Here is a 115,343-nt window from a genome sequence, read left to right as displayed (position 1 = left end):
TTGACTAAACGCGGTTTCCGATGAGTAGCCGACATTATTGGCAATCTTTTGAATCGTGAGATTACTCTCTCTTAATAACTGGCTGGCAAGACGTAAACGATGTTGTTGTAAATATGCTAAGGGTGTTTCATGAATGATGCTTTGAAACAGACTGGCAAATTTTGAACGAGACATGCAGCATTGTTCTGCAAGTAATTCAACCGTCCAAGGGTGTTCTGGACGACCATGTATTACAGCAAGTGCACTGGAAAGCTCAGGATGACTTAATGCATTCAACCACGAGCCTTGATCATCAAGCTGAGAAATATAATCTCTGACACATTCGATCAACAAAATACTCATCAAATGATCAAAAATTTTATCGCGGCCGGGTTGGATCCGTTGCGTTTCTAGTGCCACAAAGTACAAGCCAACTCGCAACCATTCTGGCCCAGTCGAACTCATGGCATGATGAATATGAATATAAGAGGGAAGTGCACTGAGTAAAGGTCGTGCCATCAAAGTATCAATATGGCAACGTACCGTAAAAATTAATGCAGATTCAGAGGATCTTGTTCCGATTTCAATTGCATCGTCCCGATGACCTTTAAAAAAATCACTAACATCTAAACTATCAATCAGTTTGTTGTCCTGATTATTTGAGCCATGATGGGCATTTCCAGATGGAATTAAAACAATATCGCCAGCCTGTGCAGTTAAACTGGTATTGGAATCAATTTTAAAATGAATTGAGCCCATTAAAATAATATGCGCAATAACAGCATGCTGTTCCTGCATGGAAAATGCCCATTCTCCCTGCGCTTTTATATAAATATATTCAGATTTATTTAAATGAATATCGTCAAAAATTTTGCTTAATGCATCCATATTCGTTTTAAGTTTCTTTTTCCAGTATTGAAAGACAAAAGCAATCAGATAAAAAATGTGATTTTAGGACAAAAAAATGGTCGAAAATGCCAAAGACTTTTACATAGGTTTTTTGGACGCATGCAACTGTCTTTCAAAGTATAAATTCAACAAGATACAGATATCAAGAAAGAAAGGATGCGAGACATGAATGCTTCAGTAAAAGTCCAGCAAGAATTGCTCACGGTAGCTTCAAAGTCAAAATTAGAATTAGATCGTAAACGTTATATGTGGATGTTAGGACCAGCTTTACCTGCCATTGGGATTGGTATTTTAGCGGGTTATCAATTTGCACCACGTCCATTGAAAAAGCTTTTTGCTTTAGGTGGCCCAATTGTATTACATGTGATTATTCCGACCATTGATACCATTATTGGTAAAGATGCCAATAATCCGACTAATGAAGATATTAAGTTACTGGAAAATGATCCATATTATGCCACTTTAGTCAAAACTTTTATTCCATTACAATATGCCGCAAATGTTTATGCCTGTTATATTGCCAGCCGTAAAGAAACCTCATTTTTAGATAAAATTTTAATTGGTATCTCTATGGGAGCGGTGAACGGTATTGCGATTAATACTGCACATGAACTCAGTCATAAACAATACCGGATTGATCATCTCTTGTCTCATATGGCCCTTGTTCCGACAGGATATAACCATTTCCGCGTTGAACATCCTTATGGACATCATAAACGTGCTGCGACACCTGAAGATCCAGCATCTTCACAAATGGGAGAGACGTTTTATGAGTTTTGGCCTCGTACGGTATTGGGTTCTTTAAAATCAGCTATTGAAATTGAAACCAACCGATTAAAACGCAAGGGTAAACAGTTCTGGTCTAAAGACAATGAACTGCTACAAGGCTGGGCAATGAGTGCCACTTTCCATGCCTCAATGGTTAAATTGTTTGGAAAAGGGGCAATTCCTTATCTAGCAACTCAGGCATTTTATGGCATCAGCTTGTTTGAAATCATTAACTATATTGAACATTATGGTTTATTGCGTCAGAAAAAAGCCGACGGTAACTATGAGCGTACCATGCCAGAGCATAGTTGGAACAACAATAACATCGTGACTAATTTATTTTTATATCAGTTGCAACGTCACTCAGATCATCATGCTTATCCAACTCGTCCATTTCAGGCATTGCGTCATTTTGATGAAGCGCCTGAGCTGCCAAGTGGTTATGCGAGTATGTTATTACCTGCATTGATTCCGTCAATGTGGTTTAAAATGATGGATAAACGTGTTTTTGATCACTATAAAGGTGATTTGAACAAAGCCAATATTTACCCTAAACGTCGCGCTAAAATTTTTGCGAAGTTTGGTTTGGTCGATAAATCATTGCAAACTGAAGAAAACTCGACCAACTCATAAGTTTTATCTAAGTTTTCCTTGAACAGCCCTAATTGTGTTTAGGGCTTTTTTTATAGTTTAAGCTTCCAACGCTTTTAGCATCCAGATTTCACAGGCTTGACTATGTCCTGTTTGACCACGTGGTTGAGCTAAGTGTTGGAAGCCCAATCTTTCATACAAACTGACTGCTTCTTTAAGTGTCGCTGTTGTTTCCAGATAACAATCATGGAAACCTTGTGCTTTGGCGAAATCAAAACATTGCTGTAAAAGTTTTTTAGCAAAACCCTGACCGCGTAAGACAGGCAAGAAATACATTTTCTGAATTTCGAGTAAAGTGGAATCTCCCAATAATGGCGCAATGCCACCACCACCCAACACGTTATCATGTTGATCTACAATCACCCAGTATTGACTGTTGGGATGATGATAAACCTCAGACATTTGATCCAGTATTGGGTCCGAAACTGCAAATCCTGCATCTGTGGCTAGACCATATTCTTTTGAGACTTCACGGATGACCTGAGCAATTTGGGGATTATCCTTGGTTTGGATAGGACGTATAAAATACATTGATAAGCATGAATAAAAAAAGTGGAATCGAATTTAGCTTAAATCCAGATTCCACTCAAGTCGATTTATTTTCAATAAAATATCGTTGAAAATTATTTTAATTCACTGGAAGATTTACCAAGTTCGCGACGTGCAATAATCAGTTGCTGGATTTGCTGTGTTCCTTCAAAAATATCCAGAATCTTGGAGTCACGTGCCCATTTTTCCAGTAATTCATCTTCGTTATAACCTACGCTGGCTGCCAACTCGACACATTTTAGGGTAATGTCATTGCCAATTCGACCTGCTTTGGCTTTGGCAATAGAAGCTTCTTTGGAGTTTGGCTTTTTATTATCTGCCATCCATGTGGCTTTTAAAGTCAGTAAACGGGCAGCTTCCCATTCAGCTTCCATCCGATAAATTTGAGCAGCAATATTAGAGGTCTGCAAATAAGGCGTTGCATAGTCTGCTTCAAGCTCATCTTTAAAAATTTCTTTAATACGCTCTAGTGAGGCTTTGGCACAACCGACGGCCATAGCTGCAACCAGTGGACGGGTATTGTCAAACGTTTCCATCACACCCGCGAAACCTTTGGCGACATCGACTTCAGCATTGCCTAACAAATTGGCAGCAGGAACACGACAGTCGATAAAACTAATCGCCGCTGTATCTGAGGCTTTAATCCCTAATTTATGTTCCAGACGCTCAATTTTCATGCCCGGTGTGCCTTTAGGAACCACAAAGGATTTAATTGCGGCACGGCCTAATTTACGATCCAGTGTTGCCCAAACTACAACAGAGTCAGCGCGTTCGCCAGAGGTCACAAAGATTTTTTCACCATTCAAGATATAGTCGTCACCGTCTTGGGTGGCGGTGGTTCGAATGGCAGCAGAATCAGAACCACAACCTGGTTCGGTAATCACCATCGCAGCCCATGTGCCTTTAAAGCGTTCGAGTTGCTCATCGTTAGCAACGGCTGCTATTGCTGAATTGCCTAAACCTTGACGGGGCATACTCAGTAATAGCCCTGTATCTCCGTAGCACATTTCAATGATGCTGAGTGCTGTAGACAGATTGGTGGCATTACGGTTGCCTTGATCCTGACTTTCATTGCGTTTTCCTGCTCCAGCCGCGCCAGCATTCATGCCTTCGCCACCTTCATTCATCCCGTCAACCAATGAGGCGAGCATATCCAGTTCTTTGGGATAAGCATGTTCAGCTTTGTCATATTTACGTGAAATAGGACGTAAAACATTCAGTGCAACTTCATGCGCCTGATCAATCAGCATCTTAAATTTTTTAGGATTTTGTAAGTTCATTTAATTTTTCTCCGATTAAGCATGCAGACCTGAATGTAAAATTGCTGTAGCACGTAAATCACGATACCAGCGCTCAACAGGGTGTTCTTTGGTAAACCCATGACCGCCTAAAACTTGTACGCCATCTGTGCCAATTTTCATGGATTTTTCGGCACACAATAAACGCGCCAGATATGCTTCACGGTGGAATGGTTGACCTGCTTCAGCCAGACTTGCTGCATTTAAAATCAACATACGCATGGCATCGATTTCAATCGCCATATCTGCGATCATAAATGCGACACTTTGACGATGTGAAATCGGTTCTCCAAATGCAGTACGTTCATTGGCGTAGGTAATACAGTAGGCTTTGACTGCTTCACAGGTACCGACTGCCATTGAACACCACATTAGATTGCCTAGATCTATAAATGTGCTGTAATCAAATTCTTGGTCACCCAAACGTGTTGCGGGTGTATTTTGAAAGTTCAATGTGACTGATTGTGTAGCTTTGAGTCCCATTGCAGGCGAACTTTTTAGGTGGATGCTATCGTCACGCTCTACAACGAAAACATCAGCCTGACCATTGAAATCCGCACTGACCAGCAATAAATCAGCGGTTTCCCCTAAAACGACTAGCGTTTTTTCGCCCGAAATATAAAACTGATCATGGGTTAACATGGCTTTGGTTTTGAGTTTAAATGGGTTAAATGCAGGCGTGTTTTCCTGTACTGCAAAAGTTGCCTGAATCTTGCTATCTGCGGCAAAAGCAGTTAGATATTTTGATTGAACCTCTTCGGAACCCCAGCGGGTCAGTGCATTGATCACGCTGAATGTACTGAGTAATCCTGCGGTTAAACTAAAATCACCCCGTGCCAGATGTTCTGCGATCAGGATATTACTCACAATATTTTGTTCTGCTGCCACACCGCCTAAGGCTTCAGGAAGGGCATAGTAATTAAGTCCTAAATCTTCGATATATTGCCAAAGTTGATCTGGGAATTTGGCATCATGATCGGCTTGATGTGCAAGTGGAGCTAAAACTTCTTGTGCAAATTGAGACATGGCCTCAACGGTCATTTGTTGTTCTTCAGTCAGGCTTAAATCGAACAGGTTTTTTTGCTGATTTGGTAAACGCTGACGATCAATATTTTGAGGTTTAAAGGCTTTTTGAGTATGACTCAGTGCTTTAAATCCTGTTTTTGAACCTTGGTAAAGTGATTTTTCTATTAACTTGCGTAGCTTAAATTGGTCCAGTAAATCACTGGATGCCATTTTTGTCAGTAATGAAAGTCCAAAACCTTGGGCTTTATTGACCATATTCGTCATTGCGCTGCATCCTTCGCAGTATTAATTATTGTTTTTATGCTGACATGCCTTAAATCAAAAAACCATGTCAGTGCTGACAGTGATATTTGAGGATGATAAGTGGAAAATACGAAAGATGATATCAATCTAATCTTATGAATTTTATATGAAAATAAAAAAAGAATCGGAAAGTCAATTTAAAGAATTGACTAGGCTGACAAAGTTACAACCTAGTCGAGTATAAATTATCTATTTTTAAGCGTATTTGCGGATCATTTGTCTGACATTGGTTCTTGCATCAATGACGGTCATAAACGTGTAGGCACCGATGAATTTACGGCTGATAAACATAAACTCTTTAGGGGGAACTGAAAAGTAACGTGATGCCATCGATTTGCTGGCTTGTTGCATGACGCGGCTATGTAGTTGACTCTTTTTCCAATTGTAACGTTCTTGTTCATCCATCAAACCTTGTGGCATGTCAGGATTATTTTCAGGGCAGCTAAATGCTTCAGTGGCAAGTAAAAACACTTTAGCCATGTCGGGTTTGATCGCTTGTGGAATTGAATCAAAAAATTCATAGCCTGTCATGGCTTTGACCATGGCATCGGCATCATGATGATAGCCTGCTGTGATTAAGCTTCGAGCGACATTTAACAAGTGGTCATCAAACTGACGAATAGCACCAAAGTCGAGCAATACAATCTTGTCCTTGATATCATCACCGTTGCCTAAACGTACCAAATAATTGCCAAAGTTTGGGTCGGTTTGCATTTCGCCCCATTCAAAAATTTCGCGAACTGCGATTTCGAGCGATGCTTCTCCAAGCAGATTGCGACGTTCCTGTGGTAATGACAGCATCACGGGACTATTGATTGGAACACCACGTTCAAAGGTCATGCATAAAATTTTATCGGTACAATAATCATCAATAATATGTGGCACGACATAACGAGGATCATGTTTAAGACGTTCTGCAAAGCGTCGTGTAGTTGCTGATTCTATGTCATAACTAACTTCGCGATGCATCATTTCACGGACTTCTTCAAACCACTGATCGAATTCACGGGTTTGAGGCACCATACGTGTCAGCTTGAGCATATTTTTAAATAAGCTCATATCTGAATCAATCGCTTCGGCAACGCCTGGATACTGGATTTTTAAGACCAATTCTAGTCCATCAGATTTACGTGTGGCACGATGGACCTGAGCCAGTGATGCAGTCCCAATCGGTTCATGATCAATAGTCAGTTCATGAAGTTTATCGCCGAGTTGTTCTTGTAAATGTTCTTTGATCGCTGGCCATGCGAGCGCAACAGTCTGGTTATTAAGTGTGTTAAGTGCCTGAGTAATTTCTTCTGGCAAAAAATGTTCGCCGTAGAGCGCCATCATCTGACCGATTTTAACAATCGAACCTTTGAGTTTTCCAATTTCTGAAACTAAATAATTTGCCTGTTCTGTCATCGCTTTTTTACGTTTTTTTTCTTTTTCTTCGTCACTTGAAAAAAAAGAAGACGCATTTGCCGTTGCCCAGCGAGTACCCGCAAGCAATGAGGCTTTAGCGATAGATAAGCGTCGATCCATAGATGATGTTTTTAGGTTCTTAAGCTTATCGTTCTGATCAGACATATAAAATCCTTGCTAAAGTCATGCAGAGTCAATGAGTATAATTGTAGCGAATATTACATGCTATGACCGTATTAAAACAGTTAGAGTGGAAGAATGTTTATCTGAAATTTTTGGATAGTACAAAAAATATTCAAATTGAGGCTGTGAGCATATTTGTAGCTCAGTTTTTTATGCAATCTGCACGAACTTCGAGTTAAATAGAAAAGCAAATTCAGTCAATAAGTGAACAATAGCCTTTTTTACAAGACATGTTTATTTCTCCCTATTTAGGAGAAACATAAAGAAGATTTAAACCATGAGAAAAGAAGTCTAAAAGATCGATTTACACTCTACATACGAAACTTGATTTTAAGACTCTCGCGCATTTTTAATTGATTGACATGACTTAAAATATGCTGATCAATCATGGCCTGAACAGATCGATGCATAAAGCCTAAGGCATAGCCCTTGACAATAATAATACTCGGTAAGGTGAAGAAGAAATACTTTGCATCTTCAAGTGATGCATCTTCAAAAACACCATGAGAGTTTAAGGCATCACAAAAATACTGTTTCTCAGCTTTAACATGGCCTGAATCTACATCATTCCAATAGTTTTCACGCATTGCAAAAAGATTGTTGTGTTTATAGCTCATCGAATTAGAAAATCTCTACCAAGAAATGAAGGAGTAGGAATAAGACACTCAGTTAAAAGTCATCCTGATGTCAAATTTAGTTTAAATGAATTTGCTGAAAGTACAATTTTAAAGCACAAAAAATTGTTATAAATGCGTGAAAAAATCTTCACATTTGTCAAACTTTAGTTGTGGTGATGAGACAACTTAGAATGTTAAAACCCTGTATTTGATCAATTATAAGGTTACTAAGATAGCTTTTTTGTCTAAAAACTTAATTTGATAAAATACCATAGACTTTTTTCATCATTGTTTAAATCCTCTTTAATTTTTTCTCATAAGAAGAAATAAAAGGGACTCATGAAAGAAGTCTAATATGAAATGAAACGCTATTCTTTTGATAAGATGCTGTAGTTAAATATCGATGAGCATAAATACGTGATTGATCTGCCAAATTCTGAGTTGGAACTAAGTGATAGTGAAATGCATCTGTATAGCCGTCAGATTTTACTAGAGGGTTGGGATATAGAAGCTCAGGAAAGATTAAAGCTTGCCAATGTCTTGATTGTCGGTGCAGGTGGCATTGGTTGTACCAGTGCCGAATTGTTGGCTCGGGCGGGGGTTGGAAAATTGACGATTATTGACCCAGATACAATCGAAGTCAGTAACCTACAACGCCAAATTGCGTTTACACCGCAAGATTTGGGTCAGTACAAAGCGGAAGTTTTAGCAAAAAGGCTGTATCAGATTAACCCTTATATTCAAATCGATTATTTAACCGAACGTCTGGATGATACGAATATCGATAAGCTGCTTCAACAGCAGGATTTGGTATTGGATGGTTGTGATAACTTCAGCACACGATATTTAGTCAATGCCGCCAGTAAAAAGTTGTCAGTTCCTTTAATTAGTGCCTCAGCCATTGGCTTTCAGGGGCAGTTATTGATGGTAGATGCAGATTCGGCTTGCTATGAATGTTTATTTCCTAAAGAACAACATGACAATGAAGGCTTACGCTGTGCTGAATCGGGTGTACTTGCAACGACCCCTGTCATGATAGCGTCATTACAAGCTCATCACACTTTGCTGTTTTTAGGGTTAAATTTAAGCCCTTTAAAAAGTAAATTGTTACTTTGGGATGGTTTAACCCTGAAACAGCGTATTCTGCATTTTGAAAAAGATACAAATTGTCCAATTTGTCAGGCAAGTTTATCGGTAAACTAAATGAAGTTTGATACACTGCTTCGATAAACCAAATCACATTGAATGATATGAAAAAAAATATTTTGTTTGACGGGTTACGCTCCGTTGCTCGTATAGGCGAAACAGCCGTGGTCGCTGCTAAAGCAGGCATTAAATACGCGACTGAAAAGCCAAGCAATGCCAAACTTATGCGCGAAACCTTTGAATCTTTGGGTTCGACTTATATTAAACTCGGTCAGTTTATTGCGAGTACACCCTCACTATTTCCGCGTGAATACGTTGAAGAGTTTCAGGGTTGTCTGGATCAAACACCGACGTTACCGTTTAGCTATATTCAAGAAGTGTTAGCGACTGAGTTTGCAGGTCGTAACCTAGATGAAATTTTTGCTTCAATTGATGAAACGCCATTGGCTTCAGCATCTATTGCTCAAGTACATGCGGCAAAACTCACTACAGGTGAAAATGTCGTCATTAAAGTGCAAAAACCAGGTGTTGAAACGATTTTATACACCGATTTGAATGTGGTGCATTGGGCGACCAAAATGCTGGAAAAAGCTATTCCAAAGGTCAAGTTTGCTTCACTTTCTGAAATTGTTGATGAAATTAAAACACGAATGGTGCGTGAGGTTGATTTTATTGAAGAAGCTCAGAATCTGGATGATTTTGTAGAATATCTTCAAATCACTAATAATCAGGCAGCTACTGCACCAAAAGTTTATCATCAGTTTTCAACGCGCCGTGTACTGACCATGGAGCGTCTATATGGCGTGTCCTTAACTGATTTTGAAGTGGTCAAAAAATACGCCAAAGATCCATCACAAGTTTTAATTACAGCGATGAATACATGGTTTGGAAGTTTAATGCTGTGTAAGAGCTTTCATGCAGATTTGCATGCAGGTAACCTCATGTTGCTCGAAGATGGACGTATTGGTTTTATTGATTTTGGTATCGTTGGGCAACTGAATCCAGAAGTCTGGACTGCATGTTTAGCCTTTATGGATGCTTTACAAAAAACTGATTACACCGCAATGGCTGAAAACATGCTGAAAATGGGCATGACTCATACAAAGATTGATACTCATGTCTTGGCACGTGATCTTGAGCGCTTATTTAGTGGTGTTTTACTTGCCGATCCTCAGGAAATTTTGACTTCAAAACCGTCTGATTTAAATGACATTATGCTAGATATGGTGGCTGTGGGTGAGCGTCATGGGATCAAATTTCCGCGTGATTTTGCGCTGTTGTTTAAACAAATGCTGTATTTTGATCGTTTTATGCGCGTCCTTGCACCATATACCGATATTTATGCAGACCAACGTTTGAAAATGGTTCAAACTATAGAGCCACAATCGTTGTTTAAACATTAATTTTGAGTTAGATCATCATGGATGCCATTGTTATTGAAGGTTTAAAGGTCAATACTGTAATTGGCTGTTTCAATTGGGAACGGCAAATTATTCAACCTTTAATGCTGGATTTAATCGTTCATGTTGATTTGAGCCAAGCAGCTAAATCAGATGATCTTGAGCATACTTTAAATTATGCTCAAATCTGTGAACTTGCTGCTCAAACCATTCAAAAAGCACAACCGAAATTGATTGAGCATGCGGCTCAACGGGTTTTGCAAGTGCTTTTCGAGACGTTTTCAGCGATTCAATCTATTATTATTACCATTCGTAAGCCTGCCATTATTGCAGAAGCCAATTCTGTAGGAATTCGCCTTGAACGCCAACGAAACGATTTTTGCCCTCGCATTGGCGAGTAATCTTGATCCAGAATCACATTTTCAGATTGCCTATCAAACCATTCAGTCATGGGGTGAGGTTACATTTTCACATGTTTATCAGATTCCGTGCCGTGATGGTGTTGGAGCGAATTATTGGAATTCAGCCTGTCTGTTAAAATCTCTCAAAAGCCGATCTGAGATTGAAATCGCGCTGAAACAACTTGAGGCTCAATCAGGTCGTATTCGACCATCACATCAAATTTCGCTCGACGTCGATTTGATTGCGTGGGGAAATCATCTTGGTGAGATGCAGTTTAATCCTAAAAAAATGCCACTCGCAGTAGATGTCAAAATTCCACTTTATGAGTTATGGAAAAATGCTGTGCTATACGTTTCAGAGTGCAATTTTCCACAGGTTGATTTTCAAATCAAGACTCAAGCCCATTCGTGATCGTAATGATATTTATCTGATTAAAAAAAGTAAATTTTGATGATCACTTTTCACGTTTATAAGATTTTACGCAAAATTTACGCCAGTTAAACTCTCGGCAATAGAGAGTTTACGGACATTATACGCATACTGAGATTCGGGAAATCCGTTTCAATTTCAGGAATATAATAATGTCTAGCGTCTATGTCGGTAGCATTTTTAGCTCTACACTCGAAGGGCAAAGTCTAAAAAGTCTTCAATCATTATTCACATTTCAGATGAAAAATCTCTGTCGTTTACAGGGGATTTTGTCATGCTAGAACTTTATTTATTACTTGCATTAGTCATTTTACTTGCTTGGCCATTGGGTAAATATCTGGCGAAGGTCATGGCGAATCAGCCGATGAAATCTGATGTCATGTTTGGTTGGATTGAAAGACCTATTTACGGGATTTTGGGGATAAAGCCAGAACAGCAGATGGGACTTCGCCAATATATCGCCGCATTTTTAGTAAGTTGTGTAGTGTTATTGGTTTTATCAACTTGCATTTTTATGACCCAAGCATGGCTGCCGTTAAATCCAAATCAAGCCCCAAATATGAGTTGGGATTTGGCTTTACACACCACTATTTCTTTTTTAACCAATACCAATCAACAACATTATTCAGGTCAGGCTCAACTATCTTATTTTTCACAAATGACAGCAATCGTGGGTTTGCAGGTGATTACCCCGATGATGGGCTTGGCTTTGGCTGTGGCAACGCTTAGAGCTTTTTTTCTACAGAAAAAAAATAATGATAATCTGACTTCTGAATCAATCCAATTGGGAAATTATTGGTCAGACTTAGTCCGTCCTACGGTGCGTTTCTTAATGCCATTGTGCTTAATCTGGTCATTATTATTGAATTGGCAGGGGGTTCCTGCAACTTTTCAGGGTGGTCCAGAAGTACAAGTACTAGATCATTCTGTAGAAAAACAATTACAAAAAATTCCACTAGGTCCTGTTGCTCCAATGGTTGCCATTAAGCAATTAGGCAGTAATGGTGGGGGATGGTATGGACCTAATAGTAGTGTCCCACTGGAAAATCCTACACCATTTTCAAACTTTCTGGAAATGCTGGCAATTCTCCTCATTCCAGTCTCATTGATTTTTATGGTGGGATATTTCACTCAACGTAAACGCTTTGCCGTATTTGTGTTCGGAACCATGTTGTTGATGTCCGTCCTTTCTGCGACCGCATCAATCTGGTCAGAAAGTTTAACTGCAACTGCACATCAAATCACAGTCATGGAAGGTAAAGAACAACGCTTTGGTGCCGCATCTTCAGCATTATGGGCAGCAGTCACCACGCAGGTAAACAATGGTTCGGTCGATATGATGCATGACTCATCTGCACCATTAACTGGATTGGTTGCCTTGAGCAATATGTTGATCAATGCGATCTGGGGCGGGATTGGATGCGGTTTACAGCAATTTATCGTTTATTTGCTACTTACCGTGTTTATCGCTGGGTTAATGACTGGGCGTACTCCTGAATTATTTGGTCGTAAAATTGAAGCGGCTGAAATTAAGTTATTGGCCATTCTCATTTTGCTACAACCGATTGTGATTTTAGCTTTTACCGCAATCACGCTGGTTAATCCTGCGATATCGGGCATTAGTAATGCGGGTGCGCATGGAATTAGTCAGGTGTTCTATGAATATGTGTCTGCATTTGCCAATAATGGTTCGGGTTTTGAAGGCTTGGGTGATAACACAATTTGGTGGAATTTAAGCTGTAGTGCAGTTTTATTACTGGGTCGTTTTCCAGCCTTGATTATTCCTCTCATGATTGCTGTTCGTCTTGCTCAGAAACGTCAGGCTCCCGAAAGTTCAGGAAGCTTAAAAGTAGAAACACCTACCTTTTCATTGACCTTAATTGCGGTCGTCATCACTTTAACCTTGTTGCAATTTATGCCGATTTTAGTCCTTGGGCCAATTGCGGACTATCTCAGTATGCAGTTGGGTTAAGGAGGAATAACTATGTCAACTCAAATTCAGTCTCAACAAACGAGTCAACAGCGCATCGAAGCGATAAAAAGTGCTTTTGTCAAATTACTGCCTCAACACATGTTGAAAAATCCAGTCATGGGTATTGTCTGGTTAGGCACACTAATTACGGCATTTAGTACAGTGGCAGGCTATACCGAATGGTTGTTTGGTAGTCTAGTTACGATCATACTCTTTATAACTGTATTATTTGCCAACTATGCAGAAGCGATAGCTGAAGCCAGAGGGCGTGGACAGGCCTCTTCATTGCGTCAGGCACGACAAAATCTAGTCGCAAGAAAACTGGAATCATTACAGAATCGTACAACACATGAAATTGCGGCCACTCAGCTTAAAATTAATGATTTTATTGAAGTTCACGCAGGCGAGTTAATTCCTGCTGATGGTGAAATTGTTGAAGGTTTTGCGACAATTAATGAAGCAGCGGTGACAGGTGAGTCTGCGCCTGTATTGCGTGAAGCAGGAACAGATCGATCAGGGGTCATTGGTGGCACTAAAGTATTGACCGATTCTATTATTGTGCAGGTAACTGCCGATTCGGGAAATAGCTTTCTAGATCGCATGATTGCTTTGGTTGAAGGTTCAAACCGTCAAAAAACACCGAATGAGATCGCACTGGGTATTTTACTCATGGTGATGACATTGACTTTTGTCATGGTCGTGGCGAGTTTGCCTTTTATCGCCAGCTATTTGCAGATCAGTATCAGTCCAGTGGTTTTAGTGGCATTACTGGTGTGTTTGATTCCAACCACGATTGGGGGATTATTGCCAGCGATTGGCATCGCAGGGATGAATCGAGCACTCAAAGCCAATGTTCTAGCAAAATCTGGTAAGGCTGTTGAAGTTGCGGGTGATATTGATGTCTTGCTTTTAGATAAAACAGGAACGATTACCTATGGTGACCGTCAAGCGACTGCATTTTATCCCCTGACATCGGTTTCTGAGGCTGATTTAAGAATGGCAGCTTGGGTGAGCTCTTTGGCTGATCCAACCCCAGAAGGTAAATCGATTGTTAAATTGGCAAGAGAACAAGGCTTGCAAGCGATTGAGCCTGAGAATGCTGAATTTATTGCGTTCAATGCTTCATCACGTATTTCAGGTGTCAATCTGGAAAATGGTCAACAGATTCGTAAAGGTGCTCTAGATGCGATTTTAAAATTTGTACAGCACTCGCAAGCCGATGTCGAGTTAAAAGCTCGAGTTGAACAAGTTGCTTCAAAAGGTGCAACGCCATTGGTGGTTGCCAATCAACAGCACATTTTAGGGGTAATTGAACTCTCTGATGTGATCAAGCACGGTATTAAAGAAAAGTTTGCCCGTTTACGTGAAATGGGTATTAAAACCGTGATGGTCACAGGCGATAATCCACTGACCGCTGCTGCAATTGCGGCGGAAGCGGGCGTGGATGATTATATTGCAGAAGCACGTCCTGAAGATAAATTAGCGTGTATTCGTAAAGAGCAACAAGATGGTCATCTGGTCGCCATGGTGGGAGACGGAACCAATGATGCACCTGCATTGGCGCAGGCAGATATTGGTTTGGCCATGAACTCAGGCACTCAGGCTGCTAAAGAGGCGGGGAATATGGTTGATCTGGATTCCGATCCAACCAAACTCTTGGCTGTGGTTGAAATTGGTAAGCAACAATTGATTACGCGCGGTGCACTGACCACTTTTTCATTGGCTAATGATGTCTCTAAATACTTTGCAATCTTACCTGCACTGTTTGCTGCTGCCATTCCACAAATGCAAAAACTGAATATCATGCAGCTTTCCAGTCCAAACAATGCAATTTTGGCAGCACTGATTTTCAATGCGATCATTATTCCATTACTGATTCCAATTGCTTTGCGTGGTGTGAAATTCAAACCCTCGACAGCAACTCAATTATTACGCCGTAATATGCTGATTTATGGTGTAGGTGGCGTGGTTTTACCGTTTATTGCAATCAAAGCCATTGATCTTATTTTAGTTCATATTTTAGCTGTATAAGGAGTAGGACATGAAATCATCGGTACAATATGTTGAACCTCGTTCTGCAATATTACGTCCTGCTATTGGACTAAGTTTGGTCAGCCTTTTAGGGTTCGGTTTGCTTTATAGCAGTGTGGCAACAGGACTAGGGCAGTTACTCTTTCCTGCACAGTCTAACGGAAGTTTGATTGAAAAGAGTCAGAGGATTGAGGGTTCCTCACTGGTTGCACAGAATTTTCAAAATCCTCGCTATTTTATGTCACGACCTTCGGCCGCGAACTATGATCCGATGGCGATGTCAGGAAGTAATCTGGCGGTGACTAATCCTGAACTGAAAGCAAAAATTGAACAGCGCTTGGTCGATACTGCAAAAGCCAATCATGTTGATGAAAACCAAATTCCGAGTGATTTGGTGACTGCATCGGGCAGTGGGATTGATCCACATATTAGTCCAGAAGCAGCGCAGTTACAGGTGGAGCGTATTGCTCAACTCAGACATTTATCAACGCAGCAAGTGATGAATATTGTCCATCAACATACTGAATCGAAACAATTTGGACTGTTGGGACAAGCACGTGTAAATGTGCTTGAATTGAATCTGGCTTTAGATCAACTTCATCCATAACCATAAATGGATCAAAATCATTTGATACAGGGACGTATTTTTGAGTGAAATATTAATATGACCACAGCACGTGAAGATCAGGCTTCGGCATTACTGAATCATGTTCAGCGATATCAGGCAGGGCGTTTGACCGTTTTTTTAGGAGCGGCTCCGGGCGTTGGTAAAACCTATGCCATGTTAAGCCGTGCGCAGGAATTATCGCGCCAAGGTGTTGATATTACAGTTGGTATTGTGGAAACTCATGGTCGGGCTGAGACCATTGCCTTAACTGAAGGTTTAAAAATATTAGCACGTAAAAAAATTCTTTATAAAGAGCAATATTTTGATGAAATGGATCTGGATGCCATTTTAACCTTGCGTCCCACGATAGTCCTTGTTGATGAACTGGCACATCGTAACATTCCCAATAGCCGTCATGAGCGGCGCTGGCAGGATGTGAATGAACTGTTAGATGCTGGCATAGATGTATTTACCACCATGAACATTCAACATCTGGAAAGTTTGAATGACGTGGTTTATCAGTTGACAGGGATTCGGGTTTCAGAAACCGTACCAGATCGGGTGTTTGACCGTATTCGCGATATTCGGCTGATCGATTTGCCCGTAAATGAACTGATTGAACGCTTGCAGCAGGGTAAGGTTTATCTGCCTGATCAGGCGCAATCGGCTTTACAACGTTTTTTTAGTATTCAAAATTTGACAGCTTTACGTGAATTGGCGATGCAATTTGTCGCAGAGCATGTCGAGTCGGATTTGAGAGAAACTTATCTTGCGCAAGGCACGTGTTCAATTCCGTTAAAAAATGAGATGATGGTCGCGATTGATGGACGAGGTCAGTCAGAATATTTAGTACGAGCAGCCAGTCGTTTTGCTGAAAAACGAGCATTGTCATGGACGGTAGTACATGTGGCTCAGGAGAGTTTTTACGCCGATCAAAAAAAATATGCGCCTGTTCAGTTGGAAGTCGAACAGGCATTTCAATTGGCACGTCAATTAGGGGGGAGAACCGAAATTTTATATGGTGTTAAAGTGGCTCAAACATTGAATGATGCGATTCAGGAAAAATCAATTTCATCCATGATTTTGGGTTATCACCCATCTACAGGCTTAAAACTACTTTTTAAAAGACCGCTTCATTCCATTTTATTAGAAAAAAATCAGCGACTTGAAGTAGTGTTGGAACCTTTAAGTGATAGCATTAATCAAAAGCCATTAGGGCAAGATGTTTACTTCTCTTTATTGAGCTTAAAAGAAATTTTCTTCATTTTGATGGTGACATTTACAAGTATTATCTTGGCACGAATAGCGGAAGTGTATGTCGGAGTCGATGATTTATCGATTATTTTTATCGTGGCCGTATTATTGGTTGCGACCAAGACGCGGATGTTGGCAGCGGTGATTACCGCCATGCTTTTTTTCTTTGCCTATAATTTTTTCTTTATCGAGCCGCGTTTTACTTTCCAGATTTCAGCTCATCAAGGTGTTGTCACCGTTATTGCCTACTTAGCTGCCGCGTTGATAGCCAGTCGTCTTGCATCACGCTTGCGGCAACAGGTATTGTCACTTCGGGCAGCGAATGCCTATAGCAGTCGTATGCAGGATGTCACCGCACGATTATCCAGTGCAGTTCATTTAGATGATGTCATTCAGATTGCACAAACCGCTTTTCAACAACAGTTTAATTTTCCTGTCTGGATCATGATTGCACAAAATAACATGATTCATTCTGATCGAGCATTAAGCGATAAAGAAAGAATTGCAGCGGATTGGTGTTTGAAGCATCAACAAGGCTGTGGCAAATATACCGATACACTTAGCCAGATTGACTGGTGGTTTATGCCACTTTTAGCTCAGAAACAAAATCTGGGAGTATTGGGACTAGATTTAACTCAGCAACGGATTGCTTTGAATGTGGAGCAAAAACGCCTGATCGAATCGATGGTCGAACAAATTGCCCAATCCATGTTGCGTACTCAACTGGTAGATGAACTGGAACAAGCGAAAATTATGGGTGAGACCGAGCGACTTCGTTCTGCATTACTTTCATCAGTTTCACACGATTTACGATCACCTTTGGCGTCGATGATGGGTTCTGCCGATACCCTGAAAAATTATCACTCTGCTTTGTCTCAAGAGGATCAGGATACATTGCTTGATACGATTCGTCTTGAAGGTGAACGGCTAGATCGCTATATTCAAAATCTATTGGATATGACCAGACTGGGTCATGATGGTCTCAAACTAAATCGTGACTGGATTGGTCTGGATGAACTGATAGGTTCAGCAACTCAACGGCTAAAACGCTATATGCCTGAGATCAAGATTGATATTCAGCGGGCAGAGCAACCGATAGAACTATATGTGCACCCTGCCTTGATTGAACAGGCAATTTTTAACGTGCTGGAAAATGCCGCAAAATTTTCTCCTGTGGATCAGCCGATTCAGGTGCGTACTCGAAAATGGGATGATCAGACGCTACAAATTGAAATAGAAGATCGCGGTGTTGGAATCCCCGAAGATGAACGTAATCGAATCTTTGACATGTTTTATACGATGGAACGTGGAGATCGGGGACGCTTTGGAACAGGGCTTGGACTCACTATCGTCAAAGCAATCATTGGTGCTCATATGGGTGAAATCGCAGCGACAACAGGTAGCGATCAACAGGGAACACTGATTAGAATACGTTTACCTATTCATCCAGAACAAACATGAATTAAAAAAAATGAATCAGACTCTACAAAGTTCCGTTGAAACGCGCATCGTGGTGATTGATGATGAGCCACAAATCCGAAAATTTCTGGACATTGCCTTACGTGCACAAGGCTACAAAACGATGCTTTGTGAAATAGGGATGAAAGGACTGGAGGTGCTTGCAACTCAAGGAGCGGAATTGGTAATTCTGGATTTGGGTTTGCCTGATCTGGATGGGCGTGAAGTATTGCAGGAGCTGAGAACCTGGTCGAATGTGCCAGTTATTGTATTGTCTGTCCGTGCTGATGAGCAGGAAAAAGTTGCTTTACTGGATGCAGGTGCAAATGATTATATGACCAAGCCCTTTAGTGTGCCCGAACTTATGGCGCGGATTCGGGTTGTACTACGTTCGCAGGCTACAACTGGGGTAAAAGATCAGATCGATTTTGATGATCATCATTTAAAGGTTGACTTGGCACAGCATCAGGTTTTTATTCAGGGAAATTTGATTAATCTGAGTCGTAAAGAATTTCAACTTTTGGCGTTATTATTAAAACATCGAGGGCAACTCGTGACTCAACCACAATTGCTTAAAGAGCTTTGGGGGCCAACGCATCAGGAAGATACGCATTATCTTCGAATCTTGGTGGCAAAGTTGCGTAGCAAACTAGGGGACGATGCACTACAACCTAAATATATAGAAACGGTAGCTGGTGTGGGATTGCGATTTATATAAACGATGTTTATTTTTAAAACAACTATTGAATCGTCTTATAAAGTTTGACTATGAATGATGCCATACTTGTTCATTCATTAAATGTATCTTATAAAATGTGTAGCTCGGGTTAATGATGAAAATAACAATTTTAGGTCTGGCGATTGCGTCTGTTTTACTTTCAGGTTGTGCCGCAATGAGTCTGGATGAATGTAAAACAGCAAATTGGGTAGCAGTTGGTGAAAAAGATGGTTCGAATGCGCAGGAACGTCGGCTAGATCAATATTATAAAGCCTGTTCAAAAGCAGATATCAAGCCAAATCAGATTCAATATGAACAAGGCTATCGCAAAGGGCAAACATACTATTGTCAACCCGAGAATATTTTTTATGAAGCACTAAAAGGCAATGGCAATTATCAAGTTTGCCCTGTAGAAACTCGTGGTCAATTAAGGAGTTACGATCAGGCTGCACGAGAGTACTATAATGCTGAACAAGATTATCAGCGTTATCAGGATCATTTCAAAGAATATTCACGCAAATCTTATGATGACAAACTTAAACCAGAAGATCGTGAGCGATATCGCAAACTCCTAAAGGAGCTGCAAAATGATTCTGACCGAATTAATCGTGACTATCGTGATGCGATTCGAGATCTGGAAAGGTTTAAATATCAACATGGCTTGAAATAATCAAAAGCTCTCTCAAGTTCAGTGAGAGGGCTTTTTTAGACTCTTTAGTTACTTATTTAATTGATTAAATTAAACATAATAACTGGTCTTGGTCATCAGCTTTGAAATTGCAGTCATGGTGATTTTGACAGGAAAAGGTAAATCAACACCACCTGCATTTAGTGCGGTATCGCGATGATGCAATTCATCTTCATTCATTTGCTCTAAAATACGCTTTGAACGTTCATCATAAGCGGGTAATTGATTTAAATGATCGATCAAATGAGCACTCACTTGACGCTCAGTTTCCGCAACGAAGCCCAAACTATATTTATCACCTGCAATACCTGCAATTGCACCCATGCCAAATGAAAGGCCGTACCAGATGGGATTGAGTAAACTAGGGACGCTATCTAGCTCTTTTAAGCGATCTTCACACCAAGCCAGATGATCTTGTTCCTCAATTGCGGCTTGTTCCATTTCACGGCGTACATTGGGTAGTTTTGCAGTGAGCGCCTGACCATGATAAAGCGCTTGCGCACAGACTTCACCACTATGATTGACTCGCATCAAGCCAGCGACATGACGCGCATCACTGACTGTTAGCGGCGCATCAGTTTGTTCGGCTGGGTTGCTGCGATGCGCCGCAGTCGCTCCAGGAACTAAACTTCTTAATGCTTGATCGAAAGAGTTGATCAATCGGTCGATACCCGTATAGTGACGCATGGAATTAATCCTCCAGAGAATCATGTGCTGAATTTAACATGGGTGGTAACTTACGCAGTAACCAAACTGAAAAAATAGCACTCAAGACAGCCGTAATAATAAAAAGAATTTTAATGTCAATTTTTAAAATACTTAAAATAATAATTGAAAATACTGCTGATGACACCATAAACACAGCATTCAAAATATTGTTTGCAGCGACAACGCGCGCGCGATGCGAACGCGGTGAATAAGCCTGCATCATGGCATAGAGTGGCACAATATAAAATCCACCGCTAATCCCTAATAATGTGACGGCAAGCATGACATGATAATACACCCATCCTGAGGTAAACATCTCTTTTAAAGAAAGTAACGCGCCTGTTTTTTCTGGGACAAACGCCAGACTCGCAGCCAGATAAAAAGCAAAGACTGTTAGACCAATTGCACCAATTGGCACCATTTTGATATTCAGTTCGGATCCACCAATTTTACGGCAAAGCAACGAACCTACTCCAATCCCGACTGAGAAAAAAGTCAGAAGGAGACTCACGACATTTTCCGAGGCATGTAAATTTTGCTGAGTCAGTTGTGGAATTTGCGTCAGGTAGGTTGCGCCATAAAACCAGTACCATGAATTACCCAGTAAAATCGTAAAAATTAAAGGAATACTTTTGGCATATTTGATGGTTTGAAAACTGGTTCTAAAAAAATTCCAGTCAATTTTTAAATCAGGTTCAGCAATTTTTTGCGGCAGAATAAAGCGACTACACATATAACCAAGCACTGCAATGCTGACTACAGTGATGCTAATCCAAGTCAAATTACCATGCGATGAAGAAATCACTGCGCCACCCAAAATCATACCCAGCAAGATCGCAATTGATGTTCCAGATTGAAATAAGGCATTGCCAGACATCAATTCATTGGGCTTTAAAATCTCAGGCAAAATCGCGTATTTGATTGGACCAAAAAAAGTGGAATGAACGCCCATCAAAAATAAAGCCACCATTAACAGAAATAAATGTCCTGTTATAAAGCCAACAGAACCAATCAGCATAATGATAATTTCAAGAATCTTAATCGCACGAACCAGACTGGCACGTTCATACTTATCTGCAATTTGGCCAGCAGTGGCAGAAAAAATAAAATACGGCAAAATAAATAAAAGTGCTGCAAGGTTGTTTAAGGTGCTTACGCTGGCAGATTGTTGGCTGATGAGCCCATATGTAATGACAAGTAGCAACGCCTGTTTATAAACATTATCATTCAACGCACCGAAAAACTGCGTTAGAAACATAGGTAAAAATCGACGTGATGTCAGAAGGTTGCTGTCATTTTTCATTTTTTAAAACTTCATTGCGATTTATTAAGAAATGTGATGAATTTGTTAAACCACCTTGAAAATCATGTATGATATTTTTGACGGTTGATACATTGAAAAATCAATTGATTTCCGTGTATTTATATACATTAAAGCGATTCCGATTAAAATAAGCCTAGAGTTTTACATGCTTGCAAATATTAAATTTAGACATACAACTCTTGCCCAATCTGTACGTTTTATTTTAAATGTGCATGATATCAATAAATTCATCTGTTCAAGCATGCTGTTGAGTTTATATTTTTCGCCTGTTGCTCATGCTGAAAGTATTTCAGATACCTCTATTTCTTCAAGTTTAAGTCAAAGTTTTCAGTCAGAAATAGCCAATACTCAACAAAAAAATAGTACTGATGCTGTAGCCATTCAACCCGATCAGACTACATCTAGCAATCCTCAGCATGTTGCTGATTTGTCTTCGGTCAATTCTTCTCAGAACCTATCTCAACAAGATAGTGAGGCTTTATTACAACAACAAGAACAAGCTGGAAATAAAATTGAGGCATTTAAACCGATAGAATTTGAAGATCTACAAGATATACCTGAGACACAAGTTGATGCCAATATGGCAAACGAAATCTTTAAGGTGGCGGAAGAAGCCAAACGAGAAGCTGCTAACGCTAGAAATGGGACATCCAAAGTTGCAGAAACGGGTGTTAGCGCCCCAACAGCGCAGGAGCTTGCCCAAATTAATCAAGCGCCTGTGAATGTTGATAGCTTAATGCAACACATTCAATCTGATCAGCAAATTACGGTTGAAGCGAATAGTTCAGGACGTTCGTTAAATGATATTGCTGAAGTGCATGCCGATAACCAAGATGAAAAAGTCGGTTTTTTTCGGCGCATTCTTTATAAAATTAGACCTTCTCGAAGTTTTAATACAGCTAAAGCTGATCCTCGGATTAGTGCAGAAGTGGTCGGAGCACCTGCTGACTTGGCAGCAAATATTAGCGCCAAATTATCTAGTTATACTCAGGAAGCCTTTGGTGATTTTAATGCAGCCTTACCTCAATTACGCAGTTTAAGTAATCAAGCTGCTCAGGCTGTGGGCTATTACAATGCCAAGTTTAATTTTGAAAAAATCAGCGATAGCAAAGTCAAAGTTACCGTGACACCAAATAATCCAGTTAAAGTTGAAGAGCAAAATATTGAGTTTTCTGGAGCAGGCGCAAACACTCCACAATTTCAGGTCATTCGTTTAGTACCAGATCTGGATGTCGGTGATATTTTAAATCATGGTAAATATGAACAAACGAAAAGCCGTATTGTAGAATCAGCTTCAGATAATGGTTATTTTGATGCTTATTGGCGTTTACATGATGTCAAGGTGAAACAACCAGAAGACACCGCAGCGATTAATTTAAAGTACGAAACAGGTGAGCGTTATAAGCTGGGCAATGTCGAATTCAGAATGAGTGACCCATCGAAAAAATTACCATTAAAAATGAAAGTCCTGAAAAGCATGACGCCGTGGAAAGATGGGGATGATTATGCTTTTTGGCGTGTGAATACATTAGCCAATAACCTGACCAATTCGCGTTATTTTAATTATACCTTGGTCGATACCATCAAACCTGATCCAATTGAAAAGCCATTGGAATTACCACCTGACTTACAAGAATTGGTTGATCAGCAAAAAATTGAAGAGCAGCAAGTGGCTTCCTTGCAAAAAGCGGATGCAAAATCTGGTCAAGAAGTCACGCAAAATGTAGCTGATGAAACTCAATTTGCGGGGACTCAGCCAACTGATCAGCAAAGTGAAAAATCACAAGCTGAACAACAAAAGATGCAGCAACGTGCTTCTGAAAATGACCAATTACAGGCTCAGGCACGCGAAGAAAAGAAAGTGCCTGTCATCGTGACCTTAAATGCTGATCGTTTAAACAGTGTGGAAACAGGTATTGGTTATGGCACGGATACTGAATTTCGTATTCGAACTCAATACCGACGCGCCATTGTAAATAGTTTGGGGCATTCTTTTGACGCTAACCTTGAACTATCAAAGATACGTCAGGCCATAGATGGGCGTTATAGTATTCCCTATAAAGATCCAATTAATGATTATATTAATCTGGTTGGTGGATATGAGCGTGAAGATCGTGATGACATCGGCCCTGATGTGAGCCTAGAGACTGAATCTGCGGTATTCGGGGCAGAACGCATCATCAAAAATCCGCTAGGAGGATGGCAACATAGTTTTGGTTTTCGCTATCGACTGGATCGCTTAACTCAGCATGGTGTTGTGGATAGTGATGATATTCCTGATGCATTTAAAGTCCCGGGTTCAGATGCAGAACAAGAAGCTTTATTGTTCGGATATGAACTTTCAAAAACAACGAGCAATAGCAGTATTAACCCAACGCGCGGGTTTAAACAAAGTTATAAAGTTGAGTTGGGGAGTGAGTCATTATTGTCCGATGCCAATATGGCTATTTTAACCGCGGGTTGGCGTTTTATTTATTCCTTGGGTGAAAACGATGATCATCAATTTGTCGGACGTTCTGATTTAAGTTATATCTTTACCGATGATTTTGACAAAGTTCCTTATAATTTAAGATTTTTTGCTGGCGGTGACCAAACCATACGTGGTTTTGATTATAAAAGTCTTTCTCCAGAAGAATATGGCTATAAAGTCGGTGGACAAGCACTGGCTGTTGGTTCACTTGAATATAACTACCAATTTAAGGATGGCTGGCGCGCAGCGTTATTTTCGGATTTTGGTAATGCTTATGATGAAAAATTTAAAAATGATACGGCTTATAGTGTAGGCGTGGGAATTCGCTGGAAATCACCTATTGGTCCAATTCGACTGGATGTTGCATCAGGGATTTCCGATGATAATCATCCAATTCGATTGCATTTCTTTATTGGTTCACAACTTTAAAATAAATTTGACTCAGGATTATTATGGCTGACGTAGAACAACCGGCTACTCCTACACCTCCTAAAAAGCGTCGCATTCTGAGAAATGCACTTTTGACGCTGCTTATTGTTATTATATTTTTAGTGGCTGCTTTAGGTGTGATGTTTACCACGGATCGGGGCAGTAAATTTCTGCTAGATCGGGTCATGGAGCGTCAACATATTCTGAGTTACGAGTACGATGGCGGGAATCTTTTAAAAGGTATTATTTTAAAAAATATTTGGGTGAAACTAAAAGATCTGGACGTCAAAATTGACAAAGCCGATGTGTCTTTGGGCTGGCGCGCAATTTTGAGTAAAGAGATTCACTTAAGACGTGCAGATGTACGTAATTTACAAATTATTAGCCATTCTCCACCGAGTAATGAACCTTTCAAATTTAGTGAAATTAAATTGCCATTTGTGTTACGACTGAATGAGGCTGAAATTGATCATCTAGTGATCCAAACCGTCAAATCGAAAGTCGATTTTCATGATATTTATCTTGAAGATGCAGTTTGGTCGGGGACAGAACTAAAATTTGAAAATTCCCGTATGAATATGGGCTACCTTGCGGTAGACAATGCCACAGGAAAAATGACATTTAATGGTAAATATCCTCTAAATGCGCGTGCAGATTTAATTATACCTTCGTTAAAAAGTTTAAATATTGATACGATTAAAGTCGCGGCAAACGGAAGTTTAGACACTATAAAAGCAGGCGTTGCAACCAATACCCCAGATTTGCTGACAGGTTGGGTGGTGGTTCATCCTGTGCGTGAAGGCGTGCCGATGTTTGGTCAGCTTAATTTTAAAAATTATCATTGGCCATTACTCACAGAGCAAAAATTATTTTCTAAGGATGGTACGGCCAAGTTTAAAGGAAATGTAGACAAACTGGATCTGGATCTGGCAACAGACTTAAAGGGCGAAAATATTCCAGAAGGTCAGTACACCTCATTAATGTCTACCGATCTGGTTAATGGTCTCGATATTCATGACTTTAATGGTCAACTCATGCAGGGTTTTGTGAGCTTAGCAGGACATGTTGGCTGGCATGATCACGTCACTTGGGACGTCAAAGGACGCCTGAATCATCTTAATCCAAAAGATAAAGTGATTCCTCAAGCAATCGTCGACTTTTTACCGCCATCGTTGGATGCCAATATCGCATCAGCCGGTTCACTCGAAAAAGGCACAGCGCTGACCGCAAATCTTGATTTTGATAAGTATGAATCGTGGTTAGTTAAACTTAATCAGGCTCAGACTACACCACAAAAAACAGCACAACAAAAAGCATCGCAACAAAACGTTCAACCGATGATTCTGGATGTTTCATGGAAAAATATTGATCGTGCCATGCCTTATATTGGTTGGCTAGATAGTGATGAAGGACAGGTCAATTTGGCCTTGGTGGAAGGTAAACAAGATATCCATGTCGCGACCAATGTCCGTACGCATGAACAAGCGACGTTGCCTGCGGGTCAATATGAAGCGCGCTTGAATTTAAAAGATAATATCTTGAATGTTCCTGCATTTACCTATCAGTCGCTTCAAAAAGGTAGTTTGAGTGGTCAGGCTAAAGTTGAACTGCCATCAGAAAAGCGTCAACTTAAATGGAATGCCATTTTAAATGCGAAAGACTTTAATCCACAAACGATTACTACTGCCGCGCCTGTAAATTTGCTCAATGGTGAAATCAAGGCAAATGGTTATGCCAAGCCGAATCAGCAGATTATCCAATTTGATGCGATCTCATTAAAAGGTCGTATGGCAAATTCTACTCAAAATGAAATGATCGAACTGACTGGAAAAAGTACTGCTGCAATCGTTTTTCATGATGAAAAATCGGGTGGTGGATTTAAAGGTTTTGCAGTTCGCTATGATGGTGGTCTAAATGCATTTAATCAGGGCAAAGGCTTACTTAAGTTTAATATTTCAGGAACGCCAGATTTTATAAAAATTGCTGAATTACAGCACAATGGTGTTGCGGGTAAAATATTTGCATCAGGTTCGGTCAATTTAAAAAATGCAATTGGTTGGGATATTAATGCTTCACTGGTTCGTTTTAAGCCACAATATTTTGTTTCTAGTGTTAAAGGTGAGCTCTCTGGTAACTTAAAAACTCAAGGACTCTGGGCTGAAAATTCCAAACGAATTAATATCGAAAAACTCAATATGGCGGGCTTTTTAAATAATAAAGTCGTTCGTGGTACGGGTAATCTATCGATGATAGTGAACTCTAATCAAAAAGGATTTTTACCACAGCAATTTGAGGCAAATAACTTATTCTTGGCCTATGGTAAAAATCAGGTACAGGCTTCTGGTAATGCACAAAACTTACGTTTGAAGGTCAATGCACCTGCCATGTATGAACTTTATCCTGGATTACGTGGTCGTACTTATGGATATTTGAATGTTCAGGCTCAACCAAGACTAAAAGCGACTGCAAATTTGGTGGTCGATAATTTTGGTTTTGGTGATATTAGTGTCAAAAAAATACAAATATTGGGAGAACTCCCAACTTCTGACACCACGCCAACGTCATTAAAAGCGACGTTAGATGATTTGCATCGTGGTGGACGTCAGATCCAATACGCAGGTATAACTTTATCGGGTACGCGTAAAGCACATCTGGTTCAGTTACAAGGCTGGAACTACTATTCAAAATTTTATGTGCAACTGGCAGGTGGTTTTAACCAAAATAATGACTGGCTTGGACAAATTCAACAGGGTATTTTTGACTCGCGCCGTGCTGTATTAAAGCAACAGCAAAATGCTGCGGTTATTTATAGCACAGGCAATCAGGAATTATTTGTTGGACAGCATTGCTGGGCTAGCCAAAATAGTCAGCTTTGTCTGGATCAGCCTTTAAGAGTCAGTAAAGCACGAGGAAATCTTTCAGTTGTAACCCGAGATCTGGATTTAAATGATTTCGCAGCATTTATGCCAGAAGGTTTAGCCATTACAGGTAAGCTCAATGGCTATGCTAAAGCATCTTGGGCAAATGGTGCTCAGCCCAAACTCGACGCGCAATTAATCACTCAAAATGGTGAAATTGGATTGGCTGCTACCGACCCTCAAGATCCTGCATCGACTTTAAGTTATGATCAGCTCAGTGTGATTGCCAAAAGTGTCAGTCAGGGCCTATTGTTAAGATTAGATGTCAAAACACCAGAAATTGGTACAGGCTATGCCAAAGTCATTATTAATCCTTATCAAACCCCTATGCCAATGAATGGAGAAGTGGCCTTTGATAATGTGCAACTTAAAGTGCTTAAACCTTTCATTAGTGATGTCCGTTCAATGAATGGAACTTTAGCACTGGCTGGAAAGATAAATGGAACTTTGACTCAGCCCCAAATTACAGGTGATTTACGTCTAAAAAATGGTTCGATTAGTATGATGTCATTGCCTGTCAATCTTACTAATATTCAATTGTATTCGGCGATCCGTCAGGATAACGCTACAATTAATGGAGCGTTTAATAGTGGACGTGGCGTTGGACAACTGACAGGAAATATCGACTGGAAAAATGATCCACGTGTTCAATTAAATTTGAAGGGTGATAATCTACTTGTTCGTCAAGCACCATTGATTACCGCGATTGTCAATCCAGATGTATCAATGGATGCCTATCCGCTAAGTAAACGACTGATCGTAAATGGAAAAATAGATATTCCTCGTGCTTTAATCTCTATGCCAGAAGCAAGTGAACCTGTGGTGGCAGTTTCATCTGATGTACGGGTTGTTAGAGATGGACAGGATCAACTTGCGATCTTAAAAGCAGCTAAACCGTGGGATATTCGTGCAGATGTGTCGGTCAATATTGGTAGTGAAAGAGTGATCTTTCAAGGCTTTAATAGTCGGATTCCTTTGGTGGGTCGCCTCAATTTATCGCAACGCGGACTTGAAACTGCGCTACGCGCAAGTGGTGCAATTGGTGTTAGCCAAAAAGTTAAAATAGAAGCGTATGGACAAAGCCTAGATTTAAATCGCGCGATTGCTCGTTTTAATGGGCCAATTTCTAATCCGACATTAGATGTTGATGCCAACAAATCTGTTCAAGGCAGTACAGTGGGTGTCCGTGTTACAGGTACGGCCGCTGTACCCAATATCCAGATTTATAATGATGCAGGTTTATCGGAGCAGGAAGCTCTCAATGCACTGGTGACAGGTCGTATCAATGAGGGTAATAGTGGTTTAAGCAACACAGCGGGCTTTAAATCAGATGTTAACAACACGATTGCCGCAGCTGGGATTAGTATGGGCTTAGGTGGTACTCGTGCACTTACCAATCAAATCGGACGCACTTTTGGCTTAAGTGGTTTGGCATTAGACGCGCAGGGTACTGGTGATGATACACAGGTGAGTCTAACGGGTTATATTACTCCTGACTTGTTTATTCGCTATGGCGTAGGTGTGTTTACGCCTGTGAATAAATTAACTTTACGTTACCAAATGAATAAACGTCTTTATCTTGAAGCCAGTCAATCTTTGGAACGTGCAATCGATTTGTTCTATAACTGGCGTTTTTAAGAACTTAATAAATAAGCCGCTTTCGAGCGGCTTATTCTAGACAAATAAAATAATAGTTGTATTTAACATGCCTTAATAACATCTATGTTTTGAATTAAAAAAAGTACCATCAAATAAAAATTTTTCCATTCGACTTGAGCTTGGATATCTATTCAAGAATTTAAACGCAAGTATTTATTTTTGAGCTACATTATTGTGCATTTTTCTGAATAATATTAATATAAAGTATTGAATTTAAATGATTAATTTTAATAAAATTGTGGCAAATTAGGGAAAGTAGAGATGAATTCTGTCATTTATGGACGATTTTGGGCAGTCATTAGTTTAATGCTATTAGGTTGTACGTTACACACAAACGCTCAGCAATATTATAAATGGGTAGATGCGCATGGCGTAACCACGTATTCAGCAACGCCGCCGCCTACACAACGCTCAAATGAGCCACAACTTGTATCGCAAAAAAACACTGCGTCTGATCACGATAAGGCTAAACCAGACAATTTTAAATCCAATGCAGCTATCGCCGATGAATATTACAGCCCCTACAAACAAAATAATAAGCAAACTGTAAAACCTGTTACCGTTGAAAAAGAAAATGCAGTTACAGTAAATAAAGCTGGAAGCAGTCAAAGTGCCGCTCAGAATAAAGCTTCAACAAAGAAACAAAGTTATGTAATCAAAGACTGTAATGGTGTGCGCTGTAGTGATCATAAAGGACATAATTATAATAAAGTCACAGGCAATACTTATTTGTCATCTCGTGGCGGTGTCTGTCAAATGAGCGGAACTCGAATGGAATGTAATAAATAAAAAACTAAAAATTTCACCAAAGATTTTAACCGAATAGCTTTTGGAAAATATGACAATATTCAGTATGATGATGCCACCAGATTAAGTTCAGTGTAATGATGAAAAAAGTTCTGTTTCTTGTTTTAGGTGTTGTACTTGCAGGCTGTAGTGAAAAGAAACCCTTAACGCCTGAAGAACAATGGCATGGCTACTGTACCAGTATGGGCAACGCGGCACGTTCAATTATGCTTGATCGTCAAAATGCAATCGAAAAAAACCAAGCTGTTGAACACGCAAAGAAAATTGAAGATGAAATTACTCGTACATTTATCTTAAAAATTATTGATGAAGTTTATGCCTTACCAATTGCAGAACTTCAAAATAATCCAGATGAAGCACGAGAAAATATTCGTAAGCAAACTACAGAGCAGTGTATTGCAACACCGCATGACAAAATGCCCCATTATAAACCGTTCTAAGTGAGCGGTTTTTTTTAATTGATGGATTTATAATCAATATTGAGCAGTTACAAAGTTATTGAGTATTTTTAAAAGCTTGATATAGATAATTTTATAAAAATAAAGAATAATAAATTGACGAATAATTATACGATAGGAGAGCAAAGATGGAAGTTGTTGCTTATCTGCATAATGCTGATTTGTTGCTCGAAGACACCCAAGGTGTTGCGGTCATCGGCGGTAGTAGTTACGTCTTAAGTGTAGGCGATAAAGTTTATATCAAGGAAGTCATTGATGAAAAGGCCAGACTTTATGAGGTTACGATCTCATTTGCGAGCGCTAATCATGCAATGTTACACGAAGACGAAGTCCAGATTAAATTTGAGGGAAATCGGGACGCATTAAATCAATATTTACAAACCACCACAGTCCACTAAGGTTTTATAGTTTTTCTCAACAAAATCAGGCAACATGGGTTGCCTTTTTTATTGATCTAAATCATGGCAAAGCCAAGTGAATCAGTTATCGCCTGTATTTTCCTCGTTTTTGTATAGCGAACTGTCAAGCACTATTTCGCTATAAAATAATGAGAATCACGAAGAAACACGGCGCTTGCATTAACTTTTGACTTGATTTTTAGTAAAATTTTGCTGTCCATATTATTTGCAAAGCTTTGCTAGGCAGGAATTGCAAATAATTTTTTAAAAAAGAGGAATAACACTGTGCTAGAAGCTTACCGCCAACACGTTGCAGAACGTGCCGCACTCGGAGTCCCACCGAAGCCACTTGATGATGCGCAAACTGCTGATTTGGTTGAATTGCTAAAAAATCCACCAGCAGGTGAAGAAGCTTTTCTTGTGGACTTGCTTGAAAACCGCGTTCCAGCGGGTGTTGACCAAGCTGCTTATGTAAAAGCAGCATTTTTGTCAGCAGTTGCAAAAGGTGAAGCGACATCTCCATTAGTTTCTAAAGAACGTGCAGTTTACTTACTTGGCACAATGCTTGGTGGTTATAACGTCGCTCCTTTAGTTGATTTGCTTGATAGTGCTGAACTTGGTGGTTTGGCGGCTGAAGCATTGAAAAAAACACTTCTTGTATTTGATGCGTTCCATGACGTTGCTGATAAAGCAAAATCGGGCAATGCCAATGCAAAAGCTGTTTTACAATCTTGGGCAGACGCTGAATGGTTCACTAGCCGCAAAGATGTTCCTGAAGAAATCAAGCTAACTGTTTTCAAGGTTACAGGTGAAACCAACACTGATGACTTGTCTCCAGCCCAAGACGCATGGAGCCGTCCAGATATCCCATTACACGCAAATGCAATGTTGAAAAATGAGCGTGATGGTATTAACCCAGAAAAACCAGGTGAAGTTGGTCCACTTAACCAAATTAAAGACCTGATCGCTAAAGGCAATCAAGTTGCTTATGTGGGTGACGTTGTAGGTACTGGTTCATCTCGTAAGTCTGCAACTAACTCTGTGCTTTGGTTCTTTGGTGATGAAATTGTACACATCCCGAACAAAAAAGACGGTGGTTACTGCTTAGGTTCAAAAATCGCACCGATTTTCTTCAACACTATGGAAGATGCAGGCGCACTTCCTGTTGAAATCGATGTTTCTGACATGAACATGGGCGATGAAATTACACTGAAAATTGACCATGCTGCTGCGAAAGTCACAGCGTTCAAAAACGGTGAGCAAATCGCTGAATCTGAACTTAAAACGCCAGTTCTTTTAGATGAAGTACGTGCGGGTGGTCGTATCAACCTCATCATCGGTCGCGGTTTGACGACTAAAGCACGTGAAGCTCTTGGTCTTCCTGCTTCTGAATTGTTCCGTACCCCAGTACAACCTGCTGACACTGGTAAAGGTTTTACTCTAGCTCAGAAAATGGTTGGTCGCGCATGTGGTCTTGCAGAAGGTCAAGGGATTCGTCCGGGTACTTACTGTGAACCTAAAATGACAACTGTTGGTTCTCAAGATACGACTGGTCCAATGACACGTGATGAGTTGAAAGACTTAGCGTGCTTAGGCTTCTCAGCTGATCTTGTGATGCAGTCTTTCTGTCACACGGCTGCATATCCAAAGCCAGTTGACGTGCAAATGCAACATTCACTACCAGACTTCATCATGAACCGTGGTGGTGTGTCGCTTCGTCCGGGTGATGGTATTATTCACTCTTGGTTAAACCGTATGTTAATGCCTGATACCGTTGGTACTGGTGGTGACTCACATACACGTTTCCCAATTGGTATTTCATTCCCAGCAGGTTCTGGTCTTGTTGCGTTTGCAGCAGCGACTGGTGTAATGCCACTGGATATGCCTGAATCTGTCCTTGTGAAGTTCAAAGGTAAAATGCAACCGGGTATCACTTTACGTGACCTTGTACATGCGATTCCTTACTATGCAATCAAGGAAGGCGATCTTACTGTTGAGAAAAAAGGTAAGAAAAACATTTTCTCTGGTCGTATCCTTGAGATCGACTTGACTGAAATGGAAACTGACCTGACTGTTGAGCAAGCATTTGAATTGTCTGATGCATCTGCTGAACGTTCTGCTGCGGGCTGTGCGATTACACTTTCTGAAGAGAAAGTTGCTGAATACTTGCGTTCTAACATTACCATGTTGAAATGGATGATTTCACAAGGTTATGGCGATGCTCGTACGATGGCGCGTCGTATCGAAAACATGGAAAAATGGTTGGCTAATCCATCACTTCTTAAAGCTGATGCTGATGCTGAATACACCAAAGTCTATGAAATCGATCTTGCTGACATTAAAGAACCTGTTCTTTGCTGCCCGAACGATCCAGATGATGCAAAACTTCTTTCTGAAGTTCAAGGTGACAAAATTGATGAAGTATTCATCGGTTCTTGTATGACTAACATTGGTCACTTCCGTGCAGCAGGTCAGCTTTTAGATAAAGTACCGGGTGGTTCACTTTCAACTCGTCTTTGGTTAGCTCCTCCAACACGTATGGATGAACACCAGTTGATGGAAGAAGGTCTATATAACATCTACGGTAAAGCGGGCGCACGTACAGAAATGCCAGGTTGTTCACTTTGCATGGGTAACCAAGCACGTGTAGCACCTAATACTACTTGTGTATCGACTTCTACTCGTAACTTCCCGAACCGTCTAGGTCAGGGTGCAAATGTTTACCTTGCTTCTGCTGAGCTTGCTTCTGTTGCTGCTGTATTGGGTAAACTTCCAAGCCCAGAAGAATATCAACAGTATGCTGCTCAAATTGACAGCATGTCTGCTGACATCTACAAATATTTGAACTTCGATAAGATGGGCGAATATACAGATGCTGCAAACACTGTAGATACCAAGAAAATTGCTGCGGCTCAATTGACTTAATGAGTTGATTATCAAGTTTAAATGAGTAAAGATAAGGGTCGAGTAATCGGCCCTTATTATTCCTTGAAAAAATTTGAAATCTGAAAATGAGTAATTTGATGACAAAGATAACAACGTTAATGACTGAAATGGGTTATCAATTATCAAAAGAAGTATATGAAAATAAGAAAACAAAAAATATTGCTTTGGATGAGCTTGAGCAAAATTATGGAATGAGTCGAGGTTCAGCTATCGATTATATTCATGGGTTTAAATCAATGATGTCTGGAAGGATATATAAACGGACGTTTAATGCAGAAGCTACTGACTTATTTTTAGAAAATATTTATTATGATTATGGTGCTAAATTTTTCAGCTTGGCCCTACAATCGGTTGCTAAGCATATGAGTTATTATAATGGATTAAAAAGAGGGAATTTAAACTCAGTAGAAAGAATTTATAAAAAGCATATGATGAAATATAAAAATCTAAATAATATTTTAATGAATGGAGATGAGTTGGATGAAAGAACTGAATATATAGAGGGTTTGAAAAAAACTATATTAGTAAATGCTTATGAAAGAAATTATGAGGCAAGAGAAGAATGCATTAGGTATTATGGTTCAAATTGTATTGTATGTGATTTTAATTTTGAAAAAACTTATGGTGATATAGGTAGGGGTTTTATTCATGTTCATCATTTAAAGGCGATTTCATCTATAGGTTTAGAGTATAAGATTAACCCTATAAAAGATCTGAGACCAGTTTGTCCAAATTGCCATGCAATGCTTCATAAAAGAAATCCTCCGCTTTCTATAGATGAATTGATAGAGAAATTGAATAGAAAAAATATTACCAAGTAAAAAGCCCTGCATATTAGCGGGGCTAGTCGTATATGAATCAAGTCATATACTGTATGAGGCTCATCTCAAACTGAGCGTATTAAACCATAACTTTGATGGCGTTGCAGTAAATATCTTTTAAACTTAATCAATCAACATAAAATCAGCCGAGTTTGCAGATTTAAGCGGACGTAAGGCAAAGGTAGAGCGGGTATGACGTATTCCTTTAATTGAGTAGAGTTTCTTTCTTAAAAAACGCTCATAGTGTTCAGCATCCTTTACCGCGACTTTGACCAGATAATCATATTCACCTGTTACCAAATGCGCTTCAATCACTTCGGGAATATCTGCCAACGCCTGACTAAACTGTTCAAGCATCTCATCATCATGGCGTTCTAGCGTAATTTCAATAAAGAATAAATCCTTAATCCCAATTGCTTTTGGATTAATATTAGCTGTATATCCATCGATGATTTTTAAAGTTTCTAATCGTTTTAAACGTGTCCAACAAGGAGAAGAAGATAAACCAACCTGTTCTGAAAGTTGTGCAATCGTCAGTCTGCCATTTTGACATAAAGCAGATAAAATTTTCCGATCGATACGATCTAGTGTGTGTTCTGTACTGTTCAAAACTTAAACCAAAGGAAAATATTCTATTAAAGTCCAATATAAAGGAATTTTATGCCGACTAACATAGAAAATTTGAAACAATTAAGGAATTATTTCTTATCAACTAAAGATAAAATTATTTTATAAATCAAAGGCATTGGGGTGATGGCTTTGATGAGGCAATGAGTATGTTTCAAGTAAGGGTGACTTTAAGCATGCTCATTGCTTTTTATTTATTTTAAATTTTAAAATTCAATGATGACAGAAGGTGTATTGCGTTGAGCTTCTCCGTGATACACAAATTCTATGTTATTCCCATCTGGATCAATGACAAACGCTGCATAATATTCTGGATGGTAAGTCCGTTCAGCGGGTTTGCCATTGTCTTTGCCTCCATGAGCAAGGGCAGCTCGATAACAAGTATCTACCAGTAGCACGATCTTTCGCATGAAAAGCTAGATGATGTCGCCCAGTCAATATGCCTTGGGCAGCAGGGCTATTTATTGAAGATACCACCAGTTCATCAGCCCAAAAGAAATCTTCAGATGTTGTAATGATTGGAATGTCCAAAACTTTCATGATAGCACTATAAAAATTTTGGCTTAATTCTAAATCATGAACAATAAGTTGGATGTGATCAATGAGTCGCCCACGATGTAATTGAGTTTTCATGGATTAATTTTATCCTGTGTATAAAAATCGATTTTACTTTTTAAGTTTTTTAATTAGGTTTATAAAGAATGCATCAATCTCAGAGCGGTAGGGAATAGAAGGTTGTGCACCATATCGAGTCACAGCAATTGCGGCGGCTGCATTGGCAAATTTGGCAGCTTGCTGATTTGATTGACCTTCCAGTAATGCAGTTGCAAACGCGCCATTAAAAGTATCTCCAGCCGCAATGCTATCGACGGCATCCACTTTAAAAGCGGGAATTAATTGTCCTTGACCAAACTCACTTAACCAAACACCTTGAGCGCCCAAGGTGATGACAACCGTTTTAATTCCATATTGGTAAGAATATGTGCAGCATTTTGTACGTCATCCAGATTGTTAATCTTCACGCCTGTCAATTGTTCTGCTTCTGTTTCATTGGGTGTAATGATATCAATCAGGTTTAAAAATTCTGGCGCTAAGGCTTGAGCAGGCGCGGGATTCAGAATAACCTTTATGCCAGAATGTTTCGCAATAGTTGCTGCGGTGATCACACTTTCGATAGGTGTTTCCAGTTGTAATAATAATATTTTGGCATGTTGAATCAGGTTTTTATGTTGATTGACATAATCCACACTAAGCGCTGCATTTGCTCCAGCATGGATGCCAATACAATTATCAGCATGTTGATTAACGAAAATTAAAGCAACGCCAGTATTTTGATGAGCAACATTTTGAAGCGCCTGTACATTGACATGATCTTTTTGAAGTTGGGTTTTGATATTATTGCCAAACTCGTCATTACCAACACAGCCAATGAAGGCAACATTAGCACCGCTGCGACCAGCAGCTACCGCTTGATTTGCTCCTTTCCCACCAAAAGCAACTTTATAATTTTTAGCTGTAAGGGTTTGTCCAGCCACAGGAAAATCATCAACATTTAAAATATGGTCAACATTTGCACTTCCTACAATCACCAAGTCGGCATATTGATTCTTCATTTTTCAAATTCAATTTTGATAATTATTGCTGAATTGTAACAACTGAAAATTTTGATTAAATTACAAATATGTAAGAGAAAAATTATCTTTTTGTTTTTTAATGAGTTTAATCCAACTAAAAGAGTTGGTTTATATTTATCTATTTTTCATATTGTGAGAATTTGTATAATTAATCATGATTCTTAAGAAAAAATTAAGCTAAAATTTTTAAAAATAAATGGTGACATAAAAATGAATGATAAACCTTTAAGGAGTAGATCAAGATGAATCTCGAGTATAGCCATAAACCAAATTATTATTTTTTTGCGCATAAGCTCGTGTTGTTTCTTGAAGGTGAAGTAAGAAAACATCCAGAACATTTGCGTGAAACTTACAATCTTCATGAAATCTATGATTTGTTTAACCATGACTTTGCTTCGACCAGTACAAATCTTGAAGGGATCTTAAATATTGCAGATGAATATGTCATTGAAACAGCTTATGGTGCACAGCCTTTGATTTCAAAATATCGCATCATTGCTGAAAATCATATTCTTGAGCTTGATTTTAATAGCAACGCCATTAATGAGTTGATTGCAGGTAAATCGATTCATTATCCTCAAGTAGCGTAATGTCATATTTTCTCCCATAGTAAAGGGCAGCCATTTAGCTGCCCTTTACTATATTTAAGATTGCTATTTTATATTTCGGCTTCTTCTTCGGCATCATCCTCAGCCGCGATACCGAGTTCTTTTAATTTACGTGTAAGCGTATTACGTCCCCAACCGAGTAACTCTGCTGCATGGCGTTTACGACCACGGGTTTGTTGTAGCGCAGCATTGATCAGGGTACGTTCAAACATTGGGGTGGCGATATCTAAAATTTTCATCTCGCCATTTTTTAGTTTTTGAATCGCCCATTGACCCAATAACTCATCCCAGTGGTGCAATGAAATGCGATCTACACCCGCTGCGGTTGTGGCCTGTTCGCCTGATTTTTGAATTGGAATTTGTTTGAGCTCAGAAGGGAGGTCTTCTGGATAAACATCACGTCCAGTAATCATCACTGTCAGCCAGCGACAGGTGTTTTCGAGTTGACGAACATTACCTGGCCATGGCAACTGCTGCATATAATCTGTGGTTTCTGGGCGTAAAATTTTAGGGCTAACACCGAGTTCTTTACCCGCACGTGCCAAAAAGTGCTGTGCCAGCATGGGGATATCTTCGCTACGATGTGCCAGTTTTGGAATATGAATGCGAATGACATTTAGGCGATGATACAAGTCTTCGCGGAAACGTCCTTCATTCACCAGTTTTTCCAGATCCTGATGCGTCGCAGCAACAATTCGCACATCAACCCGCACAGGAATATGTCCACCGACACGATAAAATTCGCCATCAGCAAGTACACGTAGTAAACGTGTTTGCGTTTCAAATGGCATATCCCCAATTTCATCAAGAAACAGCGTACCGCCATTAGCTTGCTCAAAACGACCTTGGCGTTGGGTGTTTGCGCCAGTAAAAGCACCTTTTTCATGACCAAAAAGTTCAGTTTCGATCAGATCTTTTGGAATTGCGGCCATATTCAGCGCAATAAAAGGCTTGCTACTACGTGGTGAATGCTTGTGTAGTGCATGTGCAACCAGTTCTTTACCTGTACCTGATTCACCATTAATCAATACTGTAATGTGGGATTGTGATAATCGACCAATGGCACGAAACACTTCCTGCATCGCAGGGGATTCACCAATAATTTCGGTGGATTGAACTGGTGTCGTGGTTTTAGCTGCTTCTTGCTGCTGGAGTTTATTGACATGCAAGATGGCGCGATGAACCAATGCCAACGCTTCATCAATATCAAACGGTTTTGGCAAATATTCAAAAGCACCTGTTTGATAGCTTGATACCGCAGATTCAAGATCGGAATGTGCCGTCATAATAATGACAGGTAGATCTGGATAATTATTTTTGACTTTCCCTAAGAAAGTCAAACCATCAATACCGGGCATACGAATGTCAGTGAGGATTACATCAGGCGCATCTTCAGCCAATTGGTCTAATGCCGTCTGCGCTTCTTCAAAACTGGTCACATCCAAACCTTCTTCCTTGAATGTTTTTTCCAGTACCCAGCGCATGGCGCGGTCATCATCAATTACCCATATTTTATTTCGCGACACGGTCTGACTCCCAAGGTAAATATAAGCTAAATGTAGTTTTTCCAGCCACGGACTGACATTCAATCATTCCGTTATGTTGATGCATAATGTTCTGTGCAATACTTAAGCCAAGTCCTGTGCCTTTGGCTCGTCCTGTCACTAAAGGATAGAACACAGACTCTAAAATATCCTGTGGCACACCAGGTCCATTATCCTCAATGTCGATACGAACTGCGGATCGGTTTAATAAACCATTAATGGTGACAAGGCGTTGAATACGGGTTCTTAAAATCAGTTCAGGTTCATGATCCACAAAAAATTCTTTATTTTCGGTCATTGCTTGAATGGCATTCACGCTAATATTGAGCATGACCTGAATCAGTTGATCACGGTCTGCTTTGACATCTGGCAGTGATAAATCATAATCACGAGTGATTTTAATTTTTTTCTTGGTTTGATTGGCCACCAGAGAGCGCACCCGTTCCAAAGGTTCATGTATATTGACATCTTCATAGCTTGGAAGCTGGCGGGAACCGAGCATGGTATCGGCAAGATTTCTTAAGCGATCAACTTCATTGATAATGATATCGGTAAATTCTTCGTATTTTGGATCATTTAAGCTACGTGCCAGTAATTGAGTCGCACCACGAATCCCTCCTAAGGGATTTTTGACTTCATGGGCAATACCGCGAATGAGCTGACGGGCAACCTGATGTTGTTGTATCAAATTTTCTTCTTTAGAAATTTTAAGCATCCGATCAATTGGATTGAGTTCTATTAATAGTAGCGGATGATAATTTTTGCCTGTATTGAGCGCCGAAACTGAATAATCGACATGAATATCCTTAAAATTCACACTGATTATTGCTTCACGTCGTGTGTAATGCTGCCCTGAGTGTAGCGTATTGATGAGTGCTTCATGGGTATTGAAGCTATCATTCGGTGAATGTAATAAGTTAAGCACAGGCAAACCTGATGCACGTAATAAGCTAATATCAAACAACGCTTCACAAGAAGAATTGAGATAAAAAATATTCAGGTCGCTATCGACCAATAATATGGCAGTAGTAAGGTTATCGACCAAAAGCCGATAGTCAATGGTCTCTCTTTGATCCATTAGAAAATGTTTCCTGTCTTAAAATAGCGCAATGACATTTTCATTAATCCAGTTTTTCCCTGTAATGGGACATAAGTTAAGCAAAATGTACGCCAACTTTTTGCGTAAAAGAACTTTTTCTCAAGCTTGTATTAAAAATGAGCAAAATAGATAAATTATGATCGATTTAAAAACAAGTTGGGTTAGATGGCATCTTAAATTGAATCATAATGGTGCAATAGTTGTTTTTAATAAAAATATTGGTTGTATTTTGGTGCATTAAGCGAACTGTGCATATTCCACCTGTTTTTATTGCGAGAAACGTCATACAATACGCGGATTCTAGTGGAGCGCAGATTCATGAAGTCCCCCAAAGTCGGTTTTGTATCTTTAGGTTGTCCTAAGGCATTGGTAGATTCTGAACGAATTTTAACTCAGTTACGTACTGAAGGTTATCAGGTCGCATCAGATTATGATGGTGCTGATCTGGTTGTAGTCAATACCTGCGGTTTTATTGAATCTGCGGTACAAGAGTCGTTAGATGCGATTGGCGAAGCCATGAGTGAAAATGGCCGTGTGATTGTGACTGGATGCTTGGGTAAAGATGAAGACAAGATTCGTCAAATGCATCCCAATGTTCTAAAAGTTACAGGTGCGGCAGCCTATCAGGATGTGATGGAAGCTGTACATGAATATGTACCTGCGCCACCTAAACATAATCCTTTTGTCGATCTGGTGCCTGAACAGGGTATTCGTTTAACACCAAAACATTATGCTTACTTAAAAATTTCTGAAGGCTGTAACCACCGTTGTACGTTCTGCATTATTCCGAGTATGCGTGGTGATTTGGTATCACGTCCTGTAGGGTCCGTGCTTGAAGAAGCGGCAGCGCTTAAGCGCGCGGGTGTCAAAGAAGTTTTGGTGATCTCTCAAGATACTTCAGCTTATGGCGTTGATACCAAATACAAGCTTGATTTTTGGAATGGTCAGCCTGTAAAAACCAAATTCTATGATATGTGTGAAGCACTCGGTCAGCTCGGGATCTGGGTACGTTTACATTATGTCTATCCGTATCCACACGTCGATGCAGTTATCGACTTGATGGCTCAGGGTAAAATTCTTCCTTATCTTGATATTCCTTTTCAGCATGCCAGTCCGCGCGTCTTAAAATTGATGAAGCGACCAGCCCATAGTGAAAACACCCTTGAACGTCTTAAAACATGGCGTGAAAAATGTCCAGATTTGGTGATTCGTTCTACTTTTGTAGTGGGTTTTCCAGGTGAGACCGAAGAAGATTTTCAAATTCTTCTAGATTGGTTGCAAGAAGCACAGCTTGATCGAGTCGGTTGTTTTACTTATTCGCCAGTTGAAGGTGCAACAGCCAATGACTTGCCAGATCATGTACCTGAAGAGATTAAGCAAGAGCGTTATGAACGTTTCATGCAGGTTCAGCAGGCCATTTCGGCGGCTAAATTGCAAAAACGGATTGGTCAAACCATGACTGTTTTAGTCGATAGTCTGGAAGATGAATATCCTGTTGCGGTTGCACGTTCTTATGCTGATGCGCCTGAAATTGATGGCAATGTCTTTGTCGAAGATATTGATAAATCAAAAATCCAGTCAGGTGACTTGCTTGAAGTCGAAATTACTGATGCAGATGAATACGATTTATTTGCAAAGTTGATTACAATCAAGTCAGCTTGATGATTGATGTTGCAACAAACAAAATTTATTTTTAACACATTGTTTTTTGGAGCTTACCATGGCGGATTCTAATAGCCCCCGTTACTCACGTATTCTACTTAAACTTTCTGGTGAGGCATTGTCGGGCAATAAAGACATGGGAATCGATGCACAAGTGCTTGATCAAATGTCATTGTCAATTGCTCACTTGGTTGGCTTGGGTGTGCAAGTGGGTATCGTTGTTGGTGGTGGAAACTTGTACCGTGGTAGTCAATTACAAAAAGATGGTCTGGTGGGTCGTGTAACCGGTGATCAGATGGGTATGCTGGCAACCGTTATGAATGGCTTGGCACTACGCGATGCTCTGGTTCGTCGTAATATCAAGACACGTTTGATGTCTGCACTCTCAATCGGCACAGTGGTTGAGTCTTATTCGAGCCGTGATGCGATTCGCCATTTAAGTCAGGGCGAAGTATGTGTATTCGTTGCAGGTACAGGTAACCCATTCTTTACCACAGATACAGCGGCTTGCTTACGTGGGATTGAAATTGAAGCCAATTTGATTTTGAAAGCCACCAAAGTTGATGGCGTATATAACAAAGACCCAAGCAAATATGATGATGCGGTAAAATATGATCATTTAACTTTTGATCAAGTGCTTGATGAAAAGTTAGGTGTGATGGATTTAACTGCCATTTGTCTGTGTCGTGACCATAATGTACCGTTGCAAGTTTTCGATATGAATAAAGCTGGCGCACTATTATCCGTGGTGATGGGCGAAAAAGAAGGAACTCATGTTACGAATTAATGTACGTAACCTAGAAAGCTCTTTATACTACTCGACTAATTTAGCAATTACACCTTGAATGAATAAGTAAGGAAGATCATATGATTAACGATCTCAAACAAGACAGCGAACAACGCATGCAAAAAACCCTTGAATCTTTAGAGCAAGGTTTTGCGAAAGTGCGTACTGGCCGTGCTCATCCATCCATTCTAAACGGTGTAATGGTTTCTTATTATGGTTCGGATGTTCCATTGAATCAGGTGGCAAACGTAGGTATTGAAGATTCACGTACTCTCATTGTTCAACCATTTGAACGTACAATGGTTTCGGCAATTGATAAAGCAATTCGTGAAAGTGATTTGGGTTTAAATCCGATTACGGCTGATGCAATCCGTGTACCTTTACCAGCTTTAACTGAAGAAACACGCCGTGATATGCAAAAAGTGGCGCGTTCAGAAGCTGAAAATGCCAAAGTTGCCATTCGTAATATTCGCCGTGATGTATTAGGTGATATAAAATCACTTTTGAAAGACAAAGAAATTTCTGAAGATGATGAGCGTCGTGCAGGTGATGATATCCAAAAAATCACCGATAAATATGTTGCTGAAGTCGATAAACGCTTGGCAGCAAAAGAAGCTGAATTGATGAAGGTCTAATTTTATGACCGCTTCTGAAGAGCTTCATCTTCCAAGACATGTTGCTATCATTATGGATGGCAACAACCGTTTTGCTAAAAAAAATCAAATGCAAAAAGGAGATGGGCATCGTGAAGGCAAAAATAGTCTAGATCCAATTGTTGAGCATTGTCGTAACAAAGGGATTCAGGCATTAACCGTATTTGCATTTTCCAGCGAAAACTGGAATCGTCCACAATATGAAGTCGATTTATTGATGAAATTGCTGGAAGAGACGATTCATGAACAGTTACCTCGAATGGAAAAATTTAATATTGCCTTGCAATTTATTGGCGATCGCTCTCGTTTATCTCCACATTTACGTGAATTAATGTTGCATGCAGAACAGCACACTGCTAGTTTTGACAGCATGACTCTGACCATTGCCATCAGTTATGGTGGAATGTGGGATATTGCGGATACAGCGAAACAAATCGCACAAGATGTAAAAGCAGGTATATTGGATGTTGATCAAATAGATGCTGCACTTTTTAATCAGCGGATTAGTTTAAATAACCTTCCTGCTGTTGATTTGCTGATTCGTACAGGCGGTGATTATCGCTTGTCAAATTTCCTGCTCTGGCAGGCTGCTTATGCTGAATTGTATTTTACCGAGACACTCTGGCCTGAGTTTTCTGTAAAAGAATTTGATCGTGCTTTAGATGTGTTTGCAGGACGCGAACGTCGTTTTGGTAAGACTTCTGAACAAATCCACCAAGAGAAAATTGAGAATTAATAAATGTTAGAGCGGATAATTACCGCATTGGTACTGGTAGCGGTAGTACTTACTTGTATGTTTGCAACCAGTTCTCACTATCCAATGTTTGGCTTAATGATTGTAGCCGCAGGGGTGGCTGGCTATGAATGGTTTAAACTCATGCCTAGAGATACGGCATTATTTAAACCGAAAGCGTGGGCTTATGGACTGATCGTCGCGCTAATATCTGCGCTGGCGCTTTATTATAATGAAGTTGCAATCTTATTATGGTGTGCATCAATACTCACTTGGCTGGTGAGCAGCTTTTGGGTCAAGGCTTATCCTGAATACGATGGCTGGTACAATGCTTCGCTTTATCTTCTTGGGCTGATACTGGTCAGTGCGGCAGTTACGGCAATTTTTGAAGTTTGGCAAAGTTCCCCATGGTGGTTGATGTACTTGTTCCTGTTGGTATGGGGAGCGGATTCAGGTGCTTATTTTGTTGGGCGCAAATTTGGTCAAAATAAGCTAGCGCCAACAGTGAGTCCAAATAAATCGGTTGAAGGACTGATTGGTGGGATAGGGCTTGCGATCATTATTATTGTTGTGGTGCAGATTAATTATCTTAACTTAACATTTGCCCAGCATTTGCTGTTTCTAATTTTGTCTGTGGTGACTGTTTTTGCTTCAGTATTGGGTGATTTGTTCGAATCTATGATTAAGCGTCGTGCTGGTATTAAGGATTCTGGGCGTATTTTGCCGGGCCATGGTGGTGTGTTAGATCGTATCGACTCTCTACTTGCAGCAGCGCCTATCTTTGCAGCGGGCATGTATCTATTAAAACTTATTGGCGTAGATCTATAAATGACTCAATCTGTTTGTATATTTGGTGTGACGGGTTCAATTGGTCAAAGTACTTTAAAAATATTGGATCGTCATCCAGATAAATATACGCTTTTTGCTGTAACAGCTTATAGTCGTATTAAAGAATTGGCTCAAATATGCAAACAGTATCAGCCTAAAATTGCGGTTGTACCTGAATCAAAAGTCGATGAACTGCGCGCCGAATTGCTTGCATTGGGTGTTTTTGATATTGAGATATTGGCTGGGGAACAAGGCTTAATTACTGTTGCTGAAAGTTCTCAGGTTGATATTGTCATGGCTGCAATTGTTGGGGCGGCAGGACTTTTACCTACACTCGCTGCAATCAAAGCAGGTAAAAGAGTGTTGCTTGCCAATAAAGAAGCATTGGTGATGTCTGGTGAAATCATGATGCAAGCGGCACGAGATCATCATGCATTATTGTTGCCCGTCGACTCTGAGCACAATGCAATTTTTCAGTCTTTACCGCAGAATTATTTAAATATTGAGCGTAATGGTCAGCCCCAGTTGGGGGTTTCGCAGATTTTACTGACGGCCTCAGGTGGTCCATTTTTAAATCATACGCTTGAACAATTGCAGGCGGTGACGCCACAGCAGGCGTGTAAGCATCCAAATTGGTCTATGGGACAAAAAATTTCTGTTGATTCTGCAACTTTAATGAATAAAGGTTTGGAGTTGATTGAAGCGTGTCATTTGTTTTCAATATCTGAACATTTTGTTACAGTTGTAATTCACCCACAAAGTATTATTCATTCAATGGTTCAATATATTGATGGTTCAACTTTGGCACAAATGGGAAATCCTGATATGTGTACGCCGATCGCACATGCATTAGCATGGCCTGAGCGGTTAGACACGCATGTTCCTGCACTTGATTTGTTTACACATTCACATCTTAATTTTCAGCAACCCGATACTCAAAAATTTCCTGCATTAAATTTGGCTCGTCAAGCCATGCGTGATGGTGGTCTCGCACCCACGATTTTAAATGCGGCAAATGAAATTGCGGTTGCGGCATTTTTAAATTTGAAAATAAAGTTTACTACGATTCCAGAAGTGGTTGAGCATACGCTTAATCACGTGCAAAATGGTTCGGCACAGAGTATAGAAGCTATTTTGGATACAGATCGATTAGCCCGTGATGTTGCGCATCAATTCGTGGCTAGCGCAGGAGGCTGAACATGAATATTTTGTTTATCATTGTTGCAGCAATTCTGTTGCTGGGGCCTCTGATTGCCATACATGAGTTTGGACATTATTGGGTGGCACGTAAGCTGGGTGTTAAGGTTTTGGTGTATTCGATTGGTTTTGGTCCAACTTTGCTAAAATGGACATCGAAAAAATCAGGGATTCAGTATCAACTTTCAGCATTGCCACTGGGTGGTTATGTCAAGATGCTGGATGAGCGTGAAGGTAATGTCGCTGAAGCTGATTTACCTTATGCGTTTAATCGCCAATCTCCGTGGAAAAGAATTGCAATTGTCGCAGCAGGGCCGCTGATTAATTTATTGTTTGCTATCGTTTTATTCTGGATTTTATTTCTTCCATCTCAAGAACAGTTAAATACACGTATAGGCAAAGTTTTGCCTAATACGCCTGCCGCGCAAGTCGATTTGCATGTGGGTGATAAAGTGTTAACTGTAGATGGAGAGCAAACACCTACATGGGAAAAGTTAAATTTTGCTCTGGTTGACCGAGCGGGTGAAACAGGTCAAATTTTGATGACCGTAGATCGTGACGGCACTCAAAAGAGTGTTGCGCTTCCTATTCATAATTTTCTCAAAGATCAATCTCAGTCTGCTTTAGATATTCTTGGGTTTTTACCCTATCGTCCTCAAATGCCCGCGGTGATTCATCAGCTCAGTGAAGATGGTGCTGCCATTCGTCAAGGGATGAAGGTTGGCGATCAAATCCTTTCCATCAATGGCATTAAAATGAATGACTGGTTTGATGTAGTTGATGTGGTGCAGAAGTCTCCTGAAAAACTGCTGAATATTGATGTGCTTCGTAATGGGCAAATGGTTCATTTGCAAGTCATGCCGCAAGGTAAACGTGACAATATGGGTAATACCACTGGTATGCTTGGTGTGCAAAGTAACCCTGCTAAAGTCAATATTCCTAACGACTACAAACAAACGATTCAATATAATCCAGCTCAGGCCTTAGGGATGGCAGTGGATAAAACCACTCAAATTTCTGGCATGATTTTAAACTCGATCGTCAAAATGTTTAGAGGTTTAATTGGACTTGAAAATTTATCAGGCCCAATTACTATTGCTAAAGTTGCTGGGCAAAGTGCTGAAATGGGATGGCAAACGTTTATCTCGTTTATGGCATTGATGAGTGTAAGTCTTGGAATTTTAAATTTATTGCCGATCCCTATGTTGGATGGTGGACATTTGGTTTATTATTTTATCGAAGCAATTCGCGGTAAACCTGTTTCCGAACAAATACAAATGATGGGCTTAAAAATTGGTATGGTACTGCTCGGCAGTATGATGCTCTTGGCTCTCTTTAATGATTTTATGCGTTTATAACGTTTAGATGGAAAAATTAACTTACTGGAAAAATCTGGCATGCGGCACACACATTTATTAATGCCTTTGGCACTTGTTAGTGCTATGGCGGCAGTACAACAAGCATATGCAGCGAATGACTTCATTGCACGAGATATCAAAGTCGAAGGTTTAGTTCGCCTCACTCCTGCAAATGTTTATACCATGTTGCCGATAAACAGTGGCGATCGTGTCGACGATCCAACCATTGCTGATGCCATTCGTACGCTTTATGCGACTGGTCTTTTTGATGATATTCAAACTTATAAGCAAAATGATATTTTGGTCTTTAAGGTTGTAGAACGTCCTGTTATTTCAAAAATTGAATTTAAAGGCAATAAGCTCATCCCCAAAGAAGCTCTGCAAGATGGCTTAAAGAAAATGGGCGTTAGCGAAGGAGAAGTTCTTAAAAAATCTTCTTTGCAAACTCTTGAAACAGAACTTGAGCAACAATATACACAGCAAGGTCGTTATGATGCGGACATCAAAGTCACCACGACAGCTCGCCCAAATAACCGTGTAGATTTAACCATCGAATTTTATGAAGGTAAGCCTGCAAAAGTCTTTGATATTAATATTATTGGCAATACTGTATTTAGTGATGATGACATTAAACAGGCTTTTGCAGTCAAAGAATCTGGCTGGGCTTCTATTGTTACTCGTAATGACCGCTATGCTCGCGAGAAAATGGCGGCGAGCCTTGAAGCATTACGTGCTTTGTATTTGAATAAAGGCTACATCAACTTTAATATCAATAATTCCCAGCTCAATATTAGTGAAGATAAAAAGCATATCTTTATTGAAGTTTCTGTTGATGAAGGTCAGCAGTTCAAGTTTGGTGAAACTAAATTCTTAGGTGATGCGCTGTATAAGCCAGAAGAATTACAGGCATTAAAAATTTATAAAGATGGCGACACTTATTCACAAGAAAAAGTAAATGCGGTGAAGCAGTTATTGTTGCGTAAATATGGAAATGCTGGCTATTACTTTGCTGATGTAAACGTGGTTCCGCAAATTAATAACGAAACTCGTACGGTTGATATGAATTACTATATCAATCCGGGGCAGCAGGTGACAGTACGACGCATCAATTTCTCTGGAAACAGTAAAACTGCCGATGAGGTTTTACGTCGTGAAATGCGCCAAATGGAAGGCGCACTTGCTAGTAATGAAAAAATTGATCTTTCAAAAGTGCGTTTAGAGCGTACAGGTTTCTTTAAAACTGTTGATGTGAAACCTGTTCGTGTGCCCAATTCTCCAGATCAAGTTGATTTGAATGTTAATGTTGAAGAGCAACATTCTGGAACGACTACACTTGCAGTTGGTTACTCTCAAAGTGGCGGTGTAACATTTCAGGCAGGGTTAAGTCAGACGAACTTCTTGGGTACAGGTAACCGTGTTGCAATTGATTTATCACGCTCTGAAACACAGGATTACTATAACCTGAGTGTGACTGACCCGTATTTCACTATTGACGGTGTGAGTCGTGGTTATAATGTCTATTATCGTAAAACCAAACTGAATGATGACTATAACGTCAGTAACTATGTGACTGACAGTATCGGTGGTAGTTTAAGTTTTGGTTATCCAATTGATGAAAACCAGAATGTGAGTGCATCGATTGGTGTGGATAATACCAAAGTTACCACTGGTCCTTATGTGTCAACCTATGTTCGAGATTACTTACTTAAAAATGGCGGTAAGGCAACGGGTCAGGGGTCATATTGTAGTGGTACGTATGAGCTGAATTCAGATACAAACGCATACGAATGTAAAGATGCCAATGGTACTGTAATTGATATGACTCCATTTGATAATGCATTCGAGGGTGAATTCTTTACCTACAACTTGAATTTGGGTTGGTCATACAATACTTTAAATCGTCCGATTTTCCCTACTTCGGGTATGTATCATCGTTTAAATCTTGAAGTTGGTTTACCAGGTGGTGACGTTGATTATCAAAAAGCCACGTTTGATACTCAGGCTTATTTCCCATTAGGTCATGATTTTGTACTTCGTGGCTACGGTAAATTCGGTTATGGTAATGATTTGCCGTTTTATAAAAACTTCTTTGCAGGTGGTTACGGATCGGTACGTGGTTATGATGTCAATACACTGGGACCTAAGTATCCGGGTGTAACTTATAACGAGAGTAGAACGCGTGATTGGGATCCAGAAGAAGTCGGTGGCAATGCTTTAGTACAATTTGGTACTGAGCTTGCTTTACCTATTCCATTTAAAGGGGACTGGGCACGTCAGGTACGACCTGTAATATTTGCAGAAGGTGGTCAGGTTTTTGATACACAGTGTAAAACTGCTTCAGGAAATCTTTATTTGAATGGTTCTACCACGCCTGTAGATGCAAAACAATATTGTAAAGATAACTATAATCTGGATTTAAGCAATCTTCGTTATAGTGTGGGTGTTGGCTTTACGTGGATTACCATGATTGGTCCTCTGTCATTAAGTTATGCATTCCCATTAAATGATAAAGATGGTGATGAAACCAAGGAAATTCAGTTTGAAATCGGCCGTACTTTCTAGTACGGTCTTTGATCAAATAATTAATTGTTGAAATACTCCTGTATAAGGAAATCAAAATGAATAAATTAGCAGTAGTTTTATTGGGTATGGGTTTGTCTATTTCTGGATTGACACAAGCCGCAGGTGTGGGTTTTGTTGATTTAGCAAAAGTTGTCGATAGCAGTAGCTATCTTAAGCAACAAAATGCAAGCTTAAATCAGTCAGTTAAACCGACGACAACCAAACTGGAACAGCTTGGTAAAGAGCTAGATGCATTACGTCAAAAAGCGGAAACTGAAGGTCGTAATATGAAAGAAGCTGATGTTCAAAAACTTAATCAGCAATATCAGACCAAATTAAGCGAATTCAACTCGACCCAGCAAGGTTTGCAGACTCGTGTTCAAGGTACTTTACAAACCATGAACAACACTTTTGAAACTCGTGTGAAACAAGCGGGTGAACAACTTCGTCAAGAAAACAATTTAGACTTCATTTTGAATAAAAATGCTGCGGTTGCCTATGACGCTAAGAACGATTTAACTGATAAAATGATTCAAAAGGTTAATGCAATTAAATAATCAATGAAAGCACGTAGTTATCGTTTAGAAGACTTGGCTCATCTTGTTCAAGGTGAGTCTTTTGGTCATAAAGACCTTTCTCTGACTGGACTTGCAAGTCTCGAACACGCACATCCAAATCAGATTTCATTTGTGAATGGCGACAAATATCTCGAAGCAGCACAAGTCTCGAAAGCAGGCGCATTAATTGTCCCTGCCGAATTAAAACAACAGTTAGCGCAACATCAAAATTTTATTGTAGTTCAAAATCCCTACCTTGCTTTTGCTCAATTGACTCATGTTTTTGAAAAGAAAATTGAATCCATAGGAATTGAAAGTACTGCACAAATCCATCCGTCTGCCATTATTTCAGATAGTGCTTATATTGGTCATTATGTGGTGATTGGTGAGAACTGTGTGGTCGGTGACGGTAGCGTTATTTTGGCAAACTCTACGTTGAATGATTTCGTTGAAGTTGGTAAAGATTGTTTTATTGATTCACATGTGACTTTAACGGGTGAAACCAAGATTAAAAATCGCGTTCGAATTCATGCCAATTCAGTGGTCGGTGGTGAAGGTTTTGGTTTTGCACCCTATCAGGGAAAATGGCATCGTATTGCTCAACTAGGTTCAGTTCAAATTGGAAATGATGTTCGAATAGGTTCAAATTGTAGTATCGATCGCGGGGCTTTGGACGATACAATTTTAGAAGACGGCGTCATTATTGATAACCTTGTGCAAATCGCGCATAACGTTCACATTGGTACAAATACGGCGATTGCTGCAAAAACGGGAATTGCAGGGAGTACCACTATTGGCAAAAACTGTATCATTGGTGGGGCGTGTGGACTTGCAGGGCACTTAAACATTGCTGATAATGTAACACTTACAGGAATGTCAATGGTCACAAAAAGTATTTTTGAAGCAGGAACCTATTCTTCAGGAACAGGACTTTTTGAAAATAGTCAGTGGAAACGCACGATTGTTCGCTTTAGACAATTAGCAGATGTGCCATTGACCCAAATACTCAAACGACTCGATCATATGCAGACTCAAATAGAGTCTCTTGAATCAACCTTTAAATTGCGTAAATAGAAATATGATGACTGAGTCTAACACTCCCGCGTTTACGATCCCTGAATTGCCAATGTATATTCAAACTATTCGTGAATATCTGCCACATCGTTATCCATTTTTACTGGTTGACCGTGTGGTTGAAGTAACTGAAAATTCTATTGTTGGTTATAAAAACGTGTCAATCAATGAAGAATTTTTACAAGGACATTTTCCTGAATATCCAATTATGCCAGGCGTACTTATTGTTGAGGCTTTGGCTCAAGTTTCAGGTGTTCTTGGTTTTATCATGAATAATCAAAAGCCAAAAGCGGGTTCTTTGTTCCTTTTTGCTGGAGCGGAGAAAGTACGTTTTAAAAAACAGGTTGTTGCAGGAGATCAGCTCGTCTTAAAGTCTGAGTTGGTGATGCAAAAACGTGGTATTTACAAATATAATTGTACAGCCACAGTGGATGGCATTGTAGCAACGACCGCTGAAATTATGATTTCGCACCAGATAACAGAGCAGGCATGAGTAATAACGACTTCATTCATTCTACCGCTATTATTGACTCATCTGCAGTAATTGCCCCAGATGTCCAAATTGGACCTTATTGTGTCATTGGGCCTAATGTGAGCATCGGTGCAGGGACTAAACTTCATTCACATGTCGTGATTGGTGGTTTCACACGGATTGGTGAACATAATGAAATTTTTCAGTTCGCCAGTGTGGGTGAGATTTGCCAAGATCTAAAATATAATGGCGAAGAAACTTGGCTTGAAATTGGTAATCATAACCGTATTCGTGAACATTGTAGTTTGCATCGTGGCACCATTCAGGATAATAGTTTGACCAAATTGGGTAGCCATAATTTACTGATGGTGAATACACATATTGCTCATGACTGCGTGGTGGGTGATCATAATATTTTTGCCAACAATGTCGGTGTGGCTGGTCATGTTCACATCGGTGACTATGTGGTCGTGGGTGGAAACTCAGGAATTCATCAGTTTTGTAAGATTGATTCTTATAGTATGGTGGGTGGGGCATCTTTAATTTTAAAAGATGTGCCTGCTTATGTCATGGTTTCAGGTAATCCAGCGCATGCGTTTGGGATGAATGTTGAGGGTATGCGTCGCAAGGGTTGGTCAAAAAATGTGATCAATGGCTTACGTGATTCTTTCAAAATTATCTATAAGTCGGGTTTAACCACCGAACAGGCACTAGATAAAATTCGTACTGAAATTTTGCCAGAAATATCTGAAGTTCAATTGTTGATTGATTCAGTTGAATCATCCAAACGCGGTATTATTCGTTAGTTAAGTATCTTATAGAAATAAAAAAGACACATTTGAAATGTGTCTTTTTCGTTTTTAACGGATGCTATTTTTTAACAAAACCGGCTTCTTCAGATTGTGGATAGCTGGCAAGTAGTTTGTTTTTGTATTGTGTAGCTACAGCAGCTTTGTGATCTACATCTTTGGCAATGCTATATAACTGATATAAAGAACGCGGTGCTTTGCTTGATGTTGGATATTTATCAGCGACAATCTGATAATTCTTTTTGGCTTGAGCATAATTGACAGGATCAGTTGCTAAATGAAATTCAGCCAGCCAAAAATAGGCATTTGGTGTGTAGATACTATTTGGATGATTCTTAATAAAGTTTTCCATTGGTGCAATTGCTTTTTTTGCACCGCCTTGTTTATAGGCATCAAGCGCAACGGTATATGCTGCTTTGTCTAATTCTGTTGAGTCTTTATTTTCTGACGATGCTGAATTTGTATTACTCGTTGAACTTGTAGCAGGAGCAGGCTGCTGATTCGTTTGAGCCACTGGTGCGACAGGTGTTTGTTGCGGATTTGCATTTATAGAAGCTTGTGTATTCTCACTGGCTACTGGTGCGGCGCCATTTGCGTCAGTTGTTGCATTTTCATCAGTTGCGGCACTATCCGGATCTACTTTTTGATGGAGTAGCTCCAGACGTTGATCCAGATCAGTATAACGGTTAGCCAAATCTTTTTTTAGCTGATCAATCGAATGAGCTTGTTCTTCCAGTTGTCCGCGCAATGTACGGATATCATTTTCAAGTTGTTGATTTTTTTGCATCAACTGCCAGTTAAGATTGGTCGCGACAGATTGATCATTTACAACTGACGTTGATCCAGAGTTAGATTGGCTTAATCCACGGGATTCAATCGGAACATTAGCGTAAATAGAAGAACCACAAAGTAGGGTAATCGCGAATAAAGAATGCTTTTTTAGCATAAGCCACAATCCATAATTTTAAATAGAACGTCAAGCAGTTGTTTTTTATTCATTCAGTCATAAAAAACAAATTGAAAGCAAATGCCATTAAAAACACCCCGCCATAGAATTGCAATAAGTAATTACAATATTTTAGCATTTTCATTTTTGATGCTGTTTGACAAAATTAATTTCACTCAAGAAATAAAGCCATGAAATGGTATTGGCTTTGAGTTTGAAAAGAATGCTTTTATAGCCACATAGAAAGATGAAAAATAAACAAATCCTTAAATTTGTTGATGATTTAGTCAATTGAAACGAAAACCGCAGGAAAATTTGAGATAGCACTTGCAACACATTTAAAAATCTCTATACTCTGTTCTTGCAATGGTAGCCCTGCTGGTGGCTTCGCAATTGTACTCTGTGAACCCCGCCAGGACCGGAAGGTAGCAACGGTAGCAGATCTATGATGTGCCGAGGTTTTGCTAGTAGGGTTACCACCAGTTACTCTTCTTCACTCGTTCGACTAATCGCTTTCATAATCACATTCATATCAAAACCGCGATATTTCAAAAACCGAATTTGTTTGGCTTTTTGTTTCGGATCTTTTTCTATCTGAATTCCAAATTTCTTAACTTTTAGCTGATAAGCCTGCTCAAACCAATCAACGTCCTGAATATCTTCTAAAATTAAATTGCTATCCAGTTGTTTGTGCTTGAGTGCCTGTTTAATTCGATTTGGGCCTTTGCCTTTGCGTATTTGGCTAGACAACACCATTTCAGCCACACGTTGATCGCTCTGGTATTGCCGTTCTGATAGCTCCTCAACCAAGGCTAGAACTTCATCACGATCCTGCGCATAAAGACTGAGTTTTTCGATCAACTCTGCCTTTGCATATTCCTTACGTGTTAGCAGTGCAAAAGCGTAAGAACGCAAACGTGTGCCTGTAAGAAGCGGTTTATTTGCTTGATCATCTGAATTTGAATACATCAGGTCATTCCAAATGAAAAACGCCCCGCAGGGCGTTTGATGATAGCTGAATTAGCTTTCTAAAAAGTCAGGTTCTTCTTCTTCAACTTCAGTGCTATTTGCAACTGGCGTGCTGGTCAGTAATTGATCGCGAATCTGTTTTTCAATTTCCTGCGCAATCGCTGGATTTTCTTCAAAATAACGAATCACGTTATTTTTACCCTGACCAATTTTGTTGCCTAGATAAGAATACCATGCACCTGCTTTTTGCACGATTTCCTGTTGCACCGCTAAATCCACGACTTCACCCAGTTGATTGGTGCCTTTGCCATAAAGGATTTGGAAAAGTGCTTCTTTAAATGGAGGCGCCATTTTGTTTTTGACAACTTTGACTTTGGTTTCAGAACCAACAATCTCGTCACCTTCTTTGACCTGTCCAACACGACGAATATCTAAACGTACCGATGCATAGAACTTAAGTGCATTACCACCAGTCGTGGTTTCTGGACTACCGAACATGACGCCAATCTTCATACGAATCTGGTTAATGAAGATCACCATACAGTTTGAGCGTTTGGCATTACCCGTGATTTTACGCAATGCCTGACTCATAAGACGAGCTTGTAAGCCCATGTGTGAATCGCCCATTTCGCCTTCAATTTCAGCGCGAGGAGTCAGTGCCGCAACAGAGTCGACAACAATCAGATCAATTGCCCCTGAGCGCACTAGCATGTCCGCAATTTCAAGTGCCTGTTCACCATGGTCAGGCTGTGAAACCAATAGATTGTCGATGTCTACGCCAAGCTTACGTGCATATTGTGGATCGAGTGCATGTTCAGCATCGATAAACGCGCACGTACCGCCCGCTTTTTGACATTGAGCAATGGCTTGTAAGGTCATTGTGGTTTTACCTGATGATTCAGGGCCATAAATCTCAACAATACGGCCTTTTGGCAAACCACCAATACCGAGTGCAATATCCAGTGTCAGTGAGCCTGTGGACACCGCTTCAACTGCTTGTACCGTGTTGTCACCTAAGCGCATCACTGTATTTTTACCAAATTGTTTTTCAATCTGGCTCAAGGCCGCGTTTAAAGCCTTGCTTTTATTATCATCCATCTCACAACCTCAAAACTGTGTAATATCACTATCATTCAAAGTGGATGTATCGAATTTTAACCTCGTTCCACCTGTGTATAGTGACAGATTTATTTTTAATATTCCATGTCAAGATGATGTCAGTACGACATAATATGACGTGTATAAAAAGCCATTCAATTAATCATCATGATAAGACCATGACTGGTCAAATTGTTGATCATTTTCTTGTTTAAACTTGCTGATTTGTCGACGATCTTTTTTGGATGGACGATGATCAGGTCGCGCTAGATTATGCAATTTTCTTTGTGCTGCAATCAACTCCCGACGCGCTAAACTGACCTCTGTTTCTTCATATAATAATTGAGCCACAGGCGCAGGACCACGCGTTGCTGAGAGTGCTTTAATCACCACGGTTTTCTTTTCAAATCCTTGCATGATGGTAAGTTCCATTCCGACACGGATTTCTTTAGAAACTTTGACGCGTTCACTGTCATGGTGGACTTTACCACCTTCAATGGCGGCTTTGGCAATCGAGCGAGTTTTAAAAAAACGTGCGGCCCAAAGCCATTTATCGACTCGCATTGAGTCATTGGCATGTTGTTCAAGCTGTTTTGACATCAATATCCTTAACTTGAGATTGAGGTAAAAAAGAAATTAATTCCATTAAATGATGGATGGCAGGATAGTCTAAACTGGACGAATCTCGCGCAGGTTTTAAACTGGAAGGTTGTGTAATCGTAATCAGTTGTTCGATTCCAAATTGTTTGGCACCTTGGAGCACCTGTGCTGTGTCATCGACCAGAATCACCTGAGCTGGATCAAACGGGTGCAATTGTTGCAAAGCCTGCCAAAAGCCAATATCTTCTTTGGCATGGCCCAATTGCTGGCTACTGACCATGATTTCAAAATAAGGGCGAAGTGCAACATTTTCAAGTTTAAGCTTTAAACTCGCTTGATCGGCATTGGTGACCAGCCAACAGCGATAACCTTGATCCTGAAGCTGTTGCAAAAGTTCAAAACAACCTGGTCTCGGTTGAATCTTGTGTTGAAATTCCTGTTGTAATTTCAGGACATCTACGCCGACTTTTGCTGTCCAATAGTCTGATGAATACCAAGATAATGTATGCTTGTGCTGTTGGTAAAACTCAGATAAGGTCTCGTGACTTTGTTGCAAGGTACATTGATGAACTTGTGCATGACGTTCAGGCAGACATTGATTCCAGATAAAGTCATCAAAACTTAAGTCGAGTAGCGTGCCGTCCATATCAAATAGGACAATAGCTAAAGTTGAAGAATTACAATTTGGCATAACAGGATAATCTATGTTTATTAAAACTCATGCGCCACAAGATGCATTAATTATGCAATTGTTACCTGTGTTGCAGCAAGCGAGTCAAATTCTGTTTCAAGAATACCAAAGTTATACCACAGGAAGCGAGTTTAATATTCATCAGAAAAGTGACCAATCTCCTGTGACACAGGCAGATTTAAGGGTCAATCTTTTTTTAATGCAAGCCTTAGCTCAAGTTCAGCCTGTATATCCTGTGTTATCCGAAGAAAGTGATAATGTTGCTCGACACGAATGGTCAACCTGCTGGATGCTTGATCCTTTGGATGGGACCAAAGAGTTTATCCATAAGCGCGACGAATTTACCATTAATTTAAGTTTAATTGAAAACTCGAAAACCATTTTTTCGGTCATTGTCGTGCCTTGTGAACAACAAATGTATTTGGGTTATCTCGATAATCTCCCGTATAAATATCAGTTTAATCATGGACAATGGTGGCGTTATCAAAATGCCAAAAGTTCTCTATCTCAGACCTTACAAATCGGTTTAAGTCATAGCAGTAAAAATCCAAAGTATCAGCAGTTTATTGGGTTTATTGAGCAACAGAATCATGCCGTAATTCGTCGTGAAGCAGGCAGCGCTTATAAATTTTGTATGATGCTTGAAGGTGAGATTGACCTGTATCCAAGATTTCATCCGACTTCGGAGTGGGATACCAGTGCAGGTCAGGGTTTACTGGAAAGTATTGGTGGTGGTTTAGTCTCATTACATGGGCGGCCATTTGAATATAACCAGCGTGATACGGTGCTCAATGCAGGCTTTTTAGCATTTACCACTCCAGAAATAAAAGATTTAGCATTAAATGCGCTAAAGCATGTGCAGATTACAGATTGAGAGTTTTAGCCTGCATGTTATAGTGAGCAGGTAATGAAAATGACAACATAAGATGATATATGGCACTTAAGCTATTACCTCCCAGTATGCTACAGGCGATTGATTTATTGCCTGATGGCAATGTTCCTGTGACACTTTTTACTCGGCATTCGATTCGTGAAATTGTCAATGGACAAGGCTTGGCAGGTTATGATTTACAACTTACTGAATCTGGTCGGGTATTGGCAGAGGAGTGGGGTGCCTGTTTGATACAAAATACAGGTCGAATGATTCATCACTGTATTTCAAGCCCTATTCAGCGCTGTATTGATACTGCTGCTTTGATGATTGAGGGAGCTGATCGGGTGACTCCCACCAGTAATACCCATACCATTGAGATTGTTGAGCAAGGCTTATTGGTTGAACCGGGTAGTTTTGTACTGGATATAAAAAAAGCTGCGCCTTATTTTCGAGAACAAGGCGCGCTAGGGTTTATTAATAGTTTTGTCAATAATGCCTTACCGGGGATGAAGCATCCAATTACGGGTGTATTTGATGTACTAGAGCTGATTTATAATACTCATCCAAATGCTTCAAATGGTTTAAGTCTGGCGGTAAGTCACGACACGATTATTGCTGCGATTGTTGCGGTAATTTCGGGTCGTAGTCAGATTGATAAAGAAGATTGGCCTGCAATGATGGAAGGTTTATTTGTTTGGTTTGAGGGTGATGACTTTCTCAATAGTCAATTGAAATGGATTTGGCGTGGCGAAGTAGATCAGTTGAATGTCAGTGATTTTATTCAGCCAAATCAGCGTTTATAGAAACCGCTTATAAAAATATTGCATGAGTTTCAGTAAAAACTGGGTGATATGCATCGCAATGTATTGAATCGATCTGGATAAAAATCTCGCTTTTAAAATGACGCAAAGTAAGATGCTGATGAATAAACAAAATGCCAGATTGAGCATCCAATTCATTGATGTGAATGTGATCAATTTTGTTAAGATAATGATAAAAAAACCATGCAGTAAGTAAATGGCTAGAGTATTTTCACCCATGCCCCTCAAAATATCTGGGAATTTGGATGCATACGCAAGTGAAGCAATTATTCCGCAACTTGCGATCATTAATAGCCATAAGCGCGTTAAAACTCCGTGAACAGCCTCTACTTGTAACTGTTGATAAGACAAACTTCCATATAACCAGTAAGGATTGGGTCTGAGTAAAGCCAGCAAAGTGATTGATATTATTATGCTTGCAGCCGCAATCCAGAGTGAATACTTGGTATTTTGTATGTAGTGTAAAAAAGATTTACCATAAAGCGCGCCAGCCACAAAAAATGGCAGGAACACAAAAATCCGTCCGATGGAAAACAGGTAATTATTGAATGGAGATAGCCCGATACCTAAACTTGCAAAAATGGCAATAAGCAAAGGATAATGCGTTTTCATGAGTAACGGTGTGATCAGACTCCAAGCTACCATCCCCCATAGATACCACAAAATCCAATATGGTTTGATCAGCCAACTTAGCCAGTTTTGAGTGTGTTGCCAAAAGGATTCAAAGCAAAAATAAAGAATTTGAAACAACACTGCGAGCACAGCAAAAAATAAGATTTTTTCAAATAATTTATGATTTTTAAACAATAAGCCTGAGACAAAAATAAAAGCAGGCATGTGGAAACTGTAGATAAATGCAAGTAATGCGCTATTTGGATCAATCCAGCCAATGAAACGTTCTAAGCAGTGACCCAATACTACCAGAAAGATGAGTAAACCTTTGGCTTTGTCTAAATGGGGATTACGCATATAAAAGAAAGAATGAGCTTTAAATTTATTATTTTCATGGCAATAAAAAAAGCCCAGTAGGGCTTTCTTTATTTGCTGCTTAGTTAGAAGCTAATGCTTTAACTTGAGCGTTTAAACGGCTCTTATGACGAGCAGCTTTGTTTTTGTGGATGATGCCTTTATCAGCCATACGGTCGATGACAGGAACAGCTTTTTTATAAGCTTCTGTAGCAACAGCATAATCACCAGATGCGATTGCACTTACAGTACGTTTGATGTAAGTACGAACCATAGAACGCAAGCTTGCGTTGTGTTTACGCGCTTTAACGTTTTGACGCGCACGTTTTTTTGCCTGAGCAGAGTTTGCCACTCTTGCACTCCTTGAAATTTGATTGGTCTGGGCGGGCTGAAGTTTCACTGGTTATAGTTAAAACTATCACCAGCCCGTAAACAAGTGCCATATTTTGATGAATTGGTGCGGCTAAGTCAAGTCTTGAGACGTTTTTGCAACGTTTTTGATGGTGATAAATTTTCAGGAACAGGCTAAATTAAAGCGAAAATAAGTAGGCTGGTTAAAATATGACAAATATGAACAAAAAAGCATTGGTGATTGGTGCGACTGGATTGGTCGGAAAAGCATTGGTAAAACAATTACAAGCAGCGTCAGAGTTTGAATCTGTCACTGTAGTAGTGCGAAAAGAGTTAGATGAATTTAAAGTATTTTCCAAAGTCAGTCAGTTTGTACTCGAAGACTTTTTGTTACTCAATGATCAGGATGTCAGTGGCTATACACATGCTTTTAGTTGTTTGGGATCGACCATTAAAAAAGCAGGCTCTAAACAAAAATTTTATGCGATTGATTATGAAATCAATGCACATTTTGCAGATTTACTGCAAGATAAAGAAACACATTTGCTTTTGGTGAGTGCGATGGGTGCAAATTCATCTTCAATATTCTTTTATAATCGGGTCAAAGGGCTGCTTGAAGATTATTTGAAGACACTCACACTCAACAAACTTTCAATCTTTCATCCTTCTTTATTGATTGGTGAGCGAGATGAGCAAAGACTCCTTGAAGGTGCAGCAGAGAAGATATTTTTGCTGCTTAAAGACACCATTAAAAAACCATTGATGTATAAGCCTGTGACTGCGGAGCAATTGGCGCATATCATGATCATCGCTGCAAATACACAAATGGAAAGCTTTAAAATTTATGATAATTTAGCCATACAAACTACTTCATAATGGAGAACAACATGAGTCTAGTGCCTTTCGTAACCTGTGATTTACTTGATGATCATCCTGATAAAGACATTCAGGTTGTAACCCCTTCACTGGATGGACGTTTTTTTAAGAGTTACGGAGCACGTAAAACATTTGGTGGTCAAATTGTGACAGTAAAATGTTTTGAAGATAATTCACGTGTTAAAGAGTTGCTGGCAACGGATGGAACAGGAAAAGTGCTGGTGGTGGATGGCGGTGCGTCGATGCGCTGTGCTTTGATGGGCGATATGATTGCTGAGTCAGCGGTAAAAAATCACTGGAACGGTGTGGTCATTTATGGCTGTGTACGTGATGTTGATGCGATTGCTGAGCTGGATTTGGGCGTACATGCATTGGCTGCAATTCCACAAAAAAGTAACCGCAAAGGCATAGGCGAAGTTGATGTAAATCTTTATTTTGGTGGCGTAACATTTAAGTCTGGCGACTTTATTTATGCAGATAACAATGGCATCGTGGTCGCTACAGAGCAACTCGTCAATTTATAATAATAGGATACCTTTATGGTGATTCATCAAATAAAAGTCTTGCAATCGCTTGCATCAAGTCTGGTAGAGGGCGGTCGTGGAGTTAGTGGTACGCCATTTCCAATTCAGCCTGCAAAACCACTTAAATTGTATGAGTTTGAAGGGTCACCATTTTGCCGTCGTGTTCGAGAAGCGATTACCTTATTGAATCTTGATGTCGAAATTTATCCTTGTCCCAAAGGTGGACAAAAGTACCGTCAAATTGTGAAAGAAAAGGGAGGAAAATTACAATTTCCTTTTCTGATTGATGAAAATACAGGAGATCAGCTTTTTGAGTCTCAGGACATTATTCATCATCTTTTTAAATATTATGGGAAAACTGGAAAAACGCCAGCGAAATATAGCCATTATCCAAAAATCCCTGTGCCTGAGTTTGCAGGAACACTTCTAAACATGGCACGTGGAGTCTGGGTGGATAAGAAGATCGTTGATCGTGCTGCACCTGAACAATTGCTTGAGTTATGGAGTTTTGAAGCGAGTCCATACTCACGTATTGTTCGTGCGACGTTGACAGAGTTAGAAATTCCTTACATTTTACATAATGTACCAAAGGAACGCTGGCAAGATATGGGACCTGCGGTCTTACGTTTAAAACCCGGTAAATATGAGCCTTTGGCGGGTGGCAAGCGTGAAAAAATGCTATCCGAAATGCAAGGAAAGATGCAAGTGCCTTATTTGGTTGATCCCAATACAGGGGTTAAATTGTTTGAATCCGCTCAAATTGTGAAATATCTAAAAAAACAATATGGCAAAGCATAAGTTACCTGAATCTATCAAACACGTATAACTTTAAAGCTATGCGTGTTTTTGTTTGTATTTTGCGCAGGCGAAATATTTTAAACGAAGTAGCTGCAAGCTTTTTTATACTTTTATATACAATATGTTAAATTAGTAGAAGAACAAAATGCTCAGACAAGGCAGAGGTTTATGACATTGACTCGAGTTCAGCCTGTTACCAGTCGTCCAGGTGAAAATGCTTTATTTATTGTATTGGGGCTATCTTTAACAGATGGTGTAAAAGAAAAAGTAATCGATTTTGCTGCAAATTTTTCAGCACTGACGCGTAGTTTAAGAGCACGTTATCCTGATGATAACTTTAATGCTGTTTTAGGCTTTAGCTCTAACGCATGGGACATGTTATTTGCGGGTCAGCCTAAACCACACGAATTAACCACTTTTAAAGAAATTAAAGGGCCCAAATATACGGCTGTTTCAACGCCCGGCGATTTATTTTTTCATATTCGCGCTGATCGTCAGGCCTTGTGTTATGAGCTTGCCAGCATTATTCATGAGCAACTCAAAGATTTAACTCATCCTGTCGATGAAGTTCACGGTTTCCGTTATTTTGATGGTCGTGCCATTATTGGATTTGTAGATGGTACTGAAAATCCTGAGCCTGAAATTGCGGCTGAATATGCACTGGTAGCTACAGAAGATCCATTATTTACGGGTGGAAGCTATGCTTTTGTCCAAAAATATGTGCATGACATGGATAAATGGCGAAGCCTAAGTGATGAAGAACAGGAAAAAGTGATTGGTCGTAAAAAGTTTAATGATGTTGAACTGGGCGATGATGTAAAACCGGGTACAGCACATAATAATGTCAGCAAAGCCTATGATGATGAAGGCAATGAACTGAAAATTATGCGCGCTAATATGCCATTTTCTAATCCAAGTAAGGGTGAATATGGAACTTACTTTATTGGTTATGCCAATAAATTTAGTACGACTCGTCAAATGTTAGAGCATATGTTTCAAGGCAACGCTGAAGGGCATTTAGATCGTTTACTGGATTTTAGTACTGCGCAAACGGGAACACTATTCTTCGTTCCTACAGTCGATTTTCTGGATGATTTAGGCGATGAATAACTAATTCATTGATACTTGTAAAAATAAAACCCAAGAGAGTCATCTTCTTGGGTTTTTAATTAAGGCTTTTAATCAGGGTGGTTAAATAGACTTCTTTTCCTCATTGTTTAAAGCCTCTTTATTTTCTCCCATAAGGAGAAATAAAAGGGACTTATGAAAGAAGTCTAATATTTAATCAGCTAAACATTAAAATCGTTCAGCCATGGCCATGTTCCACATCCGATAATAAAAGTTTTCATCATCTTTTTCATGGCAGTCTAAAAGCTCACCGCCTTTAAAGAAAAAGTGCAATTGCGCGTAGTTCTTAATTTCACGATCATTCAAACGTTGTGCCAAATGATGTGCCTTAATTTCCGAAGGATGCTGCAAACCTGCTGCTGCAATCATTTCAGAGAGTGCATGCAGTGTATTTTTTTGGAAATGAAATACACGATCGGCTTTGGTTGGAACATCAATCGCTTTTTGGCGGTCTTTATCTTGGGTCGCGACACCAACTGGACATTGATTGGTATGACAACTTTGCGCTTGAATACAACCTACTGCAAACATAAAGCCACGTGCAGAATTGACCCAATCTGCACCCAATGCAAAGGTACTGGCAATATCAAAAGCACTAATAATCTTACCACTGGCACCTAATTTAATCTGATCTCTTAAGCCTGCTCCAATTAAAGTGTTATGTACAAACTGTAAGCCTTCGCGCAGCGGTGTTCCGATGAAATCACTAAATTCGACAGGCGCAGCCCCCGTACCACCTTCAGAGCCATCCACCACGATAAAATCTGGAATAATTTGGGTAGCAAGCATGGCTTTGACAATGCCCATAAATTGCCATGGCTGACCAATACACAGTTTAAAACCGACAGGTTTTCCGCCTGATAGTTCACGTAATTGCTGAATAAAATGCATCATCTCGATTGGCGTATTAAACGCAGAATGCTTTGGTGGAGAAATACAATCGCGGTCGCGCGGAACTCCTCGAATTTCAGCAATTTCCTCAGTGATTTTATTTTTCGGCAAGATTCCGCCGTGTCCTGGTTTAGCGCCTTGCGAAAGTTTGATTTCAATCATTTTGATTTGCGGAAGTGCTGCCTGTTTTTTAAATTTTTCAGGATCAAACTTTCCATCCAGTGTGCGGCAACCAAAATAACCACTGGCAATTTCCCAGACGATATCGCCGCCATTTTCCAAATGATAAGGACTTAAACTACCTTCGCCCGTGTCATGATAAAAATTTCCCATTTTTGCACCTTTATTCAGCGCACGGATCGCATTGGCACTCAAGCTACCAAAGCTCATGGCTGAAATATTCATGATCGATGCGCTATAAGGCTGTGTGCATTGGTGATTACCAATTTCAATCCGAAATGTCTTAGGATCAGCAGGTTCACATGGGGTGATTGAATGTACCATGAAGCGATAATCATCTTGATAGACATTGATGATAGAACCAAAAGGTTTGTCAGCATTTTCATTTTTGGCGCGTTGATACACTAAACTGCGTTGCATCCGAGAGAAAGGTAGGGCATCCTGATCCGATTCAATAAAATACTGGCGAATTTCAGGACGAAAATCTTCAAAGAAAAACCGAAAGTGCCCCATGATCGGGTAGTTTCTTAGAATAGAATGTTTATTTTGTAAAACATCATAAAGACCCAGCAGGCTGAGTAAACCTGTAATGAGCCATAATCCATTTAGAAAAGTATCAGAAACAAAATAATAAATATAATGAGGTGCATAAGAGATGCGAAACCAACTAATGCTGATGGCAACAATGATGCACAGGAACCAGACTGAATGCCGTGAAAAAAAAGTATTTAAAAACTTATGTCGAATACTTTGGGTGAGATTGGCCATTAAAACAATATTCCTTTTTTATTGTCATCTAAATTAGCCAACAAGCCAGCTTAAGCTCAAGTAACGAATTGTTAGAGCTGAGAATTATTCTAAACTCCCAGCTCAAAAAACAACTTATTCTGTTTCTTCTTCGGGTGGCAGCAACATTAAAACCGAGTCATTGAGTAACTGGGTAACATCCTCAAGTATCTCTTGTTGATTCAAGGATTGATCAAAATTCAAAATTTCACCGTCGGCCAATCGTTTTAAGCTTTGTTCAAAGACTTCTGAAATACAGCATTCTTCACCATTTGCCCAAAATAATAATTGTCCATCTTCTTCTGTATATAAAAGGCGTGAAGCGGGTTCCAGTCGCAGCTCATATCCATTATCCAGAATTTCAAGCAAATCATCGGCTTCAATTTCATCTGCTTCTGGAATATTGTCTGGATATTTAGGTTCAGACATCAGCGACATCAGCGCATGTTCAAAGTCACTGGAATGTTGTAATTGCTCCAGTACTTTGGCTTTGAGATAAGCCAGCTCATTTGCCGTAATTTCTCCAATAGCAGAGCTTTGATCGCGAACAATATCCAATAATGGATTTTTTAATAAACTATTATCGGCAAATTTGTCGCTGACACGATCCATCATGGTCGCGATATTTGGCATACGAAAGCCAAAGGAAAAGGTTAAACAATCATCTTCTGCGACACCGTAATGTGACAAACCGGGCGGCACATAGAGTAAATCGCCTGGAGCCAACACCTCATCAAAATCAATGTCCATCTCTGGAAGGAGTTTTAACGGCTGATTTGGTACAAACTCAGTTGAGGCATCACACATTTGCCCGAGTTGCCAACGACGATGACCATAACCTTGAACTAGAAAAACATCATAAAAGTCAAAATGTTGACCTACAGAACCGCCTTTCGGGGCATAAGACACCATAATGTCATCACGTCGCCATTGGGGGATAAATGGAAACTTGTTCCAGAGTTCTGCCAGATCAAAAGAATAGTGATCGACCGCCTGAACCAATAAAGTCCACAGTTTTGGCATCTTCTGAAAATCACCTTTGATCAATGGAGAAGATTTGACAGTCCATTGATTTGGATCTTTATCTTTTTGCTTGAGTAGACGCGCAGAAACGGTTTCTTCTAAAGCCAGTTCTTTAACATCATCAGGCTCAAGAATATGGATAATTTCTGGCATAGCATTACGAACCAGTAATGGTTTTTTTTGCCAGTATTCAGTTAAAAATTGTTCTGCGGTAATTCCGCCTAAGACATCAAGAGATTTGGACATAACACAAAAACCAAAATATTTTGTATATTGTTCAATAATCGTTATCAAGTTACAAGATGATGCAAGATTGAGTGGGTAAACAGATATCAATTTTTTAAAGTATTTATTGTTCGTCAACGATAATAAATTGATCGTTATCTATTGGTTTTAAGCTTAATTGTGAGAAATAGTTGGTGTAAATTTGATGCGCAATCTCAATAAAAGGGTCATTGTTGAAATGAGGAAGCGGATAGAAATCGATTAAATTCAAACCTTGTGTATCACTAAGTTGTGGTGCTTTTTTTATATCATCCATCAACTGGATATAATCAATATCTGGGGCTAAAACAATACTCCCCGCCGAACTTCCAATATAGGGTTTTCCTCGATTAATCCAATCAGAGATAAGCTGATCTGCACCCGTACGTCTCAGCTCTTGCAACAAATAAAATGTATTGCCTCCAGAGATAAAAATGTAGTCACTTTCTGACAATATGGTCTTCATTGATTCAAATGTAGAATGACTTATATCAAGTTCGTTAATATTTAAACCTAAGTTTTTGAAGGCAAGTCTGTCATTTTCAACGTATCCACGATAGTCTTCGACTAAAGATGCTGTTGCAATAAATGCGACAGATCTATCCTGTAATGACTCATTTAAAAAGACAGCTAAATGTGATGAAACATCAGCAAATGATGCAGCTAAAAATATTTTTTTCATGATTCGTTCCCATTTTAGTTAAAGTTATGGAATCACAATATTTAATTGCCTCAAATAATAGCATAGCTGGATTAAAGGCAGTCCCATCAGTGTCGTTTGATCATTGCCCGACATTGACTCAAATAAACTAATGCCCAAACCTTCGCAGCGAAAACTTCCTGCACATTGTAAAGGTTGTTCAATCGCGACATAACGCTGAATTTCATCCAGTGTAAGCTCACGAAATTTAACCTGATAATGTTCATCCAGCGTTTTTTCAAAACCACTGTGTAAATGCTGAATACTAAGTCCAGTACTAAAACATAGGCTTTGACCAGAGTTTGCCATAAGCTGTGTAATGGCATTTTCAGTAGTTAAGGGTTTGCCTATAAAATCCTGTGGTGTATGGCTTCGCCAAGCGACCTGATCTGAACCTATCACAATCGCATCTGGATATTGTTCTGCAATCACTTTAGCCTTTTCAAAAGACAAACGTCGTGCAAGCGCATCGGCATGTGTTTCGCCTTTTGCTGATTCATCAATATCTGGTGAAATACAGCGATAAACAAGACCTAGCCGATCCATTAGCGCTTTACGTGTTTGGCTACCAGAGGCCAATATAAGTTCAGAATGACTCATTAAACCGCGTATTCCATCAGCACATCTAAAGGCACATAGCTTAAAACTGATTGATGACATGCCTGTAACTTAATCGGCGGTGCAAAACCTGCCTGATAGGCTTCGACCCAGCGGGTCACACAAATACACCAAAAATCACCGGGCTTCACCCCAGGAAAATCCACTTCTGGAAGTGGCGTAGTCAGATCATTGCCCACTTTTTGTGAGTAACTTAAAAACTCTGAAGTCATTTCTGCACACACGGTATGTTGCCCAAGATCACTCACCGCAGTATGGCAAAAACCATTACGAAAATATCCTGTTATCGGATCAAAACAACAGCTTGCAAGTGGTTCGCCCAAAACATTCAAGCGATTAATTTTTGGATCTGGATGAATAGACATAGGCCTTCGTCATAAAAACAACTGAACCTATCATAATCAAAAGTTTATCTTTCTACAGCTTTTCTACAAAAAAACTAACTTTTTTTAGTGCAATCATTTAAAATTGGCGCGTTTTTAAATCTATAAAGAGAGCAATACATGAATTTTCAGCGCATGACTGACCTAGATTTAGCAGGCAAACGTGTCCTTATTCGTGAAGATTTAAACGTGCCTGTCAAAAATGGGGAAATTACCAGCGATGCACGTTTACGTGCTGCATTACCAACGATTCAGGCTGCTTTAGAAAAAGGCGCTGCGGTCATGGTGTTCTCTCATTTAGGCCGTCCAGTGGAAGGTGAGCCAAAACCAGAACAATCTCTTGCCCCCGTTGCAGCATATTTAAGCAAAGCATTGGGTCAAGAAGTAAAACTCTATACAGACTATCTAGATGGCGTTGACGTCGACGCGGGTCAGGTGGTTTTACTTGAAAATGTACGTTTTAACCACGGCGAAAAGAAAAACAACGCAGAATTGGCACAAAAATACGCTGCGCTTTGTGATGTGTTTGTGATGGATGCATTCGGTACTGCACACCGTGCAGAAGCCTCAACCGAAGGTGCAGCACGTTACGCAAAAGTAGCTGCGGCAGGGCCTTTACTTGCAGCTGAATTAGATGCTTTGGGTCGCGCACTTCAAACTCCTGAAAAGCCAATGGTTGCGATTGTTGCAGGTTCTAAAGTTTCCACAAAACTGGATGTTTTAACTTCACTTTCTGATATTTGCGGTCAATTGATTGTCGGTGGTGGGATTGCCAATACCTTCTTGGCAGCCGCTGGTTTCAATGTGGGCAAATCATTGTGTGAAAATGATCTAATCGATACAGCCAAAGCAATCGCAGCCAAAGTATCTGTTCCACTTCCAACGGATGTGGTGGTTGCTGATGTAGCAGAAATTGATTTTGCTGACTTCCTCGGCTCATTAGCAAAAGCAAAAGCCGTTGTGAAGAAGGTTGAAGATATTGCAGACAATGACATGATTTTAGATGTTGGTCCTGAAACGGCGAAAGCCTTTGCTGAAATCTTAAAAACGGCTAAAACCATTCTTTGGAATGGTCCAGTGGGCGTATTTGAAGTCGATCAGTTTGGCGAAGGAACCAAAACACTGTCATTGGCAATTGCTGAATCTGAAGGATTCTCTATCGCAGGTGGTGGTGATACTTTGGCTGCAATTGATAAGTATGAAGTTGCAGATAAAATTGGTTATATCTCCACAGGTGGTGGCGCTTTCCTTGAATTTGTTGAAGGTAAAACCTTGCCCGCAGTCGCTGTCTTGCTTGAACGTGCTTAAGCACATATAGATTTACTGTCATAAATTTGAAACAGGTCGATTTATATCGGCCTGTTTTTTCATTTTAGATTCATATAACTGTCACAAAGTTGCAATAAACTAAACGCGATTAGTAATCAGTTGTGAGAAAACATGATGAAATTGAAATTAATTTTAGCTGCAATCGTTGTTATCCCTTTAACTTTAACGGCTTGTGCTAAAAAAAATGATGCACCTGCATCGCATGAAGGTCAAGCTGCACCTGTTGAAGAAAAAGTCACTCCAGAACAACAAGCGGCTATTGATGCACTCGACAAACCTGTGATGGATGAAAAAAATACAGATATTCCTTAATCTGTTGCTAATGCTCCTGCGGATGCTGCAACACCAGCAACTGAAGAAGCAGCCGCTGTTGAACAAAAACAAGACAAAGCACACTAAGTTATGTAGGCTTTTGTTAAAAGTCCCTGCCTATGCAGGGATTTTTTTTGAAATCCTGTGATTTGTTGCTGATTTGAAACAAATGACAAGGTAGAATATGTCGCACTACCTGGGAGGATATTATGGCACTTATTTCATTGCGCCAGCTCTTGGATCACGCCGCAGAACATACCTATGGCGTACCAGCGTTTAACGTAAACAACTTAGAACAAATGCGCGCAATCATGTTGGCCGCGGATGCAACCAATTCACCTGTTATTGTGCAAGCTTCGGCAGGTGCGCGTAAATACGCAGGTGCACCATTCTTGCGTCATCTTATTTTGGCAGCAGTTGAAGAATGGCCACACATTCCAGTGGTGATGCATCAGGATCATGGTACAAGCCCAGATGTCTGCCAACGTTCTATTCAGTTGGGCTTTAGCTCGGTGATGATGGACGGTTCATTGGGTTCAGATGGTAAAACCCCAATGGATTATGACTACAACGTCGATGTCACTCGCCGTGTGGTACAAATGGCACATGCTTGTGGTGTATCCGTAGAAGGTGAAATCGGCTGTTTAGGTAGTCTTGAGACTGGTTTGGCTGGTGAAGAAGATGGTGTGGGGGCGGAAGGTGTCCTTGATCATTCTCAGCTTTTAACTTCTGTTGAAGAAGCAACACAATTTGTTGCAGATACCAATGTCGATGCTCTAGCAATTGCAGTGGGGACTTCACACGGTGCATACAAGTTTACTCGTCCACCGACAGGCGATATTCTTGCGATTGATCGTATTAAAGAAATCCATGCTGCACTACCAAATACACATTTGGTGATGCATGGTTCTAGCTCTGTACCTCAGGAATGGTTAAAAATCATTAATGAATACGGTGGTAATATCGGGGAAACTTATGGTGTACCAGTTGATCAGCTTGTAGAAGCAATCAAGCACGGTGTACGTAAGATCAATATTGATACCGATTTACGTTTAGCTTCGACTGGTGCAATTCGTCGCTTTATGGCGGAAAATCCAGCCGAATTTGATCCGCGTAAATATTTCGCTAAAACAGTTGATGCAATGAAACAAATTTGTATCGATCGTTACGAAGCATTTGGTACAGCGGGTAATGCCGATAAGATTCGTCCAATTTCTTTGGAAGTCATGGTCGATCGTTATAAATAACTGATCGTTTAATGATTCGATTCTGGAAAAAGCCCATACGTGGGCTTTTCTTTTATCCACAAAAAAGATAAAAACCACGCGAGAGCAAGATGGAATTAATTGCATTATCAGCATTATGTAGTGTCTCTGTTTCTATTTTACTGAAATGGCTCAAAGAAAAAGGATTTGAGCCGATTCAGATGATTGTCTGGAACTACCTCAGTGCAAGTCTACTTTGCTTTTTCTGGTTTAAGCCTGATCTGAGTCATTTATCTTTACAGCATACGCCGTGGTGGTTAATTATTATCTTAGGTTTAATTTTACCCAGTATATTTTTATGTTTGGCAAAATCTCTACAATTTGCAGGGATCATAAAAACAGAACTGGCACAGCGTTTATCCGTGGTATGGTCTTTATTGGCGGCTTATTTTATTTTTCATGAAAATTTTAATACCTTAAAAATTGTGGGTATTGGTTTAGGTTTAGCCGCAGTTCTAAGTATTATTTTGGCAAAAGGGAAAAACCAAAATTCCAGTCATTATCATAAATCGATCATGGCTTTAATCGGTGTATGGTTAGGTTATGCACTGGTCGATATTCTGCTTAAATATACCAGTAGTTTAGGTCTACAGTTTTCAGTCACGTTAAATTTAATTTTTATTACATCATTTATATTTTCATTTATTTATGTGGGTTTTATCTTAAAACAGCCATGGTTGACCAAGAATATAATGGCTGGTTTGGTCTTAGGTATTTTAAACTTTAGTAATATTGCGCTATATGTTAAAGCACATATGTTGTTGAAAGATTCTCCTGCGATTGTTTTTGCTGGCATGAATATTTTAGTTGTGGTATTTGGTATTTTGAGTGGCATGATTCTATTTAGAGAAAAAACAAACTGGATGACAGTGCTCGGTTTGGTTTTAGGAATTGCTGGTGTGGTTTGTTTGGCGCAAGCAATGTAAAAATCTCATATTTTTCTTGCAAACTATTTCAAAAAAATTCAGTAGAAAATGCAGGAACAATAGACTTCTTTCATAAGTCCTTTTTATTTCTCCCTATGGGAGAAAAATAAAGAGGGTACAAACAATTATGAAAGAAGTCTAATAGTCATTAAAATGGTGGAAAAATGACTATACATTTTCCACCATGGATTTGGAATGCTTGCTGCATACAAGAAGTTGATAAATAAATAAAAGGGCGTAGCCACAACGAAAGCACTGATTAAGATCGTCAATAAGTTTAAAATATAATAATGATTTAAAATAACGGAAATCAAAAAAGCAATCGGCGCGACGATAATACAATAAATGAAGTAAACAATCATTGTACCCATCAAAAAAATCCATTATTTTGTAGTGTATATGGAGGGTTGGTTATAATTAAATAAATGAGCACAAAAAAAAGTAGAATTGGGATGATTATTTAATAATTTCAAGATGATATTTCATTATTATGCTTTATTAAATGTCATCATCAGCATTTATTAAGCCAATGATGACGGAATTATAAAATATTAAAGCTGAGTAAAAATGACTTCATCACTTAAACGTGATTTGGGTAATTTGGCATTAAAGTCTGTTTCACTTCTATAACCTAAGGCAACGACCACTGAAGCACGAAAGCCTTTTTCTGTTAAGCCAAACTCTTCATTTAGCACATCTTCATCAAAACCACCCATTGGTGTGGCATCAATGCCTTCGAGTCCCGCTGCGAGGAGTAACTGGCCGAGAGCAATAAAAGTTTGATTTTCCATCCAGCCAAACAGATTTTTTTGTTCGTTACGATAAAAATCGACATAACCTGCACGTGTTTCACGCTGTCCTTGTTTGGCTTTTTCATCTTTAAAACGACCGTTGAGATCATCCTGCTCAAGCAGTTGTTCTAAATGTTCAGGTGTTGCATCAATGCGGGTGCAGAATACAATTGTGTGGGATGAATCCAAAACTTTGGGAGCAGTATAGGCATAGCGTCCAGTCATGGCCTTAGCAACACGTTGCTTCGCTTCTGTGCTTTCAGCAATTAAAAAATGCCAAGGTTGAATATTGACTGAAGATGGGGTTAGGCGTAGAACTTCCAATAAACGCTCAAACTGTTCGCTCGGTATTTTTTTTGATGGATCATAAGCTTTGGTGGTATAGCGACTTTTTGCGGTATCTAATAAGTTCATGATCATTCACCTAATTTGTAAGGGATATACATAGCTGATGATCATAAATCGAAATTTAAACAGATGAAATATTTTTCAATAAAAATCAACGGAACAAAAAAGAATGAATAAAACTTAAGCGATTTGCCATTTGATAAAGTGTGGTTGTCCGTACTCATCGACTTCTAAAATCATGGCTTCACTGGTTTGTTCGCGCCAGTCGCCTAAAACAATTCTAAGTTTGTTTTCTACTGGATGAATTTCAGGACGATGCGTATGTCCATGAATTAGATAATTAATATTTTCTAAAGCTTCGATAACCGCCTGATCATTCACATCCATGATTTCATAAGATTTTTGTTGCTTATTTTCTCGACTTTTTTTGCGAAAGCCATTGGCGAGTTTTTGTCTAAAACTGAGTGGCGTTTTCTTTAAAAAAGCGACCAGATAAGGATTGCGAATAATCTTTTTAAATCGTTGATAGGCTACGTCATCAGTACATAAAGCATCACCGTGTTCGAGCCGATACTGCTGACCTGCAATTTCAAGCGTGTAAATATCTGGAAGTAAAATTCCATGAAATTGCTTTAAAAAGTCCTGGCCTAAGGCAAAATCACGATTGCCTACTTGGAAATAAATTTGATTACCTAAATCATCAAATTTTTTTAATGCATCAATAATTTCATCTAACCATGGGGCAGTATAGTCATCGCCAATCCATGCATTAAACCAATCACCTAAAATATAGAGTTGGGTATTTTTATTCTGATAATGGCGTAACAAATCTAAAAACCCCCGAATCAATCGAGGGTGTTCAGGTGACAAATGTAAATCTGAGATAAACAGATAAGTCACAAAAGATGCCGTTTAAAATTATTCAGAAATAATTTTAGCAGATTCAATCACAACATTTTCTAAAGGAACATCAGCGTGATAGCCACGGTTACCTGTACGAACATTTTTAATGTCGCTTACCACATCCATTCCTTCAACAACTTTACCAAACACAGCATAACCCCAACCTTGAGCTGTTTTGCCAGTATGGTTAAGGAATGAGTTGTTTTTCACATTAATGAAGAATTGAGCAGATGCAGAGTGAGGTGCTTGAGTACGCGCCATCGCAATAGTACCTTCGTCATTGCTTAGACCGTTATCCGCTTCGTTTTCAATTGAGTCACGAGTGGCTTTTTCTTTGAAGTTTTCATCCATGCCGCCGCCTTGGATCATAAAACCATCAATTACACGATGGAAAATTACGCCATCATAGAAACCATCACGAACATATTCCAAGAAGTTAGCAACTGTTTTAGGCGCTTTTTCAGTGTTAAGCTCAAGAACAATACGACCTTTGTTGGTGTTTAATTCGACTTGAGGAAAACTCATTACATAATCTCCTAATCATGGACATGAAAGCCATGGGTTTTTTGGTTGAGAGAAGCATAAGCAAACTGTAAACTACATAGCAAGTAAAAAACGTAAATTTCTTTGTTAAAAAACAAAGATTGCGTTTCATTCAGTCAAATTTTAACTGTAAAGAAGTGAAATATTTATATGAAGCCAAATGATGTTGTTTCAACTGTGCCCAATTCTCCGACATCGAATACTCATGCATCTGTCGATTCTGCGCAGCAAGAACAACAGGCGGGCTTAGATTTTGTACGTCAGGTGATTACTGATGATTTAGCCAGTGGCAAAACTAAAACAGTGGTGACTCGTTTCCCGCCAGAGCCAAATGGTTATTTGCATATTGGTCACGTCAAAGCGATTTGTTTAAACTTTGGGGTTGCAGAAGAATTTGATGGGTATTGTAACCTACGTTTTGACGATACCAACCCAGATGCAGAAGAACAAGAATATGTCGATGGTATTGAAAATGATGTGAAATGGCTTGGCTTCGAATGGCAAGGTGAGCCACGCTATGCGTCGGGATATTTTGATCAACTGTATGCGTGGGCGGTTCAGCTGATTGAACAAGGTGATGCTTATGTTGATTTGCAAAGTCCTGAAGAAATTAAGCTGAATCGTGGCAATTTTGTTGAACCTGGTAAAAACTCGCCTTATCGTGAAACTTCTGTTGCTGAAAACCTTGAGCGTTTTGAAAAGATGCGCAATGGCGAGTTTAAAGAAGGTGAAGCTGTTCTTCGCGCCAAGATTGATATGACAAGTACCAATGTACATATGCGCGATCCGATTTTGTATCGTGTCTTGCATTCTGAACATCACCAAACGGGTGATAAATGGAAAATGTACCCGATGTACGACTATGCGCATCCATTGTCAGATGCCATTGAAGGAGTTACACATTCACTTTGTACACTAGAGTTTCAGGATCACCGTCCATTTTATGACTGGGTCATTGAAAAAGTACATTCACCAGATGTGCCACGTCAATACGAATCCTCACGTTTAAATATTGATTACACCATCACCTCTAAACGTAAATTACGCCGTTTGGTTGAAGGTGGATATGTCAATGGCTGGGATGATCCGCGTATGCCAACTGTGGTCGGAATGCGTCGTCGTGGCTTTACACCAGAAGGATTGCGTGATTTTAGTCGCCGTGTTGGGGTTTCTAAAACTGATGGTATTGTCGATGTAGCGATGCTTGAGTTTTGTATTCGTCAGTCTTTGGAAAATACCGCAGCGCGTGGCATGGCAGTACTGAATCCACTTAAAGTCACCTTGACCAATTTGCCAGAAGAACTGGATTTAAAACATGCGCGTCATCCTAATGTAGAAATGGGTGAACGTGTAATTCCTTTGACACGCGAAATCTATATTGACCGTAAGGATTTTGAAGAAGTGCCACCAAAAGGCTTTAAACGCTTGATTCCTGACGGAGAAGTGCGTTTGCGCCATGCCTATGTCATTAAATGTGATGAAGTGATTAAGGGTGGCAATGGTGAAGTGATTGAGCTGAAATGTTCAATTGATCCAGAAACTTTAGGCAAAAATCCAGAAGGCCGTAAAGTCAAAGGTGTGATTCATTGGGTTTCTGCAATTAAAGGTGTTCCTGCTGAAGTCCGTATTTATGAGCGTTTATTTACAGAAGCGGCTCCAGATGCAGATGATGACTTTTTGGCACATCTAAACCCTGAATCTTTAAACGTAGTACAGGCTTATATTGAACCTGCATTGGCTCAAGCAAAACCTGAAGATCGTTTCCAGTTTGAGCGCGAAGGTTATTTTGTGGCAGATCAATATGATCATACTTCAGCAAAACCTGTGTTTAATCGTGTCTTAGACCTTAAAGATAGCTTTAAAGCTGAGAAAAAATAAGGCAATGCCTTATTTTTTCGTTAGACTCAAAAATAGATAAACGCTAGTTTTTCATGATTTATGATGTTGTTAGTGCTAGATCGTGAAAAGTAATATTTATTTTTACAGTTCATTCAAGCCTCTACATGTAGAGGCTTTTTTATGGTTATCCAATGTTTATTGCAAAATTATTCATCGTTCCTTTTTTTATTCTTTTGGTGAGTTTAGCGGGGCGGCGCTGGGGAACTTAAGTCGCTGGTATATTAAGTGGGATGCCTGTGGTTGCAGGGCCAATCGTGGTACTCATGGCAATTGATCAAGGGATGGGATTTGGTTTAAATGCAGCGATAGCGGGTATTTCAGGTGTTGTGTCTTTACTAAGTTTTGGTATTGCCTATTGCTGGCTCAGTCGATCTTGTCACTGGAGTGTTTCATTTCTGGGAGGTATCCTTGTATGGATAATTACAGCGACTTTACTGACTTTTTTACCACAGAATCTATATGTGGTGAGTTTAGTGGCGATACTGGGGTTAATGCTTGCTCCATTTCTTTTACCTGCATTAACCACCATTGTTGTCCCTGCACGTCAGTTTAATGATTTACCTTTAAGAATGTTGGCTGGTGGTCTATTTACCCTAGTGGTGACCGCATTGGCTTATGTTCTTAGTAGTCAATGGAGTGGGCTGCTTGCGGTATTTCCTATTATTGGTTCTGTCATGGCTATTTTCACGCATATCATGCAGGGAAGTGAAGCCGTTACCATGCTCTATCATGGAACAGTGAGGGGTTTATATTCCCTAACAGTCTTCTTTATTGTTTTAGCTGCTGGCTGGGCATCTTTTGATTTTTGGCAAGTGGTTGCAGTGGGTGTTTTTATGGCGATTTTGGTTCAATTGGCTTTTTATGGTATCGCCCGAATATCGACAATTATGATGAAAACCTAATATCAGTATTGATCATTTATTCTTTATGATCTTGTTTATAAAACAAATAAGTGGGCATTTGCATTTTCGCTTTATCGCGCAATTTTTTCTTGATGTATAGAACCAGAGCAAAACATGTGGTGGCAATGGTCAGGTAAAAACTATTCATATAACTCATCATTGAACTGATATAGCCCAATGTGGTCAGTCGATTCATCATTTTCACTACTTGAGGACTGCTTTCAATCCCCGTGATTGCCCAACTACAGAGATGTTCACAGTTATTGATAATCAAGTGATAATAATTTTCGTGCATACGCGAACGCATACGCCGTACCACGACACGTCCTTTATATTTTGGATGATGGTAATAACGGACATGGATTTTTTTGCCGTGAGAAAACTGTTCGAGCGTGGTGATCTCAATCGGTTTCTTTTTAAAAAGATGTGCCAATCCTGAATAATGGATGACACGTCCACGACCTGCGTAAATTCCGTGGTGGCTATAACCTAGATGTTTCACAATAAGATGAGAACCTATTGGAAACCGTTTGACCGAATGCTGCATATTCACCAGATCCAATAAAGTAAACCACTGTATTGTATTGCGATGATACAGAACTGATTATAACCATTATAGTGTGAAAGTGTTCTATAAAAGTGCAAAAAAACTTACTTTGAGCCTATTTTACTTGGTATCGTGCTCAAATGATTCAGCCATAAAAGAGTAGCAGAATGTCGAAGTGGAGAAGCGTTTTAAAATCTGTGGTTGTTTTACCAGTTTTATCGACCTTATTTACTCAGTCAAATTATGCCAGTGAACGATTTGATTATCAGCGAGTTCAGCTTACTCAAGCTGGTGTAGATGCCGATGTCATCCAAGTCAAAAAACTATCCGATCTTCAATTATTTTTAAATGATCCATCGCAGCAGCCTTTACTCAAATTTGAAAATATTAAAAAACAGCTTCATTATTGTGAGCGCTTAGAATTTGCGATGAATGCAGGCATGTATCATCCAGATTATGCGCCTGTTGGGTTGTATATTGAAAATCGGAAACAACTTACAGGATTGAATGAGCAACAAGGTTTTGGAAACTTTTTTTTGCAGCCCAATGGCGTCGTGGCGTGGAATGATCAGCAGGCTGTGATTGAAACCACACAAGATTTTAAAACAAGTCGCTTTAAAGCCAATTATGCCACCCAATCTGGGCCAATGTTGATCATTGATGGAAAAATCAATCCAAAGTTTTTAGCTGATTCTGATTCGTTAAAAATTAGAAATGGTGTAGGGATCAAAGATAATACATTGTATTTTGTGATCACACGCAATCGCGTTAATTTTTATCAGTTTGCCCAGTTTTTTAAAGATGAGTTGAATATCGACAATGCACTGTATTTGGATGGTTCAATCTCAAGTTTATATTTACCTAAAATTTACCGAGAAGATCGTCGATATAGTTTGGGGCCGATGATTGGGTTACTTAATTCTAAATTTTGCAGATCATAAAAAAACCGCCAATGGGCGGTTTCATTTTACTGTACGGGATGGTGGTTAATCTCGTTCAACTCTTTGCGGCTATAACCACGAGATACCAGTACTTTCTTAATCCCTTTGATGATATCTTCATCAGTCGCTTTTGCTAACGCAGAGACTAACTGCTCGTTGGTTTTACATGAACAATCATTTTCAACACAAGCAATCTGGTTCTTATGCTCGTTATTGATTTCATCTGCTGAAAACAGCTTTTGCCAAAAACTCATAGAGCCTTCACATTCAACTTAACATAGCTCGAAATATAGCCAAAATAAAATAAAATACAAGTCAACTAAAGTGATAAAAGCAGCAAATAAACTCTAAATTTTCCGATGATAACACTTGGATTTAACGAAATTATGACAGTACGAGGGGCTTGATCTTTGTTTTATATCATATTTTTATATTTAAATATGTATAAAGAATAAAGGGTTATCTAAAAACCCTTTATTCTAAAAATTACATTGCAATAATTTGTTTAAATTAATTCGAGCAATACACCTGATTCGACATGATGAGTAAATGGAAACTGATCAAACAAAGCAAAGCGAGTGATACGGTGCGTTTTACTTAAAGTTTTTAAATTGTCATACAGCGTATCAGGGTTACATGAAATATAGAGAATACGCTTAAAACCTGTCAAAAGTTTCAGGGTTTCATTGTCAATGCCTGCACGTGGTGGATCAACAAATATCGTATCAAACTCGTAGCTTTGAATATCGATATTGGCTTCTTGTAAACGTCTAAATTCACGTTCGCCCTGATAAGCCTGAGTAAATTCTTCGGCAGAGAGTCGTGCAATCTGAATATTATCGATCTGATTTTGTTCAATATTCCACTGCGCAGCATAAACTGAGCTTTTAGCCAGTTCTGTTGCCAACACTCGGCGAAAATGTAAGGACAAAGGCAGTGTGAAATTGCCATTGCCACAATATAGTTCTAGTAAATCCTGATTTGTACCCTGAATGACATCACAAGCCCAGGTCAGCATTTTTTGACAAACTTGTGCATTGGGTTGGGTAAAGCTACTTTCGATTTGTTTGTATTTAAAGGTGCGACCATGCACATTGAGTTGTTCAACTACATAGTCTTCGCCAATGATGACTTTTTGACCGCGGCTACGACCCATAATTTTAATATTGAGTTTTTCAGCGAGTGATTTCGCCGCAGTTTCCCATTGGTCATCTAACTTGCGGTGGTAAATGAGGGTTACCAGCATTTCACCGCTTAAGGTGGCTAAAAAATCAGCTTCAAAAATCCGTTGCGATAAAACAGGATTGGCTTTTAATTCCTGTAATAATTTAGGCATGAGTTCATTGATGCTTTTGTCTGCAATTGGAAATTCATCTACCCGCACGACTTCTTTTTGTTTACCATCTTCACCGCGTTCAAACATGGCATAGAAAAGATCATCCTCGGTATGCCAGATCCGAAATTCTGCACGCATCCGAAAATATTGCTCAGGAGATTCAAATACTTCAAGTTCAGGCGCATTAAATTCTGCAAATTGCTGCGTGATCCGTTCAATTTTACTTTGAAGCTGTTGCTGGTAAGTTTGCGACATAAATAGGAAAAATAACAAGATGAGTCAAAGCGCAAATACTAGCAAAAAAACCGATGAACCGCGAGAAAACTTGGATTTAATCCATTTGTAAAACGTGTTCAATAAATGCAGATTTGTATCTTCGATAGATTTCTGGGTCTGAATCTAAACAATGAATTTTCAATCGATTATATTGTTTAACTAATTGAGAATTTGCACGTAATTTATCTCGAAAACTGAGAAAAAATTGAAATATAGAGTTTTGAACGACGACCTGTAATGCAACTTCTTCATGTGGTGAAATCAGCATACAAAGTTCATTTGTTCTTAAAGTATCTTGCTGTTCGACAAATCCAAATTTTTTAAGAGCTAGAATTGCATGATCAAATTGAGCTTGTTCTATTTCTACATAAATATCCAAATCACCTTTGGACATTGCATGAGGTATTGAGGATGAACCAATATGCTCAATTTTGGATAAAGGAAGTATTTCATGAATGCATGTTTGATAATGGCGAAAACGATCTTCACATTGAGGTTGATAATCCTGAGCGTTGTAGAATTTCATCTTTATTTTTATAAAAAGAAATTATCATCTTAAAGCAAACGCCCCAAATGTTAAATATTTAGGGCATTTACTTAAAAGCGATGATACAGGTCTGATTTATTCAGACATGGTCATCAAACTTGCATTACCGCCTGCGGCAGCAGTATTGACACTGATTGCGTGTTCAATCACAAGACGTTCAAGCGGAATAACTTGCTCTGAATGTTGCAGATGAGTAATGCCTACAATTGCACCTTTACGATTGGCAATTTGCGTTTGTAATGTCTGCAACTCATCAATCGAACCATGATGAAGCACTGCATCAAAATCCCCATGCTCGACATGACCAATTTCAATGATCGACTGACGGACTGCTTTAGGTAACTGTTGTCCAAATCTTTGCAAGAATGGATGATTTTCCAATAACGCAACCTGACTGTTGACTGCAAAAATCGCCAGCATTTGATGAATCAAATCCAGTTCATTTTGAGCAAGTGCCAACACGCGTTTTCGCGGTAACATCATATAACGATTGGTTTCACCTGTCGGGCCTTGTAAGTCAAAAGCATGACCCACATTCATCGGCACGACACTTGGAAACTTTTGCTCTGGATACTGTTGTTTTACCCATGCAAAAAATTCACGGAATAACGCCAACTGTGGTAATGGCTCAGAGATTTTTTCTGCCTTCACACCAAATGGAATTTGCAATGCTTTTTCAGAACAATCGGCCATGAGGCGATAAAGATAGAGTGGGCCACCCGCTTTAGGACCTGTACCTGATAAACCTTCACCACCAAAAGGTTGCACACCGACCACAGCACCCACAATATTACGGTTGATATATAAATTACCCACTTCTGCATGTTGCACCACCGTATTGATCGTTTCATCGATACGAGTATGCAAGCCCATAGTTAAGCCATAACCTTTGGCATTAATACGTTCAAGAAGCTGTTGTACTTCGCCGTGTTTATAAGTAATGACATGCAAAACTGGACCGAAGACTTCACGCTCAAGATCATCAAGATTTGGAAGTTCAATCAATGTCGGTGCAACAAAAGTTCCCTGATTGAATTCGGCTTGTTGGGTTGCATCATCATTTAAGATTAGCTGATGTACAGGATAGCCTTTGCTGCGCATTTTTCGGATATGCTGATCAATGGTTTGCTTTGCTTCTAAATCAATCACAGGACCAATATCTGTTTTTAAGATAAATGGATTGCCCATGATCAATTGTTGCATTGCACCTTTGAGCATGGTGACCAGCGTTTTGGCATTGTCCTCTTGTACACATAAAATACGTAGGGCAGAGCAACGTTGACCTGCGCTGTCAAAAGCAGAGTTGACTACATCAATGACCACTTGTTCAGTCAATGCTGATGAATCAACAATCATGGCATTTTGACCGCCAGTTTCCGCAATCAGAGGAATAGGTTGACCAGCTGGTGATAGGCGTTTAGCGACAGTTTTTTGCAAAATTTTGGCGACTTCAGTTGAACCGGTAAACATGATGCCTTGAATTCGATCATCAGCACTCAGTTTGGCACCAACAGTTTCACCACGACCAGGCAATAGCTGTAATACATCGGTTGGAATACCTGCTTCATGTAGCATTTGCACCGCTTGTGCCGCAATCAGTGGAGTTTGCTCCGCAGGCTTGGCAATCACGCAGTTGCCTGAGGCTAAGGCTGCTGCGATTTGACCTGTAAAAATTGCCAGTGGGAAGTTCCAAGGACTAATACACAGCACTGTACCCAAAGGCTGCATCTGAGTGGTTGGATTGAAGCTTTCAATCTGCGTGGCGTAATAACGTAGAAAATCGACCGCTTCACGGACCTCTGCAATGGCATTGGCATAGGTTTTACCTGCTTCACGGCACAGTAGAATCATCAACTCTTGCATCTGTGATTCCATCACATCCGCCGCTTTTTTAAGCGCGATTGCACGTTGACTTTTTCCAGTATTTGCCCAGCGTTGTTGCGCTTGGATCGCTGAATTTAATGCAACTTCGACATGCTCAAGGGTTGCTTCCTGAACATAGCCAACGATATCTGCATGAATGGCTGGATTTAGCAACGCTTGTGGGCTGACCTCGACCTGATCAACAGATTGAGCAAGTAAGGCTTTGCTTTCCCAGACTTTATTTTCAAGCTGCTGTGCAGTTTCATTTAACGCTGCCAAAGTTGCATCATTGGCAAGATCGAAACCTTTAGAGTTTTGACGAGAATTTCCATACATATTAAGCGGTAATGGAATAGCAGGATGTTTTAAACCGACTTGACCTTCACGTGCAGCAATATTTTGAATGTCTTTAAATGGCGATTGAATCAAATCTTCAATCTTTAAGTTTTGATCAGCAATACGATTCACGAATGAAGTATTTGCACCATTTTCCAATAAACGACGAACCAAATATGCAAGTAAAGTTTCATGGTTGCCTACAGGTGCATAGATGCGACATGGAATACCGAGTTTATTGTCACTACGAGCGCCTACGACTTGTTCGTACAACGGTTCGCCCATGCCATGCAAGCATTGAAATTCGTATTGACCCACATAGTATTTTGATGGATCTGCCAACTGGTAAATGGTCGCAAGTGATTGAGCATTATGTGTGGCAAACTGTGGGTAAATTTGTTCAGGTGCAGCCAAAAGTTTTTTGGCACAAGCAATATAAGACAAATCAGTATGGACTTTACGAGTAAAGACAGGGTAGTCATCCATACCATCGATTTGGGCTTTCTTGATTTCGCTATCCCAATAGGCACCTTTGACCAAACGAATCATTAAACGCTTTTGGCTACGTTTGGCTAGATCAACCACATAATCAACCACATAGAAGCAACGTTTTTGATAAGCCTGAATCACAAAACCAATGCCTTTCCATCCTGCAAGTTCTGGTTCAAAGCAAAGTCGCTCTAATAATTCCAGTGAAATTTCCAGACGATCTGCTTCTTCGGCATCAATGTTTAAACCGATATCATATTTTTTTGCAAGCTGTGCCAACTCAAATACTTTGCCATAAAGCTCATCATGTACACGTGCAATTTGTGAACGCTGGTAACGCGGATGCAATGCCGAGAGTTTGATCGAAATACCCGGGCCATCGTAAACGCCTTTGCCATTGGATGCGCGTCCAATCGAATGAATCGCCTGCGTATAATCGTTAAAATAACGCTCAGCATCATGATCGGTGAGGGCTGCTTCACCCAACATATCGTAAGAGTAGCGGAAACCTTTGTGTTCAAGAGATTTGGCGTTGTCGAGTGCTTCTTCGATGGTTTCGCCTGTCACAAACTGCTCACCCATCATCCGCATCGCAACATCGACTGCTTTACGGATGACACCACGACCGCTACGTGCAATGATCGAAGTCAATAAACCAGATAAACTACCTTGCTTCGGCGTTTCCATCAGTTTACCCGTCAGCATTAAACCCCAAGCTGCGGCATTGACAAACATCAAGCTACTTTGACCCACATGGTCTTTCCAGTTGCCTTGATTGATTTTGTCACGAATCAGTAAGTCGCGTGTTGCTGCATCAGGAATACGGAGCAAAGCCTCAGCTAGACACATGAGGGCGATGCCTTCCTGAGACGAAAGCGAAAACTCTTGTAATAAACCCTGAACAATCCCTGCTTTGCCCGAAGAGGTTTTGCGTTCGCGTAACGCATTGGCAAGATCAAATGCCAATTCATAAATTTTATGATCAAGTTCATCTGAAATCGCAGCCGCTTCAAGCAGTGTTTCTACAGCTTCAGGTTCTGGACGACGCCATGCAGTATTTATACGCTCTTCTAGTTCACTTTTTTCTTTAAATTCAGTGATATATCCGAAATGAGGTTTTGCTGTGTCCATATTTGGGTCGGTATCCATCATGTTCATGTCAAATTCCAGTGACGATCTCACTCAAATCTTGTGAGATAGGTTTAGATAATTTATCATTGCAAAATAATTACCGAATAACTCACTATAATATGGGTATTTTTTAGTGAAATATTTTGTTTTGGGGCTTATTTATGTCGCTAGATCGTGTGGATTTAAAAATTCTTGATATTCTTCAAGAAGATGGAAAGATTTCAAATACTAAATTGGCTGAAGAAGTTAATCTTTCTGCAACGGCTGTTATGGCTCGAGTCCAAAAGCTGACCAAAGAACAATTTATCATTGGATACGAGGCAAAATTAAACGCAGAGAAGCTGCATGCCAGTTTTTTGGTCTTTGTCGAAGTTTTGCTCGATAAGACCACAGCGAACGGTTTGAATGAATTTATTGAGGCGGTAGCGGAGTATCCTGAGATTGTAGAATGTCATATTACCAGTGGTGGATTTGATTTCTTGATGAAAGTGCGTAGCGCCAATATGGAAGAATACCGTAAGTTTGCAGGAGAGATTTTATGGCAACTTCCTGGTGTGAAGGAAACGCGGAGTTATCCTGTGATGCAAGTGGTAAAAGAAACCTCAAAAATTAAATTACCCAAGCGCAATATAAAAAAAGGGACTTCGTAAAGTCCCTGATTTTAAAAATAAATTTTTAGCAATTATTTTGATGCATGATACAAACGATCTGCTTCTTCAAAACGATCAGTAACTTCTTTACCTGGTTGTTTACCTAACAGGCTCACCACGATAATGGTGATGGTTGCTAAAACGAAGCCCGGAATAATCTCGTAAATCCCTGTTGAAGCGAACAGATTTTTCCAGCCAATGACGACGACTGCACCGACGATCATGCCTGCCAAAGCGCCGTTTAAGGTCATGCGTTTCCAGAACAATGATAAAATAATCAGCGGACCAAAAGCAGCGCCAAAACCAGCCCATGCATAGGCAACCAAGCCCAGCACCTTACTTTCAGGATTACTGGCTAACCAGATCGCAAAGACTGAAATGGCAAGTACCATTAAACGACCGACCCAAACCAGCTCTTTTTGCGATGCATTTTTACGCAGAAAAGATTTATAAAAATCTTCTGTCAGGGTACTTGAACAGACCAAAAGCTGACAGCTCAAGGTACTCATCACCGCAGATAAGATTCCTGCCATGATAATTCCAGCAACCCATGGATTAAATAGGATCTGGGCCAGTTCCATAAACACCAATTCTGAATTGCCGCTAACTTTGCCTGCAAGTTCTGGGTGCAATTGGAAAAATGCGATACCAAAGAAACCTGCACCTACTGCGCCACCCAGACATAAAATCATCCATGACATGCCAATACGACGTGCGGCCGGAATAGATTTAACCGAATCTGCGGCCATGAAACGGACTAAAATATGTGGCTGACCAAAATAGCCTAAGCCCCATGCAGTTGCAGAGATAATCGCAATAAAACTCACGCCAGACAGCATGTTGTATGCATGTGGACGTGCTTCATTGATCAGCTGAGAAACATGTTGTTGACCATCACCAATCGCGAGATACGCAAAGATCGGGGTGAGCATCAAGGCAAAAAACATCATGCCAGCCTGAAAGGTATCCGTCCAGCTAATGGCGAGGAAGCCGCCGATACATACATAGCTGATGGTTGCAATCGCACTGACCCACAAAGCGGTGTGATAATCCATACCAAAAATGGTTTCAAACAAACGCGCCCCAGCGACCATGCCTGAAGCGCAGTAAATTGAGAAGAAAATCAAAATGATGAGGGCAGACGAGACACGTAATAATTTTTTGGTGTCATGAAAACGATTGGTAAAATAATCTGGTAGTGTGAGCGCATTTGACTGGACTTCAGTATGTACACGTAAACGACCCGCAACAAATAACCAGTTGAGCCAAGCACCAATAATCAAACCAATGGCAATCCAGGCTTCTGAAAGCCCAGACAAATAAATCGCGCCAGGTAAGCCCATGAGTAACCAGCCACTCATGTCTGATGCACCAGCCGATAATGCAGTGACGAAACTACCGAGGCTTCGTCCACCTAAAATATAATCTGAAAAGTCTCTTGTGGCTCTGTAAGCGTAGAGACCAATACAGACCATTGCCACGATGTAGAATATAAACGTGATAATGGTTGGATTGATAGAATTCATGTGTGGGACCTATATCCATATGTGCATTTACGCAAGTAATCAACCAGTCCAAACAAAAAATTTGGTTGCCTAAAAATAAGGCGTTGATTCAAACACGGATGCCAAAATAATAACTGTTAATTTTAAGTATATTTTATGTAATTTTGTGTAAAAATATCTTGTGCAAAAATATTATTTAATATCTTTTATATTTCAATTAATTGGAAACTTTGTCTTGATTTTGTTTTTAGAATAGATGATCAAATAAGCAAAAGTGGAATATATTTTAATCAAAATGCTGAGTGAATGATCAATCTTGTAATTTTATTGTGACGCAAAAATAGACGAATGAATGATTCAAAAATAAAAATGGCCTGTAATTTTCAATCAAATCTAAACATTAATCCTGCTTGAGTTGTTCAAAAAGTTGTTTCATCCCTTTAGATGCAGTTTTTTTAATTAAATGATATTGGGAAGGTACTCTTGAGTAATCCACTTGAGGATCGATATACAAAGCGTCGCAGTGAGTTACAATTTCATGGATCAGTCCTGCGACGGGATAAACAGTTAAAGTTGAACCGATCACAATAAAAATATCGGCATCCTGTAACAGTTGAATTGCTTCATCATAAGCAGGAACCGCTTCACCAAACCAGACCACGTGCGGACGAAGCGGATAACCTTCAGCACAGCGATGGTGCTCTAAATCCAGTTGCCAACCTTCTATGGGATAAAAGTCTTGAGTGAATTGTGCGGTTGGTCCAGAGCTTTTGGCTAAACGAATATTACCGTGTAAATGTAGAACTTGGTTTGAGCCTGCACGTTCATGTAAATCGTCAATATTTTGTGTAATGATCTGAACGTTATAATCTTGCTCAAGCTTGGCAATATATTGATGAGCAATATTGGGTTCGGCATTGATGATCGTTTTTCGTCGTTCATTATAAAAGCGTTGAACGATTTCAGGATGACGTTGCCATGCTTCGGGCGTTGCAACATCTTCGATTCGATAATTTTCCCAGAGTCCATTGCTGTCACGAAAAGTGCTAATGCCACTTTCTGCGCTCATGCCTGCACCAGAGAAAACCACTAATTTTTTCATTTTGCTTCGCCGCATTTTATTTACTTCACTATATAAAGGTATAAGCAAATGAATCGATCGACAAGTCACAAGATGATATACCGAAAAAAATCCGCCACTTTTGGCGGATATTTAAAATGATCAAATTACTTACTTGTCATGATGTAAGTATTCAGGTTCTTTTGGCAGCCTAAAACTACACAAGAAACAGATAATCAACATCACAATCACATAAATGAAGAACTCATTTTCAACGCCAGCCTGTTTAAATTGTAATGCAACCGCAGGGGCTGAACCGCCAAAGATTGCATTGGCCACAGCATAAGAGAAACCAACACCCAATGCACGAACATGCGGCGGGAACATTTCAGCCTTAATCAAGCCACTGATCGAGGTATAGAAACTGAGGAACATCATCAAGAAGATGAGCAGTAAAGTCACGATCACAGGGGAGTAACTAAAGTGTCGCATGGCAATGACCATCACGGGATAGATCAAAATTGCACTGCCTGCACTAAAAGCCAACATGGATGCACGGCGACCAATTCGGTCTGAGATTGCTCCAAATAAAGGTTGTGCAATCATGTAAACAAACAGGGCGCAGGTCATCATATAGCCAACGGTCTTACCGTCAATGCCTAAGCTTGTAATGTAGGTTTTTGAATAGACAGTAAGGACGTAAAAAGTCAATGAACCTGCTGAGGTATAACCCACGACCAATAAGAACGTTGCCCAATGCTTTTTGAACAGTTCACGTAAAGAACCTGATTCTTTCTTTTCACTGTCTTCGTGGGAAAGCGTTTCTTCGAGTTTACTTCGAGCTAATAAAGAAATAATGGCGGCAATACCACCGATCACAAATGGAATACGCCAGCCACCGTCCATGAGTTGTTGCTCACTCATAAACGCAAGTAAAATGACACCTACTAAGCTTGCTAATAATTGACCACCTGAAAGCGTCACATATTGGAAAGAAGCATAAAAGCCACGGTGACCTTTGAGTGCAATTTCACTCATGTAGGTTGCAACAGCACCATATTCACCACCCACCGATAAACCTTGTAAGAGTCGAACCATGAGTAATAGAAATGGTGCAACCATACCGACTTGTTCATAAGTGGGTAATAATGCAAAAAGAAAGGAACTGACAGCCATTAAAGCAATCGAAATTACCATCGACTGTTTTCGACCATGTTTATCTGCAATCCGCCCAAATAACCAACTACCAATGGGGCGCATAAAGAAACTTGCTGCGAATACACCCCACACATAAATTCCCTGTGCAGTGGAGTTCATATCTGGCGCTGTTAATGCATGCTGAAAATACATCGCAAAAACTGCATAGATATAAAAATCGAACCATTCAACTAAATTACCAGAGGAAGCACCTACAATCCCTAGTACACGTTTTTTCTTCTCTTCTTTGGTATAAACGACTTCGCTCATATAAATATCCTATGTCCATTTATTCCTAATCATTTGCTTTGTTGCCAAAGCTTTTGCCCTTAATAAAACTAAAAAATATAAACGACGATTTAGGATACTCCTGTTGCAAAGCTTGGTTCTATAGTAATAAATTACAATTTATCCTGTGATCTAAAAAATGTGGTAATATTCACAAAAATAAACTTTATAAAACAAAATCTTGAGTTAATTATAATGCTTTAGTTGAATTGATCGTTATTTGAATAATAAAGCATCACGTTGTTTGCTTAAATTAATGTTCACCCTGTCATGATCAATCGTTTGAGTGATTTTAATCAGGGTTGCTCAAGCTGCTTGCTGCTTTATGAAAGATTTGAAGCTAGGCGTTCCTTATAAAGCTTCGAGTCGATTTAGAAAATTACGAATTTCTTGACTAAACTTTTTGGGTTCAGTGAGTAAAGGTGTATGACCTGAGCGTTTAAAATAAATAGGTTGGGACTTTTTAACGCTTTTGGCAATAATGGTTTGACCTGTTACAGGATATAAAGATGAATTTTTACCAATAAAAAAGGTGGTTGGACATTCAAGTTGAGCAATTGCTTGACGATAATCTTCTTGGTGATTCAAGTAATTTTTTACATACCAGTGTAAGTAGTCAATCCGTTGGATAGGAAGCAGATATTTTTGCAAGGGCGGTTTGTTTAATGCCAGTTTAAAGACCATCGGACTATATTTATTGCTGCTTTGTAGTTCAATAAATTCTGACCAAAGTTGTACCAATTGCTGTCGCTGTAAAAAAGGTAAGTTATTTATATCAAGCACATTCGGGTATTGATTCAATAAATCATCAAGTGCGGTCAGTAAAAATTTAAAATCTTGATGTTTTTCACCAAAAAGACCAAATTGCCATGATTCGTCGACTGTAATTTTGGGGGTCTGATCAATGTGTAAATATGCTTTTAGCTGCTGTGCCAGATTGCCATGTTGCATACCATGCATTGCTGTGGTCGCACCCATTGAGTAGCCGATTAGAATAAATTGCTGAAGATTTAATTGTTGTATTAATGTCTCAACATCTCGCCAATGACTAGAAATGGCATCTAATTCTTGGGGAATCGCACAGTTTTTAGAGCGACCAAAACCGCGCCAATCTGGAATAATAAACTCGTATTTATTTAAGTTTGTGAAAATAAAAGGAAGCCATTGCCAACTGACCATACCGAGTCCTGATAAAACGACAACAGGTTCTCCACGTCCAATACGGCGTACAAATAACTGTTCCTGATCAGGCATGGTATGAAAAGGCATGTTTTATTCCTCGTATCAAAATAATTTAACTGTTCTCAAATTGTTGAAGCTGTGGAATAACATCCTCCAACCAGTCAATCCAGCCTTTTTCCAAGTTTATCCCAAGTTCGAGTATTTTTTTATGAATAAATAAGACTCGGTCTTGTTCCTTCTGATCCTTAAAGTCTTTTTCATACATATTTTGGTAAATTTCAAGTTTATTTTTATGTAAGAATAGATGACGTTCCAGTTCTAGCAGAATTTGATTTCCGCCTAATTGTGCTTCGGCACGAAGTCGAACCATCAGATCTTCACGTAGTTGGGCAGGCTCACTTTTTTGAATCAACCAATCTGCCAGTTCAACTCGTCCAGGCTGTTCAACCTGATAGGTTTTTTTACGGCTATGTTCACTTTCTTCCTCAATGGTCGAAATCCAGCCTTTTCCCAACATATTATTGAGTTCACGATAAATTTGTTGATGACTCGCATTCCAGAAAAAACCCATGGAACGGTCAAAACGACGTGCCAATTCAAAACCTGTACTTGGTTTTTCCAGTAAGCTGGTGAGTAAAACGTGCGACAGTGACATGGCAATCCATAACATTTTGTGACTGATAGGATTATGCAATATGTTGCATAAAAAATAAAATTTGATTATAAGTTTATGCAACAAATTGCATAAAGCAAGCCAGAATAGCAAGCGAAGGAGTTTTTATGTCGTCATATCCGCATTTATTAGCCCCATTAGATTTGGGTTTTACCACTTTAAAAAATCGTGTCTTAATGGGTTCCATGCATGTGGGCTTAGAAGAAGTGCCAGGTGGATATGAACGCATGGCTGCATTTTATGCAGAACGTGCCAAAGGCGAAGTTGGCTTGATTGTGACTGGCGGTATTTCACCTAATGATGACGGTGTGACTTTTGCGGGTGGTTCTAAGCTAGATAGCCTTGAAGAGGCTGAACATCATAAAGTCATTACACAGGCGGTACATGACGCAGGTGGTAAAATTGCCATGCAGATTTTACATACTGGTCGTTATTCTTATCAGCCTGAAAATGTTGCGCCTTCAGCCATGCAGGCTCCAATCAATCCGGTTAAACCGAAAGCTTTGAGTTCTGCTGAAGTAGAACAAACGATTTTTGATTTTGTGAACTGCGCCAAACTTGCTCAATATGCAGGCTATGACGGTGTTGAAATCATGGGGTCAGAAGGTTATCTCATTAATGAATTTATTGCGCAACGTACTAATCACCGTGATGATGAATGGGGCGGAAGCTATGAAAATCGTATTCGTTTTCCGATTGAAATCGTAAAACGTACTCGCGCGGAAGTGGGTGAAAACTTTATCATTATTTACCGTTTATCAATGTTAGATTTGGTTGAAGGCGGTTCAACGCTTGAAGAAGTGATTCAACTTGCCAAAGAAATCGAAAAAGCAGGCGCAACGATTATTAATACGGGTATTGGCTGGCACGAAGCACGTATTCCAACTATTGCGACCAAAGTTCCTCGTGCTGCATTTACTTGGGTGACAGAAAAATTAAAAGGTGTGGTTAAAGTTCCGCTTATTACTTCAAACCGTATTAATACGCCTGAAATGGCAGAGCATGTCTTGGCTCAAGGTCATGCAGATATGATTTCAATGGCGCGTCCAATGCTGGCTGACTCTGAATTTGTATTAAAAGCAAAAGAAGGGCGTAGTGATGAAATCAATACTTGTATTGGATGTAATCAGGCTTGTCTGGATCATATTTTTTCTATGCGTACAGCAACTTGCTTGGTCAATCCACGCGCTTGCTATGAAACAGAGCTGATTTTTAAAGAAGCATCAGCCAAAAAACAAATCGCTGTGATTGGTGCAGGTCCAGCAGGTTTGAGTTTTGCTGTTTATGCCGCCAGTCGTGGACATCAGGTTAAAGTTTTTGAAGCCAGTCATCAAATTGGTGGACAATTTAACATTGCTAAAACTATTCCTGGCAAAGAAGAATTTTACGAAACCCTACGCTATTTTAAACGACAAATTGAACTTCAACCCAATATTCAACTGGTATTAAATCATACTGCGACGTTTGATGAACTGGTCAATTCGCAATTTGATGATATCGTGGTTGCAACTGGGGTAACACCGCGTCAACTCCAAATTGATGGAATCGATCATCCTAAAGTATTGAGTTATATCCAAGTGTTACGTGAGAGAGTGCCTGTAGGGCAACGTGTTGCCATTATAGGAGCTGGTGGTATTGGTTTTGATACTGCTGAATATCTGACGCAACAAGGTGAAAGTGCCAGTGTGAATCCTGAAAAATTCTATGATGAATGGGGAATCGACACCACTTATGCGCACGTGGGTGGTTTAAAACAACCCGAGTTAGAGCCATCTGAACGCGAAGTTTTTTTATTACAGCGTAAAGATTCTTCTGTGGGTGCAAATTTAGGTAAAACTACAGGCTGGATTCATCGTACAGGTTTAAAACATCGCAATGTCAAAATGATTGCAGGTGCGCATTATCAGAAAATAGATGATGAAGGTTTACACATTTTGGTCGGTGACAAAGCAATGACTTTGGCTGTAGATCATGTGGTGATTTGTGCAGGACAGGAATCTTATACCGCCATGTATGATGCATTGCATCAAAGTGGCAAAACTGTACATCTCATTGGTGGTGCCAAAGAGGCGGGTGAGCTAGATGCTAAACGTGCAATTCGTCAAGGTGCGGAGTTAGCTGCGAAGCTGTAAATGGATCACAAAGAGCATTTTTCAAAAATGCTCTTTGCTTTTTTAAGTGACAAGGAAAATGCAATGACAATTGAAACTACAAAACAAGCTTTGGAAAAATGGCATCACATGGTCAAGTCGGGTGATTTATCCGACTTAACTGATCTATTGGCTGAAGATGTCGTGTTTCGTTCACCTGTTGCGTATCAGCCTTACGAAGGGCAACAAGTGGTTTATTTTATTTTGACCAATGTGATTCAGGTTTTTGAAGATTTTACTTATCACCGTGAGTTTTATACTGAAGACGGTTTAAATGTTGTACTTGAGTTTAGTGCCAATGTCAGTGGAAAATCATTAAAAGGCATTGATATGATTCGCTTTAATGAACAAGGTCAAATTGTTGATTTTGAAGTGATGATTCGTCCAAAAAGTGGTTTGGCCGCTTTGGCGGAAAAAATGGGTGAACGATTTGCCAAGTATCAAGCCAGTTAAAGAATGAAATAGCCTAAGCAACTTTTAAAAGATCTAATATCAATATCGCTTAAAAGTGGTAAGGCAATACCATCATTGACCACACAGTATTGAGTTCATTGGGGTGAGAAAATCTAAGCAATATGGTTAAGGTTGCACAGTAACTGCGACAACTATTTCACTCATTGACAAAGGTGTTATCGAATATGGGTCTATCGATTTTAAACAGAATCAAAATTTTGGGTTCAGAATTATTTGACTCGGTTGTTGGCGCCGAACAACCTAAAATCTATTATGACCCGAATGGGACGATTAAAGATGTTTTGGGAAGACTTCCTCAACTAAAGCAAAAATATCGACCTACGCCGTGGCTGAGTAACAACCATGTTCATTTACTTTATTTTGATCTCATTAAAAAGAAAACCATAAAGTTAAATTATGATCGGATTGATCAACTTACGATGCAAGATGGCGGCATTACCGCAATTGCTTGGTACGGTTATGATCTTCCACCTGAAACCCCAACCATAGTGATCATGCATACCATTACAGGAACACCTGAAAGCATGCGCGAATTGGTCAAAGATTTGCACGAATATACAGGCTGGCGAATTGCACTGTGTTTACGACGTGGTCACGCCGGTTTAGCTATGCCTGTGCCGCAGATTTCATTGTTTGGATCAACCCCTGATTTGAAAGAGCAACTGTTGCATATCCAACGTTTATTTCCAGACTCAAACTTATACGCCGTGGGATCTTCCGCAGGGACAGGGCTTTTGGTGCGTTATCTGGGTGAGCAAGGTTTAAATACGCCATTTAAGGCAGCATTTGCCATGTGTCCAGGTTATAACACTGAAATTGGCTTTAAAAATGTTCATCCTTTTTACAGCAAGATAATGACCAAAAAATTATTTAAATATTTTATTGATCCTTATCAACAGACATGGAGTCAAACGGCTTCACTCAAAAAGGTATTGGCGACCACGAATCTTGAAGATTTCGAAAAAGAGTATTTTGAAATGGCAGGCTTTGAGGATTATCAGAGCTATTGTCAGGCTATCAATCCAATTTATGTATTTGAAAATGTGAAAATCCCATTGATCATTTTAAATGCGGAAGATGATCCTGTGTGTTCAATTAAAAATTTAGAACCCTATAAAGATGTCATTCAGAAAATGGACAATATTGCCGTCATTACCACCAAAAAAGGCAGTCATTGTGGTTTTTATGAGGGATTTGCTACGCGATCTTGGGCGGCACGACTCATGGCAGATTTTTTGAAAAACTATTAGATTCAATATTGTTTTTAGATTGAGCACAATAAAAAAGCAGATAAGCATGACTTATCTGCTTTTTTATGCGGCATTAAAACTTAGTTTTTTAATGCAGGTGTAGCTGCTGCAATTGCTGCTGCAACTGCATCATCTTCACTTTGAGAGCTATTATTGCTGCTTGATTTAGCTGAAGCCGTTTGCTCAGTGGTTGGTTTAACTGATTCGGTTTTCACGGTTTCTTTCTTTGGTTCTGGTGTAACTGTCTCTTGAGCTGCTGTATTGCCTTGAGCAGATGTAGAAGAAACCTCACGGCGCACTTCTGTGGTCGTATTTGGTGTTTCTTCACGTTCTACTTGAACCTGAGTTGGAATGTCTTGTTGAGTTTCTGCGCTATCAAGCGATTTAAACTCAGTAGGTTGTTGCTCCTGAGTGGTAGTCTCCACTTGTTCTTGCTCTTCTTCTTTAGGTGGTTCTTTTTTAACACATGCAGTTAAAAGGAGACCTGTTGCAATCGCGCCACAAATTAAAAGTTTCTTATTCATACTTGCACAAATCTATGCTTAATCGAGGTGGAGTCATTATAACAGCAAATATAAGATTGAAAATCCTAGTCATGCCACCTAATTTTTTATCGAAAATGCTGATAGAATAGCCAATTGTTTATTGTTCTATGAATTGCGGCGGATTGACTTTGCTTTATAGGTACAGAGTAAAGTAAAATTGCCCAACATTGTAGGCCGATTTAGGCTCGATTGTACGAGAAACTCAATGACCCATTTTATTTTCGTGACTGGTGGTGTGGTTTCATCACTAGGTAAAGGTATTTCAGCTGCTTCAGTTGCTGCACTTTTAGAAGCCCGTGGTTTAAAAGTGACCATGGTAAAAATGGATCCATACATTAATGTCGATCCGGGAACAATGAGTCCCTTCCAGCATGGTGAAGTTTTTGTCACAGAGGATGGTGCCGAAACTGACCTAGATTTGGGTTATTACGAACGTTTCCTACGTCGTGCGAAAATGACCAAATTGAACAATTTTACCAGTGGCCGAGTTTACCAAGATGTTTTAAATAAAGAACGTCGTGGTGATTATCTTGGTGGTACGGTACAAGTGATTCCACATATTACCGACAATATTAAAGAGCGCGTATTAGCCGCAGGTGAAGGCTATGACGTCGCCATTGTTGAAATTGGCGGTACTGTGGGTGATATCGAATCACTTCCTTTTATGGAATCTGTACGTCAGTTGATGGTTGAACTGGGTCATAAGCGCACGATGTTGATGCATTTGACATTGCTTCCTTATATTAAATCTGCTGCTGAACTTAAGACCAAGCCAACACAGCATTCTGTAAAAGAGCTGTTGTCTATTGGTATTCAGCCAGATATTTTGATCTGTCGTACTGAACACGATGTCGACGCCGACACCAAACGTAAAATCGCATTGTTTACCAATGTTGAAGCACGTGCGGTTGTGGTGTGTAAAGATGCAAAAACCATTTACCAGATTCCACGTGATTTCTATGAGCAAAACGTTGACGATTTAATTTGTGAACGTTTTGGTTTTAATGAATTACCTGAAGCAGATCTGACGGATTGGGATCAGGTGTGTGAAGCATTATTTAACCCTGAATACACAGTTCGTGTAGCAATGGTGGGTAAATATGTTGAGCTTCCAGATGCTTATAAATCGGTCAATGAAGCTTTATTGCATGCGGGTATTCAAAATCGTGTCAAAGTTCAGATTGACTATGTTGATGCTGAAAAATTTGAAGATTTAGACGCGTCTGTATTGGACAGCGCTGATGCAATATTAGTTCCTGGTGGTTTTGGTGAGCGTGGAACTGAAGGCAAAATGAAAGCCATTCAATATGCACGTGAAAAACAAGTTCCATTTTTAGGAATTTGTTTGGGTATGCAACTTGCAGTGGTGGAATATGCCCGCCATGTAGCAGGCATGGCCGATGCAACTTCGACTGAGTTTAATCGCACCACTAAATTCCCTGTAATTGGTTTGATTACCGAGTGGTTAGATGAACGTGGTGAATTGCAGCAACGTAGTCTTGAGTCGGATTTGGGTGGAACGATGCGTTTAGGCGCACAAAAATCCGAGTTGGTTGAAGGCACTAAAACACGTGAAGTGTATGGTAAAGCTGAAATTACTGAACGTCATCGCCATCGTTATGAAATGAATAACCGTTTCATTGAGCCACTTGAAAAAGCAGGTATGAAGATTTCGGGTTATTCAACCGCACAACATTTGGTAGAAACAGTGGAAATTCCTGAACATCCTTGGTTTATTGCTGTACAATTCCATCCGGAGTTTACAAGTTCACCTCGCGATGGACATCCATTATTTGCAAGCTTTATTGATGCTGCGAAAAAACAGTATCAAAAGAGCAAGTAATCGACGCATGAACTAGGAAGTTTAAATGTCACAATTAAAACCACAAGAAATTGTACGTTTAGGCGATATACAAATGGCAAATCATTTGCCATTTGTATTATTCGGCGGTATGAACGTATTAGAATCAAAAGACTTAGCCTTTGAAATTGCAGAAACCTATATCGATATCTGCAAACGTCTTGATATTCCTTATGTATTTAAAGCCAGCTTTGATAAAGCCAATCGTTCTAGCCTGCATTCATTTCGTGGTCCAGGACTAGAGAAAGGCATTGAATGGTTAGGCGAAATTAAAAAACAGTTTAATGTGCCGATTATTACCGATGTGCATGAACCATATCAGGCTGCACCAGTTGCTGAAGTTGCTGATATTATCCAGTTGCCTGCATTTTTAAGTCGTCAAACTGATTTGGTTGAAGCGATGGCAAAAACTCAAGCCATTATTAATATTAAAAAAGCCCAGTTTCTTGCCCCACATGAAATGCGTCATATTCTGCATAAATGTCTTGAAGCGGGAAATGACAAATTGATTTTGTGTGAACGTGGTTCAGCGTTTGGTTATAACAATCTGGTTGTCGATATGTTGGGCTTTGACATCATGAAAGACATGAATGTCCCTGTATTTTTCGATGTCACCCACGCTTTGCAAACCCCAGGTGGTCGTTCTGATTCTGCGGGGGGGCGCCGTGCACAAATCACGACTTTAGCACGTGCAGGCATGGCAACAGGTTTGGCTGGTTTGTTTTTGGAAGCGCATCCTGATCCAGACGTTGCCAAATGTGATGGACCATCAGCTTTACGTTTATCGCAACTAGAGCCATTTTTAGCACAAATTAAAGAATTGGATACCTTAGTAAAAGGTTTCAAAAAATTAGACACCCACTAAGTTTTTTACATGTAGATCGATTGACGACAATCATATTTTTATTGTCGTTTAAGCTGTAAATCACTTATTTCATATTCATTTAACCGAGGAATTGTTCATGAGCCAAATCGTTGACATTCGTGCACGTGAAATTTTGGACTCTCGTGGTAACCCAACCATCGAGGCTGATGTCATTTTAGAATCTGGCGTTGTTGGCCGTGCATGTGCACCATCTGGTGCTTCAACTGGTTCTCGTGAAGCTTTAGAACTACGTGACGGTGATAAAGCACGTTATTTAGGCAAAGGCGTTAAAACTGCGGTGAATAACGTAAATACGATTATCCGTGACGCTTTAGTGGGTAAATCAGTATTTGAACAAAAAGACATCGATAACACGATGATCACGCTTGATGGTACTGAAAACAAAGAAAAATTAGGTGCTAACGCAACTTTAGCAGTTTCTTTGGCGGCTGCACGTGCGGCTGCTACTGAAAAGAAAATTCCTCTTTTCCAATATATCGCAGATTTACGTGGTCAAACTACTTTGACTATGCCTGTACCTATGATGAACATCATCAATGGTGGTTCACATGCAGATAACAATGTTGATATTCAAGAGTTTATGATTGAGCCAGTGGGTTTCACTTCATTTGCTGAAGCGTTACGCGCGGGTGCTGAAATCTTCCATTCCTTAAAATCAGTTTTAAACAAAAAAGGTTTAAACACTGCTGTAGGTGATGAAGGTGGTTTTGCTCCGAACTTGCGTTCAAATGAAGAAGCCATCACGGTGATTCTTGAAGCAATTGGTCAAACGGGTTACAAAGCAGGTTCTGACATTATGCTTGCACTTGACTGTGCATCGTCTGAATTCTACAAAAATGGTCAATATATTCTTGCAGGGGAAGGCAATAAAGCATTCACCAGCAACCAGTTCTCTGACTATTTAGCAGGACTTGTAAATCAATATCCAATTATTTCGATCGAAGATGGTTTAGATGAATCTGACTGGGAAGGTTGGAGCTATTTAACTTCGATTTTGGGTGATAAAATCCAATTGGTGGGTGACGATTTATTCGTTACAAATCCAAAGATTTTACAACGCGGTATTGATGAGAAAGTGGGTAATTCGATCCTGATTAAATATAATCAGATTGGTACTTTGACTGAAACTTTAGATGCGATCTATCTTGCTAAAGCGAATGGCTATAGCACCGTGATTTCACATCGTTCTGGTGAAACAGAAGATTCAACCATTGCTGACTTGGCTGTCGGTACCGCAGCTGGTCAAATCAAGACGGGTTCACTTTGCCGTTCTGACCGTGTAGCAAAATATAACCAATTACTTCGTATTGAAGAATTGACTCATGCTGCATATCGCGGTAAAGCTGAGTTCAAGGGTTTAAACTAATCTTTGGATGCTATGTTAGAAGTATTTAAATCGACTTCGAGCAAATTGATACTGTTACTCGCCATCGTTTTGGTGGCGAGTTTTCAGTACAGTTTCTGGTGGGGAGAAGGTGGTTACTTTGCTCACCAAACTTTACGTCAGCAAATTACACAACAAGCTGAAATAAACGAAGAATTGAAAGAAAGAAACCGTATTTTAGCGGCAGAAGTGTTTGATCTTAAAAATGGTAGCGAAGCCATTGAGGAACATGCGCGTTTGGATTTAGGTCTGATTAAGCCTCGTGAGACTTTTGTACAAATGAGTACCATCAGTACCCATTATAAACCGATTTATATTGATCCAAATGCCAAAGTCGACATGGAAACCAATGAAACCCCGCCAAATCCAGATGTCCCAGATTAAATTGTGGGCAGTGATTCCTGCTGCGGGTTCAGGAAGTCGTTTTTCTAAAACTGAGCTTAAACAATATCAAACGATTCAAGATCAAACGGTACTTGAGCATACGATTGATCGACTAAATACATTATCTTTACAAGGTTATGTATTGGCGATTGGTGCACAAGATACAATGGCTAAAAATTTAAACTTCGCTGCATCTGAAAAAGCACATTTTTGTCTGGGCGGTGCTGAGCGTGTGCATTCCGTTTTAAATGCTTTGCGTTATTTGGCTCAGATTGCATCGGATGATGATTATGTCTTGGTGCATGATGCTGCCCGTCCATGTGTAAGTGCTGAAAATTTAAAAGAATTGGCAGATTACTGTATTGAGCGTGATACTGCTGCTATTTTGGCAATTCCTGTACGTGACACTTTAAAATTTGCCACAGATCAACATATTCAAAACACGGTGAGTCGTGATCATTTATGGCAAGCCCAAACACCACAAATGGCGAAACTGGGTGTGCTTCGTGATGCCATTGAAAAAGCATTAAATGATGGCATCAATATCACAGATGAAGCCAGTGCACTTGAGCATGCGGGTATTTCAGTCGATGTGGTACAAGGACGTTCAGATAATATCAAAATCACTTATACAGATGATTTAGAACTAGCACGTTTGATACTGGCATCACAACACGTCTTGTAAGTCGTCTAAAGAAGAAAACCGAATTGTAATCATGATTGACAAGCGTTCACACAACACGGCTTGTCATCCGCTTTATTCAGAATTAATTTAAAAATATTCTATATTTAAACTTTAACCATTTTATTGCCTTTTACTTATTAAAATATAGAACAACTGATTCCATTCAATTGATAAAAAAGCAGGCCTTGTATGCATATTATCGTGTTAGGTGCAGGCGTTATTGGAACTACTTCAGCATATTATTTGAAACAGGCAGGGCATGAAGTCACCGTGATTGACCGACAGCCGGGCGTAGCTTTGGAAACAAGCTTTGCCAATGCAGGACAAATTTCACCAGGATATGCTTCACCGTGGGCGGCGCCGGGTGTGCCACTAAAAGCATTTAAATGGATGTTTCAGCATCACGCACCATTAACGATTAAAATCACAGGGGATATGTACCAATATCACTGGATGGTACGGATGCTGGCAGAGTGTAATATTCATCGTTATCAAATTAATAAAGAACGCATGGTCAGAATTTCAGAATATAGCCGTGACTGTTTGGATGAGTTACGTCATGAAACAGGCATCCATTTTGATGAGCGCCAGTTGGGAACATTACAACTCTTTAGAAAACAACAGCAATTAGATTCGGCCGAAAAAGATACTCAAGTCCTGAAAGAAGAAGGTGTACCTTATCAATTGTTGGATAAACTGGGCGTGATTCAGGCTGAGCCTGCATTAGCCAAAGCAACCGTTGATTTTGTTGGTGGGTTGCGTTTACCTAATGATCAAACAGGTGATTGTCAAAAATTCACTGTAGAGCTGGCAGAACTTGCGCAAAAGCAAGGCGTACAGTTTTTGTTTAACCACAGCATAGATTATCTTGAAAAAGACGCTGATCAAATGAGTGCAGTTGTTTTGCAAAATGGTCAGAGAATCAAAGGCGATGCCTATGTCATGGCTCTCGGAAGTTATAGTCATGAAATGCTAAAACAGATTGGGATTTTTGCACCTGTTTATCCACTTAAAGGCTATTCGATTACCACGCCCATCATTGATGCAGCTATGTCTCCAGTCTCGACCATTTTAGATGAGAGTTATAAAATCGCTTTAACCCGTTTTGACGATCGTATTCGTGTAGGTGGCATGGCGGAAATTAATGGTTTTGATCGTTCTTTGGATACTTCGCGTGAAGATACGCTCAAGATGGTTTTACATCAATTATTTCCTTATGCCAGTGATTTGGATCAGGCAAGTTTCTGGACAGGACTGCGACCTGCAACACCAGATGGCACACCCATTGTAGGTAAAACTAAATATTCCAATTTATTTACCAATACTGGGCACGGCACACTTGGCTGGACGATGTCTTGTGGTTCTGCCAAACTTTTAGCCGATTTGATCTCAAATCGAACGCCACAGATTCAGGCTGATGATTTAAGTATTGAACGTTATGAAAAATTTGCGCATATTTAGATCCTTTAAATTTTGGTCAGACAATCAAAAGTTCAAATCTTGATCTTGAGCTTTATGATCAATTTGGACCCGAGTTTTTACAGCGTCAATTCAGCATCCATTTCATAAACTCGCGCTGATTTGGGGAAAAAAGCATGCGTGACTGTGTGATTCATCTAGCTAAAATAAGTTTTGTCATAGTGACAATGATAAGTTCAGGCTGTCAGTTGGTTCAATTACGTGAAAATCAACTGAGTCAGTCTTTAGATGATAAGATGACGAGTATATTAACCAGTCAGTACTTAAGTTCGGCAACGGCGAACATTATTTACTTGACGAATTTTAATCAAAAAAAATGTTTGGCGGAGTTTGATCAGTGCTTAAAAGCAGTCGATGGCATTCACTCGCATGATAAAGATGCCTACCATGCGGCGTTAAGTGAGCTTTATTTAGCAAAAGCACTTGAATTAGAGTCGCAATGTCAGCTGACAAAAGCATCTCAATGCAGTAATCAAGAATTGCTCTATCTTGATCAAAGTTTAAGGCATAGTTATCATTATTTATTTGCCTCAATAAATACACCTTCACATCGTGCTTTTGACTATCGTCAGAATCAGGTTCGTATTTTTTACAATGTTGCACTTTCAAGATTATTGTCTCGATATTATGAGCTTCATCCACAAAGTTACATTCCTGATAGCATTTCGATTGCAGGTCACCAATACAAAATTGATACCTCACAGTTTCCACATCTAAAAGATCATCGTATTGCGAAACTAAAATCTAGCTATAATATGAATTTTTCAGGTTTTCATACCGTAAACCGTACAGATGGTTTAGGTGCGGAGTTTGTGATTGAATTTGCAGAACAGTATAAAAATAACGGTTTTATTTTAGATCCAGTCTCGTTTTATCAAAACTCACTTTCTCCTAATATTCATGCTCCCAAAGTATTGCCATTGAGCGCTTTGATGGTGCCTGAAGATGAACGTATTGCTTACGATACTCAAAATACTAACTTTAAAATTCGCTTGATCGATCCTTATCTCTATAATCAAGTTGAGGTGAATCAGGCAGATTATACGTTAACAGCAAATTATTCAGCGCCATTTGGCTATTGGCTCGCACAAAATCATTTGGGTAAAGCGGGTTATTGGACATTACTTAATAAAGAAAATGACTTGTTAATGCCACATTTATACATGCTGGAACCATACAATCCAAATAAAAAAGTGATTGGTTTTATTCATGGTTTAGCCAGCAGTCCAGAGGCTTGGGTTTCTTTAACCAATGATATTATGGGTGATCAGGAGCTTCGATTCGTGAACGATTTATCTTTAAAGTAATTCCAAACTTTTCTCGTGCGATTTTTATTGCGGCTCCACATCGTGGAACAAATTATGCAGATCGTTGGTTCACCCGTTTAGCACGGAATATCATTAAAATTCCCAACGAATTTTTTGAAAATGTACAATCGGATTCTTTACTGGATAAAACCAAAACAGTACGGCATCGAGGTTTAATTGAAAATGGAGCAAGTAATCTCAGTGAAAACTCAGATTTTATGCTTCTCACTCAAAATGTAATGCCTGCACAATCAGTCAAGTATCATTCTATTATGGGTAATGTAACGCATTCAGAATTACCTTCATTTATGAATGACGGCATCGTGCCGTATCGCAGTTCACATCTAGAAGGCGCTAGCTCAGAAAAAATTATTCGTGGTGATCATTATGTACAAATGACCACTTCTGCAATCAATGAAATGCGACGGATTTTATTACTGCATTTAGAGCAAGACTAAATTTTAAATATATGCAAGTGCTCGTTGAAAGGTTGCATCATCGATACACTTTTGACTAAATTGTTTAATCAATGACTGATCCACCGTTGAATCATTCACTGGATGATTCCATTTGTACATTTGTTCAAAGAGCCAGACAAAGTGTTCAATATTAGGTGAAGCTGAGCTTTCTACAAAATGTCGAATAATGGATTCAATGGCATAGTACTGATGGACATGAACCTGCGGTGAACATTCAAAACGGATAATATTAAATTCGCTTAACAACTGCCAAACGGGTTCAAAATTTTCTAAAGTTTCCAACTCTTTTTGCGCTTTAATCACGGCGGCAGTCAGTGCTGTTAAGCTATTCGGATATTTAAGTGCCCATTCTTCAGTCACGGCTAAAACTTTATCGGCAATAGCAGGAATAATGTCGCGACTTGATGCGACAATTTGACTAACACCTTCTATTTCACCTTGTGTGTTCCAAGGTTCTCCAACGCAGAAACCTTCAATATGACCAGATGAAAGGGCTTCTACCAAATAAGGCGGTGGCAGCGTTTTCAACATAATATCATGAGCCAAGTTTTCATCAGCTAAAGCCAGCCATTCGCGTAGACAATAATGATGAATCGAGTGCTTAAATACATGTGCTAAGGCGACAGATTGTTGTTGATGTATATGCTTTACTAACTTTTGCGCCGTGATTTGGGCAGAATCAGTACTCTGAATAGAAAGGGTATAACTTAAACTTTGACTTAAACTGATATATGCACGATTAATACTTAAAACCAAAGGCGTTTTGAGTGGTATGCCAATTTGGTCATCCGCAATAGCAGCGGCAGGCAACATGGCTGATAAACAATGTGCTGCATCCAATACCCCAAAAGCGAGACGATCCCGTAAACTTGCCCATGATGCTTCTTTGACCAGTGTCACATCCAAGCCAAATTCTTCAAAAAAACCGCGTTGTTTGGCCCAAAGTAGTGCAATACAGTCCAAAAGAGGAATATAACCGAGCTGGATTTTGGTTTTTTCAAGCAGGTTCATTCAATCCTCCTTCAATGGGTGGTGAAGTAATTGTTGCGCATCAATCAACCGTCGTGCCATATCACCCATCGTAATACGATGACTCATGGCATTTTTTCTGAGTAACTGAAAAGCAGTATCTTCAGCAAGATGATGTAATTGCATTAATAATACTTTAGCTTTTTCAATATCTTTGCGATCTGCCAATTTAAGTTTGGTTTCTTTAAGATCACTTTCAAGCTGCTTATGTTTTTTATATTGTTCGATCGAAATTTCTAAAATAGTGTCTAAACGAGCAGGATCAATACCATCTACAATATATGCGGTTACACCTGCTGCAATCGCCTGTTTGATCGTATCTTTATGGGTATTTTTGGTAAATAGAACAGTAGGCAAATCAAAATGACTGACGCAACTCTCGATCAAATCACGATGTGGATGATCCATGTCTAGAAGAATCACATCGGCTTGTAATTGTTCAAGTTGGAAGTCGTTTAAGTGTTCAAGTGTTAAACAGGCAACCACATCAAAATCATGCGCACGTAAATTCTGCTGAACAAATTCAGCACGTTCAAAATCATCATCAATCAGTGCAATTTTTAGTTTTGACATAAGATATCGAATATGAGGATTGATCGCTTAACATATTGTAAGCGAAATAGATTAAAAAATTGTTAGCAAAATCGATGCCATACATAAAAGAAGCGATTTAAAAACAATTTTATATAGTTTTTAAATCAGTTTGACCTTTTATAGCGCAAAACAGAATCATTTTGATGCAATAATCTGAGACACAATCTACTTAATGAAATTATTAAGCTTTTGAGTTTAACGTAATTCATAGTTTAAAAATTTAAATTTTGTTTATATATTTCAAATTCTTAAAACTATTTATACTTTTATTTTAAAAATTGGCACAACACTTGCTATATCTTTAATGAGTCAAAGACGACTCAAATTGAAAATTTGTAAGACGGCCAACGACGTCCGTTCTGATCGATTGCCAATGCAGCGTTAGCTGTACAGCCCATATTACGTTCAGTTCAGGAGAGAAGGCGATGTCTTCAAATTTAGATTTAACAGCAAAAAAAGCGACTAAAATAAATCTATTCAATTTTAGTGTTCCAGCGATGCGAGCCTTCCATATGAGTTGGCTCGCTTTTTTTGTCTGCTTTTTTGCGTGGTTTGCTTGCGCACCGCTTATGCCAGTCATTGCAGGTGAATTTCATCTGACCAAAGACCAGATTGCCAATATCAATATTGCCGCCGTCGCAATTACGATTTTAGTGCGCTTAATTGTAGGGCCTTTATGTGATAAATACGGGCCACGTAAAACCTATACCGCTTTGTTATTGATCGGCAGTATTCCTGTGTTTGGGGTTGCCGCATCCAATAGTTATGAATCCTTTTTATTCTTCCGCTTACTGATTGGTGCCATTGGCGCAAGTTTCGTCATCACTCAATATCATACCAGTATTATGTTTGCACCGAACGTCGTTGGTACGGCCAATGCGGCTTCTGCGGGTTGGGGAAATGCAGGCGGCGGTGCAACTCAAGCGATTATGCCATTATTGCTCTCGGCTTTAGTGATGTTCGGCGTCGAGCAAGCAATGGGCTGGAGAATTGCGCTGTTGGTACCTGGCATTATGATGGTGATCGTCGGTATTTTGTACTGGAAACTTACACAAGATGCTCCCCAAGGTAATTTTGCTGAATTGCGTGCGCAAGGTGTTCAAATTGGAAGTGATAAAAAAGGCGGTGTGGCAATTTTGATGCATGCAGCACGTAACTATCGGGTCTGGATTTTGTTTGGTGCCTACGCTGCTTGTTTCGGAATTGAAATTTTCATTCATAACATTATCGCAATGTATTACGTCAATAACTTTAGCTTTAGTCTAAAAGAGGCTGGTTTTGCCGCAGGGATCTTTGGTTTGCTGGCTTTATTTGCACGTGCTTTGGGTGGGATTGTCTCAGATAAAGTTGCCCTTAGAAAAGGTCTGGATGGTCGTACTAAAGTGTTATTTGTGATGATTTTAGGTGAAGGGTTATTTCTGATTTTATTCTCTCAAATGAATAGTGCAATGCTGGCGATTATCGCGATGACAGTATTTGCTTTATTTACACATATGGCTTGTGGTGCAACCTATGCGTTAGTGCCGTTTATAGATCGTGACGCTTTAGGTGGTGTAGCTGGAATTATTGGTGCGGGTGGCAATGTGGGTGCGGTTGCAGCAGGTTTTCTACTTAAAGGAATGTTGGATATTCAAACCTGTTTGATGGTGCTGGGTGGCTTGGTGGTTATTGCCGCAGGGTTTGTGATGCTGATTCGTTTCTCGACTGAGCATAAGGTCAAAGAACAACGCCTATTTGAACAGGCCGTTCTTGAACGTAACAACCTTGCTTCTTAAAGCATTTCAAACAAATTTGACATCATTCTCAGGAGACAGCCCATGAAACTCGTTATGATTGGTCACGGTATGGTCGGCCACAAATTTATCGAAGCCATTTTAGAAAAAGCAGATGACGAATTAGAAATTACTATTCTTGCTGAAGAACCACGTATTGCCTATGACCGCGTACATTTGACTGAATACTTCTCAGGAAAATCAGCGAAGGACTTATCATTGGCACGTTTTGACTTTGCTGATGCACATGGTATTGACCTCAGACTGAATACCAAAGCTGTTGCTATAGATGCTGCTGAACAAACCATTACCACCAATTTGGGTGATGTGCTTCACTACGATAAATTGGTTTTAGCAACTGGCTCATACGCTTTTGTACCGCCAATTTCGGGCAATGATCGTCAAAACTGTTTTGTTTATCGTACCATTGAAGATTTGGATGCAATCCGAGCTGCAAGCTTAAATTCTAAATCAGGTGTGGTGATCGGCGGTGGTTTACTGGGTTTGGAAGCGGCCAAAGCCTTACGAGATTTAAATTTGGAAACTCATGTGGTCGAGTTTGCACCGCGTTTGATGGCGGTACAAATTGATGATCTAGGGGGTAAAGTATTACGTCGTAAAATTGAAAATCTTGGGGTAAAAGTCCACACTCAAAAAGCCACTCAATGTATTGAAGATGGTACAACACATCATCACATTATGAAGTTTGCCGATGGGAGCGAGCTTGAAACCGACATTATTTTATTTTCTGCGGGGATTCGTCCGCGTGATGAACTGGCGCGTTTAAGTGGATTGACGATTGGCGAACGGGGCGGGATTAAAATCAATGATTATTGCCAAACCTCAGATGACAATATTTATGCGATTGGTGAATGTGCGCTTTGGGACAATAAAATCTTTGGTTTAGTTGCACCGGGCTATGACATGGCACGGATTGCAGCAAAACATATTCTAGCGGAAGAAACTCATTGCTTTGCTGGTGCAGATATGAGCACCAAGTTGAAGTTGATGGGCGTCGATGTGGCATCGGTAGGTGATGCACATGGTATGACGCCTAATTCACTCAGCTATTTTTATGCTGACGAAGATGCCTTGATTTATAAAAAAATCGTGGTTGATGCAGATAAAAGCAAATTGTTGGGCGCAGTCTTAGTTGGTGACGCCAAAGAATACAATGATCTGCTGCAAATGATGCTAAATGGTCTGGCTCTTCCAGAAATGCCTGAAAGTTTGATCATGCCGGGTTTTGCTGATTCAGGTGCAAAAGCAGGTGGGAGTGGTGTGGATTTATTGCCAGATAGCGCCACCATCTGTTCATGTAACAACGTCTCTAAAGCTGATATTTGTCAGGCAATTGCTGACGGTTCAACCTCTTTGGGTGCTTTGAAAAAATGTACCAAAGCTGCAACGGCTTGTGGGGGATGTGCGCCACTGGTCACACAAGTGTTAAAGTCTGAGTTACAACGTCAAGGTGTAACCGTCAATAACCACATTTGTGAACATTTTCCATACTCGCGCCAAGAGTTATATCACTTGGTTCGTGTCAATGAAATTAAAACCTTTGATGATCTCATTCAACAACATGGTCATGGTTTAGGCTGTGATATTTGTAAACCAACGGCTGCAAATATTTTAGCATCGTGCTGGAATGACTTTGTACTAAAACCAAGTCATGCAGGTCTACAGGACAGTAATGATTACTACTTGGGTAATATACAAAAAGATGGCTCTTATTCTGTCGTACCACGTATGGCAGGCGGTGAAGTCACACCAGATGGTTTAATCGCCGTCGGTCAAATCGCCAAAAAATACAACCTGTATACCAAAATCACAGGCGGTCAACGTGTTGATTTATTTGGTGCGCAAATTCATCAATTACCGTTTATTTGGGAAGAGCTCAATGCCGCAGGTTTTGAGTCGGGCCATGCTTACGGCAAATCATTACGTACTGTGAAATCATGTGTGGGTAGTACATGGTGTCGTTATGGTGTAGATGATTCTGTGGGTTTGGCGATTGAACTGGAAAATCGTTATAAAGGCTTACGTTCACCACATAAGCTAAAAATGGCAGTTTCAGGTTGTACCCGCGAATGTGCTGAGGCGCAGGGCAAAGATGTGGGTGTGATTGCCACAGAAAAAGGCTGGAATCTGTATGTGTGTGGGAATGGTGGGATGAAACCGCGCCATGCCGAATTATTGGCTTCTGATCTTGATACCGAAACCTTGATTCGTTATATCGACCGTTTCTTTATGTTCTATATCCAAACCGCAGATCGTTTACAACGTACCAGCGTATGGCGTGACAATATGGAAGGTGGTCTGGATTATCTGAAATCGGTCATCGTCAATGATTCATTAGGATTGGCTGAAGAACTTGAACGCCGTATGAGCCACGTCATAGGAACTTATCAGGATGAATGGCGTACCGCAGTTGAAGATCCTGAAATCCGTAAACGCTTCCAAACTTATATTAATGCCAGTGGAGATCAACAAGCCGATCCACATATTCAATTTACTCAGGTACGTGACCAAATCCGTCCTTTAAATGATGCAGAGCGCTCAGAAGACCGTATTCCAATGGTTGAAGCATAAGGAGAATAGAAATGACAAATCTAAAAGACATGAATATGCTTCCAGAAAATCAATGGGTCGATGTATGCAATCTGGATGACATTACACCTAATACAGGGGTAGGTGCCCTTGTTGAAGGTCAATCGGTAGCGCTATTTCGTGTAGGTCATGAAAAGCGGATCTATGCACTCAGCAACAAAGACCCATTCAGCCAAGCCAATGTCATGTGTCGAGGCATTATTGGTGACTTACAAGGTGAGCGGGTGATTGCATCGCCGATTTATAAGCAACATTTTAGTTTAGCGACAGGACGCTGTCTGGAAGATAAAGACCAGAAACTTCTGGTTTTTCCTACTAAAATTGAAAGTGGTCGGGTTTGGGTCGGCACAGTTCCACAAAAAACCTATATTACCAATAACAGTATTTCTCAAGACAAACTGAAATTGGTATTGATTGGGAATGGTTTAGCAGGAATGCGTTGTCTCGAAGATTTATTGGACATGGCACCAGAGCGCTATGAAGTGACCGTAATTGGTGAAGAACCATGGGGAAATTATAACCGTATTATGCTATCGCCAGTGTTATCAGGTGAGAAAACTATCGAAGATATTATGCTGCATCCGCATGCATGGTATAGCGATAAGGGCATTAAATTTATTGCTCAGGATCCTGCGGTCAAGATTGATCGTACTCGTAAAGTCGTCCACACTGAGAAAGGTGAGCGTATTGATTATGATCGTTTGATCATTGCCACAGGTTCGAAACCTTTTATTCCGCCTGTTCAAGGGGCAGATTTGAACGGTGTGATCAGTTTCCGTGATATTTATGATGTAAATACCATGATTAAATATTGCGAAACCAAGAAAAATGCAGTGGTGATTGGTGGTGGACTATTAGGGCTTGAAGCCGCTTATGGTTTGAAACAACGTGGCATGAATGTGACCGTATTACATTTGATGGATCGAATTATGGATCGTCAATTGGATAAACGTGCTAGTGAAATGTTACGTCATAGCATCGAACAAAAAGGTATCCAGATCATCACGCAAGCCAACACGGAAGCTTTACTTGGCAAGGATGGTCATGTCAATCAGGTTCGCTTAAAAGACGGAACAATTCTTGATGCAGATTTGGTGATTTTTGCGGTGGGGATTCGCCCGAATATCGCTTTGGCGCAAAGTGCGGGACTACGTTGTCATCGTGGAATCTTAGTCAATGACACCATGCAAACCTTTGACCCAAGTATTTATGCGGTAGGTGAATGTATCGAGCATCGCGGTCAAACTTTTGGTTTGGTGGAACCACTTTGGGGACAAGCATTTATTTGTGCAACGCATTTGGCTGAACATGGCAGCCTAACGTTTAAATCGCCAACTGTTCCAACGCAGTTAAAAGTCAGTGGTGTGGATGTGTTCTCGGCAGGTCGTATTGATTTAGAACAGAGCAATGCATCTGCAATAAGCAAGGAAGATTATGAAGACATCATTTTGAATGATGATAAACGTCAAATTTATAAGCGTATCATCATCCAAAAAGACAAGGTAATTGGAGCAGTTCTGTTTGGTGATACCGAAGATGGCATGTGGTATGCCGAGCTCATTGCAGATCAAACACCTGTTTCTACCTTTAGAAACAAGCTGTTATTTGGTAAGGATTTTGCAATGAAAAAGGTGAGTTGATTCAACTTGGCTTAGGATCAATGGCTTCTAAGCCAAAATTAGTGTGTATGTGGTATAGGTAAATTGGGTAAAAGGAGCAGTCATGAACAGTATTCAAAATTTAGAACACAGTCGCTCCGATCAAGCAGAAATTATTATTACAAAAACAACATGTCCCTATTGCGGTGTTGGCTGCGGTGTAGATGTCAATGTCCAACATAAAGCGCACGGCACTATGGTAAAAGTGGCAGGTGATATCGATCACCCTTCAAATTTTGGACGTCTTTGCATTAAAGGCAGCAATCTGGCCGACACATTGGGTTTAGAAACTCGTGTATTGGAGCCTATGTTGGGTCGTAACGATCATCGTCAAGTCACGACATGGGAGGCCGCAATTGAGAAAATCGCCACACAGTTCCAACACTGTATAGATCAATATGGGCGTGACAGTATTGCCTTCTATGTCTCAGGGCAGTTACTGACAGAAGATTATTATGTGGTGAATAAGTTCGTTAAAGGCTATTTAGGCACCGCCAATATCGATACCAATTCACGTTTATGTATGTCTTCCGCCGTAGCTGCACATAAACGTGCCTTTGGTGAAGATATCGTTCCTGCCAGTTATGAAGATTTTGAACATACCGATATGGTGGTTTTAGTCGGTTCCAATACGGCATGGTGTCATCCCGTACTGTATCAACGTATCATGCAAGCGAAAAGTCAAAATCCAGATTTATTTGTAGTAGTGGTCGATCCTCGTTTTACCAGTACCTGTGAGCAAGCGGATTTACACTTGCCGATTTTACCTGGTCAGGATGTAGCGTTATTTAATGGTTTATTTCAGCATTTATATCAAAATAATCATGTAGATAATGAATTTGTTGAAAAACATGCCGAAGGTTTGGAAGCACTGTTAGCTGCCAGTGAAAGCGAACAAGATATTCATGAACTAGTAAAACGTACAGGTATTTCCGCAGAAAAATTACAACTCTTTTTTGAGAAGTTTGCCCAGACTGAAAAAGTCATGACTTTGTTTTCAATGGGGGTGAATCAATCTTCTCAGGGGGTCAATAAAGCCAATAGTATGATTAATTGTCATTTACTCACGGGGAAAATTGGAAAATTAGGTGCGGCACCTTTTTCCATGACAGGGCAACCCAATGCCATGGGTGGGCGTGAAGTGGGTGGATTGGCGAATATGCTAGCAGCACATCTGGATATTGATAATCCCTCACATCAACAGCTTGTGCAAAGTTTTTGGCAGAGTCCAAGCATCGCCACACAAACAGGTCTAAAAGCGGTTGATTTATTTCAGGCTATAGAACGTGGAAAAATTAAAGCTGTCTGGATTATGGCAACCAATCCTGTCGTAAGTTTACCTGATGCAGAGCAAGTTAAACGTGCATTAGAAAAATGTGAGTTTGTGGTGATTTCTGATATTTGTGCCCAAACCGATACCACAGCATATGCAGATGTTTTGCTTCCTGCATTAGGATGGGGCGAAAAAGATGGCACCGTCACCAATTCGGAACGCCGTATTTCACGGCAACGTGCATTTTTAGATTCACCTAAACAAGCTAAAGCGGATTGGTGGGCAGTCTGTGAAGTTGCCAAGAAACTCGGCTTTAATGGTTTTGATTTTAGCAATGCCTGTGACATTTTTAATGAGCATGCCGCTTTGTCAGCTTATCAAAATGCCAGTATCGAACAACGTGATCAAGTTGAACATTTTCGTTATTTCAACTTAAAAGGTTTAATGAATTTAAGTGTAGAGGAATATCACCAACTGCCGCCCACACAATGGCCGGTGTGGGAGAAAAGTCAACGTATTGCGGTTGAGCAATTATTTGATCGAGGTGATTTTAGCCATAAAAACAAAAAAGCAAAACTGATCGCAACCGTTGCTATTGATCCTGTCCATACGATTTCAGAAGATTATCCTTTGATTTTGAATACAGGGCGTATTCGTGACCAATGGCATACCATGACCCGCACAGGTTTATCTGCCAATCTCACCACGCACCGTGCTGAACCATTTTGTGAAATCCATCCCAATGACGCCCTAAAATTTGGTATTCAAGATAAAGCCTTAGTTGAAGTCCGTTCAGAATGGGGCAGTTGCGTATTACGTGTAACACTTGATCAAGGTGTACGCCGTGGTCAAATTTTTGCACCGATTCATTGGACAGAACAAGTGGCTTCGGATGCCCGTATTGGTAAAGTCGTCAATCCAGTGGTCGATGCAATCTCTGGTGAACCTGAATTTAAACATACCCCAGTTGCAATTCAAACATTCCATACCACTTGGCAGGGCGTGTTATACGTCCGTGAAGGTGTTGAGCAACATATTCAGACTTCTTTACAACAATGCGCATGGTGGGCAAAAATTAAAACAGCAAAAGCCTTTCGTTATGAAATTGCGGCTCGTCAAAGTTTTGATCAAACGCAAAATAATTTAAAAAACTTTTTACCGTTCATTGATGAAACAGAATGGTTAAGCCTTGAAGATCGATCATCACAACTTAGTCATAGTGTTATTTTGCAAGATGGCATCTTAATTGCTAGTTTATATATCGCACCAGCAGATTTGTTACCTGATCGGGATTGGGTGGCAGGTTTGTTTAAGCGTGAGCGTTTGAGTGCATTACACCGTAAGGCTTTATTGGCGGGTACGCCAATTTCAGCTACAAATAGCGATGGACCATTGGTATGTAGTTGCTTTAAAGTCGGTAAAAACAAGATTATTGAAGCCATTAAAACGCAAAATATTACTCATGAGAAACAAGTCACCGCCTGTTTAAAAGCGGGTGGAAACTGTGGTTCATGTTTACCTGAAATTCGTGGTTTGATTAAAAGTTGTCAGCAGGAGGCTGAAATATGAAAAAATATCCTCTTACAGACTTGGTCATTTTGGCGGGTGGTCAGGCAAGACGCATGAATGGTGTCAATAAGTTATTGCAAACTTTTGATGATCAAATGCAGCTTTTAAAACTCTACAACACGTTTAAAGATCAGGTGGGCGAAGTTTGGATTAACAGCCACCGAGATACTCGGCTATATCAGCAGATTATTCCAAATATTCAATGCTATGCAGATGATCAGGCCGGTTTTTTAGGACCATTGATGGGAATGAAAAGTGCGTGGTCGCATGTACAGGCGAATTATGTGTTGTTTA

The 115,343-nt window shown here is 39.8% G+C and carries 101 protein-coding genes, 1 other RNA gene and 1 pseudogene (2 of these 103 running past the window's edge); 61 read left to right on the top strand and 42 right to left on the bottom strand.

What is annotated here, in order from left to right; all coding sequences use genetic code 11:
* Nucleotides 1-867: the 5' portion of an AraC family transcriptional regulator gene (locus F944_RS05880; RefSeq protein ID WP_004988117.1), read on the bottom strand. The gene continues 63 nt to the left of window position 1, outside the view; 867 of the gene's 930 nt are visible here — the first part of the coding sequence; its start codon is at nucleotides 865-867; the stop codon falls past the left edge of the window.
* A 186-nt stretch (nucleotides 868-1,053) separates the two neighbouring features.
* Between F944_RS05880 and F944_RS05875 the strand changes: the two genes are divergently transcribed.
* Complete coding sequence (locus F944_RS05875) at nucleotides 1,054-2,289, top strand: alkane 1-monooxygenase (protein WP_004988115.1); 1,236 nt, start codon at nucleotides 1,054-1,056, stop codon at nucleotides 2,287-2,289.
* A gap of 57 nt (nucleotides 2,290-2,346) precedes the next feature.
* On the opposite strand, the gene F944_RS05870 is transcribed toward F944_RS05875, so the two are convergent.
* The 5 genes from F944_RS05870 to F944_RS05850 all read right to left on the bottom strand — a co-directional run bounded on the left by F944_RS05870 (nucleotide 2,347) and on the right by F944_RS05850 (nucleotide 7,687).
* Nucleotides 2,347-2,838, bottom strand: a complete 492-nt coding sequence (locus tag F944_RS05870) for a GNAT family N-acetyltransferase (protein WP_004988113.1) — start codon at nucleotides 2,836-2,838, stop codon at nucleotides 2,347-2,349.
* A gap of 92 nt (nucleotides 2,839-2,930) precedes the next feature.
* Nucleotides 2,931-4,136, bottom strand: a complete 1,206-nt coding sequence (locus tag F944_RS05865) for an acyl-CoA dehydrogenase family protein (RefSeq protein ID WP_004988112.1) — start codon at nucleotides 4,134-4,136, stop codon at nucleotides 2,931-2,933.
* 15 nt (nucleotides 4,137-4,151) lie between these two features.
* The gene (locus tag F944_RS05860) at nucleotides 4,152-5,435 is read right to left on the bottom strand and encodes an acyl-CoA dehydrogenase family protein (RefSeq protein WP_171063263.1); all 1,284 of its coding nucleotides are present in this window, start codon (nucleotides 5,433-5,435) and stop codon (nucleotides 4,152-4,154) included.
* Between the two features lie 243 nt (nucleotides 5,436-5,678).
* Nucleotides 5,679-7,052, bottom strand: coding sequence for an ABC1 kinase family protein (locus F944_RS05855; RefSeq protein WP_004988110.1), 1,374 nt, complete (start codon nucleotides 7,050-7,052; stop codon nucleotides 5,679-5,681).
* A gap of 329 nt (nucleotides 7,053-7,381) precedes the next feature.
* Entirely contained in the window at nucleotides 7,382-7,687 is a 306-nt protein-coding gene (locus F944_RS05850) for a hypothetical protein (protein ID WP_004998216.1), read from the bottom strand.
* Between the two features lie 462 nt (nucleotides 7,688-8,149).
* Here F944_RS05850 and F944_RS05845 point away from each other — a divergent pair, with 462 nt between their 5' ends.
* The 10 genes from F944_RS05845 (at nucleotide 8,150) to F944_RS05800 (ending at nucleotide 19,774) form a co-directional block, all read left to right on the top strand.
* On the top strand, nucleotides 8,150-8,890 hold the full coding sequence (locus tag F944_RS05845) for a HesA/MoeB/ThiF family protein (RefSeq protein WP_336165400.1): 741 nt from the start codon (nucleotides 8,150-8,152) through the stop codon (nucleotides 8,888-8,890).
* Nucleotides 8,891-8,937: 47 nt separating this feature from the next.
* The gene (locus F944_RS05840) at nucleotides 8,938-10,236 is read left to right on the top strand and encodes an ABC1 kinase family protein (RefSeq protein ID WP_004988104.1); all 1,299 of its coding nucleotides are present in this window, start codon (nucleotides 8,938-8,940) and stop codon (nucleotides 10,234-10,236) included.
* A gap of 17 nt (nucleotides 10,237-10,253) precedes the next feature.
* Entirely contained in the window at nucleotides 10,254-10,634 is a 381-nt protein-coding gene (gene folB, locus F944_RS05835; protein ID WP_004988102.1) for a dihydroneopterin aldolase, read from the top strand.
* The gene (locus F944_RS05830; protein WP_004988098.1) at nucleotides 10,591-11,046 is read left to right on the top strand and encodes a 2-amino-4-hydroxy-6-hydroxymethyldihydropteridine diphosphokinase; all 456 of its coding nucleotides are present in this window, start codon (nucleotides 10,591-10,593) and stop codon (nucleotides 11,044-11,046) included. Before folB ends, F944_RS05830 begins: the two co-directional genes overlap by 44 nt.
* 292 nt (nucleotides 11,047-11,338) lie before the next feature.
* Entirely contained in the window at nucleotides 11,339-13,036 is a 1,698-nt protein-coding gene (kdpA, locus tag F944_RS05825; RefSeq protein WP_004988083.1) for a potassium-transporting ATPase subunit KdpA, read from the top strand.
* A 12-nt stretch (nucleotides 13,037-13,048) separates the two neighbouring features.
* Nucleotides 13,049-15,067 carry a potassium-transporting ATPase subunit KdpB gene (gene kdpB / locus F944_RS05820; RefSeq protein WP_004988076.1) on the top strand — a complete coding sequence of 673 codons (2,019 nt, stop codon included), beginning with the start codon at nucleotides 13,049-13,051 and terminating at the stop codon, nucleotides 15,065-15,067.
* 10 nt (nucleotides 15,068-15,077) lie between these two features.
* On the top strand, nucleotides 15,078-15,674 hold the full coding sequence (gene kdpC / locus F944_RS05815) for a potassium-transporting ATPase subunit KdpC (RefSeq protein WP_004988073.1): 597 nt from the start codon (nucleotides 15,078-15,080) through the stop codon (nucleotides 15,672-15,674).
* Between the two features lie 57 nt (nucleotides 15,675-15,731).
* Nucleotides 15,732-18,389 (top strand): sensor histidine kinase, encoded by a 2,658-nt coding sequence (locus tag F944_RS05810; protein WP_004988071.1) that lies wholly within the window; start codon nucleotides 15,732-15,734, stop codon nucleotides 18,387-18,389.
* A gap of 10 nt (nucleotides 18,390-18,399) precedes the next feature.
* Nucleotides 18,400-19,104: a response regulator gene (locus F944_RS05805; RefSeq protein WP_004988069.1), complete on the top strand. Its 705-nt coding sequence runs from the start codon at nucleotides 18,400-18,402 to the stop codon at nucleotides 19,102-19,104.
* A gap of 112 nt (nucleotides 19,105-19,216) precedes the next feature.
* A complete protein-coding gene (locus F944_RS05800) occupies nucleotides 19,217-19,774 on the top strand; it encodes a DUF2799 domain-containing protein (RefSeq protein ID WP_004988067.1) in 558 nt (185 codons plus the stop codon).
* Between the two features lie 69 nt (nucleotides 19,775-19,843).
* Here the strand turns inward: F944_RS05800 and coq7 are convergent, their stop codons facing one another.
* Nucleotides 19,844-20,479, bottom strand: a complete 636-nt coding sequence (gene coq7 / locus F944_RS05795; RefSeq protein WP_004988065.1) for a 2-polyprenyl-3-methyl-6-methoxy-1,4-benzoquinone monooxygenase — start codon at nucleotides 20,477-20,479, stop codon at nucleotides 19,844-19,846.
* A gap of 4 nt (nucleotides 20,480-20,483) precedes the next feature.
* Complete coding sequence (locus tag F944_RS05790) at nucleotides 20,484-21,803, bottom strand: MFS transporter (protein ID WP_004988063.1); 1,320 nt, start codon at nucleotides 21,801-21,803, stop codon at nucleotides 20,484-20,486.
* 166 nt (nucleotides 21,804-21,969) lie between these two features.
* Here F944_RS05790 and F944_RS05785 point away from each other — a divergent pair, with 166 nt between their 5' ends.
* The 7 genes from F944_RS05785 to F944_RS05755 all read left to right on the top strand — a co-directional run bounded on the left by F944_RS05785 (nucleotide 21,970) and on the right by F944_RS05755 (nucleotide 34,730).
* Nucleotides 21,970-24,723: an autotransporter assembly complex protein TamA gene (locus F944_RS05785; RefSeq protein ID WP_004988061.1), complete on the top strand. Its 2,754-nt coding sequence runs from the start codon at nucleotides 21,970-21,972 to the stop codon at nucleotides 24,721-24,723.
* 23 nt (nucleotides 24,724-24,746) lie between these two features.
* The gene (locus tag F944_RS05780) at nucleotides 24,747-29,279 is read left to right on the top strand and encodes a translocation/assembly module TamB domain-containing protein (protein ID WP_004988059.1); all 4,533 of its coding nucleotides are present in this window, start codon (nucleotides 24,747-24,749) and stop codon (nucleotides 29,277-29,279) included.
* Between the two features lie 282 nt (nucleotides 29,280-29,561).
* A complete protein-coding gene (locus F944_RS05775) occupies nucleotides 29,562-30,089 on the top strand; it encodes a DUF4124 domain-containing protein (protein ID WP_004988056.1) in 528 nt (175 codons plus the stop codon).
* Between the two features lie 98 nt (nucleotides 30,090-30,187).
* Complete coding sequence (locus F944_RS05770; protein ID WP_010588644.1) at nucleotides 30,188-30,547, top strand: hypothetical protein; 360 nt, start codon at nucleotides 30,188-30,190, stop codon at nucleotides 30,545-30,547.
* Nucleotides 30,548-30,693: 146 nt separating this feature from the next.
* On the top strand, nucleotides 30,694-30,963 hold the full coding sequence (locus tag F944_RS05765) for a hypothetical protein (protein ID WP_004988050.1): 270 nt from the start codon (nucleotides 30,694-30,696) through the stop codon (nucleotides 30,961-30,963).
* A 285-nt stretch (nucleotides 30,964-31,248) separates the two neighbouring features.
* Nucleotides 31,249-33,888 carry a bifunctional aconitate hydratase 2/2-methylisocitrate dehydratase gene (locus F944_RS05760; protein WP_004988048.1) on the top strand — a complete coding sequence of 880 codons (2,640 nt, stop codon included), beginning with the start codon at nucleotides 31,249-31,251 and terminating at the stop codon, nucleotides 33,886-33,888.
* Nucleotides 33,889-33,986: 98 nt separating this feature from the next.
* Entirely contained in the window at nucleotides 33,987-34,730 is a 744-nt protein-coding gene (locus tag F944_RS05755; protein WP_004988045.1) for an HNH endonuclease, read from the top strand.
* A gap of 123 nt (nucleotides 34,731-34,853) precedes the next feature.
* On the opposite strand, the gene F944_RS05750 is transcribed toward F944_RS05755, so the two are convergent.
* From F944_RS05750 to F944_RS05735, 4 genes are all read right to left on the bottom strand, one after another.
* On the bottom strand, nucleotides 34,854-35,339 hold the full coding sequence (locus F944_RS05750; RefSeq protein ID WP_004988043.1) for an Lrp/AsnC family transcriptional regulator: 486 nt from the start codon (nucleotides 35,337-35,339) through the stop codon (nucleotides 34,854-34,856).
* Nucleotides 35,340-35,563: 224 nt separating this feature from the next.
* Complete coding sequence (locus tag F944_RS17245) at nucleotides 35,564-35,767, bottom strand: VOC family protein (protein ID WP_228155122.1); 204 nt, start codon at nucleotides 35,765-35,767, stop codon at nucleotides 35,564-35,566.
* 256 nt (nucleotides 35,768-36,023) lie between these two features.
* A complete protein-coding gene (locus F944_RS17375; RefSeq protein WP_004988032.1) occupies nucleotides 36,024-36,299 on the bottom strand; it encodes a PfkB family carbohydrate kinase in 276 nt (91 codons plus the stop codon).
* Nucleotides 36,275-36,970, bottom strand: a complete 696-nt coding sequence (locus F944_RS05735) for a PfkB family carbohydrate kinase (protein WP_004988030.1) — start codon at nucleotides 36,968-36,970, stop codon at nucleotides 36,275-36,277. Before F944_RS05735 ends, F944_RS17375 begins: the two co-directional genes overlap by 25 nt.
* Nucleotides 36,971-37,233: 263 nt before the next feature.
* Here F944_RS05735 and F944_RS05730 point away from each other — a divergent pair, with 263 nt between their 5' ends.
* Nucleotides 37,234-37,581 (top strand): hypothetical protein, encoded by a 348-nt coding sequence (locus F944_RS05730; RefSeq protein ID WP_004988028.1) that lies wholly within the window; start codon nucleotides 37,234-37,236, stop codon nucleotides 37,579-37,581.
* A gap of 68 nt (nucleotides 37,582-37,649) precedes the next feature.
* On the opposite strand, the gene glnG is transcribed toward F944_RS05730, so the two are convergent.
* Together glnG and glnL are read right to left on the bottom strand one after the other, a co-directional pair.
* Nucleotides 37,650-39,125, bottom strand: a complete 1,476-nt coding sequence (glnG, locus tag F944_RS05725; RefSeq protein ID WP_004988027.1) for a nitrogen regulation protein NR(I) — start codon at nucleotides 39,123-39,125, stop codon at nucleotides 37,650-37,652.
* Nucleotides 39,112-40,221 (bottom strand): nitrogen regulation protein NR(II), encoded by a 1,110-nt coding sequence (gene glnL / locus F944_RS05720; protein WP_004988025.1) that lies wholly within the window; start codon nucleotides 40,219-40,221, stop codon nucleotides 39,112-39,114. The genes glnG and glnL overlap by 14 nt, the downstream gene beginning before the upstream one ends.
* 339 nt (nucleotides 40,222-40,560) lie before the next feature.
* Between glnL and rimO the strand changes: the two genes are divergently transcribed.
* From rimO to lpxA, 12 genes are all read left to right on the top strand, one after another.
* Nucleotides 40,561-41,904, top strand: a complete 1,344-nt coding sequence (gene rimO, locus F944_RS05715; protein WP_004988023.1) for a 30S ribosomal protein S12 methylthiotransferase RimO — start codon at nucleotides 40,561-40,563, stop codon at nucleotides 41,902-41,904.
* A 58-nt stretch (nucleotides 41,905-41,962) separates the two neighbouring features.
* A complete protein-coding gene (pyrH, locus tag F944_RS05710) occupies nucleotides 41,963-42,691 on the top strand; it encodes a UMP kinase (RefSeq protein WP_004988022.1) in 729 nt (242 codons plus the stop codon).
* 80 nt (nucleotides 42,692-42,771) lie between these two features.
* Entirely contained in the window at nucleotides 42,772-43,326 is a 555-nt protein-coding gene (gene frr / locus F944_RS05705) for a ribosome recycling factor (protein ID WP_004988020.1), read from the top strand.
* A gap of 4 nt (nucleotides 43,327-43,330) precedes the next feature.
* Nucleotides 43,331-44,080 (top strand): polyprenyl diphosphate synthase, encoded by a 750-nt coding sequence (uppS, locus tag F944_RS05700; RefSeq protein WP_004988018.1) that lies wholly within the window; start codon nucleotides 43,331-43,333, stop codon nucleotides 44,078-44,080.
* 3 nt (nucleotides 44,081-44,083) lie between these two features.
* Entirely contained in the window at nucleotides 44,084-44,905 is an 822-nt protein-coding gene (locus tag F944_RS05695) for a phosphatidate cytidylyltransferase (protein ID WP_004988016.1), read from the top strand.
* Nucleotides 44,906-46,102: a 1-deoxy-D-xylulose-5-phosphate reductoisomerase gene (ispC, locus tag F944_RS05690; protein ID WP_004988014.1), complete on the top strand. Its 1,197-nt coding sequence runs from the start codon at nucleotides 44,906-44,908 to the stop codon at nucleotides 46,100-46,102.
* Between the two features lie 2 nt (nucleotides 46,103-46,104).
* Entirely contained in the window at nucleotides 46,105-47,460 is a 1,356-nt protein-coding gene (rseP, locus tag F944_RS05685) for an RIP metalloprotease RseP (RefSeq protein ID WP_004988012.1), read from the top strand.
* A 39-nt stretch (nucleotides 47,461-47,499) separates the two neighbouring features.
* On the top strand, nucleotides 47,500-50,022 hold the full coding sequence (gene bamA / locus F944_RS05680; RefSeq protein ID WP_004988009.1) for an outer membrane protein assembly factor BamA: 2,523 nt from the start codon (nucleotides 47,500-47,502) through the stop codon (nucleotides 50,020-50,022).
* 56 nt (nucleotides 50,023-50,078) lie between these two features.
* Complete coding sequence (locus tag F944_RS05675; RefSeq protein ID WP_004988007.1) at nucleotides 50,079-50,579, top strand: OmpH/Skp family outer membrane protein; 501 nt, start codon at nucleotides 50,079-50,081, stop codon at nucleotides 50,577-50,579.
* Between the two features lie 3 nt (nucleotides 50,580-50,582).
* Nucleotides 50,583-51,653, top strand: a complete 1,071-nt coding sequence (gene lpxD, locus F944_RS05670; protein ID WP_004988005.1) for a UDP-3-O-(3-hydroxymyristoyl)glucosamine N-acyltransferase — start codon at nucleotides 50,583-50,585, stop codon at nucleotides 51,651-51,653.
* A 7-nt stretch (nucleotides 51,654-51,660) separates the two neighbouring features.
* The gene (fabZ, locus tag F944_RS05665) at nucleotides 51,661-52,146 is read left to right on the top strand and encodes a 3-hydroxyacyl-ACP dehydratase FabZ (RefSeq protein WP_010588642.1); all 486 of its coding nucleotides are present in this window, start codon (nucleotides 51,661-51,663) and stop codon (nucleotides 52,144-52,146) included.
* Complete coding sequence (gene lpxA, locus F944_RS05660; protein ID WP_004988003.1) at nucleotides 52,143-52,931, top strand: acyl-ACP--UDP-N-acetylglucosamine O-acyltransferase; 789 nt, start codon at nucleotides 52,143-52,145, stop codon at nucleotides 52,929-52,931. Before fabZ ends, lpxA begins: the two co-directional genes overlap by 4 nt.
* Nucleotides 52,932-52,995: 64 nt before the next feature.
* Here the strand turns inward: lpxA and F944_RS05655 are convergent, their stop codons facing one another.
* The gene (locus F944_RS05655) at nucleotides 52,996-53,880 is read right to left on the bottom strand and encodes a YbgF trimerization domain-containing protein (RefSeq protein WP_004988002.1); all 885 of its coding nucleotides are present in this window, start codon (nucleotides 53,878-53,880) and stop codon (nucleotides 52,996-52,998) included.
* Nucleotides 53,881-54,256: 376 nt separating this feature from the next.
* Between F944_RS05655 and ffs the strand changes: the two genes are divergently transcribed.
* Nucleotides 54,257-54,353, top strand: an RNA gene (gene ffs / locus F944_RS16705) — signal recognition particle sRNA small type.
* A gap of 10 nt (nucleotides 54,354-54,363) precedes the next feature.
* On the opposite strand, the gene F944_RS05650 is transcribed toward ffs, so the two are convergent.
* From F944_RS05650 to F944_RS05635, 4 genes are all read right to left on the bottom strand, one after another.
* Nucleotides 54,364-54,849 (bottom strand): regulatory protein RecX, encoded by a 486-nt coding sequence (locus F944_RS05650; RefSeq protein WP_004988001.1) that lies wholly within the window; start codon nucleotides 54,847-54,849, stop codon nucleotides 54,364-54,366.
* A 51-nt stretch (nucleotides 54,850-54,900) separates the two neighbouring features.
* A complete protein-coding gene (recA, locus tag F944_RS05645; protein WP_004988000.1) occupies nucleotides 54,901-55,947 on the bottom strand; it encodes a recombinase RecA in 1,047 nt (348 codons plus the stop codon).
* 159 nt (nucleotides 55,948-56,106) lie between these two features.
* Nucleotides 56,107-56,547: an RNA-binding S4 domain-containing protein gene (locus F944_RS05640; RefSeq protein WP_004987998.1), complete on the bottom strand. Its 441-nt coding sequence runs from the start codon at nucleotides 56,545-56,547 to the stop codon at nucleotides 56,107-56,109.
* Nucleotides 56,531-57,238, bottom strand: coding sequence for an HAD-IA family hydrolase (locus F944_RS05635; RefSeq protein WP_004987996.1), 708 nt, complete (start codon nucleotides 57,236-57,238; stop codon nucleotides 56,531-56,533). The genes F944_RS05640 and F944_RS05635 overlap by 17 nt, the downstream gene beginning before the upstream one ends.
* 13 nt (nucleotides 57,239-57,251) lie before the next feature.
* Here F944_RS05635 and F944_RS05630 point away from each other — a divergent pair, with 13 nt between their 5' ends.
* The gene (locus F944_RS05630; protein WP_004987995.1) at nucleotides 57,252-58,112 is read left to right on the top strand and encodes a 3'(2'),5'-bisphosphate nucleotidase CysQ family protein; all 861 of its coding nucleotides are present in this window, start codon (nucleotides 57,252-57,254) and stop codon (nucleotides 58,110-58,112) included.
* A gap of 59 nt (nucleotides 58,113-58,171) precedes the next feature.
* Entirely contained in the window at nucleotides 58,172-58,915 is a 744-nt protein-coding gene (locus F944_RS05625; protein ID WP_004987994.1) for a histidine phosphatase family protein, read from the top strand.
* Here the strand turns inward: F944_RS05625 and F944_RS05620 are convergent.
* Together F944_RS05620 and rpsT are read right to left on the bottom strand one after the other, a co-directional pair.
* Entirely contained in the window at nucleotides 58,910-59,902 is a 993-nt protein-coding gene (locus tag F944_RS05620) for an acyltransferase family protein (protein WP_004987984.1), read from the bottom strand. The two genes, F944_RS05625 and F944_RS05620, sit on opposite strands and share 6 nt — an antisense overlap.
* Nucleotides 59,903-59,981: 79 nt before the next feature.
* Nucleotides 59,982-60,251 carry a 30S ribosomal protein S20 gene (gene rpsT, locus F944_RS05615; protein ID WP_004987979.1) on the bottom strand — a complete coding sequence of 90 codons (270 nt, stop codon included), beginning with the start codon at nucleotides 60,249-60,251 and terminating at the stop codon, nucleotides 59,982-59,984.
* A 209-nt stretch (nucleotides 60,252-60,460) separates the two neighbouring features.
* On the opposite strand from rpsT, the gene F944_RS05610 reads away from it, so the two are divergent.
* The 4 genes from F944_RS05610 (at nucleotide 60,461) to F944_RS05595 (ending at nucleotide 63,558) form a co-directional block, all read left to right on the top strand.
* Nucleotides 60,461-61,126: a Rossmann-fold NAD(P)-binding domain-containing protein gene (locus tag F944_RS05610; protein WP_004987977.1), complete on the top strand. Its 666-nt coding sequence runs from the start codon at nucleotides 60,461-60,463 to the stop codon at nucleotides 61,124-61,126.
* Nucleotides 61,127-61,137: 11 nt separating this feature from the next.
* A complete protein-coding gene (gene rraA / locus F944_RS05605; RefSeq protein ID WP_004987975.1) occupies nucleotides 61,138-61,650 on the top strand; it encodes a ribonuclease E activity regulator RraA in 513 nt (170 codons plus the stop codon).
* 15 nt (nucleotides 61,651-61,665) lie between these two features.
* On the top strand, nucleotides 61,666-62,448 hold the full coding sequence (locus F944_RS05600; protein ID WP_004987973.1) for a glutathione S-transferase N-terminal domain-containing protein: 783 nt from the start codon (nucleotides 61,666-61,668) through the stop codon (nucleotides 62,446-62,448).
* Between the two features lie 168 nt (nucleotides 62,449-62,616).
* Complete coding sequence (locus F944_RS05595) at nucleotides 62,617-63,558, top strand: Dyp-type peroxidase (protein WP_004987972.1); 942 nt, start codon at nucleotides 62,617-62,619, stop codon at nucleotides 63,556-63,558.
* A 186-nt stretch (nucleotides 63,559-63,744) separates the two neighbouring features.
* Here the strand turns inward: F944_RS05595 and F944_RS05590 are convergent, their stop codons facing one another.
* The 5 genes from F944_RS05590 to F944_RS05570 form a co-directional block, all read right to left on the bottom strand.
* Nucleotides 63,745-65,415, bottom strand: coding sequence for an FMN-binding glutamate synthase family protein (locus F944_RS05590; protein WP_004987969.1), 1,671 nt, complete (start codon nucleotides 65,413-65,415; stop codon nucleotides 63,745-63,747).
* Nucleotides 65,416-65,529: 114 nt separating this feature from the next.
* Nucleotides 65,530-66,702 (bottom strand): ribosomal protein uL16 3-hydroxylase, encoded by a 1,173-nt coding sequence (locus tag F944_RS05585; RefSeq protein ID WP_004987967.1) that lies wholly within the window; start codon nucleotides 66,700-66,702, stop codon nucleotides 65,530-65,532.
* A 103-nt stretch (nucleotides 66,703-66,805) separates the two neighbouring features.
* Nucleotides 66,806-67,402 carry a Type 1 glutamine amidotransferase-like domain-containing protein gene (locus tag F944_RS05580; RefSeq protein WP_004987962.1) on the bottom strand — a complete coding sequence of 199 codons (597 nt, stop codon included), beginning with the start codon at nucleotides 67,400-67,402 and terminating at the stop codon, nucleotides 66,806-66,808.
* Between the two features lie 24 nt (nucleotides 67,403-67,426).
* Nucleotides 67,427-68,020, bottom strand: a complete 594-nt coding sequence (locus tag F944_RS05575) for a Maf family protein (RefSeq protein WP_004987960.1) — start codon at nucleotides 68,018-68,020, stop codon at nucleotides 67,427-67,429.
* A complete protein-coding gene (locus tag F944_RS05570; protein WP_004987958.1) occupies nucleotides 68,020-68,403 on the bottom strand; it encodes a DUF2237 family protein in 384 nt (127 codons plus the stop codon). Before F944_RS05570 ends, F944_RS05575 begins: the two co-directional genes overlap by 1 nt.
* 138 nt (nucleotides 68,404-68,541) lie before the next feature.
* Here F944_RS05570 and F944_RS05565 point away from each other — a divergent pair, with 138 nt between their 5' ends.
* From F944_RS05565 to F944_RS05550, 4 genes are all read left to right on the top strand, one after another.
* Nucleotides 68,542-69,729, top strand: a complete 1,188-nt coding sequence (locus F944_RS05565) for a phosphoglycerate kinase (protein WP_004987957.1) — start codon at nucleotides 68,542-68,544, stop codon at nucleotides 69,727-69,729.
* Between the two features lie 135 nt (nucleotides 69,730-69,864).
* On the top strand, nucleotides 69,865-70,062 hold the full coding sequence (locus F944_RS05560) for a hypothetical protein (RefSeq protein ID WP_010588640.1): 198 nt from the start codon (nucleotides 69,865-69,867) through the stop codon (nucleotides 70,060-70,062).
* Between the two features lie 209 nt (nucleotides 70,063-70,271).
* Complete coding sequence (fba, locus tag F944_RS05555) at nucleotides 70,272-71,309, top strand: class II fructose-bisphosphate aldolase (protein WP_004987944.1); 1,038 nt, start codon at nucleotides 70,272-70,274, stop codon at nucleotides 71,307-71,309.
* A gap of 89 nt (nucleotides 71,310-71,398) precedes the next feature.
* Nucleotides 71,399-72,253, top strand: coding sequence for an EamA family transporter (locus F944_RS05550; RefSeq protein WP_004987940.1), 855 nt, complete (start codon nucleotides 71,399-71,401; stop codon nucleotides 72,251-72,253).
* Nucleotides 72,254-72,804: 551 nt separating this feature from the next.
* On the opposite strand, the gene nfsB is transcribed toward F944_RS05550, so the two are convergent.
* From nfsB to F944_RS05530, 3 genes are all read right to left on the bottom strand, one after another.
* A complete protein-coding gene (gene nfsB, locus F944_RS05540) occupies nucleotides 72,805-73,458 on the bottom strand; it encodes an oxygen-insensitive NAD(P)H nitroreductase (RefSeq protein WP_004987936.1) in 654 nt (217 codons plus the stop codon).
* 114 nt (nucleotides 73,459-73,572) lie between these two features.
* A complete protein-coding gene (locus F944_RS05535) occupies nucleotides 73,573-74,292 on the bottom strand; it encodes a UDP-2,3-diacylglucosamine diphosphatase (RefSeq protein WP_004987934.1) in 720 nt (239 codons plus the stop codon).
* A gap of 18 nt (nucleotides 74,293-74,310) precedes the next feature.
* The gene (locus tag F944_RS05530) at nucleotides 74,311-74,820 is read right to left on the bottom strand and encodes a peptidylprolyl isomerase (protein WP_004987932.1); all 510 of its coding nucleotides are present in this window, start codon (nucleotides 74,818-74,820) and stop codon (nucleotides 74,311-74,313) included.
* A gap of 168 nt (nucleotides 74,821-74,988) precedes the next feature.
* Here F944_RS05530 and F944_RS05525 point away from each other — a divergent pair, with 168 nt between their 5' ends.
* Both F944_RS05525 and F944_RS05520 read left to right on the top strand, forming a co-directional pair.
* The gene (locus F944_RS05525) at nucleotides 74,989-76,716 is read left to right on the top strand and encodes a glutamine--tRNA ligase/YqeY domain fusion protein (RefSeq protein ID WP_004987931.1); all 1,728 of its coding nucleotides are present in this window, start codon (nucleotides 74,989-74,991) and stop codon (nucleotides 76,714-76,716) included.
* Nucleotides 76,717-76,967: 251 nt separating this feature from the next.
* Entirely contained in the window at nucleotides 76,968-77,639 is a 672-nt protein-coding gene (locus F944_RS05520; protein WP_004987928.1) for a hypothetical protein, read from the top strand.
* Nucleotides 77,640-77,655: 16 nt separating this feature from the next.
* Here F944_RS05520 and F944_RS05515 read toward each other — a convergent pair whose 3' ends face one another.
* Nucleotides 77,656-78,186, bottom strand: a complete 531-nt coding sequence (locus F944_RS05515) for a lecithin retinol acyltransferase family protein (protein ID WP_004987926.1) — start codon at nucleotides 78,184-78,186, stop codon at nucleotides 77,656-77,658.
* A 167-nt stretch (nucleotides 78,187-78,353) separates the two neighbouring features.
* On the opposite strand from F944_RS05515, the gene F944_RS05510 reads away from it, so the two are divergent.
* A complete protein-coding gene (locus F944_RS05510) occupies nucleotides 78,354-79,127 on the top strand; it encodes a phosphodiester glycosidase family protein (protein ID WP_004987924.1) in 774 nt (257 codons plus the stop codon).
* A 26-nt stretch (nucleotides 79,128-79,153) separates the two neighbouring features.
* On the opposite strand, the gene F944_RS05505 is transcribed toward F944_RS05510, so the two are convergent.
* The 4 genes from F944_RS05505 to putA all read right to left on the bottom strand — a co-directional run bounded on the left by F944_RS05505 (nucleotide 79,154) and on the right by putA (nucleotide 85,132).
* Nucleotides 79,154-79,381, bottom strand: coding sequence for a hypothetical protein (locus tag F944_RS05505; protein ID WP_004924955.1), 228 nt, complete (start codon nucleotides 79,379-79,381; stop codon nucleotides 79,154-79,156).
* 251 nt (nucleotides 79,382-79,632) lie between these two features.
* Nucleotides 79,633-80,718, bottom strand: coding sequence for a tRNA (uridine(54)-C5)-methyltransferase TrmA (trmA, locus tag F944_RS05500; protein WP_004987919.1), 1,086 nt, complete (start codon nucleotides 80,716-80,718; stop codon nucleotides 79,633-79,635).
* A gap of 76 nt (nucleotides 80,719-80,794) precedes the next feature.
* The gene (locus tag F944_RS05495; protein ID WP_004987918.1) at nucleotides 80,795-81,265 is read right to left on the bottom strand and encodes a GrpB family protein; all 471 of its coding nucleotides are present in this window, start codon (nucleotides 81,263-81,265) and stop codon (nucleotides 80,795-80,797) included.
* Nucleotides 81,266-81,361: 96 nt separating this feature from the next.
* A complete protein-coding gene (putA, locus tag F944_RS05490) occupies nucleotides 81,362-85,132 on the bottom strand; it encodes a trifunctional transcriptional regulator/proline dehydrogenase/L-glutamate gamma-semialdehyde dehydrogenase (RefSeq protein WP_004987917.1) in 3,771 nt (1,256 codons plus the stop codon).
* A gap of 134 nt (nucleotides 85,133-85,266) precedes the next feature.
* On the opposite strand from putA, the gene F944_RS05485 reads away from it, so the two are divergent.
* Nucleotides 85,267-85,755 carry an Lrp/AsnC ligand binding domain-containing protein gene (locus F944_RS05485; protein ID WP_004987915.1) on the top strand — a complete coding sequence of 163 codons (489 nt, stop codon included), beginning with the start codon at nucleotides 85,267-85,269 and terminating at the stop codon, nucleotides 85,753-85,755.
* Nucleotides 85,756-85,787: 32 nt separating this feature from the next.
* Here F944_RS05485 and putP read toward each other — a convergent pair whose 3' ends face one another.
* The 5 genes from putP to F944_RS05460 all read right to left on the bottom strand — a co-directional run bounded on the left by putP (nucleotide 85,788) and on the right by F944_RS05460 (nucleotide 91,642).
* Nucleotides 85,788-87,281 carry a sodium/proline symporter PutP gene (gene putP / locus F944_RS05480; protein WP_004987912.1) on the bottom strand — a complete coding sequence of 498 codons (1,494 nt, stop codon included), beginning with the start codon at nucleotides 87,279-87,281 and terminating at the stop codon, nucleotides 85,788-85,790.
* Nucleotides 87,282-87,660: 379 nt separating this feature from the next.
* Entirely contained in the window at nucleotides 87,661-88,362 is a 702-nt protein-coding gene (locus tag F944_RS05475; RefSeq protein WP_004987911.1) for an SIR2 family NAD-dependent protein deacylase, read from the bottom strand.
* A 129-nt stretch (nucleotides 88,363-88,491) separates the two neighbouring features.
* Nucleotides 88,492-89,787, bottom strand: a complete 1,296-nt coding sequence (locus F944_RS05470; RefSeq protein ID WP_004987908.1) for an MFS transporter — start codon at nucleotides 89,785-89,787, stop codon at nucleotides 88,492-88,494.
* Between the two features lie 369 nt (nucleotides 89,788-90,156).
* Nucleotides 90,157-91,074, bottom strand: coding sequence for an alpha/beta fold hydrolase (locus F944_RS05465; RefSeq protein ID WP_004987906.1), 918 nt, complete (start codon nucleotides 91,072-91,074; stop codon nucleotides 90,157-90,159).
* A 25-nt stretch (nucleotides 91,075-91,099) separates the two neighbouring features.
* Nucleotides 91,100-91,642: a PadR family transcriptional regulator gene (locus F944_RS05460; protein ID WP_004987904.1), complete on the bottom strand. Its 543-nt coding sequence runs from the start codon at nucleotides 91,640-91,642 to the stop codon at nucleotides 91,100-91,102.
* A gap of 125 nt (nucleotides 91,643-91,767) precedes the next feature.
* Here F944_RS05460 and F944_RS05455 point away from each other — a divergent pair, with 125 nt between their 5' ends.
* The 3 genes from F944_RS05455 (at nucleotide 91,768) to F944_RS05445 (ending at nucleotide 95,534) form a co-directional block, all read left to right on the top strand.
* Complete coding sequence (locus F944_RS05455; protein WP_004987901.1) at nucleotides 91,768-93,792, top strand: NADPH-dependent 2,4-dienoyl-CoA reductase; 2,025 nt, start codon at nucleotides 91,768-91,770, stop codon at nucleotides 93,790-93,792.
* Between the two features lie 63 nt (nucleotides 93,793-93,855).
* The gene (locus F944_RS05450) at nucleotides 93,856-94,263 is read left to right on the top strand and encodes a nuclear transport factor 2 family protein (protein WP_004987897.1); all 408 of its coding nucleotides are present in this window, start codon (nucleotides 93,856-93,858) and stop codon (nucleotides 94,261-94,263) included.
* A 185-nt stretch (nucleotides 94,264-94,448) separates the two neighbouring features.
* Complete coding sequence (locus F944_RS05445; RefSeq protein WP_004987893.1) at nucleotides 94,449-95,534, top strand: YheT family hydrolase; 1,086 nt, start codon at nucleotides 94,449-94,451, stop codon at nucleotides 95,532-95,534.
* A gap of 80 nt (nucleotides 95,535-95,614) precedes the next feature.
* Here the strand turns inward: F944_RS05445 and F944_RS05440 are convergent, their stop codons facing one another.
* Complete coding sequence (locus F944_RS05440; protein WP_004987892.1) at nucleotides 95,615-96,058, bottom strand: hypothetical protein; 444 nt, start codon at nucleotides 96,056-96,058, stop codon at nucleotides 95,615-95,617.
* 226 nt (nucleotides 96,059-96,284) lie between these two features.
* On the opposite strand from F944_RS05440, the gene F944_RS05435 reads away from it, so the two are divergent.
* The 7 genes and pseudogenes from F944_RS05435 to F944_RS05405 all read left to right on the top strand — a co-directional run bounded on the left by F944_RS05435 (nucleotide 96,285) and on the right by F944_RS05405 (nucleotide 104,523).
* A complete protein-coding gene (locus F944_RS05435; RefSeq protein ID WP_004987889.1) occupies nucleotides 96,285-97,922 on the top strand; it encodes a CTP synthase in 1,638 nt (545 codons plus the stop codon).
* A gap of 25 nt (nucleotides 97,923-97,947) precedes the next feature.
* A complete protein-coding gene (kdsA, locus tag F944_RS05430) occupies nucleotides 97,948-98,805 on the top strand; it encodes a 3-deoxy-8-phosphooctulonate synthase (RefSeq protein WP_004987885.1) in 858 nt (285 codons plus the stop codon).
* 97 nt (nucleotides 98,806-98,902) lie between these two features.
* Nucleotides 98,903-100,192: a phosphopyruvate hydratase gene (gene eno, locus F944_RS05425; RefSeq protein ID WP_004987883.1), complete on the top strand. Its 1,290-nt coding sequence runs from the start codon at nucleotides 98,903-98,905 to the stop codon at nucleotides 100,190-100,192.
* Nucleotides 100,193-100,204: 12 nt separating this feature from the next.
* Nucleotides 100,205-100,594: a cell division protein FtsB gene (ftsB, locus tag F944_RS05420; RefSeq protein WP_004987880.1), complete on the top strand. Its 390-nt coding sequence runs from the start codon at nucleotides 100,205-100,207 to the stop codon at nucleotides 100,592-100,594.
* On the top strand, nucleotides 100,560-101,279 hold the full coding sequence (gene ispD, locus F944_RS05415) for a 2-C-methyl-D-erythritol 4-phosphate cytidylyltransferase (RefSeq protein WP_004987877.1): 720 nt from the start codon (nucleotides 100,560-100,562) through the stop codon (nucleotides 101,277-101,279). Before ftsB ends, ispD begins: the two co-directional genes overlap by 35 nt.
* 189 nt (nucleotides 101,280-101,468) lie before the next feature.
* Nucleotides 101,469-102,740: a D-amino acid dehydrogenase gene (locus tag F944_RS05410; RefSeq protein WP_004987876.1), complete on the top strand. Its 1,272-nt coding sequence runs from the start codon at nucleotides 101,469-101,471 to the stop codon at nucleotides 102,738-102,740.
* 134 nt (nucleotides 102,741-102,874) lie between these two features.
* A pseudogene (locus tag F944_RS05405) lies at nucleotides 102,875-104,523 on the top strand (hypothetical protein).
* A gap of 3 nt (nucleotides 104,524-104,526) precedes the next feature.
* On the opposite strand, the gene F944_RS05400 reads toward F944_RS05405, so the two are convergent.
* Both F944_RS05400 and F944_RS05395 read right to left on the bottom strand, forming a co-directional pair.
* The gene (locus F944_RS05400) at nucleotides 104,527-105,555 is read right to left on the bottom strand and encodes an ABC transporter substrate-binding protein (protein WP_004987866.1); all 1,029 of its coding nucleotides are present in this window, start codon (nucleotides 105,553-105,555) and stop codon (nucleotides 104,527-104,529) included.
* Nucleotides 105,556-106,146, bottom strand: coding sequence for an ANTAR domain-containing response regulator (locus tag F944_RS05395; protein ID WP_004987864.1), 591 nt, complete (start codon nucleotides 106,144-106,146; stop codon nucleotides 105,556-105,558). It lies immediately after the preceding gene.
* Nucleotides 106,147-106,592: 446 nt separating this feature from the next.
* Here F944_RS05395 and F944_RS05390 point away from each other — a divergent pair, with 446 nt between their 5' ends.
* The 5 genes from F944_RS05390 to mobA all read left to right on the top strand — a co-directional run.
* Complete coding sequence (locus F944_RS05390; RefSeq protein ID WP_004987861.1) at nucleotides 106,593-107,942, top strand: MFS transporter; 1,350 nt, start codon at nucleotides 106,593-106,595, stop codon at nucleotides 107,940-107,942.
* A 42-nt stretch (nucleotides 107,943-107,984) separates the two neighbouring features.
* Complete coding sequence (nirB, locus tag F944_RS05385) at nucleotides 107,985-110,531, top strand: nitrite reductase large subunit NirB (protein ID WP_004987858.1); 2,547 nt, start codon at nucleotides 107,985-107,987, stop codon at nucleotides 110,529-110,531.
* A gap of 11 nt (nucleotides 110,532-110,542) precedes the next feature.
* Nucleotides 110,543-112,189 carry a nitrite reductase small subunit NirD gene (nirD, locus tag F944_RS05380; RefSeq protein WP_004987856.1) on the top strand — a complete coding sequence of 549 codons (1,647 nt, stop codon included), beginning with the start codon at nucleotides 110,543-110,545 and terminating at the stop codon, nucleotides 112,187-112,189.
* Nucleotides 112,190-112,271: 82 nt separating this feature from the next.
* The gene (locus tag F944_RS05375) at nucleotides 112,272-115,049 is read left to right on the top strand and encodes a nitrate reductase (protein ID WP_004987853.1); all 2,778 of its coding nucleotides are present in this window, start codon (nucleotides 112,272-112,274) and stop codon (nucleotides 115,047-115,049) included.
* Nucleotides 115,046-115,343 carry the start of a molybdenum cofactor guanylyltransferase gene (mobA, locus tag F944_RS05370; protein ID WP_004987850.1) on the top strand. It continues 311 nt past the right edge of the window, so the window shows 298 of its 609 coding nt (coding positions 1-298); it begins with the start codon at nucleotides 115,046-115,048; the stop codon falls past the right edge of the window. Before F944_RS05375 ends, mobA begins: the two co-directional genes overlap by 4 nt.

It is taken from the genome of Acinetobacter ursingii DSM 16037 = CIP 107286, from assembly GCF_000368825.1.
Classification (GTDB): domain Bacteria; phylum Pseudomonadota; class Gammaproteobacteria; order Pseudomonadales; family Moraxellaceae; genus Acinetobacter; species Acinetobacter ursingii.
This window is presented reverse-complemented; position numbering and strand designations above follow the sequence as displayed.

What these genes read in the sequence shown, in the direction of transcription:
- F944_RS05875 (WP_004988115.1), top strand. Translation starts at nt 1,054, where the DNA reads ATGAATGCTTCAGTAAAAGTCCAGCAAGAATTGCTCACGGTAGCTTCA.
- F944_RS05870 (WP_004988113.1), bottom strand. Translation starts at nt 2,838, where the DNA reads ATGTATTTTATACGTCCTATCCAAACCAAGGATAATCCCCAAATTGCT.
- F944_RS05865 (WP_004988112.1), bottom strand. Translation starts at nt 4,136, where the DNA reads ATGAACTTACAAAATCCTAAAAAATTTAAGATGCTGATTGATCAGGCG.
- F944_RS05860 (WP_171063263.1), bottom strand. Translation starts at nt 5,435, where the DNA reads ATGGTCAATAAAGCCCAAGGTTTTGGACTTTCATTACTGACAAAAATG.
- F944_RS05855 (WP_004988110.1), bottom strand. Translation starts at nt 7,052, where the DNA reads ATGTCTGATCAGAACGATAAGCTTAAGAACCTAAAAACATCATCTATG.
- F944_RS05850 (WP_004998216.1), bottom strand. Translation starts at nt 7,687, where the DNA reads ATGAGCTATAAACACAACAATCTTTTTGCAATGCGTGAAAACTATTGG.
- F944_RS05845 (WP_336165400.1), top strand. Translation starts at nt 8,150, where the DNA reads ATGCATCTGTATAGCCGTCAGATTTTACTAGAGGGTTGGGATATAGAA.
- F944_RS05840 (WP_004988104.1), top strand. Translation starts at nt 8,938, where the DNA reads ATGAAAAAAAATATTTTGTTTGACGGGTTACGCTCCGTTGCTCGTATA.
- folB (WP_004988102.1), top strand. Translation starts at nt 10,254, where the DNA reads ATGGATGCCATTGTTATTGAAGGTTTAAAGGTCAATACTGTAATTGGC.
- kdpA (WP_004988083.1), top strand. Translation starts at nt 11,339, where the DNA reads ATGCTAGAACTTTATTTATTACTTGCATTAGTCATTTTACTTGCTTGG.
- kdpB (WP_004988076.1), top strand. Translation starts at nt 13,049, where the DNA reads ATGTCAACTCAAATTCAGTCTCAACAAACGAGTCAACAGCGCATCGAA.
- kdpC (WP_004988073.1), top strand. Translation starts at nt 15,078, where the DNA reads ATGAAATCATCGGTACAATATGTTGAACCTCGTTCTGCAATATTACGT.
- F944_RS05810 (WP_004988071.1), top strand. Translation starts at nt 15,732, where the DNA reads ATGACCACAGCACGTGAAGATCAGGCTTCGGCATTACTGAATCATGTT.
- F944_RS05805 (WP_004988069.1), top strand. Translation starts at nt 18,400, where the DNA reads ATGAATCAGACTCTACAAAGTTCCGTTGAAACGCGCATCGTGGTGATT.
- F944_RS05800 (WP_004988067.1), top strand. Translation starts at nt 19,217, where the DNA reads ATGATGAAAATAACAATTTTAGGTCTGGCGATTGCGTCTGTTTTACTT.
- coq7 (WP_004988065.1), bottom strand. Translation starts at nt 20,479, where the DNA reads ATGCGTCACTATACGGGTATCGACCGATTGATCAACTCTTTCGATCAA.
- F944_RS05790 (WP_004988063.1), bottom strand. Translation starts at nt 21,803, where the DNA reads ATGAAAAATGACAGCAACCTTCTGACATCACGTCGATTTTTACCTATG.
- F944_RS05785 (WP_004988061.1), top strand. Translation starts at nt 21,970, where the DNA reads ATGCTTGCAAATATTAAATTTAGACATACAACTCTTGCCCAATCTGTA.
- F944_RS05780 (WP_004988059.1), top strand. Translation starts at nt 24,747, where the DNA reads ATGGCTGACGTAGAACAACCGGCTACTCCTACACCTCCTAAAAAGCGT.
- F944_RS05775 (WP_004988056.1), top strand. Translation starts at nt 29,562, where the DNA reads ATGAATTCTGTCATTTATGGACGATTTTGGGCAGTCATTAGTTTAATG.
- F944_RS05770 (WP_010588644.1), top strand. Translation starts at nt 30,188, where the DNA reads ATGAAAAAAGTTCTGTTTCTTGTTTTAGGTGTTGTACTTGCAGGCTGT.
- F944_RS05765 (WP_004988050.1), top strand. Translation starts at nt 30,694, where the DNA reads ATGGAAGTTGTTGCTTATCTGCATAATGCTGATTTGTTGCTCGAAGAC.
- F944_RS05755 (WP_004988045.1), top strand. Translation starts at nt 33,987, where the DNA reads ATGACAAAGATAACAACGTTAATGACTGAAATGGGTTATCAATTATCA.
- F944_RS17245 (WP_228155122.1), bottom strand. Translation starts at nt 35,767, where the DNA reads ATGCGAAAGATCGTGCTACTGGTAGATACTTGTTATCGAGCTGCCCTT.
- F944_RS05735 (WP_004988030.1), bottom strand. Translation starts at nt 36,970, where the DNA reads ATGAAGAATCAATATGCCGACTTGGTGATTGTAGGAAGTGCAAATGTT.
- F944_RS05730 (WP_004988028.1), top strand. Translation starts at nt 37,234, where the DNA reads ATGAATCTCGAGTATAGCCATAAACCAAATTATTATTTTTTTGCGCAT.
- glnL (WP_004988025.1), bottom strand. Translation starts at nt 40,221, where the DNA reads ATGGATCAAAGAGAGACCATTGACTATCGGCTTTTGGTCGATAACCTT.
- rimO (WP_004988023.1), top strand. Translation starts at nt 40,561, where the DNA reads ATGAAGTCCCCCAAAGTCGGTTTTGTATCTTTAGGTTGTCCTAAGGCA.
- pyrH (WP_004988022.1), top strand. Translation starts at nt 41,963, where the DNA reads ATGGCGGATTCTAATAGCCCCCGTTACTCACGTATTCTACTTAAACTT.
- frr (WP_004988020.1), top strand. Translation starts at nt 42,772, where the DNA reads ATGATTAACGATCTCAAACAAGACAGCGAACAACGCATGCAAAAAACC.
- uppS (WP_004988018.1), top strand. Translation starts at nt 43,331, where the DNA reads ATGACCGCTTCTGAAGAGCTTCATCTTCCAAGACATGTTGCTATCATT.
- F944_RS05695 (WP_004988016.1), top strand. Translation starts at nt 44,084, where the DNA reads ATGTTAGAGCGGATAATTACCGCATTGGTACTGGTAGCGGTAGTACTT.
- ispC (WP_004988014.1), top strand. Translation starts at nt 44,906, where the DNA reads ATGACTCAATCTGTTTGTATATTTGGTGTGACGGGTTCAATTGGTCAA.
- rseP (WP_004988012.1), top strand. Translation starts at nt 46,105, where the DNA reads ATGAATATTTTGTTTATCATTGTTGCAGCAATTCTGTTGCTGGGGCCT.
- bamA (WP_004988009.1), top strand. Translation starts at nt 47,500, where the DNA reads ATGCGGCACACACATTTATTAATGCCTTTGGCACTTGTTAGTGCTATG.
- F944_RS05675 (WP_004988007.1), top strand. Translation starts at nt 50,079, where the DNA reads ATGAATAAATTAGCAGTAGTTTTATTGGGTATGGGTTTGTCTATTTCT.
- lpxD (WP_004988005.1), top strand. Translation starts at nt 50,583, where the DNA reads ATGAAAGCACGTAGTTATCGTTTAGAAGACTTGGCTCATCTTGTTCAA.
- fabZ (WP_010588642.1), top strand. Translation starts at nt 51,661, where the DNA reads ATGACTGAGTCTAACACTCCCGCGTTTACGATCCCTGAATTGCCAATG.
- lpxA (WP_004988003.1), top strand. Translation starts at nt 52,143, where the DNA reads ATGAGTAATAACGACTTCATTCATTCTACCGCTATTATTGACTCATCT.
- F944_RS05655 (WP_004988002.1), bottom strand. Translation starts at nt 53,880, where the DNA reads ATGCTAAAAAAGCATTCTTTATTCGCGATTACCCTACTTTGTGGTTCT.
- F944_RS05650 (WP_004988001.1), bottom strand. Translation starts at nt 54,849, where the DNA reads ATGTATTCAAATTCAGATGATCAAGCAAATAAACCGCTTCTTACAGGC.
- recA (WP_004988000.1), bottom strand. Translation starts at nt 55,947, where the DNA reads ATGGATGATAATAAAAGCAAGGCTTTAAACGCGGCCTTGAGCCAGATT.
- F944_RS05640 (WP_004987998.1), bottom strand. Translation starts at nt 56,547, where the DNA reads ATGTCAAAACAGCTTGAACAACATGCCAATGACTCAATGCGAGTCGAT.
- F944_RS05635 (WP_004987996.1), bottom strand. Translation starts at nt 57,238, where the DNA reads ATGCCAAATTGTAATTCTTCAACTTTAGCTATTGTCCTATTTGATATG.
- F944_RS05630 (WP_004987995.1), top strand. Translation starts at nt 57,252, where the DNA reads ATGTTTATTAAAACTCATGCGCCACAAGATGCATTAATTATGCAATTG.
- F944_RS05625 (WP_004987994.1), top strand. Translation starts at nt 58,172, where the DNA reads ATGGCACTTAAGCTATTACCTCCCAGTATGCTACAGGCGATTGATTTA.
- F944_RS05620 (WP_004987984.1), bottom strand. Translation starts at nt 59,902, where the DNA reads ATGCGTAATCCCCATTTAGACAAAGCCAAAGGTTTACTCATCTTTCTG.
- F944_RS05610 (WP_004987977.1), top strand. Translation starts at nt 60,461, where the DNA reads ATGACAAATATGAACAAAAAAGCATTGGTGATTGGTGCGACTGGATTG.
- rraA (WP_004987975.1), top strand. Translation starts at nt 61,138, where the DNA reads ATGAGTCTAGTGCCTTTCGTAACCTGTGATTTACTTGATGATCATCCT.
- F944_RS05600 (WP_004987973.1), top strand. Translation starts at nt 61,666, where the DNA reads ATGGTGATTCATCAAATAAAAGTCTTGCAATCGCTTGCATCAAGTCTG.
- F944_RS05595 (WP_004987972.1), top strand. Translation starts at nt 62,617, where the DNA reads ATGACATTGACTCGAGTTCAGCCTGTTACCAGTCGTCCAGGTGAAAAT.
- F944_RS05590 (WP_004987969.1), bottom strand. Translation starts at nt 65,415, where the DNA reads ATGGCCAATCTCACCCAAAGTATTCGACATAAGTTTTTAAATACTTTT.
- F944_RS05585 (WP_004987967.1), bottom strand. Translation starts at nt 66,702, where the DNA reads ATGTCCAAATCTCTTGATGTCTTAGGCGGAATTACCGCAGAACAATTT.
- F944_RS05580 (WP_004987962.1), bottom strand. Translation starts at nt 67,402, where the DNA reads ATGAAAAAAATATTTTTAGCTGCATCATTTGCTGATGTTTCATCACAT.
- F944_RS05575 (WP_004987960.1), bottom strand. Translation starts at nt 68,020, where the DNA reads ATGAGTCATTCTGAACTTATATTGGCCTCTGGTAGCCAAACACGTAAA.
- F944_RS05570 (WP_004987958.1), bottom strand. Translation starts at nt 68,403, where the DNA reads ATGTCTATTCATCCAGATCCAAAAATTAATCGCTTGAATGTTTTGGGC.
- F944_RS05565 (WP_004987957.1), top strand. Translation starts at nt 68,542, where the DNA reads ATGAATTTTCAGCGCATGACTGACCTAGATTTAGCAGGCAAACGTGTC.
- F944_RS05560 (WP_010588640.1), top strand. Translation starts at nt 69,865, where the DNA reads ATGAAATTGAAATTAATTTTAGCTGCAATCGTTGTTATCCCTTTAACT.
- fba (WP_004987944.1), top strand. Translation starts at nt 70,272, where the DNA reads ATGGCACTTATTTCATTGCGCCAGCTCTTGGATCACGCCGCAGAACAT.
- F944_RS05550 (WP_004987940.1), top strand. Translation starts at nt 71,399, where the DNA reads ATGGAATTAATTGCATTATCAGCATTATGTAGTGTCTCTGTTTCTATT.
- nfsB (WP_004987936.1), bottom strand. Translation starts at nt 73,458, where the DNA reads ATGAACTTATTAGATACCGCAAAAAGTCGCTATACCACCAAAGCTTAT.
- F944_RS05530 (WP_004987932.1), bottom strand. Translation starts at nt 74,820, where the DNA reads ATGAGTTTTCCTCAAGTCGAATTAAACACCAACAAAGGTCGTATTGTT.
- F944_RS05525 (WP_004987931.1), top strand. Translation starts at nt 74,989, where the DNA reads ATGAAGCCAAATGATGTTGTTTCAACTGTGCCCAATTCTCCGACATCG.
- F944_RS05520 (WP_004987928.1), top strand. Translation starts at nt 76,968, where the DNA reads ATGCCTGTGGTTGCAGGGCCAATCGTGGTACTCATGGCAATTGATCAA.
- F944_RS05515 (WP_004987926.1), bottom strand. Translation starts at nt 78,186, where the DNA reads ATGCAGCATTCGGTCAAACGGTTTCCAATAGGTTCTCATCTTATTGTG.
- F944_RS05510 (WP_004987924.1), top strand. Translation starts at nt 78,354, where the DNA reads ATGTCGAAGTGGAGAAGCGTTTTAAAATCTGTGGTTGTTTTACCAGTT.
- F944_RS05505 (WP_004924955.1), bottom strand. Translation starts at nt 79,381, where the DNA reads ATGAGTTTTTGGCAAAAGCTGTTTTCAGCAGATGAAATCAATAACGAG.
- trmA (WP_004987919.1), bottom strand. Translation starts at nt 80,718, where the DNA reads ATGTCGCAAACTTACCAGCAACAGCTTCAAAGTAAAATTGAACGGATC.
- F944_RS05495 (WP_004987918.1), bottom strand. Translation starts at nt 81,265, where the DNA reads ATGAAATTCTACAACGCTCAGGATTATCAACCTCAATGTGAAGATCGT.
- putA (WP_004987917.1), bottom strand. Translation starts at nt 85,132, where the DNA reads ATGAACATGATGGATACCGACCCAAATATGGACACAGCAAAACCTCAT.
- F944_RS05485 (WP_004987915.1), top strand. Translation starts at nt 85,267, where the DNA reads ATGTCGCTAGATCGTGTGGATTTAAAAATTCTTGATATTCTTCAAGAA.
- putP (WP_004987912.1), bottom strand. Translation starts at nt 87,281, where the DNA reads ATGAATTCTATCAATCCAACCATTATCACGTTTATATTCTACATCGTG.
- F944_RS05475 (WP_004987911.1), bottom strand. Translation starts at nt 88,362, where the DNA reads ATGAAAAAATTAGTGGTTTTCTCTGGTGCAGGCATGAGCGCAGAAAGT.
- F944_RS05470 (WP_004987908.1), bottom strand. Translation starts at nt 89,787, where the DNA reads ATGAGCGAAGTCGTTTATACCAAAGAAGAGAAGAAAAAACGTGTACTA.
- F944_RS05465 (WP_004987906.1), bottom strand. Translation starts at nt 91,074, where the DNA reads ATGCCTTTTCATACCATGCCTGATCAGGAACAGTTATTTGTACGCCGT.
- F944_RS05460 (WP_004987904.1), bottom strand. Translation starts at nt 91,642, where the DNA reads ATGTCACTGTCGCACGTTTTACTCACCAGCTTACTGGAAAAACCAAGT.
- F944_RS05455 (WP_004987901.1), top strand. Translation starts at nt 91,768, where the DNA reads ATGTCGTCATATCCGCATTTATTAGCCCCATTAGATTTGGGTTTTACC.
- F944_RS05450 (WP_004987897.1), top strand. Translation starts at nt 93,856, where the DNA reads ATGACAATTGAAACTACAAAACAAGCTTTGGAAAAATGGCATCACATG.
- F944_RS05445 (WP_004987893.1), top strand. Translation starts at nt 94,449, where the DNA reads ATGGGTCTATCGATTTTAAACAGAATCAAAATTTTGGGTTCAGAATTA.
- F944_RS05440 (WP_004987892.1), bottom strand. Translation starts at nt 96,058, where the DNA reads ATGAATAAGAAACTTTTAATTTGTGGCGCGATTGCAACAGGTCTCCTT.
- F944_RS05435 (WP_004987889.1), top strand. Translation starts at nt 96,285, where the DNA reads ATGACCCATTTTATTTTCGTGACTGGTGGTGTGGTTTCATCACTAGGT.
- kdsA (WP_004987885.1), top strand. Translation starts at nt 97,948, where the DNA reads ATGTCACAATTAAAACCACAAGAAATTGTACGTTTAGGCGATATACAA.
- eno (WP_004987883.1), top strand. Translation starts at nt 98,903, where the DNA reads ATGAGCCAAATCGTTGACATTCGTGCACGTGAAATTTTGGACTCTCGT.
- ftsB (WP_004987880.1), top strand. Translation starts at nt 100,205, where the DNA reads ATGTTAGAAGTATTTAAATCGACTTCGAGCAAATTGATACTGTTACTC.
- ispD (WP_004987877.1), top strand. Translation starts at nt 100,560, where the DNA reads ATGAAACCCCGCCAAATCCAGATGTCCCAGATTAAATTGTGGGCAGTG.
- F944_RS05410 (WP_004987876.1), top strand. Translation starts at nt 101,469, where the DNA reads ATGCATATTATCGTGTTAGGTGCAGGCGTTATTGGAACTACTTCAGCA.
- F944_RS05400 (WP_004987866.1), bottom strand. Translation starts at nt 105,555, where the DNA reads ATGAACCTGCTTGAAAAAACCAAAATCCAGCTCGGTTATATTCCTCTT.
- F944_RS05395 (WP_004987864.1), bottom strand. Translation starts at nt 106,146, where the DNA reads ATGTCAAAACTAAAAATTGCACTGATTGATGATGATTTTGAACGTGCT.
- F944_RS05390 (WP_004987861.1), top strand. Translation starts at nt 106,593, where the DNA reads ATGTCTTCAAATTTAGATTTAACAGCAAAAAAAGCGACTAAAATAAAT.
- nirB (WP_004987858.1), top strand. Translation starts at nt 107,985, where the DNA reads ATGAAACTCGTTATGATTGGTCACGGTATGGTCGGCCACAAATTTATC.
- nirD (WP_004987856.1), top strand. Translation starts at nt 110,543, where the DNA reads ATGACAAATCTAAAAGACATGAATATGCTTCCAGAAAATCAATGGGTC.
- F944_RS05375 (WP_004987853.1), top strand. Translation starts at nt 112,272, where the DNA reads ATGAACAGTATTCAAAATTTAGAACACAGTCGCTCCGATCAAGCAGAA.